This window comes from Chitinophaga solisilvae, from assembly GCF_009928525.1.
Lineage (GTDB): Bacteria > Bacteroidota > Bacteroidia > Chitinophagales > Chitinophagaceae > Chitinophaga > Chitinophaga solisilvae.
Window position 1 is genome coordinate 115,343 of sequence record NZ_JAABOK010000001.1, and the last position, 115,343, is coordinate 230,685.

At 50.4% G+C, this 115,343-nt stretch carries 63 protein-coding genes (2 of these 63 running past the window's edge); 29 read left to right on the forward strand and 34 right to left on the reverse strand.

All coding sequences use genetic code 11. The features are described from left to right. From GWG06_RS00430 to GWG06_RS00450, 5 genes are all read left to right on the forward strand, one after another. On the forward strand, positions 1-22,801 hold the 3' portion of the coding sequence (locus GWG06_RS00430; protein ID WP_160710766.1) for a non-ribosomal peptide synthase/polyketide synthase. The gene continues 10,793 nt to the left of window position 1, outside the view; the window shows 22,801 of its 33,594 coding nt (coding positions 10,794-33,594); its start codon lies off the left edge, out of view; its stop codon occupies positions 22,799-22,801. Positions 22,802-22,832: 31 nt separating this feature from the next. Further along, entirely contained in the window at positions 22,833-40,766 is a 17,934-nt protein-coding gene (locus GWG06_RS00435) for a non-ribosomal peptide synthetase (protein ID WP_160710767.1), read from the forward strand. 60 nt (positions 40,767-40,826) lie between these two features. Further along, positions 40,827-42,596, forward strand: coding sequence for an ABC transporter ATP-binding protein (locus GWG06_RS00440; RefSeq protein ID WP_160710768.1), 1,770 nt, complete (start codon positions 40,827-40,829; stop codon positions 42,594-42,596). A 140-nt stretch (positions 42,597-42,736) separates the two neighbouring features. Continuing rightward, positions 42,737-43,705 carry a pyridoxal-phosphate dependent enzyme gene (locus GWG06_RS00445; RefSeq protein ID WP_127035451.1) on the forward strand — a complete coding sequence of 323 codons (969 nt, stop codon included), beginning with the start codon at positions 42,737-42,739 and terminating at the stop codon, positions 43,703-43,705. Positions 43,706-43,735: 30 nt separating this feature from the next. Then, the gene (locus tag GWG06_RS00450; protein ID WP_127035449.1) at positions 43,736-44,707 is read left to right on the forward strand and encodes a 2,3-diaminopropionate biosynthesis protein SbnB; all 972 of its coding nucleotides are present in this window, start codon (positions 43,736-43,738) and stop codon (positions 44,705-44,707) included. A gap of 61 nt (positions 44,708-44,768) precedes the next feature. Here the strand turns inward: GWG06_RS00450 and GWG06_RS00455 are convergent, their stop codons facing one another. From GWG06_RS00455 to eat, 6 genes are all read right to left on the reverse strand, one after another. Next, on the reverse strand, positions 44,769-45,851 hold the full coding sequence (locus GWG06_RS00455) for a hypothetical protein (protein WP_160710769.1): 1,083 nt from the start codon (positions 45,849-45,851) through the stop codon (positions 44,769-44,771). 121 nt (positions 45,852-45,972) lie between these two features. Continuing rightward, the gene (locus GWG06_RS00460) at positions 45,973-47,337 is read right to left on the reverse strand and encodes an aldehyde dehydrogenase family protein (protein WP_160710770.1); all 1,365 of its coding nucleotides are present in this window, start codon (positions 47,335-47,337) and stop codon (positions 45,973-45,975) included. A gap of 3 nt (positions 47,338-47,340) precedes the next feature. Continuing rightward, positions 47,341-48,039, reverse strand: a complete 699-nt coding sequence (locus GWG06_RS00465; protein ID WP_160710771.1) for a gamma-glutamyl-gamma-aminobutyrate hydrolase family protein — start codon at positions 48,037-48,039, stop codon at positions 47,341-47,343. Positions 48,040-48,050: 11 nt separating this feature from the next. Beyond that, positions 48,051-49,199: an iron-containing alcohol dehydrogenase gene (locus GWG06_RS00470; RefSeq protein WP_160710772.1), complete on the reverse strand. Its 1,149-nt coding sequence runs from the start codon at positions 49,197-49,199 to the stop codon at positions 48,051-48,053. 10 nt (positions 49,200-49,209) lie between these two features. Beyond that, positions 49,210-50,562 (reverse strand): glutamine synthetase family protein, encoded by a 1,353-nt coding sequence (locus tag GWG06_RS00475; RefSeq protein WP_160710773.1) that lies wholly within the window; start codon positions 50,560-50,562, stop codon positions 49,210-49,212. Next, entirely contained in the window at positions 50,531-51,874 is a 1,344-nt protein-coding gene (gene eat / locus GWG06_RS00480; protein ID WP_160710774.1) for an ethanolamine permease, read from the reverse strand. The genes GWG06_RS00475 and eat overlap by 32 nt, the downstream gene beginning before the upstream one ends. Before the next feature lie 282 nt (positions 51,875-52,156). Here eat and GWG06_RS00485 point away from each other — a divergent pair, with 282 nt between their 5' ends. The 3 genes from GWG06_RS00485 to GWG06_RS00495 all read left to right on the forward strand — a co-directional run bounded on the left by GWG06_RS00485 (position 52,157) and on the right by GWG06_RS00495 (position 53,828). Then, positions 52,157-52,948, forward strand: a complete 792-nt coding sequence (locus GWG06_RS00485) for a helix-turn-helix domain-containing protein (protein ID WP_127044633.1) — start codon at positions 52,157-52,159, stop codon at positions 52,946-52,948. A gap of 78 nt (positions 52,949-53,026) precedes the next feature. Beyond that, a complete protein-coding gene (locus GWG06_RS00490) occupies positions 53,027-53,470 on the forward strand; it encodes a TQO small subunit DoxD (RefSeq protein ID WP_127044632.1) in 444 nt (147 codons plus the stop codon). 4 nt (positions 53,471-53,474) lie between these two features. Then, positions 53,475-53,828 (forward strand): cupin domain-containing protein, encoded by a 354-nt coding sequence (locus tag GWG06_RS00495; protein ID WP_160710775.1) that lies wholly within the window; start codon positions 53,475-53,477, stop codon positions 53,826-53,828. Positions 53,829-54,054: 226 nt separating this feature from the next. On the opposite strand, the gene GWG06_RS00500 is transcribed toward GWG06_RS00495, so the two are convergent. After that, positions 54,055-54,963 (reverse strand): retropepsin-like aspartic protease, encoded by a 909-nt coding sequence (locus GWG06_RS00500; RefSeq protein WP_160710776.1) that lies wholly within the window; start codon positions 54,961-54,963, stop codon positions 54,055-54,057. Between the two features lie 162 nt (positions 54,964-55,125). Here GWG06_RS00500 and GWG06_RS00505 point away from each other — a divergent pair, with 162 nt between their 5' ends. The 8 genes from GWG06_RS00505 to GWG06_RS00540 all read left to right on the forward strand — a co-directional run bounded on the left by GWG06_RS00505 (position 55,126) and on the right by GWG06_RS00540 (position 67,745). Further along, positions 55,126-57,195, forward strand: coding sequence for a carboxy terminal-processing peptidase (locus GWG06_RS00505; RefSeq protein WP_160710777.1), 2,070 nt, complete (start codon positions 55,126-55,128; stop codon positions 57,193-57,195). Positions 57,196-57,266: 71 nt separating this feature from the next. Next, on the forward strand, positions 57,267-57,809 hold the full coding sequence (locus GWG06_RS00510; protein ID WP_127043539.1) for an RNA polymerase sigma-70 factor: 543 nt from the start codon (positions 57,267-57,269) through the stop codon (positions 57,807-57,809). A gap of 55 nt (positions 57,810-57,864) precedes the next feature. After that, on the forward strand, positions 57,865-58,998 hold the full coding sequence (locus GWG06_RS00515; protein WP_160710778.1) for a FecR family protein: 1,134 nt from the start codon (positions 57,865-57,867) through the stop codon (positions 58,996-58,998). Between the two features lie 62 nt (positions 58,999-59,060). Further along, positions 59,061-62,624, forward strand: a complete 3,564-nt coding sequence (locus tag GWG06_RS00520; protein WP_160710779.1) for a SusC/RagA family TonB-linked outer membrane protein — start codon at positions 59,061-59,063, stop codon at positions 62,622-62,624. A gap of 20 nt (positions 62,625-62,644) precedes the next feature. Then, complete coding sequence (locus GWG06_RS00525) at positions 62,645-64,135, forward strand: RagB/SusD family nutrient uptake outer membrane protein (protein ID WP_160710780.1); 1,491 nt, start codon at positions 62,645-62,647, stop codon at positions 64,133-64,135. 22 nt (positions 64,136-64,157) lie between these two features. Continuing rightward, positions 64,158-65,036: a hypothetical protein gene (locus GWG06_RS00530; protein ID WP_160710781.1), complete on the forward strand. Its 879-nt coding sequence runs from the start codon at positions 64,158-64,160 to the stop codon at positions 65,034-65,036. 66 nt (positions 65,037-65,102) lie between these two features. Next, positions 65,103-66,497, forward strand: coding sequence for a TlpA family protein disulfide reductase (locus GWG06_RS00535; RefSeq protein WP_160710782.1), 1,395 nt, complete (start codon positions 65,103-65,105; stop codon positions 66,495-66,497). An 87-nt stretch (positions 66,498-66,584) separates the two neighbouring features. Next, positions 66,585-67,745: a TlpA disulfide reductase family protein gene (locus tag GWG06_RS00540; RefSeq protein ID WP_160710783.1), complete on the forward strand. Its 1,161-nt coding sequence runs from the start codon at positions 66,585-66,587 to the stop codon at positions 67,743-67,745. A gap of 241 nt (positions 67,746-67,986) precedes the next feature. Here the strand turns inward: GWG06_RS00540 and GWG06_RS00545 are convergent, their stop codons facing one another. Then, positions 67,987-68,412, reverse strand: a complete 426-nt coding sequence (locus GWG06_RS00545; protein ID WP_235938064.1) for a DUF1028 domain-containing protein — start codon at positions 68,410-68,412, stop codon at positions 67,987-67,989. A gap of 306 nt (positions 68,413-68,718) precedes the next feature. Here GWG06_RS00545 and GWG06_RS00550 point away from each other — a divergent pair, with 306 nt between their 5' ends. Next, positions 68,719-68,907 (forward strand): class I lanthipeptide, encoded by a 189-nt coding sequence (locus GWG06_RS00550; protein ID WP_127033744.1) that lies wholly within the window; start codon positions 68,719-68,721, stop codon positions 68,905-68,907. 59 nt (positions 68,908-68,966) lie between these two features. Here the strand turns inward: GWG06_RS00550 and GWG06_RS30500 are convergent, their stop codons facing one another. From GWG06_RS30500 to GWG06_RS00570, 4 genes are read right to left on the reverse strand one after another with little or no spacing between them, the layout of a single operon-like run. Continuing rightward, positions 68,967-69,620 (reverse strand): response regulator, encoded by a 654-nt coding sequence (locus GWG06_RS30500; protein WP_160710785.1) that lies wholly within the window; start codon positions 69,618-69,620, stop codon positions 68,967-68,969. Then, a complete protein-coding gene (locus GWG06_RS00560; protein WP_160710786.1) occupies positions 69,610-70,374 on the reverse strand; it encodes a sensor histidine kinase in 765 nt (254 codons plus the stop codon). The genes GWG06_RS30500 and GWG06_RS00560 overlap by 11 nt, the downstream gene beginning before the upstream one ends. After that, positions 70,364-71,011: a hypothetical protein gene (locus GWG06_RS00565; protein ID WP_160710787.1), complete on the reverse strand. Its 648-nt coding sequence runs from the start codon at positions 71,009-71,011 to the stop codon at positions 70,364-70,366. The genes GWG06_RS00560 and GWG06_RS00565 overlap by 11 nt, the downstream gene beginning before the upstream one ends. Before the next feature lie 20 nt (positions 71,012-71,031). Beyond that, complete coding sequence (locus GWG06_RS00570) at positions 71,032-71,415, reverse strand: hypothetical protein (protein WP_160710788.1); 384 nt, start codon at positions 71,413-71,415, stop codon at positions 71,032-71,034. A gap of 60 nt (positions 71,416-71,475) precedes the next feature. Between GWG06_RS00570 and GWG06_RS00575 the strand changes: the two genes are divergently transcribed. The 8 genes from GWG06_RS00575 (at position 71,476) to GWG06_RS00610 (ending at position 81,329) form a co-directional block, all read left to right on the forward strand. Beyond that, on the forward strand, positions 71,476-71,643 hold the full coding sequence (locus GWG06_RS00575) for a hypothetical protein (RefSeq protein ID WP_160710789.1): 168 nt from the start codon (positions 71,476-71,478) through the stop codon (positions 71,641-71,643). Between the two features lie 80 nt (positions 71,644-71,723). After that, positions 71,724-72,269, forward strand: coding sequence for an RNA polymerase sigma factor (locus GWG06_RS00580; RefSeq protein WP_235938099.1), 546 nt, complete (start codon positions 71,724-71,726; stop codon positions 72,267-72,269). An 81-nt stretch (positions 72,270-72,350) separates the two neighbouring features. Then, the gene (locus GWG06_RS00585; RefSeq protein ID WP_160710790.1) at positions 72,351-73,301 is read left to right on the forward strand and encodes a FecR family protein; all 951 of its coding nucleotides are present in this window, start codon (positions 72,351-72,353) and stop codon (positions 73,299-73,301) included. Between the two features lie 178 nt (positions 73,302-73,479). After that, positions 73,480-76,995: a SusC/RagA family TonB-linked outer membrane protein gene (locus GWG06_RS00590; protein ID WP_160710791.1), complete on the forward strand. Its 3,516-nt coding sequence runs from the start codon at positions 73,480-73,482 to the stop codon at positions 76,993-76,995. 9 nt (positions 76,996-77,004) lie between these two features. Continuing rightward, positions 77,005-78,381, forward strand: coding sequence for a RagB/SusD family nutrient uptake outer membrane protein (locus GWG06_RS00595; RefSeq protein ID WP_160710792.1), 1,377 nt, complete (start codon positions 77,005-77,007; stop codon positions 78,379-78,381). A gap of 27 nt (positions 78,382-78,408) precedes the next feature. Further along, entirely contained in the window at positions 78,409-79,605 is a 1,197-nt protein-coding gene (locus tag GWG06_RS00600) for a TlpA disulfide reductase family protein (protein WP_160710793.1), read from the forward strand. 22 nt (positions 79,606-79,627) lie between these two features. Continuing rightward, positions 79,628-80,797, forward strand: coding sequence for a peroxiredoxin family protein (locus GWG06_RS30505; protein ID WP_235938066.1), 1,170 nt, complete (start codon positions 79,628-79,630; stop codon positions 80,795-80,797). A gap of 25 nt (positions 80,798-80,822) precedes the next feature. Beyond that, the gene (locus GWG06_RS00610) at positions 80,823-81,329 is read left to right on the forward strand and encodes an SRPBCC family protein (RefSeq protein WP_160710794.1); all 507 of its coding nucleotides are present in this window, start codon (positions 80,823-80,825) and stop codon (positions 81,327-81,329) included. Positions 81,330-81,471: 142 nt separating this feature from the next. On the opposite strand, the gene GWG06_RS00615 is transcribed toward GWG06_RS00610, so the two are convergent. The 9 genes from GWG06_RS00615 to GWG06_RS00655 all read right to left on the reverse strand — a co-directional run bounded on the left by GWG06_RS00615 (position 81,472) and on the right by GWG06_RS00655 (position 90,040). After that, the gene (locus tag GWG06_RS00615; protein ID WP_160710795.1) at positions 81,472-82,125 is read right to left on the reverse strand and encodes a VOC family protein; all 654 of its coding nucleotides are present in this window, start codon (positions 82,123-82,125) and stop codon (positions 81,472-81,474) included. 24 nt (positions 82,126-82,149) lie between these two features. After that, on the reverse strand, positions 82,150-82,722 hold the full coding sequence (locus GWG06_RS00620; RefSeq protein WP_160710796.1) for a GNAT family N-acetyltransferase: 573 nt from the start codon (positions 82,720-82,722) through the stop codon (positions 82,150-82,152). 163 nt (positions 82,723-82,885) lie between these two features. Beyond that, positions 82,886-83,494 carry a porin family protein gene (locus GWG06_RS00625; protein WP_160710797.1) on the reverse strand — a complete coding sequence of 203 codons (609 nt, stop codon included), beginning with the start codon at positions 83,492-83,494 and terminating at the stop codon, positions 82,886-82,888. Between the two features lie 254 nt (positions 83,495-83,748). Continuing rightward, on the reverse strand, positions 83,749-85,596 hold the full coding sequence (locus GWG06_RS00630; protein ID WP_160710798.1) for a WG repeat-containing protein: 1,848 nt from the start codon (positions 85,594-85,596) through the stop codon (positions 83,749-83,751). 21 nt (positions 85,597-85,617) lie between these two features. Next, positions 85,618-86,055, reverse strand: coding sequence for a hypothetical protein (locus GWG06_RS00635; RefSeq protein ID WP_160710799.1), 438 nt, complete (start codon positions 86,053-86,055; stop codon positions 85,618-85,620). Positions 86,056-86,288: 233 nt separating this feature from the next. Continuing rightward, positions 86,289-87,017: a hypothetical protein gene (locus GWG06_RS00640; protein ID WP_160710800.1), complete on the reverse strand. Its 729-nt coding sequence runs from the start codon at positions 87,015-87,017 to the stop codon at positions 86,289-86,291. 132 nt (positions 87,018-87,149) lie between these two features. Next, positions 87,150-88,241, reverse strand: coding sequence for a glycoside hydrolase family 2 TIM barrel-domain containing protein (locus GWG06_RS00645; protein ID WP_160710801.1), 1,092 nt, complete (start codon positions 88,239-88,241; stop codon positions 87,150-87,152). Between the two features lie 6 nt (positions 88,242-88,247). Further along, positions 88,248-89,387, reverse strand: a complete 1,140-nt coding sequence (locus GWG06_RS00650) for a FecR family protein (protein WP_160710802.1) — start codon at positions 89,385-89,387, stop codon at positions 88,248-88,250. Between the two features lie 38 nt (positions 89,388-89,425). Beyond that, positions 89,426-90,040 (reverse strand): sigma-70 family RNA polymerase sigma factor, encoded by a 615-nt coding sequence (locus GWG06_RS00655; protein ID WP_160710803.1) that lies wholly within the window; start codon positions 90,038-90,040, stop codon positions 89,426-89,428. A gap of 480 nt (positions 90,041-90,520) precedes the next feature. Between GWG06_RS00655 and GWG06_RS00660 the strand changes: the two genes are divergently transcribed. Genes GWG06_RS00660 through GWG06_RS00670 form a run of 3 tightly spaced genes read left to right on the forward strand, consistent with a single transcriptional unit; the run spans position 90,521 to position 96,574 of the window. Next, positions 90,521-93,817, forward strand: coding sequence for a SusC/RagA family TonB-linked outer membrane protein (locus GWG06_RS00660; protein WP_160710804.1), 3,297 nt, complete (start codon positions 90,521-90,523; stop codon positions 93,815-93,817). Positions 93,818-93,843: 26 nt separating this feature from the next. After that, positions 93,844-95,202 carry a RagB/SusD family nutrient uptake outer membrane protein gene (locus GWG06_RS00665; RefSeq protein WP_160710805.1) on the forward strand — a complete coding sequence of 453 codons (1,359 nt, stop codon included), beginning with the start codon at positions 93,844-93,846 and terminating at the stop codon, positions 95,200-95,202. A 40-nt stretch (positions 95,203-95,242) separates the two neighbouring features. Then, complete coding sequence (locus tag GWG06_RS00670) at positions 95,243-96,574, forward strand: TlpA family protein disulfide reductase (RefSeq protein WP_160710806.1); 1,332 nt, start codon at positions 95,243-95,245, stop codon at positions 96,572-96,574. A 71-nt stretch (positions 96,575-96,645) separates the two neighbouring features. On the opposite strand, the gene GWG06_RS00675 is transcribed toward GWG06_RS00670, so the two are convergent. The 9 genes from GWG06_RS00675 to GWG06_RS00715 all read right to left on the reverse strand — a co-directional run bounded on the left by GWG06_RS00675 (position 96,646) and on the right by GWG06_RS00715 (position 105,276). Next, positions 96,646-96,861 carry a hypothetical protein gene (locus GWG06_RS00675; RefSeq protein WP_127033820.1) on the reverse strand — a complete coding sequence of 72 codons (216 nt, stop codon included), beginning with the start codon at positions 96,859-96,861 and terminating at the stop codon, positions 96,646-96,648. A 33-nt stretch (positions 96,862-96,894) separates the two neighbouring features. Continuing rightward, a complete protein-coding gene (locus tag GWG06_RS00680; RefSeq protein WP_160710807.1) occupies positions 96,895-97,935 on the reverse strand; it encodes a hypothetical protein in 1,041 nt (346 codons plus the stop codon). A gap of 66 nt (positions 97,936-98,001) precedes the next feature. After that, positions 98,002-98,223 (reverse strand): hypothetical protein, encoded by a 222-nt coding sequence (locus GWG06_RS00685; protein WP_160710808.1) that lies wholly within the window; start codon positions 98,221-98,223, stop codon positions 98,002-98,004. An 81-nt stretch (positions 98,224-98,304) separates the two neighbouring features. Further along, a complete protein-coding gene (locus tag GWG06_RS00690) occupies positions 98,305-98,529 on the reverse strand; it encodes a hypothetical protein (protein ID WP_160710809.1) in 225 nt (74 codons plus the stop codon). A 315-nt stretch (positions 98,530-98,844) separates the two neighbouring features. After that, a complete protein-coding gene (locus GWG06_RS00695; RefSeq protein ID WP_160710810.1) occupies positions 98,845-99,069 on the reverse strand; it encodes a hypothetical protein in 225 nt (74 codons plus the stop codon). Positions 99,070-99,203: 134 nt separating this feature from the next. Continuing rightward, positions 99,204-99,635, reverse strand: coding sequence for a MauE/DoxX family redox-associated membrane protein (locus GWG06_RS00700; RefSeq protein ID WP_160710811.1), 432 nt, complete (start codon positions 99,633-99,635; stop codon positions 99,204-99,206). A 24-nt stretch (positions 99,636-99,659) separates the two neighbouring features. After that, positions 99,660-102,335: a class III lanthionine synthetase LanKC N-terminal domain-containing protein gene (locus tag GWG06_RS00705; RefSeq protein ID WP_160710812.1), complete on the reverse strand. Its 2,676-nt coding sequence runs from the start codon at positions 102,333-102,335 to the stop codon at positions 99,660-99,662. Between the two features lie 24 nt (positions 102,336-102,359). Continuing rightward, positions 102,360-103,883: a hypothetical protein gene (locus GWG06_RS00710; protein ID WP_160710813.1), complete on the reverse strand. Its 1,524-nt coding sequence runs from the start codon at positions 103,881-103,883 to the stop codon at positions 102,360-102,362. Between the two features lie 367 nt (positions 103,884-104,250). Continuing rightward, positions 104,251-105,276 (reverse strand): helix-turn-helix transcriptional regulator, encoded by a 1,026-nt coding sequence (locus tag GWG06_RS00715; protein ID WP_127033839.1) that lies wholly within the window; start codon positions 105,274-105,276, stop codon positions 104,251-104,253. A gap of 297 nt (positions 105,277-105,573) precedes the next feature. Here GWG06_RS00715 and GWG06_RS00720 point away from each other — a divergent pair, with 297 nt between their 5' ends. Next, positions 105,574-105,873, forward strand: a complete 300-nt coding sequence (locus GWG06_RS00720; RefSeq protein WP_160710814.1) for a hypothetical protein — start codon at positions 105,574-105,576, stop codon at positions 105,871-105,873. 425 nt (positions 105,874-106,298) lie between these two features. On the opposite strand, the gene GWG06_RS00725 is transcribed toward GWG06_RS00720, so the two are convergent. The 4 genes in view from GWG06_RS00725 to GWG06_RS00740 are tightly spaced (at most 18 nt apart) and all read right to left on the reverse strand, a layout consistent with a single transcriptional unit that may run on beyond the window. Next, the gene (locus GWG06_RS00725) at positions 106,299-108,068 is read right to left on the reverse strand and encodes a RagB/SusD family nutrient uptake outer membrane protein (protein ID WP_160710815.1); all 1,770 of its coding nucleotides are present in this window, start codon (positions 108,066-108,068) and stop codon (positions 106,299-106,301) included. A gap of 11 nt (positions 108,069-108,079) precedes the next feature. After that, positions 108,080-111,148, reverse strand: coding sequence for a SusC/RagA family TonB-linked outer membrane protein (locus GWG06_RS00730; protein WP_160710816.1), 3,069 nt, complete (start codon positions 111,146-111,148; stop codon positions 108,080-108,082). Between the two features lie 18 nt (positions 111,149-111,166). Next, on the reverse strand, positions 111,167-112,870 hold the full coding sequence (locus GWG06_RS00735) for a RagB/SusD family nutrient uptake outer membrane protein (RefSeq protein WP_160710817.1): 1,704 nt from the start codon (positions 112,868-112,870) through the stop codon (positions 111,167-111,169). Positions 112,871-112,881: 11 nt separating this feature from the next. Further along, a protein-coding gene (locus tag GWG06_RS00740) for a SusC/RagA family TonB-linked outer membrane protein (RefSeq protein ID WP_160710818.1) crosses the window boundary here: on the reverse strand, positions 112,882-115,343 show its 3' portion. Its footprint extends 589 nt past the window's final position; 2,462 of the gene's 3,051 nt are visible here — the last part of the coding sequence; the start codon falls outside the window, past its right edge; the stop codon is at positions 112,882-112,884.

The following is a 115,343-nucleotide window of genomic DNA, read 5'->3' on the forward strand; positions in this document are numbered from 1 at the left end:
CACCATCATACTCAGCAGCGCTCAGAGCGCGCCGCTGTTACCAGCCACTGATATAACGGTTATACAGGCAGATGATACCGCACTGTATGCGGCTTATCCCGATACGGCGCCATCAGTGCCCCGGCATCCGTCATCGCTGGCCTATGTGATCTATACCTCCGGTTCCACGGGTCTGCCGAAAGGTGTGCTGGTAGAACACGGCAGCGTGGTGAACCTGGTAGCCTGCCAGGGAGCTAAGTTTGGCATAGATCATACCGAGAAGATCCTCCAGTTTTCCAACTATAATTTCGATGCTTCCGTAGAACAGATTTTCCTGGCCTTGTTCAACGGCGCTACGCTGGTGCTGCTGGATGAAGCTACCCGCCTGGATCCTGCGGCACTGGAAACATTGTTGCAACACGAAGGCATCACGCACCTGCATGCTACCCCCGGCTTCCTGGAAACGCTGACAGCAGGTAAATATCAGCTGAAGCGGGTTATCTCCGGAGGCGAATACTGCCCGTCCTCGCTGGCAGAGAAATGGAGCCGCTACGTTCCCTTCTATAACGAGTATGGCCCTACGGAAACTACGGTCACCTCGCTGGAATATCTGTATGTACCCGGTGCATCGCAGGAAGAAGGCGTGCCTGTTGGCCACGCGCTGGGCAATACTCCCATATATCTGCTGGACAACGAACTGCGGCCGGTGCCTGCCGGCATAGCCGGCGAGCTGTACATCGGCGGTGTACAGGTAGCGAGAGGTTACCTGAACCGTCCGGAACAAACGGCTGCCAGCTTCCTGTCTGATCCGTTTGTGGCGGAAGGGCGGATGTATAAAACCGGTGATATCTGCCGGCTGCTGCCTGATGGCAACATCGTATACGTAGGCCGTAATGATGACCAGGTGAAGGTGCGCGGCTACCGTATAGAGCTGGGTGAGATAGAACACGCCATCGGACAGAGTGGCCTTGCAGTCCGTAATGTGGTGCTGGCGCGTGCTGACGATAAAGGCAATAAACGTCTTATCGGGTACATTGTACCTGCAGACAACTACGACCGCGATGCCCTGACCGCCTTCCTGAAAACACGCCTGCCGGAGTACATGGTTCCCGGCTGGTGGGTGGTGCTGGACAAGCTGCCGCTGACAGGTAACGGTAAGATAGACAAACAGGCATTGCCGGAACCGGATGCCGCCGCGTTATCAGCGAATGCATACGTAGCGCCGCGCAATGAAACAGAAACTGCGCTGGCAGCTATCTGGCAGGATCTGCTCAGTGTAGGGCGTGTAGGCGTTCACGATAATTTCTTTGAGCTGGGGGGGGATTCCATCATTTCTATCCAGGTGGTAAGCCGCGCAAGAAGAGCCGGATATAAGCTCAATCCGCGCGATCTGTTCACCGGCCAGACCATTGAACGGCTGGCTGCTTTACTGAGCGTGCAGCAGCACGACGCCGTGACAGCAGAACAAGGTGTGCTGTCAGGTGAAAGCGGACTGCTGCCGGTACAGCAATGGTTCCTGGAAACTGCCGGTCATACCGCCTCTCACTATAATCAGCATATGGCGCTGGCCATCAGTAAACAGGTGAGCCCGGAAAAACTGGCTGCTGCTATTGACGGGCTGGCCCGTCAGCACGATGCTTTGCTGTTCACTTATCAGGCAACTGCCACCGGATGGAGGCAGGAGTATACCCGGCGGGCTGCAGACCTCGAAGTGGTGGACCTGCAACATACAGGCACTGACTGGCTGTCCGCTGCAGATAACCATCTGGCAGACCTGCAGTCACGTATACAGCCTACAGAAGGAAAACTGCTGCAGGCAACCTTACTGCTGACACCTGCCACAGAACAGGCCAACCGCCTGTTACTCGTCATTCATCACCTGGTGGTGGATGGCGTATCGTGGAGGATTCTTACAGACGACCTGGAATTATTGCTCCGGGAAGAAGTTGTACCGGGCGGTAAAACCAGCTCCGTGCGCCAGTGGTACAACGCGCTGGCTGCCTATGGAACACGCCGGCAGGTATTGTCACAGGAAGCCTGGTGGAAGAAGACGATGCAACAACCGGCTCTCTTGCACACTGATTATACTTCAGATGAGCAACTAACGATATCGGATATACGTAATTATACGGTAAAGCTAAGCCGTCAGGCTACCCTGCAACTGCTGAAAGAAGCGCCGAAGGCTTATCATACAGAAATCAATGATATTTTGCTGTCTGCCCTGGCAGCTACGCTTGCCGCACATAATAACAGCGATGCGGTACTGATCGGGCTGGAGGGCCATGGCCGCGAGGCAATAGCTGCTGATACAGATACCAGTCATACCGTAGGATGGTTTACAACCATGTATCCTGTGCTGCTGGAAGTGAATAAGGCATCTTCCACAGCAGATCATCTCAAAAATATAAAAGAGCAGCTGCGCCGTATACCGGATAAAGGTCTTGGCTATGGCGTACTGAAGTACATCAGCAGAATGACATCCCTGCAGAGTAAAGATCCCTGGGAAGTGGTGTTCAATTATCTCGGACAACCAGGTGGAACTGCGCAGCAGGAACTGCTGGCAACACCGCTGTGGGAACACTTCGGGTCTTCCGCAGCTGCAGACTTCCCCGTGGATGGCAAACTTGCGGTGAACAGTATCGTTACCGGCGATGAGCTGGTATTATACTGGAGCTACAGTGAAAAACATTTCCATGCAGATAGTATTACCCGACTGGCTGCAGATTATATTCATCATCTGGAAGATATTATACAGCATTGCGTTTCGAGGGAGACGGCCGTATATACACCAGCCGATTACGGGCTGGGTGATGTTATCAGCTACACCGAGCTGGATCATTTCCTGGAATCGGATTACCAGGGCCTTCCCCGCGGCGCACAGGTGGAAAGCATTGCCAGGTTAAGCGGCCTGCAGGAAGGTATGCTCTTCCACAGCCTATACGACGCTGCCGCAGGCGCTTACGTGGAGCAGTTTTCCGCTGAACTGAAAACACTGGATATAGCGGCGTTTATAGCCAGCTGGCAACATCTGGTAAAACAACATACCATCCTGCGCACGGCCTTTTACTATGATGTATTCCAGGTACCGGTGCAATGTGTATACCATGATGCCCGCATCCCGCTGGAGACAGTGGATTGCCGTATGCTGAATACCGCGGAACAGCAGGAGGCCCTGAAGGTATACCAGGACGCTGACCGCAGAAAAGGGTTTGATTTCACCACAGCGCCGTTAATGCGTATCTGCCTGATGCAGCTCGATGACCAGCGTTATACTTTCTGCTTTACTCATCACCACATGTTGCTGGATGGATGGTCTATGCCGGTATTACTGGAAGGGTTGCTGAACAATTATGAATTGCTGGTAACAGGTAACGCGTTGCCTGAAGTACAGCCGGACCGTTACGAAAATTACATCCGTTATATAGCGCAGAAAGACAGGGAGCAGGCCATTAACCACTGGCAGAAATATATGGCTGGCCTGGAAGCCGCCAGCCTGCTGCCTTTCATTGGTACTGCCGCCAACCGCAACAAAGGTGTCGGTAGTTATGCAGAAGAAAAACTGCTGCTGGATGAAACTGCAACCACCCGTATCACTGCCTGGACGCAACGTCATCGTATTACCCTGAATACCCTGATGCAGGGCGTGTGGTCGTACCTGTTATACCGCTATACCGGCCAGCAGGATGTAGCGTTTGGTATCGTTGTATCCGGCCGTCCGGATAACCTGCCCGGTGTGGAGAGCGCCGTAGGCATGTATATCAATACCTTGCCGTTCCATGGCAGAATAGCGTTGCAGCAGCATATAAGCGAAGCGCTGCAGACGGTTCAGTCGGAGCAGCTGCAGAACAGGGAATACCAGTACACAGGCCTGAACGAAATTCAGCGGCTCACAGGTATCACCGGCGATCTGTTCGACAGCCTCATGGTATTTGAAAACTATCCCGTGAGCGCCGCGCTGGAAGCAAAACCCTGGCTTTTGCAGATGACAGATGCCATCGTAACGGAGCATACCAATTATCCGTTAAGCATTATCATCATCGCCGGAAGAGAAATTGATATACGATTCAGTTATAACGATCTGCTGAATCCGGTATATGTGAACGCGGTAGCCGGACATTTCCGTACTGTGCTGGAACAGATGATTAGCGCGGATACACTGACATTCGGAGAGATAGATATTTTTTCTGCAGATGAACGCCATCAGCTGTTACATACTTTCAATGCGCACGATATTTCCGCCTTGCCGTCACAAACGGTACTGGACTATTTTGCGGCACAGGTAAGCGCGCAGCCGACAGCGTCAGCGGTAGTAGCAGGAGATACGGTCCTGACTTATCATCAGCTGGATGAGCAGTCTTCCCGCTTTGCGCATTACCTGCGCAGCAGGGGCGTAGCTGCGGGTACGCTGGTACCGGTATGCCAGGACCGCTCCGCAGGTATTATCGTGAGCATGCTGGCCGTGCTGAAGGCCGGCGGAGCTTATGTTCCCATAGATCCTGGCTACCCGGCGGAACGTATCGCCTATATGCTGTCTGATACCGCCGCCCGTTTGCTGATCAGCAACCGGCGCGTGCTGGAGGCATTGCCGGATTTACCAGGCGTGGAGCTGATTGATGCAGACAACCGGGAAGCCTTGTCCGGCGCATATCCTGGCACAGTGCCATCCGGTAGCGTTACACTGGATCAGTTATGCTATGTGATCTATACCTCCGGTTCAACCGGGCTGCCCAAAGGCGTACAGATTCCTCACCGCGGTTTATCCAACCTGGCGGGCTGGCACCTGGAGCGTTATGCGCTGACAGCCGGCAGCCGGACAACGGCCGCTGCAGGCATCGGTTTCGATGCATTTGGCTGGGAAGTATGGCCATCGCTGAGCGCCGGAGCAACGCTCTACATCCTGAGCGATGAACAGCGTCTGTCGCCATCGGGCCTGGCTGATTATTACAGCGAAGCGGGCATCACCCACAGCTTCCTGTCAACCATCCTCATTCCTGAGTTTGTAGCAGCTACACGGAACCGCCGTTTAGCGCTGCAATACCTGCTGGCAGGCGGAGACAAGCTGCCTGCACTGAGCCTGGAAGGGATAGACTATACCATCGTCAATAACTACGGACCTACAGAAAACAGTGTGGTTACTACCAGCTACGTATTAACGGAAAGCAGCGAAGCTGCGCCGCCGATAGGTATACCGGTAAGCCATACACGAATTTATATATTGAATGCTGCGGGGCAGCTCAGCCCCGTAGGCGTAGCCGGAGAACTTTGCATCAGCGGGGAAAGCCTGGCAGCAGGTTATCTGCACCGGCCGGAACTGACAGGAGAGAAGTTTGTGCAGTATCGTATTGCGGGAGAAATAAATACACGGATCTATCGCAGCGGCGATCTGGCGCGGTGGCTGCCCGATGGCAACATCGAATACCTGGGCCGTATAGACGACCAGGTGAAGATAAGAGGATACCGTATTGAACTGGGTGAGATAGAAAGCGTACTGCAGCAAAGCGGCTTGGTGAAACAATCCGTGGTCGTCGTCAAATCCGATGACCGCGGCAACAAACAGCTGGTTGGTTATGTAGTGCCGGAAGGTACATTTGATAAGGAGCCGCTGATTGCTTACCTGAAGAGCCGCCTGCCGGAATACATGTCACCCGCATTGTGGGTGCCGCTGGATAAGCTGCCCATGACCAGCAATGGTAAGGTAGATAAGAAGCAGTTACCGGAAGCGGATATCAGCCTGCTGCAGACTACCGGTTATGTAGCGCCGCGTACCGCAGCCGAACAGGCATTGGCGGGAATCTGGGAAGAGCTGCTGCGGGTACAACGGGTAGGCATATACGATAATTTCTTCGAGCTGGGAGGCGATTCCATCATCACCATACAGGTGGTGAGCAGGGCGAAGAGAGCCGGAATAGCATTACGTCCGGGCGATATCTTTACACACCAGCATATTGCCGGCCTGGCGGCTTTCCTGCAAACAGCCAGCGTCAGCAGCATCTCCGCCGAACAGGGTCTGCTGACCGGTACCAGCGGTCTTCTGCCCATTCAGGAGTGGTTCTTTGAAAACAACATAGCCACTTCTCATTTCAATCAGCAGGTGCTGCTGAATATTGATAAAAACATTGACAGTGATGCGCTATCGACGGCAATTGCCCGGCTGATGCAACACCACGATGCCTTGCGCTTCGCGTACCATCAGGATGCAAACGGCTGGCAGCAGACATACGGCAGCTATACCGGAAAGGTGGAAACGGCGGATCTCTCCGGGGTAACCTCCGCGGAGTTATCTGCTGCCATTACAGCCACCTGCCGTCAGGTACAGGGTAGTCTTGATATCTCACAGGGCGAGCTGTTACGCGCTGCACTCATGAAAACGCCGGCTGTTGAAAAATATAACCGCCTGCTGATCGTCATCCATCACCTGGCTGTAGACGGTGTCTCCTGGCGTATTCTGCTGGAAGACCTGCAGCAGCTGCTGGATGCGCCGTCAACTTTCAGCGGGGAAAAAGGTTACTCCTACCGGCAATGGCAGGAGGCCCTGAAAACATATGCCGGCAGCCGCCGTCTGCAGGAACAGGTAGCCTACTGGCAAACAGCCGCGGAACAATATGTTCCGCTCAGAACAGAGAAAGAAGACAGCGGCGTGATTACCGCCCGCGATACGGCCAACCACGTGGTAAGACTGGATGCTGCGTTGACACAACGTCTGCTGCAGGATTCCGGTAAAGCCTATCATACAGAAATCAATGACCTGCTGTTAAGCGCGCTGGCGCTGACATTAGCTGAATGGAACGGCCACAGCCAGGTGTCCGTCGGACTGGAAGGCCATGGCCGCGAACATATCAGCACTGAAACAGATGCCAGCCGTACCGTAGGTTGGTTTACTACGCTGTACCCCGTATTACTCCACACCGGAGAACAACGTACCCCCGCTGACGTTATCTGCCATATTAAAGAACAACTGCGTCGCATACCGGCAAAAGGTATCGGCTACGGTGTACTGAGATATATCAGTAAAGCAGCGCCGCTGCAGGGTAGGGACCCATGGGATGTGGTGTTCAACTACCTCGGACAATGGGACAATACCACCGGCGGCAGCGGACATCTGTCGGCAGCTGCGGAAGATGCAGGCCCTGCTGTGGGAGAAGATTTTATCTTCCATGATAAACTCGCGGTAAACAGCCTGGTGCGTAACGGAGAACTGGTGCTTGATTTCGGTTACAGCCTGAAACACTTTACGGCAGCAGGTATGGAAGCACTGGCTGCTAACTTCCTGCGTCACCTGGAAGTACTGATCCGTCATTGTGTGGCGCAGACCGCAACCATATTTACACCGGCAGATTACGGGCTGGCGCATGAAATCAGTTACACCGAACTGAATCGCTTCCTGGATGCACCGTACCTGCATACCCCGCGCAGGGCGCAACTGGAACGTATGTACCGCCTCAGCGGACTGCAGTCGGGCATGCTGTTCCATGGCCTGTTCGATAAAGCATCAGGTAGTTATGTGGAACAGTTTACCGCTACGCTGAATGTGGTAGATGAAGCGCTGTTCATGCAAAGCTGGGAATGGGTGATGCAACGCCATACTATTCTGCGTAGTGCCTTCTATTACGATGCTTTCAACATACCCGTGCAATGCGTGTACAGGCAAGCCGCCTTACCGCTGACAACTTTCGATTACCGCCACCTGTCCGCTGAAGAGCAGCAGGCTGCGATTAAACAATATGAAACAGCCGACCGCTACAACGGCTTCGACTTCACCGCCGCCCCGCTGATGCGGGTGTGCCTCGCTCGGCTGGATGATACGCATACCTATCTGCTGTGGAGTTTCCATCACATCCTGCTGGATGGCTGGTCTGTACCCGTAGTGATACAGGAACTGCTGGAGGCTTACGAACAGCTGTCTGCCGGTACGGCGCTGCCGGCCATCACCGAAGACCGGTACGAAGATTATATCCGTTACATACAACAGGATGAAAACGGCCTGGCAGAAGAACACTGGCGCCGTTACCTGCAACCTGTTACCGAAGGCAGCCTGCTGCCATTCGTGCAGGCAAATGCCAGCCGTACCAAAGGAGAAGGGATATATAGCCTTCATCAGCTGATGGTAGACCGGGATATAACAGCATCACTGTCTGCCTACGCCCAACGACATCATATCACCCTGAATACCCTGATGCAGGGCGTGTGGGCATACCTGTTATATCAGTACACTGGTCGCCGGGAGGTAACTTACGGTGTAACGGTTTCCGGAAGGCCGGAAGATTTACCTGGTATTGAACAGGCAGTAGGCATGTATATCAACACGCTGCCGCTGCATACAACAGTAGCTGCTGATAAGCCCTTTACCGCATGGTTACAGGCATTACAGGCAGATCAGCTGCGCAACCGCGAATACCAATATGCTTCGCTTAATGAGCTGCAACGTTGGGCGGCAGTGGAAGGAGAGTTGTTTGACACGCTGCTCGTATTTGAAAACTATCCGGTAAGCGACGTGCTCGAAGCAAAAGCCTGGCAGCTGAAAATGGAAGATGCTTCCATCACTTCCCAGACTAACTACCCTTTATGGCTGGTGATCATGGCAGGCGAAGAAATCAATGTCAGGTTCGAATTCAATACCAGCCTGATCGATGCCGCACAGGTAAAAGTGATCTCCGGTCATTTTGAACAACTGCTCACGCAGTTATCTTCCACAGAAGTCAACATGCCTGATGAGCTGGTACTGCTGACAGACAACGAACGCCGGCAGCTGGAAGGCTTCAGTAAAGTGACGGTGCCTTACAACGAACAGCTGACATTTACAGATATGTTCTCGGCGCAGGTACGCAGGACGCCTGACAGTACCGCGCTGGTGTATGAAAATGATACGCTTACCTACAGGGAGCTGGATGAACGCAGCAGCCAGCTGGCGCATTACCTGCGCAGCAAAGGCGTGCAGACAGGCACACTGGTGCCATTGTGCGTAGAACGGTCCCTGCAGATGATAGTAGGGTTGATAGGTATCCTGAAGTCAGGTGCAGCCTATGTTCCCATTGATCCGGATTTCCCGCAGGACAGAATCAGCTATATGCTGGAAGATACCGCTGCGCAGGTCATTGTAAGCAGCGCCGCCTGCCGTTCACTGTTGCCGGCAGGGAAAGATACGATTGCGTTGGATGCCGATGCGGCACTTATCGCCACGTATCCCGTAACGCCGGTAGAGATACCGGTGAAGCCGGCAGACCTGGTATACGTGATCTATACTTCCGGCAGTACGGGCAGATCCAAAGGTGTGTTGCTCACACACCACAACCTGGCTGATTACCTCGCGGGCCTGCGCGCCTTCCTGCCAGTAGAGGAATGCCGTTCCTTCGGCCTGATGTCCAGCATAGCTACCGACCTGGGTAATACCGTGCTGTTTACGGCGTTCCTGAATGGCGGTAGCCTGCATGTATTCTCCAAAGCGGCAGTAAACGATCCTTATCAGCTCAGGAGCTACCTGACGCAGCATCCGATAGATTGCATCAAGATTGTGCCTTCACACTGGAGAGCCCTTTCTATGCCGGATTACCTGCTGCTGCCGCAAAAACTGCTGATCTTCGGCGGGGAGGCTTTGCCCGCTGAGCTGGTGAACAGCATCCGCGCTGCCGGCGGAACCTGCACTATTGTTAACCACTACGGACCAACGGAAACGACTATAGGAAAACTGCTGCATGTGGTGAAAAACGATCACCCTTACCAGGAAAATATTCCTACAGGGAAACCTTTCTCCAATACGCAGGTATATGTAGTCAATATAAATGGTCAGCTATGCCCCGCAGGCGTGCCGGGCGAGCTGCTGATCGGCGGGGAAGGGGTAGCCGCAGGTTACCTCAACAATCCTGCGCTGACGGCAGAGAAATTTATCAGCGATCCTTTCAATCCTGGCAGCGGACTGCGGTTTTATCGTACAGGCGATACCGTTAAGTACCTGCCGGACGGTAATATCCTGTTCATCGGCCGCCGTGATGATCAGGTGAAAATCAGGGGATACCGTATTGAGCCAGGAGAGATAGAAAGTACGCTGGCACAGTATCCGCACATACGTCAGGCGGTTGTACTGGCAAGAGCTGACGATGCCGGTAATAAACGCCTGGTAGCATACGTGGTGCCGGACAATACCTTCAGCCGGGAAGCCGTAATCGCCTGGCTGAAAGAAAGGCTGCCGGAATATATGGTACCGCTGCTTTTCGTGGAGCTGGAGAAACTGCCGCTGACAGCCAATGGTAAGGTAGACAGACGTTCCCTGCCCGATCCGGATCTCAGCGCCCTGGCTGCAGAAGATTATGTGGCGCCGCGCAATGAAACAGAACAGACGCTGGTGAACATCTGGCAGGAAGTATTGCGATTGAACAGGATAGGCGTGCACGATAATTTCTTTGAGCTGGGCGGCGATTCCATCATCACCATCCAGGTGGCCAGCCGCGCCAGAAGAAGCGGCTATGAAGTATCTCCGAAGGATCTTTTTACCTGCCAGACAGTTGCCCGCCTGGCTGCTCAGTTGGCCGTACAGCACAACAGCAGGATACAGGCAGAACAGGAAACCCTTTCCGGTTTGAGCGGCCTGCTGCCCATACAACAGAAATTCCTGACAGGCGATCATCCTGCATTATCTCATTATAACCAACATATTACTTTCTCACTTGATAAAAGCGTACCTGCGTCCACGTTAGTACAGGCGGTGACAGCCCTGGTCCTGTATCACGATGCGCTGCGCTTCCGCTACCAGCAAGGCGATGCCGGCTGGCAGCAATCTTACGGTGATGCCGCAGGCGGAGTAGACATCATAGATCTGCAGACAACGGACGAGACAACATTCCAGGCGGAAACAGACAAACATACAACGCATTTCCAGGAAAGCCTGGATATCGGAAACGGTCGTTTGTTCCGTGCGGTATTATTCCTGACGCCGGCATCACAGCCTGTCAACCGGCTGCTGTTCATTATACACCACCTTGCTGTAGACGGCGTCTCCTGGCGTATTCTGTCGGAAGACCTGGAACTGCTCCTGCAACATCCCGGACAACCCGCGGCAGCAGTACTTGGCGCTAAAACCAGCTCTTACCGCCAATGGTGGCAGACGCTGGCCGATTATCAGCATAGCGGCAGGCTGCAGCGGCAGCGGGGCTACTGGGAAAATATTTTCAAAAGCTATACACCACTGCAAACAAACAAGCTGTATGACGGACAGGTACGTATCGCTGATATGGATACGCAGCAGGTGCAGCTGACCCCCGCCTTTACCAGGACGCTTCTGCAAGGGGTATCAGATGCCTATCATACAGAAATCAATGATATACTGCTGAGCGCTCTCGCACTCACGCTGGGAGCATGGAATAATACCTCCGCAGTGTCTGTCGGACTCGAGGGCCACGGCCGTGAACACATCGCAGATAATACTGATACCAGCCGTACCGTGGGATGGTTCACCGCTGTATATCCGGTGTTGCTGCCGGTAGCGGCAGATCCCGGCCTGCTTATCAGGCAGGTGAAGGAAACGCTGCGGCAGGTGCCGGATAAAGGAATCGGCTACGGCGTATTAAAACATATCAGCAATCAGCCATCATTACAGGGTAAAGATCCCTGGGATATTCAGTTCAACTATTTAGGTCAATCCGCCGCCGGCAGTGATGCCGGCATATTTACCCGCCCGCTCTGGGATACATTCGGGTCATCACTCAATGATCAGACGCCGGCCTCTCAGCCATTGTCTGTTAACGCCATTATTCAGGACGACACCCTTGTATTGTACTGGAGCTACAGTACAAGGCATTTTGAAGCAGAGAAAATAACGCAGCTGGCAGCAGATTATGTAACGCGTCTGGAATCGCTGATCAGCCATTGCGCTGCACAGCCGGCAGGCACCTGTTCTCCTGCAGACTTCGGACTGGAAGGTGCTGTCAGCATCGCCGAACTGGATGGCTTCCTGCAGGAACCATTTGCCGGCGGCCTGCGCAAGACACAGCTGCAACGTATGTACCGGCTGAGCGGACTACAGGAAGGCATGTTGTTCCACAGTATGTTTGATAACGGCGCCGGATCATATACGGAGCAATTCTCCGGGGAATTGCTGCACCTGGATACAGCTGCCTTTATTCAGAGCTGGAATTATTTACTACAGCAACACAGCATCCTCAGAAGCGGATTCTATACAGATGCGTTCAGCGTGGCCGTACAGGCCGTGTACAGGGATGTGCAGATACCTTACCAGCTGCTTGACTGCAGGGACTACAGCGAAGAAGCGCAGCAGCAGGCTATCAGAGATTATGAGCGTGCAGACCAGGAAAAAGGGTTTGATCACACGAATCCGCCGCTGATGCGCATTTTCCTCGCGCGTCTGACCGATACCAGGTATCATTTCTGCTGGACATATCATCATATCCTCGTGGATGGCTGGTCTATGCCGGTACTGATGGATGGCCTGCTGAAAGCCTATGAACAGCTGACTGCCGGTAAACCGTTACCCGCAGCTGCCGAAGACCGCTACGAAGATTATATACGTTACATTGACCGGCAGGATAAAGACCGGGAAGCAACTTACTGGAAGCAATATCTTTCCGGAGTGAGTGAAGGCAGCCTGCTGCCGTTTATCAGCCCTGCTGCCGACCGCAACAAAGGCGTGGGAGCATACACTACCCATCAGCTGCAGGTCAATGCGGAGGATACTGCGCGGTTGTCCCGCTATGCGCAACGTCACCGCATTACCCTGAATACCCTCATGCAGGGCGTGTGGGCGTACCTGTTATACCGCTATACCGGCCGCCAGGATATTACCTATGGCGTTACTGTTTCCGGCAGACCGGATAACCTGCCTGGCGTGGAACGCGCTGTGGGCATGTATATCAATACCCTGCCGCTGTACGCGCATATCGACGGTCAGCAACCGGTAGCCGCCTGGCTGCAGACAATACAGCAGGATCAGCTGAACAGCCGCGAACATCAGTATGTGCCGTTGACGGAAGTACAACGCTGGACAGGCGTACAGGGAGATCTGTTCGACAGTCTGCTGGTATACGAAAACTATCCCGTAAGCGAAGCGCTGTCTTCCACTACTTTACAATTGCAGGTAGAAAACGGCAGAAAGGAAGAACATACCAACTATCCGCTGGGTATAGCCGTTACCGTTACAGATGAAGTAAATGTATATTTCAGCTATAACAGCTCGCTGCTGGCAACGGCGTACATGGAAGCAGTGGCAGGCCACTTCAGGCAGGCATTGTCAGCCATGACGGCAGCAGATAATGTTTTACTGAAAGATGTGGAGATACTTTCTCCCGCAGAAGAACAACAGTTAATATTTACGTTTAATGATACCGCACAACCCATACCGGCCGCCAATACTATCATAGACCGGTTTTATGCGCAGGCGGTACGCAGGCCGGATGCGCCGGCGCTCATTACCAATGATGGCGTAATGTCGTACCGCGAGCTGGATGAACGCTCCGGCCGGCTGGCCAACTACCTCCTGAGCATCGGGGTGCAGAAAGAGATGCTGATACCGCTGTGCCTGGAAAGATCGCCGGAAATGATTGTCAGCATCCTGGGAATACTGAAGGCCGGCGCAGCCTATGTGCCGGTAGATCCGGACTATCCGCAGGAAAGAATCCGTTTCATGCTGGAAGATATTAAAGCCTCCGTACTGGTTACCAGCAGCAGCTGTGTGGGCACGCTGCCCGCGGAAGGGCTGAAAGTAGTGCTGCCGGATGCAGAGTGGGAGCTGATCCGCCATTACGACCGTACGGTATATATTTCCCTGGAGGAAGATCAGCTGGCATATGTTATCTATACTTCCGGTTCCACCGGTAAGCCCAAAGGCGTATTGATGGAGCATAAAGGAGCCGTGAATATGGCGTCCGGCCAGCAGCGCGCGCTTCACCTGGAAGATGGTACCCGTTTCCTGCAGTTTGCCTCCTTTGGTTTTGATGCCTCCTGCTATGAGGTGTTTAATACCCTGCTGAGTGGTGGTACGCTGGTTCTGCCGGATAAGGAAGATCTGCTTGCCGCAGATAAATTCGGTGCAATGGTCAGCCGGCACCAGGTAGAAGTAGTGGTATTACCTTCTTCTTACCTGCATCTCGTGAAGGATGAGCTGGGACCCGTGACAACAGTAGTGTCTGCAGGTGAACCGCTGAACCGCGATGATGCCCGCTATATCACAGACAGGGGCGCCCGTATATATAACGCCTACGGACCTACGGAGAATGCTGTCTGCACCACCATTACAGATCAGCCGCTGCTGGAAGATAATGTGGTGGTAATCGGTAAGCCGGTGGATAATATACAGGTATACATCCGTAATGAGTACGGGCAACTCTGCCCGGTAGGAGTGGCTGGTGAAATCTGCGCCGGCGGACAGGGTATCGCGCGAGGTTATCTGAACAGACCGGAGCTGTCAGCAGAAAAATTCATTGCTGATCCGTACAGTAACAGGCCTGGCGCGCGTTTGTACCGCACCGGGGACCTGGGCCGCTGGCTGCCTGACGGTAACATAGAATACCTGGGCCGTATCGATGACCAGGTAAAAATCAGGGGCTTCCGCATCGAGCTGGGTGAGATAGAATCCGTATTGCAGCAATGCGTACTGGTAAATGCTGCGGTAGTAGCAGTGAAAACTGATCCGGCAGGCAATAAGCGCCTGATCGGTTATGTGATTCCGGAAGATACTTTCGATAGGGAAGGCATCACCGCTTACCTGAAAGCTACGCTGCCGGAGCACCTGGTGCCATCTGTACTGTTATCCATAGAAAGAATACCCCTGACGCCTAACGGCAAAATAGACAGGAAGGCATTGCCGGACCCTGATACCAGTCACCTGACAGATAGTAATTACGTAGCGCCCCGGAATGCCACAGAAGCTTTGCTGGTAAATATCTGGCAGGAACTGCTGCAGATACCGCGTATAGGCGTTCACGATAGTTTCTTTGAACTCGGCGGACATTCATTGCTGGCCATGCGTCTCATCGCAGCCCTCCGTAAAATGTTGCAGGCAGAGGTGACCGTCAGAACACTGTTCAGTCATCCTACCATAGCGGAACTGGCCACCTGCCTGGCACAACAGGCGCCCGTTGCTGCCGGCAGAGAAATAACAAGAAGAGAAAGACCGGCCATGCTGCCGCTATCATTCAACCAGGAACGGTTGTGGTTTATCGATCAGCTGGAAGGCAGCATCCATTATCATATTTCTGCAGCGCTGCGCCTGCAGGGGCATCTCAGCACAGACGCACTGGAGCGTGCGCTCCGCAGTGTTGTTGACAGGCATGAAGTATTACGCACCGTGATACTGGAAGCAGACGGAAAGGCCCGCCAGCATATAGAAGAAGAAGGCTTGTGGCAGCTGCAGGTAATCAGCCGCACGGCTGCACCGGAGTCTTCCTCTTTGCAGGAGCTTATTGCCCGCCTGCTGCTGACACCTTTCGATCTGGCTGCAGACCCGATGTTACGTGCCCACCTGATATTACTGGATGATACTACCTTCATCCTGGTACTTACCATGCACCACATTGCAGCTGACGGATGGTCTTTAAGCATTCTGGTAAAGGAACTGGCCGCATTGTATGAGGCTTACGCCGCCGGCCGGGAACTGCAGCTGCCGGAGTTGCCGGTACAATATGCGGACTTCGCCCTCTGGCAAAGAGAGCAGCTGTCGCCCGCCATCCTGGAAAAACAGCTGGGCTACTGGAAACAGCAGCTGGCAGGAACAGAAGTGCTGCAATTGCCGCTGGACTTCCAGCGTCCGGCCCTGCAAAGCAAAAACGGCGCAACACATGCGTTTACCATCGGCCACGAACTGCTGGCGAAATTATATGCTCTTTCCCGCAAACAGGACACTACTTTGTTTATGACGCTGCTGGCAGCTTTCAAGGTGTTGCTGTCCAGATACAGCGGTCAGGACGACATCTGCGTAGGCAGTTCTGTAGCCGGCAGGGGACAACAGGATACGGAAGCGCTGATCGGTTTCTTTGTGAACACCCTCGCACTCCGCAGCCATCCTGATCGTAGTATGCCGTTTACCGCATTCCTGGAACAGGTACGGCAGACAACCCTGGACGCCTATGACCACCAGGATCTGCCATTTGAAAAAGTAGTGGAAGCAGTAGTGAAAACAAGGGACCTGAGTCATACGCCGCTCTTCCAGGTGATGTTTGAACTGCATAATACACCTGAACTGCCGGCATTGAAGCTGGGAGACATAACGGCTACTCCTGAACTGACCGGCGCTGTTACCTCGCAGTTTGATTTCACTGTGAACCTGCTGGAAACAGACGGTGTATTAAACGGCTACATTACTTACTGCACAGACCTTTATCATATTACCACCATCGAACGGCTGAGCGGCCACTTTACACAGTTGCTGGATGCCATCACCGCAGCGCCGGAGGCTAGCCTCGGCGAGCTGCCTATGCTGATGGAAGGAGAACAGGTGCAATTGCTGGAAGTGTTTAATAATACGGCTACGGTATATCCGCATGAAGAAACAGCGGTAAGCCTGTTCGCTAAACAGGCGCAGCTCAGGGCTGCTATCCCTGCAATTATCTTTGAAGATAAAGTATATACTTACCAGGAACTGGATGAACGTACCAACCAGCTGGCCCGCTACCTGCGCAGCAAAGGCGTTACCGCCGATATGCCGGTACCGGTTTGTCTGGACCGCTCCGCAGAAATGGCCGTGGCCATCCTGGGTATCATGAAAGCCGGCGGCGCATATGTGCCCATTGATCCGGCATATCCGGAAGACCGTATCAGCTTTATGCTGGAAGATACCCGCGCTGCTATCGTAGTTACTACCAGCGATATCAAAGACCGCATCGCTGCTTTTGCAGGGATAGATACGGTATTGCTGGACACCGACTGGAAGCAGATTAAGAAGCGTACAGTAACCGCACCTGCAGCAGTAGCCGGCTCTGATAACCTGTCGTACATCATCTATACTTCCGGCTCCACAGGTAAGCCTAAAGGAGTGATGGTAGAACATGCCGGCATGCTCAATCACCTCTACGCCAAAATCAATGACCTGCAGGTCACGGCCGATAGTGTGATTGCGTTCACGGCTTCCTATACCTTCGATATTTCGGTGTGGCAGCTGCTGGCCGCCCTGCTTTGCGGCGGCACCACTGTAATATATTCTTCCGACCGCATCCTGCAGCCATCTCAGCTGATGGAGGCTGTAGAAGCGGACGGTGTAACCATCCTGGAGCTGGTGCCTTCCTACCTGGCGGCAGTGCTGCAGGAAAACATACCGGCACAGCTGCAGCAGCTGCGCTACCTGCTGGTAACAGGCGAAGCGGTAAGTCAGCCTGTACTGGCGAAATGGTTTGCCCATCCGGCCTACGGCCGTATTCCGGTGGTTAACGCTTACGGACCTACGGAGGCCTCGGATGATATCTGTCATTATGTGATGCGGGAAACGCCATCCCGGATTAATGTGCCGGTAGGTGCGCCAGTGCAGAATATGCGCATCTATGTATTGTCTGCCGGCGATCAGCTGTGCCCTGTGGGTGTGCCAGGAGAAATCTGCGTAGCAGGTATCGGCGTATCGCGTGGTTACCTGAACCGTGCGGAGCTGACTGCCAGCCGTTTTGTGCAGGACCCTTACGGTGCTGCGGGCAGCCGTATGTACCGCACCGGCGATCTTGGGCGCTGGCTGCCCGATGGCAACATCGAATACCTGGGGCGTATAGACGACCAGGTGAAGATCCGTGGTTTCCGTATAGAACTGGGTGAGATTGAAAATGTATTGCAGCAGCATCCGGAGATAGATCAGGCGGCCGTTGTGGTGAAGACCGACGGCGATGGCAACAAACGCCTGGTGGCCTATGTGGTGGCAGTAAACGTATTTGACCGCGAACCCGTTGTGGGATGGCTGAAGAGCCGCCTGCCGGAATACATGGTGCCGGCGGTATTTGTGGCGATGGAACAACTGCCGCTGACGGGTAATGGTAAGATAGACCGCAAGGCGCTGCCGGACCCGGATACCTCTTCGCTGCAGACCAGCAACTACGTGGCCCCGCGCAATGACCGGGAAACGTTGCTGGCGGGCATCTGGCAGGATCTGCTGAATATATCACGTATAGGCATATACGATAATTTCTTTGAACTGGGAGGCGACTCCATCATTACGATACAGGTGGTGAGCCGGGTGCGGCGTGCGGGCTACAGCCTGCATCCCCGTGACCTGTTCACGCACCAGACGATAGAGGCGCTGGCCGCCCGGCTGTCGGCCGACGGGCATACGGCAGCCTCCGGGGAACAGGGCATACTGGAAGGTAGCAGCGGCCTGCTGCCGATTCAGCAGCATTACTTTGAAAGTAATAGTCCGTCGTTATCCCACTACAACCAGAGCGTGCTGCTGTCGGTAGATAAAAGCGTAGCTGCGTCCACGTTAGCGGCAGTTGTTGGCAGGCTGACGGCCACACATGATGCGCTCCGCTTTGCATACCGTTCTGCAGAAGGGGGCTGGGAGCAGTACTACAGCGACCGGCAGGCAACGCTGGACATAACAGATCTGCGTGCCGTAGCGGAAGCAGATTTTGAAAACGCTATTATCTCTCATAATAACCAATACCAGGCCAGCCTGGATATCAGCGCTGGTCTGTTGTTCCGTGCGGTGCTGATAGAAACACCGTCGTATGCATCACATAACCGGTTACTGCTGATTATTCATCACCTGGCCGTAGATGGTGTCTCCTGGCGTATTCTGCTGGAAGACCTGGAGCAGTTGCTGAAATCGCAGTCGTTACCATCTTACAAAACAGCTTCCTACCGGGAATGGCACCGCGCCTTGTCTGATTACGGTCAGCGTGATAAGATACAGCAGCAGCGCAGCTACTGGGAACGCGCAGTAGAGTTCCGTCATCCGTTACGTACGGACCATCAGTGGGATGGTATCCTAACCAGCAAAGACATGCAGCAGCATACGGCATCGCTGGAAAGCTCGCTGACACGTCAGCTGTTGCAGGAGGCGCCGCGTGCCTATCATACAGACATCAACGACCTGTTGCTGTCGTCGCTGGCGCTGACGCTGAGCCAATGGAATGAACACGCCCAGGTGGTGATAGGCCTGGAAGGTCACGGGCGTGAAGACATCGTAAAGGGCACAGACATCAGCCGTACGGTAGGCTGGTTCACAAGCCTGTACCCGGTAGCATTGTCAGTGCCGGAAGGTAAGGACATCGGATCACAGCTGAAATCCCTGAAAGAGCAGCTGCGTCAGATACCGGACAAGGGCCTTGGCTACGGGGTGCTGAAATATTTAAATAGGATAGCTTCCCTGCAGGGCACAGATCCGTGGGAAGTAGAATTTAACTACCTGGGTCAGCTGGATAACCTCGTCAGGACAGCAGAAGACGGCCTGTTATCAGGCGCAGCAGAATCTTCGGGTATATCCGTTGGCGTTAGTCATCCGGTGAGAGAGTTGTTGTCGGTGAACAGCCTGATAGAGGGCGGAGTCCTGCAACTGACCTGGAGCTACAGCAGCCGCCACTTTACGGCGGATACGATCGCAACCTTGTCAGCCCAGTACCTGCAGCAGCTGGAACGCCTGATTACGCATTGCGTGGCGGTGACCACGCCGGTGTTCACGCCTTCAGATTATAACCTGGGAGCAGAGATCAGCTATGAGGAGCTGGATGCGTTCCTGGATGCGGACTACAACGGCGAACCGCGCCGTGCGCAGGTGGAGAGCATATCCCGCCTGAGCGGTTTGCAGGAAGGTATGTTGTTCCATAGCTTGTATGACAATGAGGCCGGCGCTTACATAGAACAGTTCAGTGCGGTGATGTCCGGACTGGAACCCAAAACATTTATCCGCAGCTGGGAGTACCTGTTACAGCAGCATAGTATTCTGCGGAGCGGATTTTATCATAACGTATTTAATATTCCGGTACAGGCGGTGTACCGTGGTGTGCAGCTACCTGTGGCTATAATGGACTATAGTCATATGCTGCCCGGAGAACAGCAGGCAGCCATTGCTGCCTATATGCAGGCAGAGCGGCTGAAGCCTTTCCTCCTGGCAGCTGCGCCATTGCTGCGCATCTCGCTGATACGTACAGACAGCAACCGTTATACTTTCTGCTGGACATATCACCATGTATTGCTGGATGGCTGGTCCCTGGCCGCTTTGCTCGGAGAACTGCTGCATGTGTATGAACAGCTGATAACGGAACAGCCGTTGCCAGTAGTGCCGGAAGACCGCTACGAAGATTATATCCGGTATATAGAAAGAAAAGATAGGGAAGAAGCTGCTGCTTACTGGCGCAGGTATATCGGTGGATTTGAAGGTGCAGTTATGCTGCCGTTTATTGCTGCTACCGAAGAGCGTAACAAGGGTATCGGTGTGTTCAGGACGGAAGATCTGCGTATGGATGTTGCCACTACAGCAGTACTGGCACGCTTCGCACAGCGGAATCATATCACCCTGAATACATTGATGCAGGGCGTGTGGGCGTACCTGTTATACCGGTACACCGGCCGTAAGGATGTTGCGTATGGGGTTATCGTTTCCGGCCGCCCGGATGATATTACCGGTGTGGAACAACGCGTGGGGCTGTATATCAATACACTGCCACTGCGCGCCAATCTGGATACAGACCTGCCGGTAGCCGCATGGCTGCAGGGTATACAGGCAGACCAGGTCAGCAGCCGCGAATATCAGTATACCACCCTGAACGACATCAGCAGATGGAATCATCTTACCGGTGAACTGTTTGACAGTGTGCTGATCTTCGAAAATTACCCGGTAGATAAAGTGCTGCACGGACAGAAATGGAAACTGCAGGCAGAAAGTGTGCACATGCACGAACAGGGTAACTACCCGCTGAGTCTTGTGGTAGGCGCAGGAAAAGATATACATATCAGTTTCAGCTATAACAGTGATCTCCTGCATACAGCTGCTATTACGGCCATAGCCGGGCATTTCAGAACCGCCTTGCTGCAAATGGCAGAGAAAGAAAATGATACGCTGAACAGTATAGAGATACTGACAACAGCAGAACAGACTTATCTGCTGAGAACAATCAATGAAAATGCTTTCCCTTATCCGGCAGATAAAACCCTGACGGATCTGTTTGAAGCACAGGCGCAGCAGTCAGCCTCATCTGCCGCCGTCATTCACAACAACCGCCGGATGACCTATGCGGAGCTGGATACCCGATCCAACCGGCTGGCGCATTACCTGCGCAGCAAAGGCGCAGGTGCAGACACACTGGTGCCGCTGTTCATAGAACGCTCTCCGGAAATGATTGTGAGCATGCTGGCAGTGCTGAAGGCTGGCGCAGCCTATGTGCCGGTGCATCCGGATTATCCGGCAGAACGTATTGCTTACCTGCTGTCTGATACTTCGGCCACCATCATACTCAGCAGCGCTCAGAGCGCGCCGCTGTTACCGGCCACTGATATAACGGTTATACAGGCAGATGATACCGCATTGTATGCGGCTTATCCCGATACGGCGCCATCAGTGCCCCGGCATCCGTCATCGCTGGCCTATGTGATCTATACCTCCGGTTCCACGGGTCTGCCGAAAGGTGTGCTGGTAGAACACGGCAGCGTGGTGAACCTGGTAGCCTGCCAGGGAGCTAAGTTTGGCATAGATCATACCGAGAAGATCCTCCAGTTTTCCAACTATAATTTCGATGCTTCCGTAGAACAGATTTTCCTGGCCTTGTTCAACGGCGCTACGCTGGTGCTGCTGGATGAAGCCACCCGCCTGGATCCTGCGGCACTGGAAACATTGCTGCAACACGAAGGCATCACGCACCTGCATGCTACCCCCGGCTTCCTGGAAACGCTGACAGCAGGTAAATATCAGCTGAAGCGGGTTATCTCCGGAGGCGAATACTGCCCGTCCTCGCTGGCAGAGAAATGGAGCCGCTACGTTCCCTTCTATAACGAGTATGGCCCTACGGAAACTACGGTCACCTCGCTGGAATATCTGTATGTACCCGGTGCATCGCAGGAAGAAGGCGTGCCTGTTGGCCGCGCGCTGGGCAATACTCCCATATATCTGCTGGACAACGAACTGCGGCCGGTGCCTGCAGGCATAGCCGGCGAGCTGTACATCGGCGGTGTACAGGTAGCGAGAGGTTACCTGAACCGTCCGGAACAAACGGCTGCCAGCTTCCTGCCTGATCCGTTTGTGGCGGAAGGGCGGATGTATAAAACCGGTGATATCTGCCGGCTGCTGCCGGATGGCAACATCGTATACGTAGGCCGTAATGATGACCAGGTGAAGGTGCGCGGCTACCGTATAGAGCTGGGTGAGATAGAACACGCCATTGAACAGAGTGGCCTGGCAGCCCGTAATGTGGTGCTGGCGCGTGCCGACGATAAAGGCAATAAACGTCTTATCGGGTATATCGTACCCGCAGACAACTACGACCGCGATGCCCTGACCGCCTTCCTGAAAACACGCCTGCCGGAGTACATGGTTCCCGGCTGGTGGGTGGTGCTGGACAAGCTGCCGCTGACAGGTAACGGTAAGATAGACAAACAGGCATTGCCGGAACCGGATGCCGCCGCGTTATCAGCGAATGCATACGTAGCGCCGCGCAATGAAACAGAAACTGCGCTGGCAGCTATCTGGCAGGATCTGCTCAGTGTAGGGCGTGTAGGCGTTCACGATAGTTTCTTTGAAATGGGCGGTCATTCCCTGCAGGTCATGCGGATGATTGCTGCCCTGCGCAAAACGCTGCAGGTAGAAGTGCCGGTGAGGACCCTGTTTGAGCTGACTACCATCGATGCGCTGGCCAAATATATCAGGCTTCATCATGATGACCTCGATGATGATGACTCCAGTACCATAGAATTATAAAATAAGTGCCTCAATAAATAAACTGAAAAGTATGTCTGATTTTAATCTGATCGATATAGTAGAACTCCTGAGCAAAGCAAACGATGTGGGCATCAGAATAACCCTGGATGATGACCGCCTGAAGATCAAAATGAAGAAAGACCAGGTAGTAGACAGCAGCCTGATGGACGAGCTGAAGCTGAAGAAGGAACATATCATCGCCTACTTTAAAAAGCACAGCGCCGCCGCCGTGGCAGCAGATGCTATCAGAATAACGGCTGTTCCCAGGAACGGCGATGACCGCCTGCCACTTTCCTCCAGCCAGGAGCGCCTATGGTTTATAGATCAGCTGGAAGGCAGTACGCAGTATCATCTGCCCACTGTATTAAGGCTTCGCGGGCAGTTAAGCGTGCCGGCGCTGGAAACGGCGCTGGGGGCTATTGTTGACCGGCATGAAGTATTACGTACAGTCATCACCGGAGAAGACGGAAGGGCATATCAGCAGATAAAACCCCGCGGGCACTGGAAGCTGACAGTCGCAGATGATCACATCTACCGGAAAGATGCCGCCGCTTTACATGCCGGCATCAGAGAGCTGGTAGATGCACCGTTCGATTTATCCGCCGACTACATGTTGCGGGCCAGTCTGATTGTGCTGGGGGAAGAAGAATTTGTGCTGACGGTAGTGATGCACCACATCGCCTCCGACGGATGGTCCGGCGGTATTATCGTAAAGGAGCTGATTGAATTTTACAACGCAGCCATAGAAGGCCGGGAGTCTACATTACCGGCCCTGGACATTCAATACGCAGATTATGCTGTCTGGCAACGCGGGCAGTTTGCTTCGCCGGCTATGCAGCAGCAGCTGGATTACTGGAAGCAAAAACTGGGTGGCGTGGCTACCCTGTACCTGCCGGCAGATTATCAACGGCCGGCGATTACCGGTTCCGGCGGCGCGGTAAGCAGCTTCACAGTAAACAGTACACTGTCGGGTGCATTGCAGGCATTGTCGCGCCGCTACGACGCAACTTTATTTATGACGTTGCTGACAGCCTTTAAGGTACTGTTGTACCGTTATACAGGGCAGGACGATATCTGCGTAGGTACGCCTACCGCCGGCAGAACCCTGCAGGAAGTAGAAGGACTGGTAGGCTTCTTTGTGAACACGTTGGCATTGCGCAGTGACCTGTCAGACAATCCTTCCTTTGAAACATTATTGCAACAGGTAAAAGATACTACGCTCAGCGCTTATCAGCACCAGGATGTGCCGCTGGAAAAAATTGTGGATGCTGTTGTGAAAGAACGTGACCTGAGCCGTAACCCGCTGTTCCAGGTATCTTTCGCGCTGCTCAATGTGCCGGAAGCGCCGGCGCTGTCATTTAAAAACGTAGCGCTGTTACCGGAACCGCTGGAACATACGAAAGTGCAGTTTGACTTTACGCTCACCATGCGCGAGGGGGAAGACGGGTGTATCACCGGCGCTATAGAATACAGTACCGATCTGTACGGAGAGGCCACTATCTCCCGTATGACCACACATTTTGTGCAGCTGCTGCAGCAGATAGCGGAGGCGCCTTCCGGCAGAATAGGAGAGCTGAAGATGCTGACAGCTCCGGAAGAAGAACTGCTGCTGCAAACATTTAATATTACTGCTGCTGATTATCCGCATACGGAAGGCACTACAATGGTGGATTTGTTTACCGCGCAGGTAGCACGTACACCGGATGCCATTGCCATTGTATTTGAAGAGCAGTCGCTGACCTATAAAGCCCTGGATGAACGCGCCAATCAACTGGCGCATTACCTCTCCGTAAAAGGAGTCGTCACAGAAACACTGGTACCCATTTGTCTGGGCAGATCACTGGAGATGATGGTCGGCATACTCGGTATTCTGAAGGCCGGCGGGGCTTATGTGCCTATCGATCCGGAATACCCTGCAGAGCGTATCAGTTATATCCTGACAGACACCGCTGCCAACCTGATTGTTACCGACAGTATCAGCAAAGCCAAACTGCCGCCGCTGGCAGATCACCAGCAGGTGATAGTGCTGGATAAAGACTGGCAGGAGATCGGCGCACATGCGAAAGGAGCTGTGAGCACCAGCCTGACTGCCACAAACCTCGCTTACGTCATTTATACCTCCGGCTCCACCGGTATTCCCAAAGGTGTTATGAATCAGCACAGCGGTATCGTTAACCGCCTGGAATGGGGGCAGGATTATCTGCAGCTGAACAGCAGCGATGTATTGCTGCAGAAAACCACTTTCTGTTTTGATGTTTCCATCTGGGAACTTTTCGGTGCACTTATTGCCGGAGCAAGACTGGTATTCGCGCAGGCCGAAGGGCAGAAGGACGCAGGTTATATTAAAAACGTAATAGCCCGGTACGGCATCACCACCATACATTTTGTGCCGCTGATGCTGGACGCCTTCCTGGAAACAGCCGCAGGATGGAAGAGCGACACGTTGCGCCGCATAGTATGCAGTGGCGAAGCGCTGGGGCCTCATCAGGTGATTGCTTTCAGAACAGCATTCCCGGATGTAGCCATGTATAACTTCTACGGGCCTACGGAAGCGGCCATCGAAGTGAGCTACTGGCAGGCGCCGGAAGATACTGCCGGACTGGAAATAGTGCCTATCGGAAAACCGGTTGCCAATACCCGTCTTTATATACTGGATGCCAACCGGAATGTAGTGCCGCAGGGTGTTATCGGTGAGCTGCATATCGGCGGCATACAGGTCGCCCGTGGTTACCTGAATCGTCCGGATCTTACTGCCGAAAGATTTATTACCGATCCTTTCAGCCAGACACCGGGCGCACGGCTGTATAAAACCGGCGACCTCGCCCGCTGGCTGCCGGATGGCAGCGTAGAGTACCTCGGCCGCATGGACGACCAGGTGAAGATAAGAGGCTACCGTATTGAACTGGGAGAAATTGAAAATGTGCTGGAACAATGCGATCTCGTGAATCAGGCGGTGGTGCTGGCAAAGCCGGATCCTTCCGGGAACAGGCGTCTGGTAGGATATATTGTTCCTGCCGGAGCATTTGACAGGGAAGGTATTATCCTATTCCTCAAGAGCCGTTTGCCGGAGTATATGGTGCCGGCGCTGTGGGTGCCGCTGGAGGAAATTCCGCTCACGCCCAATGGTAAGACAGATAAAAAAGCATTGCCGGAACCCGGCGCTGCCATTGTATTCAACACCGTATACCAGGCGCCCCGTAACCCTGTAGAACAGGCGCTGGCAGGTATATGGCAGGAATTGCTGGGGGTATCACGGGTAGGGATACACGATAATTTCTTTGAGCTGGGGGGAGATTCTATTGTCACCATTCAGGTGGTGAGCCGCGCAAAACGTGCCGGATATGAACTGCAGCCTAAAGATTTATTTATTTATCAGACAGTAGATAAGCTCGCTGCGCTGTTGCAGGCCAGGAAGAGCAGCGCCGTGTCTGCCGAACAGGGCCGGCTGGGAGGCGCTGCCGCGTTGTTGCCGATTCAGCAGTGGTTCTTTGCATCAACCGGACCGCAACCTTCGCATTTCAATCAGCAGGTACTGCTCAATATCGGAAAGGATATATCACGGGAACTGCTGGCAGCCGCTGTAACGCAGCTGGTGCAGTATCATGACGCGCTCCGCTTTACCTATACCCCTGGCGCTCAGGGCTGGGAACAGGTATATGGAACTGCCGCCGGGGAACTGGAGGTGATTGATCTGCAGCAGCATGATCCGCTGCTGGTATCAGCAGTTATAGCCACCGCCAGCGATCAGGTGCAGCGCAGCCTGGATATCTTACAGGGCAGGGTTTTCCGGGCAGTACTTTTCCTGACACCCGCTACCGTGCAGCAGCACAGGTTGTTGCTTGTCTGCCACCACCTGGCGGTAGACGGCGTATCATGGCGTATCCTGCTGGAAGACCTGGGACTTTTGCTGCAACATGCCCATCAGCCTGTTGAAGCCCTGCTGGGTAACAAAAGCAGTTCTTACCGGCAGTGGAGCGCCGCATTGGACAGCTACAGCCAGCGCCGCCGCCTGCTGGATCAGCAGGGGTACTGGGAAAAAATTGTTGCAGCATATACACCGCTGAAAACAGAACTGACAAATGATGATGTTATAACGGTAGCGGATACACGTAACCATACGGTGAGTCTGGACCGCGCTGCTACCCGTCGCCTGCTGCAGGAAGTACCGCGCGCCTATCATACGGAAATCAATGATCTGCTGTTATGTGCCCTCGCGCTTACCCTATCTTCCTGGAACGGCAGCCGCAAAGTCTCTATCGGCCTGGAAGGCCACGGACGTGAGGATATTCAGCAGGGAATGGATGTCAGCCGTACGGTAGGATGGTTTACCAGCCTGTATCCTGTACTGCTGGAGGTTGCTCAGACAACAGATACCGGGTATCTGCTGAAAAATATTAAAGAACAACTGCGTCAGACACCTGATAAAGGTATCGGTTACGGCGTACTGAAATATATCAGCAAAGCGCCTTCCCTGCAGTCGCGCGATCCCTGGGATATTATCTTCAACTACCTGGGACAGGCAGATAATGCAGCAGAAAATGCTACCGGAGAAGATGATAGCAGAGAACACACCGGCGCGGCCATCCATGAGGAATATCCGGTAAGGGAGCTGCTCTCCGTGAACAGCATCGTGCAGGGCGGCGTGCTGACGCTCACCTGGACGTACAGCAACCGGCACTTCACACAGGAAGGCGTAACGCAGCTGGCTGCTGCCTATCTCTCGCACCTGGAGTCGCTCATCAGCCATTGTGCTGCACGCGCCTATGCAACTTATACGCCTTCAGATTTTAATCTCGGTAAATCCTTGTCAGTAGCGGAACTGGACAGATTCCTGGAAGAAGACTTCCACGGCGCGCCACGCCGCACTACACTCGAAAGCATGTACCGTTTAAGCGGCCTGCAGGAAGGGATGTTGTTCCATAGCATCTACGACGGAAAGGCCAGCGCTTACGTAGAGCAGTTTGCCGGCGAGCTGACAGACCTGAATGTAACCGCCTTTCTGCAAAGCTGGGAATACCTGGTAGCGCAGCATGGTATTCTGAGAAGCGGATTTTACTACGATGTATTTTCCGTGCCGGTGCAATGTGTGTACCGTAAGGCAGATCTGCCCGTTACGATACTGGACTACCGGGAGCTGGACGCCACTGCGCAACAGCAGGCTATTGCCTTGTATGAAGCGGATACCAGGCAGAAAGGATTTGACTTTACACAGGCCCCGCTGATGCGCATCACGCTGATGCAGCTGGCAGAGAACCGCTATAAACTGATCTGGAGCTTCCATCATATTTTGCTCGACGGATGGTCAACACCGGTATTGCTCGAAAAGCTGCTGCTGGTATATGAAGCACTGGTAGCAGGGCATCCGCTGCCGGAGATTGCAAAAGACAGCTATGAGACATACATCCGCTATACAGAGCGGAGGGATAAGGAAGAAGAGGAATTATACTGGCGCGGCTACCTGAAAGGACTCAGCGAAGGTTGCCTGCTCCCTTTTATCAGCACAACGGCAGACCGCACCAAGGGCCTGGGAGAGTACCGCCAGTGGCCGTTGCGCGTAAATGCTACCACCACCGGACAACTTTCCCGTTTTGCCCAGCGGCATCGCCTCACGGTGAACACACTCATGCAGGGCGTGTGGGCATACCTGTTATACCGTTACACCGGGCGTGCAGAGGTGGTTTATGGCGTAACCGTTTCCGGCCGGCCGGAAGATCTGCCAGGCGTAGAACGCGCCATAGGACTCTATATTAATACACTGCCCCTGTATACTGCTGTAGATAGCTCCGCAGGCATTGTACAATGGCTGCAGGCATTGCAGATGAGCCAGTTGCAGAGCAGGGAATATCAGCATACACCGCTGAATATTATCCAGCGCTGGGCTACCGTAGACGGAGATCTGTTCGACAGCCTGCTGGTATTTGAAAACTACCCGGTAAGTAAAGTACTGTCCGGATCTGCTGAGCATCTGCAACTGGAAAATGCCGTTATGCGCGAGCAGACCAACTACCCGCTCAGCCTTATTGTTTCTGCAGGAGAAGAGATCGGCGTGCTTTTCAGCTATAACAGCAGTCTCCTGGAAGATGATTATGTAGCGGCCATTGCCGCTCACCTTGAACAGGTGCTGCAACAGCTGCTGATACATGAAACCGGTGTACTGGCAGATATTGACCTGCTCACCGGTAAAGAAAGAGAACAGTTACTGGAGACATTTAATAATACGGCTACGGTATATCCGCATGAGGAAACAGCGGTAAGCCTGTTCGCTAAACAGGCGCAGCTTACTCCTGCCGCTCCTGCGATTGTTTTTGAAGATAAGGTATATACCTATCAGGAACTGGATGAATATACCAGCCAGCTGGCCCGCTACCTGCGCAGCAAAGGCGTTACCGCCGATATGCCGGTACCGGTATGCCTTGACCGCTCCGCAGAAATGGCCGTGGCCATCCTGGGTATCATGAAAGCCGGCGGCGCATATGTGCCCATTGATCCGGCATATCCGGAAGACCGTATCAGCTTTATGCTGGAAGATACCCGCGCTGCTATCGTAGTTACTACCCGCGATATCAAAGACCGCATCGCTGCTTTTGCAGGGACAGATACAGTTTTACTGGATACTGACCGGGACGTGATCCGGCGGCGTGCTGCGGAATTGCCGGCTATTGTAGCCGGCCCTGATAACCTGTCGTACATCATCTATACTTCCGGCTCCACAGGTAAGCCTAAGGGAGTGATGGTAGAACATGCCGGCATGCTCAATCACCTCTACGCCAAAATCAATGACCTGCAGGTTACGGCCGATAGTGTGATTGCCTTCACGGCTTCCTATACCTTCGATATTTCGGTGTGGCAGCTGCTGGCCGCCCTGCTTTGCGGCGGCACCACTGTAATATATTCTTCCGACCGCATCCTGCAGCCATCTCAGCTGATGGAGGCTGTAGAAGCTGACGGTGTAACCATCCTGGAGCTGGTGCCTTCCTACCTGGCGGCAGTGCTGCAGGAAAACATACCGGCACAGCTGCAGCAGCTGCGCTACCTGCTGGTAACAGGCGAAGCGGTAAGTCAGCCTGTACTGGCGAAATGGTTTGCCCATCCGGCCTACGGCCGTATTCCGGTGGTTAACGCTTACGGACCTACGGAGGCCTCGGATGATATCTGTCATTATGTGATGCGGGAAACGCCATCCCGGATTAATGTGCCGGTAGGTGCGCCAGTGCAGAATATGCGCATCTATGTATTGTCTGCCGGCGATCAGCTGTGCCCTGTGGGCGTGCCGGGAGAAATCTGCGTAGCAGGTATCGGCGTATCGCGTGGTTACCTGAACCGTGCGGAGCTGACTGCCAGCCGTTTTGTGCAGGACCCTTACGGTGCTGCGGGCAGCCGTATGTACCGCACCGGCGATCTTGGGCGCTGGCTGCCCGATGGCAACATCGAATACCTGGGGCGTATAGACGACCAGGTGAAGATCCGTGGTTTCCGTATAGAACTGGGTGAGATTGAAAATGTATTACAGCAGCATCCGGAGATAGATCAGGCGGTCGTTGTGGTGAAGACCGACGGCGATGGCAACAAACGACTGGTGGCCTATGTGGTGGCAGTAAACGTATTTGACCGCGAACCCGTTGTGGGATGGCTGAAGAGCCGCCTGCCGGAATACATGGTGCCGGCGGTATTTGTGGCGATGGAGCAACTGCCGCTGACGGGTAATGGTAAGATAGACCGCAAGGCGCTGCCGGACCCGGATACCTCTTCGCTGCAGACCAGCAACTACGTGGCCCCGCGCAATGACCGGGAAACGTTGCTGGCGGGCATCTGGCAGGATCTGCTGAATATATCACGTATAGGCATATACGATAATTTCTTTGAACTGGGAGGCGACTCCATCATTACGATACAGGTGGTGAGCCGGGTGCGGCGTGCGGGCTACAGCCTGCATCCCCGCGACCTCTTCACGCACCAGACGATAGAAGCGCTGGCCGCCCGGCTGTCGGCGGACGGGCATACGGCAGCCTCCGGGGAACAGGGCATACTGGAAGGTAGCAGCGGCCTGCTGCCGATTCAGCAGCATTACTTTGAAAGTAACAGTCCGTCGTTATCCCACTACAACCAGAGCGTGCTGCTGTCGGTAGATAAAAGCGTAGCTGCGTCCACGTTAGCGGCCGTTGTTGGCAGGCTGACGGCCACCCATGATGCGCTCCGCTTTGCATACCGTTCTGCAGAAGGAGGCTGGGAGCAGTACTACAGCGACCGGCAGGCTACGCTGGACATAACAGATCTGCGCGCCGTAGCGGAAGCAGATTTTGAAAACGCTGTTATCTCTCATAATAACCAATACCAGGCCAGCCTGGATATCAGCGCTGGTCTGTTGTTCCGTGCGGTGCTGATAGAAACACCGTCGTATGCATCACATAACCGGTTACTGCTGATTATTCATCACCTGGCCGTAGATGGTGTCTCCTGGCGTATTCTGCTGGAAGACCTGGAGCAGTTGCTGAAATCGCAGTCGTTACCATCTTACAAAACAGCTTCCTACCGGGAATGGCACCGCGCCTTGTCTGATTACGGTCAGCGTGATAAGATACAGCAGCAGCGCAGCTACTGGGAACGCGCAGTAGAGTTCCGTCATCCGTTACGTACGGACCATCAGTGGGCTGGTATCCTAACCAGCAAAGACATGCAGCAGCATACGGCGTCGCTGGAAAGCGCACTGACACGTCAGCTGTTGCAGGAAGCGCCGCGTGCCTATCATACAGACATCAACGACCTGTTGCTGTCGTCGCTGGCACTGACGCTGAGCCAATGGAATGAACACGCACAGGTGGTGATAGGTCTGGAAGGTCACGGGCGTGAAGACATCGTAAAGGGCACAGACATCAGCCGTACGGTAGGCTGGTTCACAAGCCTGTACCCGGTAGCGTTGTCAGTGCCGGAAGGTAAGGACATCGGGTCACAGCTGAAATCCCTGAAAGAGCAGCTGCGTCAGATACCGGACAAGGGCCTTGGCTACGGGGTGCTGAAATATTTAAATAGGATAGCTTCCCTGCAGGGCACAGATCCGTGGGAAGTAGAATTTAACTACCTGGGCCAGCTGGATAACCTCGTCAGGACAGCAGAAGAGGGTCTTTTATCGGGCGCTGCAGAATCTTCGGGTATATCCGTTGGCGTTAGTCATCCGGTGAGAGAATTGTTGTCGGTGAACAGCCTGATAGAGGGCGGAGTCCTGCAACTGACCTGGAGCTACAGCAGCCGCCACTTTACGGCAGATACGATCGCAGCCTTGTCAGCCCAGTACCTGCAGCAGCTGGAACGCCTGATTACGCATTGCGTGGCGGTGACCACGCCGGTGTTCACGCCTTCAGATTACAACCTGGGAGCAGAGATCAGCTATGAGGAGCTGGATGCGTTCCTGGATGCGGACTACAACGGCGAACCGCGCCGTGCGCAGGTGGAGAGTATATCCCGTCTGAGCGGTTTGCAGGAAGGCATGTTGTTTCATAGTCTGTATGAGAAAGATGCCCAAACCTATAACAAGCAATTTACCTGTGAGCTGATAGCCCCTGATATCAAGGCTTTCCTTCAAAGCTGGGATTACCTGGTAGAGCGTCACAGTATTCTTCGCAGTGGTTTTTATCATGATGTATTTGGCGTGCCGGTGCAATGTGTGTACCAGCAGGTGGAAATACCTGTCGCCAGGCTGGACTACCGGAAATTTGCCAGTGATGAGCAGCAGCAGATGATCAGTGATTATCTGAAGATAGACAGTGCCGCAGGTTTTGATTTTGCGCAGGCGCCGCTGATGAAGATAGCGCTGATACAACTGGAAGACGATCGTTATTACTTCCTGTGGAGTCATCATCATATATTGATAGACGGATGGTCTATGCCGGTATTGCTGGAAGAACTGCTGACAGCCTATGAATTGCTGATTGCAGGAAAACCCTTGCCCGTTGTGGCGGCAGACCGCTATGAAGATTATATCCGTTACATAGAACAACAGGATAAGGAAGAAGCCACGGGTTACTGGCGTAAGTACCTGGATGGCCTGGAAGAGGCCAGCCTGCTGCCTTTCATCGGATCGGCAGCTGGCCGTACAAAGATGCAGTCCGCTTATGGTGATGAAACCCTGCGCTTTGATACGGAGTTTACCGCAAAATTAAACCGCTATGCACAACAGCAGCGGGTTACCGTTAATACCCTGATGCAGGGCGTGTGGTCGTACCTGTTATATCGCTATACCGGCCGTCACAACAATGTTTTCGGTGCAGTGGTATCTGGTCGTCCGGAAAACCTGCCGGGTGTGGAAAATGCAGTGGGTATGTACATCAATACCCTGCCGATGCACGCACGCATAGATCTGTCGCAGAACGTAAGCGCTGCCTTACAGCAAATACAGGGCGAGCAGCTGCAAAGCCGCGAGTACCAGTATACGAGTCTGACTGAAATACAGCGGCTGACCGGCATTACCGGAGATCTGTTCGACAGTATCCTCGTATTTGAAAACTATCCGGTAAGTGAAGCGCTGGATGCGCAGCCCTGGAAGCTACAGGTAGAAAGCGTTTCGGCGGAAGAGCATAGTAACTATCCGCTTACCATCATTATTGTTGCCGGCGCGCAGATTGCCATTAACTTCAATTACGGCAGTTCGCTGGGGCCTGTGTATGCCAGCATGATTGCCGGACATTTCCGTACCGTGCTGGAACAGATGATCAGCGCGGATACACTGACTTTCGGAGAGATAGATATTTTTTCTGCAGATGAACGCCATCAGCTGTTAGATACTTTCAATGCGCACGATATTTCCGCCTTGCCGTCACAAACGGTGCTGGACTATTTTGCGGCACGGGTAAGCGCGCGCGCGACAGCGCCAGCGGTAGTAGCAGGAGATACGGTCCTGACTTATCATCAGCTGGATGAGCAGTCTTCCCGCTTTGCGCATTACCTGCGCAGCAGGGGCGTGGCTGCGGGTACGCTGGTACCGGTATGCCAGGACCGCTCCGCAGGTATTATCGTGAGCATGCTGGCCGTGCTGAAGGCCGGCGGAGCTTATGTTCCCATAGATCCTGGCTATCCGGCGGAACGTATCGCCTATATGCTGTCTGATACCGCCGCCCGTTTGCTGATCAGCAACCGGCGCGTGCTGGAGGCATTGCCGGATTTACCAGGCGTGGAGCTGATTGATGCAGACAACCGGGAAGCCTTGTCCGGCGCATATCCTGGCACAGTGCCATCCGGTAGCGTTACACTGGATCAGTTATGCTATGTGATCTATACCTCCGGTTCAACCGGGCTGCCCAAAGGCGTACAGATTCCTCACCGTGGTTTATCCAACCTGGCGGGCTGGCACCTGGAGCGTTATGCGCTGACAGCCGGCAGCCGGACAACGGCCGCTGCAGGCATCGGTTTCGATGCATTTGGCTGGGAAGTATGGCCATCGCTGAGCGCCGGAGCAACGCTCTACATCCTGAGCGATGAACAGCGGCTGTCGCCATCGGGTCTGGCTGATTATTACAGCGAAGCGGGCATCACCCACAGCTTCCTGTCAACTATCTTAATTCCTGAATTTGTAGCAGCTACACGGAACCGCCGTTTAGCGCTGCAATACCTGCTGGCAGGCGGAGACAAGCTGCCTGCGCTGAGCCTGGAAGGGATAGACTATACCATCGTCAATAACTACGGACCTACAGAAAACAGTGTGGTTACCACCAGCTACGTATTAACGGAAAGCAGCGAAGCTGCACCGCCGATAGGTATACCGGTAAGCCATACACGAATTTATATATTGAATGCTGCGGGGCAGCTCAGCCCCGTGGGCGTAGCCGGAGAGCTTTGCATCAGCGGGGAAAGCCTGGCAGCAGGTTATCTGCACCGGCCGGAACTGACAGCAGAGAAGTTTGTGCAGTATCGTATTGCGGGAGAAATAAATACACGGATCTATCGCAGCGGCGATCTGGCGCGGTGGCTGCCCGATGGCAACATCGAATACCTGGGCCGTATAGACGACCAGGTGAAGATAAGAGGATACCGTATTGAACTGGGTGAGATAGAAAGCGTACTGCAGCAAAGCGGGCTGGTGAAACAATCCGTGGTCGTCGTCAAATCCGATGACCGCGGTAACAAACAGCTGGTTGGTTACGTAGTGCCGGAAGGTACATTTGATAAGGAGCCGCTGATTGCTTACCTGAAGAGCCGTTTACCGGAATACATGTCGCCCGCATTGTGGGTGCCGCTGGATAAGCTGCCCATGACCAGCAATGGTAAGGTAGATAAGAAGCAGTTACCGGAAGCGGATATCAGCCTGCTGCAGACTACCGGTTATGTAGCGCCGCGTACCGCAGCCGAACAGGCATTGGCGGGAATCTGGGAAGAGCTGCTGCGGGTACAACGGGTAGGCATATACGATAATTTCTTCGAGCTGGGAGGCGATTCCATCATCACCATACAGGTAGTGAGAAGAGCCAAGCGCGAAGGCTACGAATTGCAGCCTAAAGACCTGTTTGTGCATCAGACCATCGCCCGGCTGGCGGCGTTGCTGGGAGAAAGAAAACATACGGCGCTTGTAGCTGAAGAAGGTTACCTCTCCGGTAACAGCGGCCTGATACCGATACAGCAGTGGTATTTTGACATGAATAATCCGTCGGTATCTCACTTTAATCAGCACCTGCTTTTAACGGTTGCAAAAGATACCGCTGAAGCAGCCGTATCAGCTGCTATCCGTCAGCTGACAGGGTATCATGACGCCCTGCGTTTTACCTACAGCAAAACAGCCAATGGATGGGAGCAGTACTATGGCGTGCAGGAAGGCATTCCGGAAATAATAGATCTCCGGGGGCTGGGAGCGGGAGAGCTGTCAGCTGCCATAAAGCAATACGGAGAGCAGACGCAGCGTAGTCTGGATATACAACAGGGAATTATATTCCGTGCAGTATTATTCCTGACGCCGCAGGAAGAGTCACACAACCGGCTGCTGCTGGTGGTGCATCATTTGGCTGTGGATGGAATCTCCTGGCGTATACTGGTGGAAGACCTGGGATTACTGCTGGCACAACCTGATCTTCCGGCTTCTGCGGTACTGGGCAGCAAAGCAGCTTCATACCGCCAGTGGTATACTGCGCTGGAGGCTTATGGTCAGCGCAGATCAGCCGCCGCACAACACGCCTACTGGAGTAATGTAACGGAGCATTATGCACCGCTGACGGTGGATTATCAGTATGAAGAGCCGCTTACGCTGCGGGACTCCGGCACATTGGTGGCGAAGCTCAGTCATCATGATACACAGCGGTTATTACAGGAAGTACCGCGGGCTTATCATACCGAAATCAACGATGTACTGCTGTGTGCATTGACTATGGCCCTCTGTGAATGGGGGAAGATACCGCATGTGGTAATAGGACTGGAAGGACATGGGCGTGAAGATATACAACCAGGGCTGGATACCAGCCGCACGGTTGGCTGGTTCACCAATCTGTATCCGGTGTTGCTGAAAACTGCTTCCGCAGAGGATCCTGGCTATCAGCTCAAATCTGTAAAAGAGCAGCTCAGGAGCATTCCGGATAAAGGTATCGGCTATGGCGTGCTGAAGTACATCAGTAAAGCAGCAACCCTGCAGCAGCAGGATCCGTGGAATATTGTCTTCAACTACCTCGGACAGCTCGATAATATGGTCGGCAGGGAAGGAGTGCTGGGAATGGCTGCAGAAGCGGCTGGCGCAAGTCTGGGAGATGATTACCCTGTGTCAGATAAAATTACTGTCAATACCATGATTCAGGGTGGAGAGCTGTATCTCGACTGGAGTTACAGCAGCAAACACTACGATGTCTCCTCTGTAGAACGTTTATCAGCCCTGTATATCCACTATCTGCAAGGGCTGATTACACATTGCGCAGGCAGGGAAACTGCCGCCTTCACACCGGCAGATTATGGTCTGAATGGCATCGTAACGGTATCCGAGCTGGATCGTTTCCTGGATGAAACCTACCAGGGTGCGCCCAGAAGAACGCAGATGGAAAGCGTATACCGGCTGGGCAGCCTGCAGGAAGGCATGTTATTCCATGACCTGTATGCCGCACAGGGAGCCTTTACAGAGCAGCTGACCTGCGACCTGCTATCGCTGCAGCCGGAAGCCTTTATCGAAAGCTGGCAGCTGCTCATCCGGCAGCACAGCATCCTGAGAACTGCTTTCCATCATGATGAATTTGCTGCTCCGGTACAATGCGTATATAAAGAAGTGCTGCCGGCAGCCACCCTGCTGGACTATCGCCATATGCCGCCGGCCGCACAGGAAGAGGCTATCAGCGCCTATGAGTATGCAGACCGCCGTCGTGGATTTGATCTCAAAACAGCACCGCTGACACGTATCTGCCTCATCAGGGTTGCAGATGACCGCTACCGGATGTTGTGGAGCTTCCATCATATTATCATAGACGGATGGTCGCTGCCCGTTATGCTGAGCGAACTGCTCGCCAATTACGAACTGCTGATTGCGGGTAAAAGCGTAGCACCGTTGCCGGTAGACCGCTATGAAGATTTTATCCGTTATATAGAACGGAGAGACAAGGAACAGATAGCCGGGTACTGGCGTCAGTACCTGGCGGGGGCCGAAGAAGGTTGCCTGCTGCCATTCATCGGAGCTACCGCAGAGCGCAACAAGGGCATCGGCATGAAGGAAGCGGTATTGCAGCTCGATGCAGTAACTACAGCCGCCATTACCAGCTATGCACAGCGGCAGCGCCTGACCGTCAACTCCGTGATGCAGGGCGTATGGGCGTACCTGTTATACCGCTACACCGGCCGCCGGAACGTCATCTACGGGGTTACCGTATCCGGCCGTCCGGAAGACCTGCCCGGTGTTGAAACAAAAGTAGGGCTGTATGTGAATACACTTCCGCTGCATATCAGCATAGATGAAAATAAAGATATCGTGGAATGGCTGGGAGGCATGCAGGCCGCACAACTGGAAAGCAGGGAATATCAGTATACCACACTGAATGATATTCAGCGGTGGACGAATATCAAAGGCGACTTCTTTGACACTTCCATCGTTTTCCAGAACTACCCGGTAAGCGAAGCGGATATGCAGCGGGAAGTAGCGCTGGAAGTAAGCGACCTGGTGCTGCATCCGCAAACCAATTACCCGCTTACCATCAATGTAATTACCGGCAGAGAAACCAGCCTGCTGTTCATTTATAACGATGACCTGCTGGATACAGCCTGTGTAGAGATGATGATGGGACATTTCAGGCAGGTACTGCAGCAGCTGACTACCGGTAAGATAAAGCACTGGAAAGAAGCTGATCTGCTGACGGCCGCCGAGGTCACGCAGCTGCTGGTAACCTTCAACAATAAGACAGTTGCTTACCCGCATGAGAAAACGCTTACAGACCTTTTTGCCGAACAGGCCGCCCGTACGCCGGATGCCACAGCAGTGATCGCCGGAAACGAAAAATTATCCTACCGCGAGCTGGAAAAGCAATCAGCACAGCTGGCTGCCTATCTGCGCAGCAAGGGCGCCGGAAAAGATACGCTGATACCGCTTTGCCTGGAGAAGTCAGCCGGCATGATAGTAGCCATCCTGGGTGTTATGAGGGCCGGCGCTGCCTACGTACCGGTAGATACCAGCTACCCGGCAGAGCGTATCGCCTATCTCCTGAAAGATACTGCGGCTACGCTGGTGATCACCACCAGCGCATTAAGCGCCAGTATAAAGAGTGACCCCGGCGTACATATTATTTTACTGGATGAAGATGCCGCTGTCATCGATGCCTGCCAGAATACATTACCGGCGCAAGTGGCGCAACCGGAAGATCTGGCGTATGTAATCTATACTTCCGGTTCCACCGGACAGCCGAAAGGCGTAATGGTAGAACATGCCGGTATGCTCAATCATCTCTATGCAAAAATCAATGACCTGCATCTCAACAGTAAAAGTATAGTTGCCTTTACCGCTTCCTATACATTTGATATATCCGTCTGGCAGATGTTCTCTGCCCTGATGGGCGGAGGTACAACCGTCGTATATTCCTCACAGTTAGTACTGCAGCCGGCCGCACTGCTGGAGCAGGTGGAGCGCGACGGCGTAACCATTCTGGAGCTGGTGCCTTCCTATCTGGCAGCCCTCCTGCGGGAAAATATCACCTCCACGCTGCAGCAGCTGCAATACCTGCTGGTAACCGGAGAAGCGGTCAGCCAGCCGCTGCTGGTGCAGTGGTTTGCACATCCCGCATTCGGACGTATTCCTGTAGTAAATGCATATGGCCCTACCGAAGCCTCCGACGATATCTGCCACTACATTATGACCGCTGCGCCGGCACAGATCAATGTGCCGCTGGGCAGTCCTGTGCAGAACCTGCGCATATACGTATTCAGTCATGATATGAAACTGTGCCCCGCAGGAGTTACCGGCGAAATCTGTGTAGCAGGCATAGGTGTAGCCAGAGGCTACCTGAACCGTCCTGAACTTACTGCGCAGAAATTCATAGAAAACCCTTTCCATCCCGGAGAACGCATGTACCGCACCGGTGATCTCGGACGCTGGCTGCCTGACGGCAATATTGAATTCCTGGGACGTATAGACGACCAGGTGAAGGTAAGAGGCTTCCGCATAGAGCTGGGAGAGATTGAAAATGTACTCCCGCAATACGATGCCATAGAACAGGCCGCAGTAGTGGTAAAAGCAGATGCCGGTGGTAACAGGCGACTGGTGGCCTATCTGGTAGTCAGACCGGAATTTGACCGGGAAGCGATGAGCACCTGGCTCAAAGGCATATTGCCGGAATACATGATTCCGTCTTTCTTCATCACGCTGGATGAAATGCCGCTCACGCCTAACGGCAAAATAGACAGGAAAGCATTGCCGGACCCCGATGCTACCGCTTTGCTCGCTACAGCCTATATAGCGCCGCGCAATGAGCTGGAAGCCAGGATGGCCGTCATCTGGCAGGATATGCTGGGCATATCACGGGTAGGTATAAACGATAATTTCTTTGAGCTGGGCGGGCTTTCCCTGCTGGTGATCGGACTCATCTCCATCATGAAGAAAGAGCTGGGATTGAAAGCACAGGTGAAGGACATTTTCAGTTATCCTACCATTGCCACGCTGGCAGCCGCTTTGCAGGAACGTGATGAAGAAGCTGCCGTCAAAGCGCCGGAACATATCGTAGCACTGAATGAAGGCCCTGCCGCCTTCCCTGTATTCATGCTGCCCGGAGCTGCCGGTGTCAGCGAGGTGTACAGCGTGCTGGGACAGGCATTGAACAATACCTGCGCATTGTATGGCATCCAGATGCCAGGCGTGCTGGAAGGAGAGGCGCCGCTGACAGACCTGAAGGAAATCGCTGCGCTGAATATCTCCCGGATGAAACAGATACAGCCTGCGGGACCTTACCGCTTTATAGGTCACTCGCTCGGCGGTATTGTACTGTATGAAATGACCAGGCAGCTCGAAGCGGCCGGAGAAACTGTGCAGACGGGCATTATACTCGACAAGGACATTACTACGGACAGCTCTTTCCACAGAAACGAAAACAACGGCGAAGTGCTGTTTAAACTTGCGATGCTTGTGTTTGAGCTGGGAGGCATTATCACACAGCCTTATCCGGTATGGGTAAATGAACTGAAAGATGCGCTGTTGCTGGCAGACAGGGAAAGTATGATGCCGGCCATCAACACCATAATAATGAACAACATCGGTAGTAAGAAAAACTACGCGCCGTTCATCCTGCGGGTGCTCGATCTGGTTGTCAGCAATGCCCACCTGGAATACACCGTAGCAGGCAGCATACAGTCGACCCTGCTGGTAGTGAAAGCCGCAGCAACACCGTGGGAAGAAAACAGTGGCAGCCTGGGATGGGATGCCTATGCCGCTGCACAGCACATCACTGTTCCCGGCGATCATGACTCGCTCGTAAGTGGCGACCATGCGCTGGCCCTCGCTGCGCAGGTAGCTTCCTGGCTGCACAAATTCAAGGTATAACACAGCTGCCGCCGGTGATACAGCTGGCGGCAGCATCTCAAATAATTAAAGCATTATCAGATGCAGGAATCTAAATCCATTACAGTAAAAGGTATGCAAAGCACATCGTTGCAACCGTTGTTCCGTTTATTCAGCTATGCACGGCCCTATTGGCCGGAGTTTGCCGCAGGGCTGCTTTTCCTGATGATATCCAGTCTGTCGGGGCTCGCGCTGCCGCGGTTACTCGGTCAGCTGATTGACGGAGGAAAAGGGGGCAGTGTTTCTCCGGAAGTGGCGCGTATCGGCTGGATATTGCTGGGCATTCTTCTCCTGCAGGCAGTATTCTCTTTTTTTAGGGTAGTGTTGTTTGTAAATGTTACGGAGAAAACGCTGGCAACGCTGCGGCAGAAAGTATACAGCCACCTGATAAAAATGCCGATGAGCATTTTCCTGCACAGGCGGGTAGGAGAACTGAGCAGCCGCATTTCCGCAGATATTACCCTCCTGCAGGAAATATTCAATACCACGCTTGCGGAGTTGATCCGGCAGCTGATTGTAGTAGTGGGCGGGCTGGTACTGCTGATGGTGACTTCCTTTCAGCTGACCATCTTCATGCTGCTGCTGTTACCGGTGATGATGGTGCTGGCAGAAGTATTTGGCCGGTTTATCAACCGGTATGCGAAGCAGGTGCAGGATAAGGTAGCGTTATCCAATACAATAGTAGAAGAAACCCTGCAAGGTATCTTTAGCGTTAAAGCCTTTGTGAGTGAGTTTTTCGAGATCCGGCGCTACCGGGAACGCACCGACGAAATGGCGAAGCTGGCCATGCAGGGAGGCAAGTACAGAGGTTTTTTCAACTCCTTTGTGATACTCGGCATCTTCGGCACGCTGGTGGCTGTGATCTGGCGGGGCGCCACCACCGGCGTAGGCACCGGCGAACTGTTTTCCTTCCTGCTGTATTCCGTATTTATCGCCAATTCCATTACGGGGCTGGCAGAAGTATATACTTCCCTGCAGAAAAGCATTGGTGCTACCAGTCATCTCTTTGACCTGCTGGAAGAGCCGGTGGAAGCGCTGTCAGAAGAAACGGCCATAACGCCTGAGCATATGCTCGAAGGAAAAATATCTTTCCGCCAGGTACAGTTCAGCTACCCGCTCCGGGAAGAAACCAATGTGCTGCATGGCATCTCCTTCCAGGTGGCAGCCAATCAGAAAATCGCCATCGTTGGGCCTAGCGGCGCCGGGAAAAGTACTATCGTGTCATTACTGTTACGGCTATACGATCCGGTAAAGGGAAGCATCTTTTTTGATGGCAGAAACAGTACTGCTATGCCTTTGTCCGCATTGCGCATGCAGATAGGCGTAGTGCCGCAGGACGTTTTTCTCTTCGGCGGTACCATTGGAGAGAACATCGGTTACGGGAAAAAAGATGCTACTACGGAAGAAATTATAGAAGCTGCGAAAAAAGCCAACGCATGGGAATTCATCAGCCGTTTCCCGCAGGGGCTGGATACCGTAGTGGGAGAGCGCGGCATTCAGCTGTCAGGCGGACAAAGACAACGTATCGCCATCGCGCGCACGGTGCTGAAAGCACCGCGTATACTGGTGCTGGACGAAGCCACTTCCGCACTGGATGCCGAATCGGAAAGGCAGGTGCAGGATGCCCTGGACAAACTGATGGAAGGCCGTACCTCAATCGTTATTGCACACCGGCTGGCCACCGTCAGAAAAGCAGATAAGATCCTGGTGCTGGATAAAGGCCGCATAGTAGAAGAAGGCACCCACCAGGAACTGATACAGGTAAACGGAGGCCTGTATAAAAACCTCAGTGAAATGCAGTTCACCCACTGATGAAATAATTACCCGTGGCCGGCCTCAGCCCTGTTGTTGTTTGCCCGTGCCGGCCCGGCCTGACATATTTTAGTTAAAAACCCTGGTTTATTGTTACCCGTTTATGGTTCCCATTTTTTTACTTATTAAACTGTTATTTTATGTTGAAAACACTTGAAAAGCTATCCAGGTTTATTGGCAACACCCCCCTTATAAACCTATCCAACGACCACTCCGACATGTATGCCAAACTGGAGTACAACAACTTCTCAGGAAGCTCGAAAGACAGAGCAGGTTACAGCATTATCTACAATGGCATTAAAGCCGGCCTTATCAATGAAGAGACTACTATCATTGCCTCCAGCTCCGGCAACCTTGCCATTGCAGTAGCATCTATCTGCAAGCTGCTGCATCTCAAATTCATTCCTGTGATAGACCCTAACATCAACAAGGCCTATGAAACATTACTCAATATTATGGCGTACCGCGTGGCGAAAGTGACTGAGCGCGACAAAACAGGCGGTTACCTGCTAACCAGAATAGATACGGTGAACAGGTTACATGCCTCTATTCCCAACTCCTTTATCGCTGACCAGTACGGAGATCCCAACAACTATAAAGGATATTTCGGCCTGACAGATGAACTGGTATCTTCCTTCGATAAGATCGACTACGTGTTCCTGGCCGTAAGCTCCAGTGGCGCTATTACAGGCATCTCCAACAGCCTGAAAGAGAAAATGCCCGAAACAAAAATCATCGGTGTAGACGTAGAAGGCTCCGTAATATTCAATGCCCGCCCGGTAAAAAGATATATCTCCGGATTGGGCGCCAGCCAGGTGCCGCCGATTATTAAAAATGCCATCATCGACGATGTGATTATTGTTTCACAGACAGATATTATCAAAGGCTGCTTTGAGCTGCTCAACGAACAGGTCATCTTCGCCGGCGCCTCTTCCGGCGCGGTGTATTTTGCTGCGAAAAACTATTTCAAGGAAAATACACATATCGGCAAACCTACATCTGTACTGATGTTCCCTGATAAAGGATTTACCTATCTCGATACTATTTATGATAAGGAATGGGGGGAACAGCTGGCCGAAAAACTGCAGGAAAGCACCCTGGTCAAATAATTCAAACTAAAAATTCTTTAAACAAAACATATGTTATATCTGAACGCTGATAATATCAAAGAAATCGGAACGGCATGGGATGTATTGACAGGAGTTATTGAAAACTCAGTACATGCGCTGAACCAGAATGATTTTTCACAACCTATCAAGCCGTACCTGAGATATGGTGACGCCAAAAACAGGATCATTGCCATGCCAGCCTATGTCGGCGGAAATGCTCCGCTGGCGGGCATCAAATGGATAGCCAGTTTCCCGGATAATATCTACAAGAACAAGCTGAGGGCTAACTCTGTGACCATTCTGAATGAGCATGACTCCGGCGTTCCGATCTGTGTCATCAACACCTCCCTGATCAGCGCTGTACGTACCGCTGCTGTTTCAGGAGTGCTGATAAAAGAATACATCAAGGTCAGCGATAAAAACAGGGACCTGCATGTAAGCATCAACGGCTTTGGCCCTATCGGCCGCACGCACCTGCAGATGGTGACTTCCCTGCTGGGCGACCGTATAGAAAAGATTTACCTGTACGACATCAATGGAATAGACATCGATACCATTGACAGCGCCTACAAACATAAAGTAGTGGTGGCTTCGTCCTGGGAAGAAGGTTATGCTGTATCCAATATCTATATCACCTGCACGGTGTCAGACAGCCCGTACGTAGATAAACCGCCGGTGAAAGGGTCTTTACAGCTGAACGTTTCTTTGAGAGACTATAAAACCAGCATCCGCCAGTATATCGATGTGATGGTAGTAGATGACTGGGATGAAGTATGCAGACAAAACACCGATATCGAAAATATGCATAAACAGGTAGGATTACAGAAATCGGATACTGTATCTATTGCAGATGTGGTATGCCGCGAAGCGCTGAAAGGACAGGATGAATCTGCCGTATTCATGTTCAACCCGATGGGCATGGCTATTTTTGATATAGCTATCGGCGGGTATTATTACCAGGAAGCGATGAGCAAAGGTGTGGGATCTATTATGCCGAATTGATGTTTGATGATGATATCATGTTCATGACCTCCGGGGTGTCTACCCTGGAGGTTTTTTTATTTTACCTCAGCACCATCAGCAGACTGTCTATCTTTTCCTGACTCCACGTCTGCGCCAGATCCGGCCCGTCCACCGTATAAAACGGATACTTCAGCTCCGGAACCTGCGTCTGGCTCCGGAAGCGTTGAAACAGCCGGTTATTAACGGTATGGGTCAATGTCAGCCGGATGAATTCTTTACCTGGAATTTCCATATAGCTCAGGTCCGTCGATTTTTTAATACGGAAGGGAATAATACAGGAGTCACTTTTTTGCAGGCAGACGGTATCGCTGGATTTGAGATAATATTTTCTGTCAGATGCATTGAGGATCATCAGGTCCATTTCCAGCAGGGTAGAGTCCTGCTGCGGATGGCATGACAACGTGATGTACCTGGTGTAATAGGGAGAAGTATCATCGTAGTTTTTGGCGGAAATTTTTATGGGAATTCTGGTATCATGGATAATGACAAAAACAAAAAAAGCTGCCGCGCAAAAGATGAATGCCAGGAAAGTGAGCAGTATTGTCTTGCTATATAGATTGCTGAGGAGTACACGATTATAATGTGTCCGGATAATTTTGTTGAGTTTAATGGAAGAAATGAATGGGGGAGTAAACATTAATATTGCTAATAAGAACGGATACCAGGGGACTACATGATGAATACCCACAACTAATCCTATTGATAAACCAAGCTGGATCGTAAAAATATAATATCCTGTGATGTATTGACAGAATCTGGGTAATAGCTGATTATTATCATGATTTATCCTGAAGAACCGGGTGAATGCATAAAGGGCAATGTTGGTAAGTATAAATGGTATAAACGTCAGTTGAATTACTTCCCAGAAGTTTACTGCTGCATAATTGGCAATAAAGCGTCCTACGCCCTCATTCTTCATGAGGGCATAAAAATATCCCAGCAAAGGACAAAGCATAAAACAGATAAACATGAATGACAGCGGCCGGGTATATTCTTCGCCACCCCTCAGCACATTCCTGATAAAGGTACTGTGCCTGAATATAGCATGGTAAAAGGTGAGCATCAGTCTGTTGGTAAAATCCCGGATAGAGATCAACAGATTTTCAAACGTGATAAGATCCATATCACCCTGGTTTTAACGTGTTAAACAGTCATAGCGCTTGCCTGAAACCTTTCAGGAATAAGTCGGTCGGGGTATACACCTGATGTACAGGGATATATTCATATATACGTTGGGGGTATCATCATCCCCGCAGATGCCAGGCTTTAGGGTGCGTAAACGCCCGGATGCCCTGGTGCGACAGCGTAGCGCCGATACCGGAATGTTTTCTGCCGCTCCACGGGAGGGGCGCACTCACCCGGTCGCAGCAATTCCAGTAACCGGTGCCTGTATTTACCTGCGACAGCAATGCGGAGGCTCTTTCCATATCTGTGGAATACACGGCGGCGGTAAGTCCGTACGGTGTATCCTGCATCAGCTGGAGTGCTTCTTCATCACTGCTTACTTTCATAATGCCGATGATGGGGCCAAAGCTCTCTTCCTGCATGAGGAGCATATCATGTGTCACATCGGTGAAAACAGTTGGTTCAAAGTAGTAGCCTTCACCGGGAATAGCTTTGCCGCCGGCCTGCAATACAGCCCCTTTGGCCAGCGCATCAGCCACCTGTTTTTCCAGGGTGGTCACCTGCGCCTTCCTGGTTAGCGGCCCGATGTAAATGCCGGGAGTAGCAGGATCGCCGGTTTTCCAGGAAGTTACTTCCTGCACGAATTCACGGACATAGTCATCATAGATTTTTTCATGCACGTAGATGCGTTCCACAGCGCAGCAGCTCTGGCCGTTGTTATAAAAGGCGCCGTCTGCCGTGCCGGCGGCTACTGCCTTAATATCGCTGATGTCGTCCATGATATATACCGGGTCCTTGCCACCCAACTCCAGCTGGCAGGGCACCATTTTAGGAGCTACACGCTGATAGATGTGCAGTCCTGTCTGATATGATCCGGTGAAGAAGTACCCATCGAAATGCATATCCAGCAGCAGTTCTCCGGTTTCTTTGCCACCGGTGGCTATCTGGAAAACGGCATCCGGCACACCGGCTTTTTTCAGCAACCTTTCTATATGTAAACCGGTGAGGGTGGCATATTCGGATGGTTTATACATGACGGCGTTGCCGGCGATGAGCGCGGGAATAAAAACATTTACTCCCACCAGATAAGGATAATTCCATGCGGAAATATTACAGATGATGCCCAGCGGCTCATAGGAAATTTTTTCCCGTAGTCCGGGTGTATCCGTCATGTATTCATCGGCGAGGTAAGCGGCTGCATTATCTGCCAGCCACTGTATGCGTGTCCGTGCGCCATTGATTTCGTTGACAGATTGCTGCAGCGGTTTGCCGGCTTCTGCTGTCAGCGTGGCCGCCAGGTCATTCCGTTCTGCTTCCAGCAGAGCGTGGAAGCGGAGTATGACGGCGATACGCGTGGTAATATCTGTGGCGGCCCAGGCACGCCTGGAGTCTTTCAGCTGCTGATACTTAGCTGCCAGGCTTTCGCGGCTGTCTGCCGGTATGTTATCAATAACTGCGCCTGTAGCGGGATTGATGATCTGCATATGTTAAAGCTTTTGTGCTGCGCTGATAAAAGCGGCAGCAATATTTTTTACAAACGGGCTTTGCTGATTTTTCATGCGCTCCGGATGCCATTGCACCAGGGCCAGAAAGGCGGCGTTGCCGGGATGACTGCGCTCTATGGCTTCTGTTACGCCGTCGGGCGACAGCACGCTCACCATCAGTCCCTTCCCGATTCTATCGGCGCTCTGGTGATGATTACTGTTCACGATGCCGGAAGTGGTACGCAGGATACCATACATCCAGGAAGAAGGATCAACTATCGCTTCATGGCAACGGTCAGTGTTATCCGCTAGTTTGGCGTGGTTGAACTTCCCCCAGGAGGGAATGTCCGGCACAAGCGTGCCGCCAAAGTAAACATTGGCGATCTGTAATCCTCTGCAGATGCCGAGTACAGGAATCTGCTGCCGTTCTGTATATGCCAGTATCTCCAGCTCAAATTCATCTCTTGCTTCGCTGATATCATCCGGATAACAATAGGGAAGATATTCAGGCAGATGATAAAAGCGCGGATGTACATCTTCTCCTCCTGTCAGCACAATGCCGTGGCAGGACTTAATATTTTCCAGGCCATTGGCGTGGCTTAGTTTTTCAATCCGGATATCCGGCGCGGCCTGTTGTATCCAGTCGTGGTACATCTGATATTTGCTGCAGTCGGTTACGCCCAGTGTCAATTGTGGTGTCAACGGATATATTTTTAAAGCGCCTGTGAATATAGTTGTCTGAAATCTTCCCGGGTAACGGGTTTGGGGTTGTTGGGATGAGCAAAGTCTGCGATAGCCAGGTCGGCCAGCGTATCTATATGTTCTTCCCGCACGCCGATGTCCCGCAGCCGCTGGGGAATGCCTATTTTTTCGTTTAGCCCTGAGAGGTATCTTACAACGGCATCGCCGCTTTCTTCCTGCAGTTCCAGCGTTCTGGCCATGCGTCTGAATTTGTCTTCGAAGCCTGCTATATTGAATGCCATCCCATACGGCAGGTTCACGGCATTAGCCAGGCCGTGGTGGGTATCCAGCAGGGACGACAACGGATGCGCCAGCGAGTGTACAACGCCCAGCCCTTTCTGAAAGGCGATGGCGCCCATCATAGAGGCCATCAGCATTTTGCTGCGGGAAATTTCGTCTGGCTGCAGGGTAGCCTGTTCAATAGACTGGCTGATCAGCGCAATACCTTCCAGTGCAATCCCTTCGCAGATAGGATGCGGGTTTTTGGCCAGAAAGGCTTCCATGTTATGCGTCAGCGCATCCATGCCGGTGGCGGCTGTAATATGCGGGGGCAGGTCCATGGTCAGCAGGGGATCAGCAAATACGATTTTCGCCATCAGTTTGGGTGAGAACAGTATTTTCTTCTGATGGGTTTCATCATCCGCAATAATAGCGCTGCGGCCTACTTCACTGCCGGTGCCGGCGGTGGTAGGAATGGTGATGAAATGTGGTACATCATTGGTGACATATATATCACCACCAATCAGGTCATCATATTTGAAGAGATCTTCCCGGTGATTAATCCTCAGGAGCACAGCCCTTGCCACGTCAATAGCCGCACCGCCGCCGATGCCTATCACGCTGTCTCTCCCGGTATTATCCCACACATCCACGCCTCTGTATACATCCGACTTAACCGGGTTTTTATGGATGTCGGAAAATACTTCTGTGCTGATATACTGCTGGGACAAGGTTTTCAGCATTTCCTTGAAGAAAGGCAGGCTTGCTACGGTCGCATCTGTAACAATCAGCGGTCTGGACAGCTGATGTTGTTTAAGGTAGCCGGGGAGTTCCTGTATAACGTCTGTTCCAAAGCGGATGGTAGTCGGAAAATTGTATTGGTATATTTTGCCTGGCAGCATAGATAATGATTTATATGATTTCGAAATATCTTTTCAGTTCCCAGTCTGTCACCGCTTTGGCGTATTGTTTCCATTCCCATTCGCGGGTGAGTGCGAAGTGCGCAATAAAGTCCGCTCCCAGTATCTCCTGAGCAATGGCCGAATCTTTCATGCGCCTGGTGGCTTCATCCAGGTTGCGCGGGAGGGTACCGTAGGAATAGTCGCGGTAACCGTTGCCGGTAGTTGCCGGCTGTTCCAGCTTCAGCTGATGTCTGATGCCATACAATCCGGAGGCGAGGCATGCTGCGAGTGCAAGGTAAGGGTTGGTATCAGCCCCGATGACGCGGGTTTCCAGGCGGGTAGATTTTTTTCCCCCGGTAAGTGCGCGCAGCGCTACGGTTCTGTTATCTACCGACCAGGTGAGGGTGGTGGGCGCCCAGGCGCCTTCTACCAGTCGTTTGTAACTATTGATGGTAGGGGCATACAGCGGCAGTATATGCGGCAGGCAATATAACTGTCCGGCTATATATTGTTTCATCAGCTCACTCATATGCTGCGGGTCCTGCGCATCATAAAAAACATTTTCCTGTTCGTTCCATAGGCTCTGATGCACATGCCCGCCGCATCCGGGAAGGTTTTCATGCCACTTGGCCATAAAGGTAGCCATGACGCCGTGTTTATAGGCAATCTCCTTTACAGCGGTTTTGAACAGGGTGGCGCGGTCAGCAGCAGTGAGTATATCCGTATGTGCAATGGCAGCCTCGTATACCCCCGGACCGGTTTCTGTATGCAGTCCTTCCAGTGGTACATCAAAGTTTTTCAGCCATTCAAAAAGATGGCTGATATAATCATTCTTTAAGGTAGTGCGTAGAACAGAATAGCCGAACATGCCGGGTGTGAGCGGAACCGGATTGCAGTATCCTTTCGCCTGAAGGCTGTCAGGGGTTTCCGCAAAGTTGAACCATTCAAACTCCTGTGCAAAAACGGGATGATATCCCAGGGCTTCCGCCTGCGCTGTGACTTTGCGAAGGAGTTGCCGCGGACAAATGCTCAGTGGTCCGCCCTGCGGATCTATAAAGGAGCCCAGGAAGAAGGGAAGATCATTTTCCCAGGGTATTTTGCGGAAGGTGTCTGTATCCAGTTTCACGCCTGCATCAGGGTAGCCGGTATGCCAGCCGGTATAGGCTGCATTGTCATAGGCTGCATCATTCATATCCCAGCCAAACACCACATCACAGAAACCCATGGAGCTATCTGCAATGCTGAGAAATTTTTCTGCCGAGATATATTTCCCCCTCAGTACGCCATCTATATCGGCTACGGCCAGTTTCACCTTCCCCGAAGGGTGCTGTTTAATGTACGTCAGTATTTCCTGATTTGTCATACAATACTTTAGTGTTAAAGATCCTGAATGCGATATATGAAAAGAGCAGGATGCCCAGGTAGATAAGACTTAATTTTATGTTGAAGATAAACATCGCGAGTAGCGATATGACTGCGATGATCAGCACGGTGGCCGGAAATAGCGGATAGGCCGGTACGCGGAAGGGGCGATGCAGCCCTGGTTGCCGCCGCCGTAATACGATCAGGGAAATCATAGCGATGATGTAAAGGGTGAGTGCGCCCAACACGGAGATGGTGATGATCTCTGCGGTTCTGCCGGAGAAGAGGGCCAGCAGTCCGATGACCATATTTCCCAGCAGCGCGTTGACAGGCGTGCGGAACTTCGGGGAGATGCTGCCGAAGAAAGCGGGCATGTTACGGGTGCGCCCCATCTCGTAGGTGGCGCGGCCGGCAGCAAGGATCAGCCCGTGGAAAGAAGCTATCAGCCCGAATAATCCCACTGTAATCAGCAGATGATACATCAGCGTATTACTGCCGGTAATTTTTGCCAGCGCCAGCGGGAGCGGGGAGTCGGAAGTTTCGCCGCTGATCCCGTTTTTATATACGATAGCTTCCCATCCGGCTACACCGGTAGAGAAAACAAATACCAGGATACAGAGTACGACCAGGGTGAGAATGGCAGACCCAAACCCTCTGATGATGGCACGTTGCGGATTTTTAGTTTCTTCCGCTACATTGGCCAGTCCTTCTATGCCCAGGAAAAACCAGATGGCAAAGGGGATAGCTTCCAGTACGCCGGGCCATCCGTTGGGAAAGGCGTTTTGTGTTAAGTGTACCACCTGAAAATGCGGGGCGGTAATACCTGTGAACAACAGCAGTTCACCTACAGCCAGCACGGTAACAATAATTTCAAAGGACGCTGCCAGCGTAAGCCCCAGTATATTGATGGTAGTAAATATAAAGTAAACCGTCACCGCACTGACGAGTGCTGATGTCTGCGGAAAAAATGCATTCAGGTAAGCCCCGATAGCGAAGGCAATAGCCGGCGGCGCAAAAACAAATTCTACCGTTTGCGCAATCCCTGCTATAAAAGCAACATTTTTACCCAGCGCCCTGGCGGCATAATCAAAAACGCCACCAGCCTTCGGAATGGCACAGGCAAGCTCGGCATAGCTGAAAGAAAACGTGACATACATCACCATGATCACCGCGGTAGCAATGGCCATTCCCAGCGTACCTCCCTTTTCCAGCCCCAGGTTCCAGCCAAAGTACATACCCGAAATTACATAACCCACTCCCAATGCCCACAGCGCAAATGGCGTCAGCGCTTTTTTAAGACTGTTGTTACTCATAATATGGAAATGCCTGTTAATTTTAGGGTACGAGAATCGGGTAACTTTTCAGATTTCAGTCGAATAGTAATATAAGGAAAATTAATTAACCCAGGTATTAAATGGGGTTTAATTACGAATTACGAATTGCGAATTACGAATGCAGAAGCGAAGATTAAAGGTGATACTAAATACTTATCTCCTTTAATCTTCGTTTTAATCTTCGCTCTCATTCGTAATTCGCAATTCGTAATTTGTAATTAAATCCTTTCATACTTGTCTTTTTCCCGCTAAATTAGTATCATGATCGAATTAGGGACTTTCGCGGATAACGGGGAGCTGCATCTGCCGGCCAGGCATATGCATTATATCCTTATCTGGTGTACCAGGGGCAGCGTTACGGTGGTGGTGGATGAAAAGGTGCTGACGGTAAAGGAGCAGGAAGCGTTAACCATCACATCGGGACAGGTACATTACTTCAGGGACTTTGCCGGTGCGGAAGGTATGATCCTGCGATTCTCCCTGAGCTTCTTCTGTAAAGATGACAATGATATAGAACTGGTTTTCCAGAACGGACTGTTTTGTCATTTTGATATGAATGAAGTTATCCCCGTTCCACAGGCTGATCTTATCAATGCGCAGCTGCAAAGCATCCGGGAGGAGTTGCAGGAAAAACCTTATCAGTACCTGATTACGGTACACGCCCGTATAGAGCTTATCCTCATCGCCATCAACCGGGCCAAAATCGGCCGCGGCGATGAAATATGGAAGCCGGATGCCCTCTTCCTGAAATTCCTGGAGCAGGCCAGGGGAAATTTTGATAAGAACTATAATGTACGGGAACATGCCCGGTTGCTCGGTACTACCGAGGCAAAGCTCAATGAGCAGTCCCGTCTGCATACCGGTAAAACCGCACAGAATGTGCTGTACGGACTGATTATCTCGGAGGCTAAACGACTGCTTACCTATCAGCGTTATACCGTAAAGGAAGTCGCATATATGCTCGGATTCAACGATCCCTTTTATTTCTCCAACTTCTTCAAGAAATCTGTACAGCTGTCGCCCAAAGTATACCAGGAGCAACATCAGCTGTAAATATTACATGCTTTTCCAGGAATTGTCTATTCCCCGGCATAGGGCTTCCTGTTACCTTTGCTGAACAAGCAATTGAAAATGAAAAGCATATTTAACCTGCATCTTTCCGGATTTATTTTGAGAATAGCCATCGCGGTGCCCTACATCTGGTTTGTAGCCGACCGCGCCGGATTACTGGGTCCCCATGGCGGTCCGCACACCAGCTGGGGTGACTGGCCTCACTTTCAGCAATATGCCGCTACAGTATTGAGCTTTGTACCTGCCGCCTGGGTATATCCGTTGGCGTTACTGGCGAGCATCACAGAGGGAATATTGGGCATACTGTTACTGCTGGGGGCATTTACCCGCCTGGCTGCAGCTGGCAGCGCCCTGCTGAGTCTTTCCTTCGCCTTATCCATGGCGGTTTCCTTCGGTATTGAGTCGCCGCTGGCCTATTCCGTCTTTACCGTGGCCGCCGCCAGTATGGTGCTGGCAGGCCTTCCCGCCGGCAAATGGAGTATTGATCAACTTATAAATAAATAATCCCATGAATACAGACATCCTGCATTACACTACCCGCAGCAGCGAACTGCCCTGGAAACCACTGGAAGAAAAGGGCATAGATACCAAAGGCATCTTCGTTAAAGTACTGCGCTACGACCCAAACACCGGCCGCGCACCCGTTATCCTGCTGAAATTTGAACCGGGCGCTGCCTACCCCTACCACAACCACCCCGGCGGAGAAGAACTGTTTGTGCTGTCCGGCGAAGTAATCCTCGAAGGCCACACCTTCGCTGCCGGCGACTACCTGTATACCCCACCAGGATTTAAACACAGCGTAACTTCTGAAACCGGATGCGTAGTGCTGTTCTCCATCCCGGAAGAAGTAGAAATACTGTGAATTTCAAATTACGAATTACGAATTACGAATGAGGAGCGAAGACCAGTTCATTTTATTATTTTATTATTTGAGATTTATATAAAAGCGAAGACCAACTGCGGATACTTAAAGTATAATTGCGTTGGTCTTCGCTTTTATATAAATCTCAAATAATAAAATAATAAAATGAACTGGTCTTCGCTCCTCATTCGTAATTCGTAATTTGAAATTTGAAATTCCTGTATAATTATTTCACCAGGAAATCATAAAACGGCGTGTATACATAATTATTCGGGGTGAGGTACAAATGGTTTTTCCCGAGAACATACGTGATGTTAAAGCGCTTCAGGAAGGCGTTGCCGAATACGCCTTCAAAGTCGGGGGAGGCGTAGAGGCCTTCCGTGGTGGTGGCCAGGGAGCCGGGGATATTATAGAATTGGTAGCCGCCTATCCGGAGTTGCGGGAAGTTGACGACCAGCAGGTCGCTCCGGGTGCCGTTGGCGCCGATGGTGGCGGCTTTGGCAAAGCTGGGCAGCCGGTGGATGAACTGTTGCGCGAAAGGGGTATGCAGGTCACAGATACGGTCGGAGCCTGAATCCAGTTCATAATAACCGCTGTATCTGGCGTCGTCAATAAATATATCTGCCTGGATGATGGGAACGTTATGGCTGAATTTCACCGGTATCTTAGCGCCTTTACCCGGATATACATATGTATCGGGGTTGTAGAATGACATCTTCCGGTGACTGTAATCTATTTCAATGGCGTATTTTTTCATGATGTCCAGCCCCAGTACGCCGTCCAGCTCCTCCGTGAAAGGCAGCGATATGAGCATGACGCCGGGAACAGACAAAGGACCGATCGAGAGGGTATTGCCGGAACTGGTTTGGATGGTGCTGACACCATTAACGCTTTCATTCTCTGCTTTGCCGTCGAACACAAGTTTCAGCACATCGTTACCCACCTGCTCCTTGATGGCCGTGTTGCTGTTACCGGTGTCGAACATGAAACGCAGGCTGTCTGTTTTATTCACCTTACAAATGATATAGATTCTGTCTCCTTTTAATTCAAACGGTACAACTGCAAGCGGGGTGGCAGCTGCCAGGAGATGTGCCGGTAAAACCAGCAGTAATACGTACAAAAAAAACTGTTTCATGGTTTCGTGTTTACCTTAAAGAAAGAATACCTGACAATCATTGCAGAGAAGTAATTGAAATTACCTGTTTTTCACGATAATATTCTCTTCTCCTTCACCCTTTTTACCGGTTTGGTTGCCTTATCTGTTGCACACCTATTGTGAAATGTAATTATTTACGACATGACTATAGCCAAACACTGGCTCCTGCTGCCTTTGCTGACCGTCAGCCTGGCATCGCAGGCCGGCAGTAACACCGACGATCAGGTGATCGTGAACAGAAAGAGTACCATACGTCTGGTAATGAACCGTATTACAAAGGAGCACTATGCGCCTAAACCGGTAGATGATAATTTCTCCAGGGCTGTCTGGCAGAAATACCTGCTGGCGCTGGATGGCAACAAAAAGGTTTTTCTGGAGGCGGATATACAACGCCTGCGTCATTATGAAACACTGATCGATGACCAGCTGAACAACCCGTCGCTGGAATATTTTGATGCTATCTATGACTTGTCCATGCAGCGGCTGAATGAAGTGATGCATACCTACAGGGCACTGCTGGCCCGGCCCATGGATTTCAGGAAAACGGAAACTGTTCAGCCGGAACGCACAGCAGCGGACTTCCCCGCAGATGAAGCCGCCCGGACAGAAGTCTGGCGTAAAGCGCTGAAGTATGCCGTGCTGAAGAAAATGCTGGAAATACAGAAGGCTAACCCGAAGAAAAGTGATGCCACCGCTGAACAGGAAGCGCGGCAATCCGTGCTGCAGTCCACCGACGGCCAGTTCAAAACCCTGATGAGCAGCACTGCGAAAGACGACCGCTTCAACGCCTATATGAATACCGTTGCGATGGAGATGGATCCGCATACCATGTACTATGGCCCTGCCGATGCCAATGCCCGCGACGCCATGATGGCGCACCGCTACTATGGCCTCGGTCTGGAGCTGACCTCCCGCGAAGGAGATATTGTGATCAAACGCATACTGCCCGGCGGTACTGCGGCTGCCAGCGGCCTGTTACAGGCAGATGACCACATCCTGCAGCTCAGCGATGCCCAGGGGCAGATGATAGACATAGGAGGGATGAACATCGTAGAGATCTCCAAAATGATAAGAGGAGAGAAGGGCACCTCCATTAAACTGCTGGTGCGTACAACTACCGGCTCAGAGAAAGAAGTGACCGTACCCCGCGGCGAAATACGTGAGGAAGAAAATGCTGCCAGGAGCGCCGTTATAGAAAAAGGGAATAAAAAGATAGGTTACCTCTTCCTGCAGGAATTTTACCGCGACTTCAAAAAGCCGGATGGCGCGCAGTGTGCGGTTGACATGGCCCGCGAAGTAGAGAAGCTGAATGCGGAGAAGGTTGACGGTATTGTGGTAGACCTGCGCGGCAACCCCGGCGGTTCACTGGATGAAGTGGTACGTATTGCCGGCATCTTTATTAAAACAGGGCCTGTTGTATTGGGTAAAGGCAAGGATAAAACAGATACTTACCCGATTAACAACGGCGACCAGACTATGTACGATGGCCCGCTTGCCGTGATGATAGATGAAAGCAGCGCTTCTGCCTCTGAAATATTTGCCGCCGCCGTACAGGATTACAGAAGGGGTATTATTGTAGGTAGTCCTTCTTCCTTCGGTAAAGGTACCATGCAGGCCACCCTCCCCATGGGTAAGCTGGGCGATCCTGCCAAAGGTATTCCCAATATCAGCTACGGCAGCCTGACGCTCACCATCAGCAAGTTTTACCGGATCAACGGTACCACCACCCAGCTGAATGGCGTTACACCGGATGTGATTTTACCCAACCGGAAATCTACAATGAAAATCCGGGAAAAGGATTTTAATAACGCCCTCCGGGCAGATACCATCAACAGCGCTTACTATATAACATCGCCGCTGGCCGCCAGGTTGCCACAGATCATACAAAGCGCCGGCACACGGATAAACGCCGACAGCGCATTCCGGCTCATCAGCAAGGAAATCGGGTGGCTGAAAGAAAATGAAGCGCCGGTATTCAGTCTGCAGAAAGAAAAATTCAGGCAGCAACAGGCAGCTATACAGGCGCATGAAGTAAACCTGGATAAAGCGCTGCATCTGCCGGCAGCAAGAACACTACAGATGCGCGCCACCGGTGGAAATGCAATGGAAGCTGCCAAAGCTGCCCGTTTCCAGGAGTGGATCAGCACCCGCCGCACAGATATTTACCTCGATGCTACCACAGATATTGTGCTCGACATGATCGGTAAATAACCGGAACACTTAGATAATTCCGGATTTTGCGCTACTTTGTGTTGATAAACAAGAGAGGGTGTCAACAGGCTATGTATCAACCAAATATGATGGAACCGGCCACTTTTGAGGCTTTGTTCAGGCTCCACTATCCCTTCTTATGCACTACAGCCTTTCAGGTGGTAGCGGATGAAGATGTGGCGAAGGATATTGTACAGGATTTTTTTCTGTGGTGCTGGGATAAGCGGGCGACTATGCGCGTCATGCAGGATTTCAAAAGTTATGCTGTCCGCGCAGTCAGAAATGCCTGTTTGAATTATCTGAAGAAAAACGGAAAAACAGTTGCCGGCGATCCGGCCTCCCTGGCTGCAGACGCTGCGCAACCGGAAGATGATCACGAACTGGAAGAAATAAGGAATGCCGCCCTGTGGGCGGCTATTTCCCGTTTACCCGACCAGCGGCAGCGTATCTTTCTGCTCAGCAACCGCGACGGACTCCGTTACCAGGATGTGGCCACGCAACTCAACATTTCCGTTAATACTGTTAAAACACAGATCAAACTGGCATATCAATACCTGCGTAAAGAATGTGAATGGATGATTATCTATATAGCGTTTTTATTTTTTTTAAAATAAATGATAACAGCGCTTCACCCTTTTTTCAGGTCAGGTTGCCTTTAATACAGACATCATGAACACATCAGATAAAAATATAGACTGGGACAAGATCTTATCCGTACTGGAAGAAGGCGCGGAGGCGCCGCTCAATGAAGAAGAAGCGGCGGTACTGCGTAACTTCGCGGAGATGAAGGAGAGGGTTCAGTCAGCAGGAAGATTCCCGGCAGAAGATGGCTGGCAGCGCTTTACCGCTGCCCGTGATGCCAGAACTCCTAAAGTGCGCTATATAAAACGTATAGCCGTTGCTGCTGGTATTGCCGCCCTGATAACCGGTGCGGGCATCTGGTTCAGCCGGCAGCAGGTACATACGGTTACACCTGCGGCGTCACAGGCCCTGGCAGTATTGCCACCGGCCGCCGGCATACAGCTGCGCCTGGCCAACGGTTCGGTGATGGCGCTTGACAGCACATCTCCCGTAACACAAAACAATAATGGTACACAGGTAAAAATGAATAATGACGGCCTGGTGTATGAAGCCGGCAATAATACAAAGGCGGTAACACAACCGGATACGCTGGTGGTGCCGTTGGGAAACAGTATTCGTGTATCCCTGCCCGATGGTACCGGCATGTGGGTCAACGCAGACTCCAGGGTAATATTTCCTGCTGCTTTCAACGGCCCTTCCCGGGAAGTGTGGGTGGAGGGCGAAGCCTACCTTGAAGTGGCAGCCCGGCCGCAGCAACCGTTCATTGTGCATGCCGCCGGTATGGACGTAAAAGTACTGGGTACCGCCTTTAATATCAATACCCGTCATATAACGGTACAGGCTACACTGAGCAGCGGTAAAGTCAGCGCAGTGGCCGGCGCCGGCAATATGCTGCTGTCACCCGGCGAACAGGCGGAGTGGAATAGGTCTACCGGCTCCCTGCAACGCCGCAAGGTAGAAGTACGGCGGTACACGGCGTGGAAAGATAATGAGCTGTATTTCGAAGAAGCGCCGTTGTCAGAGATCCTGACCAGCCTGGGCCGCAGCTACGATTATACCTTTACCTACGGGGACAATACCCTGCAGCAGCTGGATTTTACGCTGGATATGAGCCGGCCGGAGAACCTGCAGCAGGTGCTGGATCAGATCAGCAGAACTAACCGGGAATTACATTTTAAAATATATGGAAGAGTCATCGTTGTAAGTCGCCAACCAAAATAGAACAATGAATGTAAAAACACTGCGGGTGCTGCAGGCTGTTAAATTTTAAATACCAGACCAAAATGAAAAAAATGTCAGGCTTCCCTTTATGGAGGGGAAAGCGGCGCTGTGTCATGTCCTGTATGCTGCTATCCCTTTTCCTGTGTTTTACTGTAGCTGCGTATGCTCAGCAGGATGACCTGGTGCTGGCGCAGAAAATCACCTATCGTGCCGCCAACGAGTCGCTTGCGAAGATATTGAAAGATATCAGGGCGCTCTCCGGCGTAAGGTTTACGTACAACAACGATTTAATCCGTAAACATGGGGGTATCACGATAGATGTGAAAAGCGCCACTTTGAGATCGGTACTGTCTAAAGTACTCGAAAACACAGGTATCGCATTTACCGAAGTCAACGGCGGGGTACTTATCTACCCGGAAGAGAACAAAGGTAAATCAGCAGACAAGCTGCACGTGCTGGCCACCGGTCAGGTGAAAGCCGCCAACGGAGAGCCTTTGCCGGGAGTGACCATACAGGCGGTCAACAGCAGGGCAGGTACTGTTACTGGCCCTGACGGCATTTTCTCCCTGCTGGCAGAAGAAAGCGAGCAATTGCGGATTTCCCTGATAGGTATGGAAACGATCTACCGTAAAGCCGGAGACGCGCGCTCCTTTATAGAAGTGGTAATGGATACCGCCTCCAGAGGGATACGCGAAGTGGTCATTAACGGCTACCAGAAAATTGATTCCCGCATGTCTACCGCTGCTGTGTTCAAACTGAATGCAGCTGAAATCATGCAGCCGGGGCAGCCTTCCATCGATCAGATGCTGCAGGGTAAAGTACCCGGGCTGCTGGTGATGAATAACTCAGGCAGCGTAAATGCACGTCCTACTATCCGTATGCGCGGCACGTCCACTTTTGTGGGCAATGCCGCGCCGCTGTGGGTGATCGATGGTGTGGTACGCCCCGACCCTGTAGACATTTCCGCCACACAGCTGAACAATGTGATATCTGATGCGCAGACCGGCAACTTCTCTATGATAGGAGGAGCGGTGAGCGGACTGAATCCCTATGATGTAGAAAGTATCACTTTCCTGAAAGATGCTGCCGCTACGGCCATCTATGGCGTACGTGCCGCCAACGGCGTTATAGTGGTCACCACCAAAAGAGGAAAGGAGGGGCCGGCTCAGTTCTCCTATACCAACAGTATTACCATACGGCAGCGCCCTTCCTATCATAATCTGCATCTCATGAATTCGAAGGACAGGGTAAGGTTTTCCAGGGAGCTGCTGGCAGACAGTGTTATTTACGGCAATATCGGTGGCAGTTTACGGGAAAGCATTTCATATGAAGGCATACTGGAGGACCTGTACGCCGGCATCATTACTGAAGCGGAATTTAAAAGACGCGTACAAAAACTGGAAACCAACAATACCGACTGGTTTAAAGTATTGTTCCGCAATGCGCTCAGTATGACGCACTCACTCAGTATGAGTGGCGGCGGCGGAAAAACTACCTACTATGCGTCGCTGAATTACAGTGATAACCGTGGCGCTGCCAGGCTCGACGGATCCAAAATGTACGGCGCATCGGTAAGCATTAATACACAGGCATCAAAACGTCTGAATATTGATCTCAGGATCCATGGCAATTATAACCGGCAGGCAGGATATTACGAAGGTACAAACCCTGCACAATATGCATTGCAAACAACCCGCGCGATCACTCCCGAAGATTTTTACCCGCTGGGAGTATACATCGGCAGCGAGAAGCCGGTACCTCCTCCGATAACCTTCAATATGCTCAATGAATTAGCCAGCACAGAAAATAACAGCAGTACACGTTCGCTGGAAGCGACGCTGACACTGGAATACAAACTCGCAAGGGGACTGCTGTTCAGAAGCACGTCCAACGCTACTTCCGACGCCTCCGAAATGATGAGCGCAGCCTACGACCGGAGTTTTTATATCTCAGACCGGAGAGGATGGGGAATCGATTACACTCCTTCAGATAAACAGAAAACAGAATCCCAGATACCATTCGGCGGAATAGCTACTACCGCTAACAGAAATACCCTTGTTGTCACTACACGCAACATGCTGGATTATACCACCGGATTCTTTAAAGACCGTGACCTGCTCAATGTTTCAGCAGGCAATGAAATTACCTCCGCTACCGTAAAGGGAGTAGACATCAGGGAAACAGGCTATTTCCCGGACAGGGGAATGACGTTTTCTCCAACGGAAAAGGGAAGAAAAATTTTTGGATATCATACCATTACCAATGCAGTAGATAATACCATGTCGTTTTTTGGTACAGCCACCTATAGCATGAACAGAAGGTATGTGCTGAGTGCAACAGTCCGTTCCGATGGTTCCAATAGTTTCGGACAATATTCCAATGCCAGATTCCTGCCCAACTACGGACTGGCTGCCAGGTGGAATGCCGGCAGCGAAGCATGGCTGACAAACAGCCGGATTATCAGCGGCCTGAATTTCAGGGTCACCTATGGTACACAGGGAAATACCGTAAAAGCCGTAGGGCCTTCTCTTATTGCATCCTATCCTGATGGAGCCGCCCCTCCTGATCTCATCACTGGTGTGCCGCAGCTGAAAATCAAAAGCCTGCCTTACCCGGAACTACGCTGGGAGAAAACCTATCAGTGGAATTTCGGTGTGGACTTGTCCCTCTTTAACGGCCGGGCTGCCTTAACTGCAGACTATTACATGAAGAAAGGAAAGGACCTGCTGGTACAGAAAGAAATTGCACTCGAATATGGCGTTAATGAAATGTATAAGAACGGCGGAGAAATGACCAACAGAGGGCTGGAACTGACGCTGAATCTGGAAATATTGCGGAAGAAAAATATGGGAGCATCTGTCCGTTTTATTAACAGCCGTAACCTGAACCGTGTTGTTTCCAGTGATCTTGCAAACGATATCAGTGCATATCTCAATGGAAGGGCTTTCAAAATAGGTAAACCGGTAAGCGGATTTTATTCTTTCCCGTTTACTGGCCTTAATCCTGTAAACGGAGTACCACTGTTCCGGGAACGCCCGAAAACCGGTATAACCGATACGCTTAGCCTGCTCAGTTATTCCGGACAGTTACAACCTAAGTTCAACGGCAGCTTTTCCACCACCTTCCGTTATAAAAACTTTACGCTGAATGCTGATTTCTATTATGCACTGGGACATCAAAAACGCCTGGACCCGCTGTTCAACAGCAGAACCGGTTACACCGGCGTACCTACATCGTTCTATAATGTGTCAGATGAATTCAATTATCGCTGGCGCAAACCCGGAGATGAACTGATAACAGACATTCCGGCTGTTTATTCCGGTTTACCGCAAGAAGCCATCGAAGGGCTGAAGATTACCTCTTATGTGGCCTATAACCAATCCGATATACGCGTGGTGAACAACAATTTTCTCAGGTGCCGTTCCCTGCAGCTGAATTACCTGGTACCTGCCTATATCTTCAAAGGATCTGGAATAAGGGGCTTGTCAGCCGGACTGAATGTATCCAATGTATTCACTATCGCCAACAGCCGGCTGAGAGGACAGGACCCCGAAATTGACGGAGTAGGCACCTCTGCCTTACCCATCACCCGGAGTTACACCTTCACCATGAATGTCAATTTCTAACAGCCCTTAAAGCAGCAAGTATGAAGAAGACTGTAATTATTGCATTATTAGCGCTGGTGCTGACTTCCTGCAAGAAGTTTCTTGCAGAACGTTCGCAGACAGCTGTAGTGCCAACAACAACGAAAGAATTCGGAGAGATCTTATATTCCAATGGCTACGCCGGTACCTCTATGATTTTACAGCCTTACCTGGTGCTGATGGATGATGACATACAATGCTTTAACGGCGAAGCGCTCAAAGAAAACCAGAAAACGATTCTCAGCAACGGTGGAATGTTCCAGTGGCAGCCGGATTTTATTGATCTGGCCATCAATGCCGGAAACCCTGAAATAAATACACTGAATTCATGGGGTACCTATTATAAGCTTATCATGGGAACCAATGTAGCTTTACATTATCTGGATAATTCCATCGGCACTGACAATGATAAGAAGAAATATAAAGGTGAAGCCTATACGTTACGCGCATTGTATCACTTTCAGCTGGTAAATCTTTACGCGAGACCTTATAACGATTCTTCCACCACGCCTGACAAAAGCCCGGGTATCCCGCTGATGCTGTCTCCTGATTTGTCAGAATCCCTGCCGGTACGGGCAACAGTGAAAGAAGTCTATGATCAGATACAGAAAGATCTTGAAGCAGGTATCACCTTGCTGGAGCAGTTCAAAGGCGTACAGCCCCTGTATCGTATGTCGCATGTGGCAGCTCACATGCTGGCCAGCAGGGTTTATCTGTATATGGAGGAATGGGAGAAAGCCAGGATCCATGCAGACTATGTGCTTAAATATGCACCGCCGCTGGCCAACCTGAAAGAATGGGGGGATCCGTTCACGACCTCGATGCAGCTGACAGGGCTGAAAGGAGTGGAAACAATCTGGTGTTACGGCTCTCAGCAGAGCTTTACCTCCCTGGGTACCGGTCAGGGATATGACTTGTCTCCAGAGCTGATAAAAAGCTTTGAGCCGGGAGATCTGCGCAACGGTACCTACTTCTATCAGATACCTGACTTTATGAAACCCTACGTTACGTCTGACTACAGCAGCCTGAAATATCCGGCTGAGCTGAGCGGCATAGATCTGAGCTTCACCATGCGTACTGCAGAGGCCTATCTGAACCGTGCAGAAGCCTGTATCCAGCTGTACAGAACAAAAGGAGATGCAGGCGCCGCACAGCTCGCGCTCAATGACCTGAATAAGCTACGGATTACCCGTATTGACAACGGCCATTTCGCCGAATGGACGCTGATGCCGGGAGATGCACTGCTGGCAAAATACCGGGAAGAACGCAGAAGAGAGCTTTTTCATGAGGCCGGTCATCGTTGGTTCGACCTCCGTCGCTATGGCATGCCGGCCATCCGGCATATTTACATGCCTGACCTGTATACGCAGCAGATCTACGAACTGAAGAAAGGTGATCCGCAATACACGCTGCCAATACCCAGGGAAGCGTTAATAAGGAATCCGAAACTGCAGCAAAATCAGCAGCTGGGAGGCCTGCGGTTGCCCAAATAAATAATCCTGTAAAATATGTTTTATGTGTTGTAATATATCACGCTTACTGTGGGCTGCCTGTATGGCTCTTCTATGCCTGATCTTCGCGGCCTGTAATAAGGAAGCGGTCATCAGTCCGGACGAAGTACCTGACTTTTATTCACTGCCACAGGGCAATCAGCCTTATGATGACTCTATCGTCAGCTTTCATAAAAAATACAGCAGCTATATACTGTATCGTTTTACACAGCGGGATTTTAGTTATGACTTCCGTGGAAGTATCAGTGGAACAGCAGCAGTTGCCAATCCTGCGTATATAAAAAGTACGCTGGAATATTTCAGAAAGGAATGTATGGAGTATTATCCGGATGAATTCCTGATAAAGACAATGCCATTTAAAATATTGCTCTGCGCCTATATAGATACTATCGGGATAGATCGCCAGACCAAATTGCCGGCGCCTCCAAAACGCGCCCAGACAGGTTTCTGTGCTACCAATAGTATGCTGGCCATCGGGTGGGCAGACAGCACTTTGTTGCTGCAATCACCTGCCGCCCGCAAAAGAATGCGCGGATGGATGCATCGCTCCTATATGCAACAGGCGGTTGCCAGCGGTGCTATGATCATCCCCACCGAATTTGTGAACCTGACGCCGCTTAACTATGAGGCAATAAAGGGAAGTGAAAAATTATATGGTATCCTGGAAGATCACTACAGTTTTGAAGTCCGGGAAAATGCCCTGTGGGATTTCTGTTCATACGTCTGTGCTATTACCAGCCGTACGAAGGAAGAGATGAATGCTGCATTCCTCAACCCGGCCTATGATACCCGCGGATGGGCACGGAAAAAATATGACATTGTCATCAGTTTCTTCCAGGATAAATATAATGTTGATCTGCAGGCTATCGGCAATCATCCGTAATTATCTCTTTTTACATTCACCCTTTTTTTCCCTCAGGTTGCCTTTAGTTAAATGAATTCGTCTGCTATGAAAAAAATATCATTACTGGCGCTGACCCTCTCTGCAGGTATCGGCGTAAATGCCGGCCCGGGGCCGGTTACCGGCATCGAGGTGAAAGTAACACCCGGCGGCAACGGAGTTGCCTTTTTTAACCGCCAGGATACCAGGCCCGGCGACTTCCGGAATGAAGTAATTCTCCTGAATACATCAAAACCGCTGACAACCATTACCCGCACGTTACCGGCTACACGTCAGATTTGTTACTTTAACAATGTTGCCACACTGGTAAATTCCGGAGATCAGGTAAAGATGTCACTCTCCCTGAAATCTCCCGGTATTTACAACGTTATCTGGAACGGCCCTTCTGCAGGCAGAAACAAGTTACCGTATCTGATAGACAGTATCTATCATCAGTCCGGAAATCCGGAGAGTATTGATGCCGCTGATGAATTTATCAGTCACAGCCAGCAGCAGGTGCAGCAGATAATTGCAAAGGCGAAAATAACAGATGCAGAAAACCTGGCGATACTGAAAGCATTTGAACAGACCAGGCAATTGCTGGTGAAGCATGCGCTGCTGACAAAATATCCTTCCCTGCTGCCTCCAAAGGAATATGGCAGCTGGTGCAACCGCAGCATAGATATTATGTCGGCAGGATTTTCCGGCCTGGGGGATAATAATGTAATCAGACAGGCCGCTATGTTATGGTGGACCGGCCGGAAGCTGGAAGACAGCACCCTCACCACCATGAGTAAGCTGTATGAAATCCTCCATGGCTCACAGAGTACTTATATGAAAGAAGTCATCGGAGAGGAAGCTTTTGTCATGGAAGCAAGAGGCAGTTATTTTTCAGGAGATCTCCGGCACATGTACCCGTTGCTGCAGGCAAGGCTTACTCCCGGTACTCCCTGCATGAAGAAGATAGATTCTCTCTACAATGCCTACAGTCAGCTGGCTCCCGGAAAACCAGCCTATGATTTTGCACTGTTGAACAGCGAGGGAAAAATAGTACGGCTGTCTGATTTCAGAGGCAAGGTGGTGATTATAGATTTCTGGGCTACCTGGTGTTCGGGATGCATTGCTGCATTACCTGTTTACCATAAGGCACGTGACATGTATAAAGATAAAAATGATATTGTTTTCCTGACTGTCGCCTGGGAAGGAGAAGGATCAGAGCCATTCTGGAAAGAAACTTCTGTTAAGCATGGTATCGATGGCGTCAATAATCTGTTTGTGCCATCTGATAGTAAAAATCCCCTGATCGTACCGATACGCGACCGGTATTGTCTGACTTCCGTTCCCCGCTGGGTGGCCATCGGTACAGACGGGAATTTTCTGAACGGTTGGCTGGGATACCCAACGGACGCAGACTTCCTGCAGCATGTTGACAACTGCTATAAAATGAACAGTATGAAGAACTGATGCTTCTTCCGCCATATTTCATCCGTTTGCCGGTTATAATTCCACGTTGTAAAAAATGTTCATCTCACATCCGTTAAATCATATAATATGAATAAACTATTACTGGGACTTGGCCTGCTGGCATCTTTTCCTGCCATTGCACAACAGAAGAGCAAGCCTGCTAAAATCAATAGTGCCGAAGCTGCATCCCAGCGGCTGGAAATGAATGTACGCATCAAAGGACTGCCGGAAGGAGATACTGTACTGCTCTGGGGGCCATTGCCCAACACTGTGGATACTGCCTATGTTAAAAACGGCAGCTATCATTTTAATATCGATATGAGCCAGGGCGGCACCACCTACGTCATGCAGGTGGGGCTGGACGGAAACGAGCAGCACGGCACCTTCCTGTACCTGGAAGCAGGTAAGATGGATATTACCGGCGACGGTCCGTACTTCAAAAATGTAAAGATGACCGGCAGCCCGTTTGTTGCCGACTGGATGGACCTGTATCATAACCTGCTGGAAAATGATACGCTGGGCAAACAGAAAAATGACCTGGAAAACAGAATGTCTGACGCGCAGGCAGTTGGAGATAATGATGCATTCAATACTGCTGCTGCTACTTTGCAGGGAATAAACAGGAAAATTGTGGAGGGCGCCAGGAAATGGGTTGTGGAGCATCCCAATTCGGGCGTATCGTCTTTTGTGCTGAACGCGTTGCTGTCTAGCGCTATGTCTTCCACCGAACTGAAAGATATCATCAGTAAGCTGGGACCCAATGCCCGCAATACTTTCACCATAAAAAAAATGATGACGAACCTGACAGGCGGCGCCGATAAAATGATGAACCTCCTTCACAAGCCGGCCCCTCCGGTAGCAGTGCAGGACGTTGACGGCAAACCGGTATCCCTGAACGACTTCAAAGGGAAATACGTACTGCTGGATTTCTGGGCCAGCTGGTGCAAACCCTGCCGGGTAATGACGCCTGAGCTGGCAGCCACCTACGAAAAGTTCAAAGACAAAGGCTTCACCATTCTGTCCGTTTCTCTGGATGAGAAAAAGGATAAATGGATGCAGGCCATGAAAGAAGACAAAATGACCTGGCCGCAAGCCTCCGATCTGAAAGGCTCCCAAAGCCCTGCCGCCGCCGCCTACGGCATCGTTGGCATCCCAGCCTCCTTCCTGATAAGCCCTGATGGCAACATCATCGAAATAGGCTGCCACGGCGAAACACTGGACAAGAAACTGACGGAAGCACTTAAATAATTTTATTATTTTATTATTTTATTATTTGAGATTTCTATCTGTGGTTTATGCCCACTGAAGGAGATTTTCGGATTTTCGGATTTTTTGATTTTGGAATTTTTAAAAATGCAGCAAAGATCTTCGCGTATATCTCCGCTATATTAAAATTCCAAAATCAAAAAATCCGAAAATCCGAAAATCTCCTTCAGTGGGCATAAACCACAAATAGAAATCTCAAATAAAAAAATAATAAAATATTCCATTATTTCAGGGACCTTAGCAATGAGTATTGCAGGGCCTGCCTGGTAAACGCATAGGCGTTACCGTTAGCATCCACACCGCCTGCCTGGCGGTAATGTGCCTCCGGATCCTTTTCACGCGTAAAATGAATCGCTTCCGCCATACTGTATCCCTGACGCAGCTGCTGCAAACCGTTCAGGGCATAGGCCGGCTCCGTTTCCGCAATAACGGCGATAGCACCCGTACCAGGTGCTATATAGATGGTGGAATTACCAACGCAGATGTTATTGGTAGCTACTGCAATACCCCATTCCTGCCGAAGACTGTCATATCCCACAATAGAAAATGTAGCATTGATATTACGATCCAATAACAGGCTGGGCATATTCTGGCCAGAGCTGCGGCCTAAGACTAGGCCACAGCTGATTAAAAGCATCAGTTTTAACATAACAATGATCATTGTTATATTAAAGACACCCAACCAGACACAAGGTTGCATGGGTATCTATAAATGAGGACCCGTAAAGGATTTTGGAATTTTGAGATTTCGAAATTTTGGAATTTATAATGCAGCAAGACCTTCGCGTATATCTCCGCTGCATGTTAAATTCCAAAGTTTCGAAATCTCAAAATTCCAAAATGCATTTATAGGGTTCAGGCTGCTGTTTATACGCAGTTAGTAGTTGTCTGTGGGTGTGTGCTGCTATCGTGGTAATCTTTTCGTAATTTATGGAGAAATAAAAATCATATCAAGATGAAAAAGCACTTTCCGAAAAAATTACAACTGAAAAAGATCAGTCTGGTTGCGCTGCAGGCAGCGGATCAGTATCAGGTACGTGGCGGAGCGCCGACCACTACCAAAACGAGTATCTCTTGTCCGGGGAATGAAGAATGCTTCAGCGGCATCATTCCCTGTCAGACGAAAGCACCGGTATGTCAATGATCCTCTCTATAGATTCAGAATTAACAATAGGAGCCGGAATTCTTTCCGGCTTTTTTATTTTACAGTTCTTTCAGGGTAACGATTCCATGTTTGAGGGCGAAAATTACCAGGCCGGCGGTGTTTCTGCTGCCGGTTTTACATAGCATGTTGTTGCGGTGTCCTTCCACGGTGCGGTTGCTGAGGAACAGTTTTTCCGCTATTTCCTGGTTGGTATATTCCTGGCAGATGAGCTGCAGTATTTCCTTTTCACGGCGACTGAGCAGGAGGGCCATATCAGGGGCAGATTTATGGGATACGCTGGTACGTATAGCCGTCAGCGTATGGTCATCCATATAGTAGCCCGTCTGATGCACACTTTGTATAGCAGCGCGTAATTCGCTGATGCTGGTATTTTTCGACAGATATCCGTGTACGCCCTTTTCAAACATGGCACTGATGGTGATGTCATCGTAGTACTGCGACAGGATAATCATCCTGGTGTCTGCCTGTTCCTGTATCAGTGCGTTGCATAGTTCGCTGCCGTTCATATGTGGCATTTCCAGGTCGATGAGGCATATATCCGGTTTGATGGCAGCGCTGTGGTAAGCGTCCAGAAAGGCTTTTCCATCAGGGCTGTCATACAGCATACATACTTCGGGTATGGCTTCCAGCAGGGAAAGCAATCCTGCCCGGAACAAATGCTGGTCTTCTGCGAGTGCTATGTTAATGGTCATGGTCAGTGTGTATAAGCGGGACGTGCGCCTGAAAACGGAAGCCGCCACCGGGCTGGCTGCTGATATGACAAGCGCCTTTTGTCAGTAATATCCTGGTATAAATATTATTCAGTCCTGAACCCGGCGAAATCTTATCCATATCCGCCCCGCCGCCGTCGTCTTCATATTGCAGCTCAAGCAGTGCTTCGCTGCAGGTAACAGAGATGTGTACATTGGCTGCTGCGGCATATTTCAGCGTATTGGTCAGCAGTTCCTGCAGGATCCGGTAAACGGACAACGACACCTCCTTGCTAAGTGCTGCATCACCGGTTTCATACTGGAGCGTGATAGCGGGGTGTATGGCGGATACTCTGCTAATCAGCATCCGGAGGGCATGTCGCAGTCCGAATAGCTGCAGGCTGCCAGGGAAGGCGTCAAAAGCAATTCTGCGGATTGTCTGCTGTGCTTCTTCCAGCACAGGTAATACTACCTGCTGGTCAGGCAGATTATTTTTCAGCCGGGAAATGGAGACAGACAGCAGGCTGCCCATCTCGTCGTGCAGATCGCGCGCTATTCTTTCTCTTTCCTTTTCCGCCGCCTGCAGCGTACTGCGTAACAGCTCCTCCCGGTAGGCGGTGGCGGTGGCAGCCGCCCGGATACCTGCCTGAAGGTTGCGCTGCTTTTGATTCATCACCAGCAGTACAATAAACAGTGATAAGAGAAAGAAGGTAACGGTACCTGTAAAAAATAACAGGTATATGCCATTATCCTCCATGGTTCGTTGGTTTCCTGATGTAGTAGTCCGGTATAATAGTCAGGCATAACACAATCAGTAAGATGTTATTGACTGACCAGGCTATCATAAAGTTCCGCTTATCCGGCAGCTGCAGCAGATAATTGCTAAGCATGAAAAGCAACATATTGCTGGCATTGTAAACCAGCAGCGCAGCCACTATCCAGAATCCGCCTGTATCTTCCGTGTCAGGGTATTTCAGAAAATACAGCAGGCAGAAAAATATTTCTATCAGCGCAGCCACCGTTCTGGCGTTGGAGTTAAAGGCCGAGGGAGGTTGTATGAAGATCATATTGATGATCGCGAATACCACACCTGTAATCATGCCGGTAATTACCAGCCGCTGTTGCCTGCTATGATCTCTGAACAGGGTAAGGAAGAAGAAGCCCCACAACGGCAATTCTGTGATGGTCCAGCAGTGGGTCAGGAAAAGATTATTGATTCGCCGGTGGCTTAGCCACGCAGAAAGACTGCCGGTTAACAGCAAATCAGCCAGAATCATCATCAGTAAAGGGTAATAGGCCCTGTGCCGCCAGCGATATTGTGCTACCAGGAATATAAGTGAGGGAATAGCGGCATAGCTGGCAATATCCGCTAATCCCAATGCAAAAGTATTCATGTATGCATAAACTTCATCAGTTACAACAGGGCAGTCGTCAAAAGGCTGGTGCCGCACATCGGCGGGCAGGGACGGCATACGTCAAAACAACCAACCCGGGCATCCGTAACATTGGTGAAAATCTTGTTCCTGCCGCCTTTCGTTTTAAGGGTGGCTTCCAGGGAAGCATCTACCAGTATATCATTATTGTTGTGATCTGTTCCTACTACTACCAGCTTCATTTCATTACTTTCTGTCAGCCCGAAATATACCCGGATAGTTTTGAAATGTTCTTCCTCAAATGCGCTGCCCAGATCGGAGATGGGAATGGTGAAGGCGTTTACACAGAAAGCGGGTTTCATTTCCTGCCACCTTCTGATCCAGCCAACAGCAACGTCGGCCAGAACGAATTTGTTTGTTTCCATAAAAGGATAGTTAATGGGTTAGTAAGTTTCAGAGACCGAATTTAAATAAAAAAGACCGGTATGCAACCGACCTTTTTAAAAATTTTTCTTTATGCAGAAGAAGGGGCTTCTCGTGGTACTGCTGCAGAAACCCGCAGGGATAGCGGTTTGGGACAGACATATTTAATACACCTGCTTTTTTGTTTTCATGATAAGGTGAAAAAATGCATAATGAAATTTGAGATATAAAAACAGGCAGCTATTTACCGGAGACATTTGCATATGTGAAATGCTTTTATTTATATTTACGTTTAAACCTTTGGTGTTTGATGCAGGTGCCGGATACAGCGTTGCTGGAGCGTATGCGGGCATATGATGATAAAGCCGCCTTTGATGAATTGTATCGCAGATACTGGGAACAGCTTTACATAGCCGCATATGCCAGATTACAAAATGATGCAGATGCAAAAGATTGTCTGCAGGAGGTATTCGTTTCACTATGGCGTAAACGACGCGAGCTGCAGATCCGTGAACAGCTTCCTGCTTACCTGCACGTTGCGCTCAAATACCGTATCCTCAATCATTTCCGGAGCCACCAGCATTACCAGAAGCACCTGGACATTTTCGCCGCGCTGCCGCCGGCGGTGCTGACCCGTACAGACGACCGGCTGGTGATGGCAGAAATACAGCAGCTGATAGCCGCCGCCGTTGCGGATATGCCGGAGAAAATGCAGCAGGTGTATCTCCTCAGCCGCCAGGATAATCTCTCTGTCCGTGAAATGGCAGCGCAGCTGGGCATCTCGGAGCAGACGGTCAAGAACCAGCTTAGCAACGCCCTGAAACGCCTGCGCGACAGGCTGGCTGCCTATAAATAAATCTTTCTCAAAAAAAAATTACTGCCCGCATAGTACCACCTCTCTTCACCGGTGTCATATATTACAGAAAACGGTTAAAGCGTGCACGATCAGGAAAAAATAGCACAGATCTTATCGCGGCTCGAAACCGGCGCCTGTACTCCACAAGAACTGCAATGGCTGCATGACTGGTATGAATCCCGGGATATGCAGACGGAGCAGGCGTTCCGTGACGACGCCCATCAACAGCAGCTGCAGTCGGATATGCTCCGGCAGATCCATCTGCAGCTGGAGGAAACGCCTGCCCGCGTAGTACCATTCTATAGAAAGTGGTGGGCCGCCGCAGCGGTACTGACGGGCGTACTGATCACCGGTCTGCTGTTCCTGCAACGCTACCAGGATCATCATACTATGCTGACCGTCGTCGCAGGCCCCGGACAACAACAGCAGGTAGTGCTGCCTGACAGCTCACGGGTATGGCTAAACGCAGGCGCAAAACTGCACTACCCGCGCCGTTTCGCAGATGTACGTACCGTAGAACTGGAAGGAGAGGGGTTCTTTGATATACAACCGGATGCCCGCAGGCCATTTGAAGTACATACCGCCGAAATAAACGTGCAGGTACTCGGTACTTCCTTTGATGTAAAAGCTTATCCCATGCTGGATGAAACACAGGTCACCGTGAAAACAGGTATGGTAAAAGTACTGCATCACCAGACGGGCCTGGATGTGCTAAGTGCCAACGATCAGCTGACGTACAGCCGTTCCGCACAGCAGTATATGAAATCAACCGTAGACAACGATCAGATCAATGAATGGACAAATGGGATGATTAACCTGCAACAGGCGGGCTTTGCAGAAGTGGCGCTGACACTGGAAAACCAGTACGGCGTTCGTATCCGCTACAATCCTGCAGAAATGAAACAGGACGAATACACCCTGCGTTGCAGGAATAGCCTGTCCGTCACGCAGGTACTGGACCTGATCAGCAGCATACATCCGTTACAGTATGATATACATGAGCATGAAATAACGATTCACCGTAAAAATTAATTCCGCATAGGGGAGGATGCCAGGACCATTAAAAACCGGGATGGGAAAACATAACAACCACCATCCCCGGAGATGTTATGTCCTTTTGTAAAGGAAAAACCGCACCTGTTGGCGCAGGTACGGTTGGATCATACAATGTCTTGTATGCATTTAGCTAACACTAAAATCAACCAAATATATGCAAAAATCGCTTACGCTGGCGTTTATACGTAGCCTGACGAGATGGAGCGTATTGTTTACAGTGTTCTCACTGGGAAGTATCAGTCTCCTGTCTGCCACCCAAGCTTACAGTCAACGTTTACAGCAGGTAAAAGTAACTGCTGCCTTTGAAAATGAATCTCTCGCATCCTGTATTAAAAAGCTGGAAACCGGCTACCGTCTTTCTTTTGGTTACGATCACCAGGAATTGTCAAGGTACCGGATAGAAAAAGTAACATTTGTAAAAGAGCCGCTGGAGAAAGTGCTGACAACACTGCTTCATAAAACGCCGCTCACCTTTGAAGAAAAAAATGGCGTTGTGCTGATTGTAAAACAGGTAGTCCCTGCCAGCCCTTTACAGCAGCCGGCCTCCGGAAAGATAAGGGGGCATATCACAGAAGCCGCTACCACCACCGCCATTCCCGGCGTGACCATACGCGTTACCGGTACCAGGTACTATGCGGTTACCAACCCGGAAGGCATCTACGAAATAACGCTTCCACAGGGAAGTTATACCCTGCGCTACTCTTCCGTAGGATACGCTGAAGAAGTACGTACAGGCGTTAAAGTTAGCAGCGCAGTTACCACCTTACCGGTGATGATGAGTATAGCCGCATCGCGGCTGAGCGAAGCTGTCGTCATCGGTTATGGCGTACAGGAACGCCGCAACCTGCTGGGATCCGTCGGCACTTTCAGGGCATCAGAACTACCCGGACAGATGCCGCTATCCGTAGATGAGGCCATGATAGGCAAGTTGCCGGGCGTATTCATTGCGCCCTCCAGCGGAGTACCCGGCGCCGCCAGCAATATCACCATCCGCGGCATCAGCACGCTGAACCCTAACGGCAACACACCGCTGATAGTGGTAGACGGCGTGCCTGTATATGGTATAGATCAGAATGTAAATACAGTCAATTTCAATAAAGGCGCTTTCTCCGGTTTTAGCTTTGGCGGTAACAGCGTGCAGAACGAATACCGGCAGCCCTCTACTTTCGAGAAAAATCCGCTGGCTTCCCTGAACCCGGATGATATTGAATCCATAGAAGTGCTCAAGGATGCCTATTCCACGGCTATCTACGGTTCCCGTGGTTCCGGCGGTGTCATTCTCATCACCACAAAAAAAGGTAAAAAAGGCAACGCCCGCATTGATGTGCAGCTGGGGACTTCCATCAGTACGCCGCGTAAACTGCCACAGGTCATGACCGGCGATCAGTATGCGGATTTCTATACCCGCCTCTTTGCAGTTAAAGATTCCATCGGTAAAGCCGGCAATCCTTTTTACCGCCCGCTGAATTACAGGTTTCCAAAAGGAGTGAACACTGACTGGCTGCACGAAGTATTGCGCGATGCCACCGGTATGGATGCCAATATCTCTCTCAGCGGCGGCACCGACAAAAGCAATTACTATGTAAGCCTGGGCTATGATAAGCAGCAGGCATACATCATCAACAACGATTTTACCCGCTACCAGGGCCGCGTAAATTTCGACAACCAGATGACCAGATCCCTGAAGGTAGGCGTGAGCATGTCCATGAATCAGGCGAACAATAATTCGCTGAACGCGCAAACCGTTTACCGCAACGCTATTCAGAAGGCGCCGAATATCGGTATCCGGGACAGCAGCGGTAAATTCAACTGGCTGTTCGGCAATAATCCCACCGGCCCTGATGAAGTGAACAACCCGGTAGCAATGGCTACCACCGGTAAAAACTACAGTATAGATAACCGGGTGCTGGGAAATGTTTTTGTAGATCTAAAACTGCTGCCCTGGCTGAGTGCCCATACAGATGCAGGTGTTGACTGGATTAATTCCCGCGCCTACAGCCGTACGTCTGACAGACCTAAGATCATTGGCGGCAACGCCACAGAAACACAGCAGCAACTGCGCAAATGGGTGATCAACAACCGGCTGGACGTGAATAAAATGATTGGGAATGGTCATGCGCTGAGCGCTATGCTCGGACAGAGTTACGAGAAATCTACCGAAGATGTGACTGCCGTAGTGGGAGACGGATTTGTAAATGATGATATGCTCAGCATCTCCACCGCAAAAAACAAAAAGGTGATAAGTTCGCTGGAGCAGCAGTGGGCGCAGGTTTCCTTTCTCGGCCGCCTGAACTACACCTATCGTAATCAGTACCTTGCAGGTATTACCTACCGCATGGATGGTTCTTCCCGCTTTTCGGCCAACCGCCGCTATGTAGGCTTTCCTTCCTTTGCACTCGGATGGGTGCCCAGCGAAGCCGCTTTCCTGAAAGACAACCACTGGATAGAGCAGCTGAAATTCCGTGGCAGCATAGGCTTTACCGGCACCGATGGAGGTAATGGCTACTACGGTAACCAGGGACAATATGTGATCGATGTTTACGGCGCTACCTATGGTAATCAGAATACCATCGGCGTAAAGCAGCCGGCAAATCCCAACCTGGAGTGGGAGCGTACCACCACCCTCAACATAGGTATGGATATCAGCCTGCTGAAAGGCCGGGTCAGCGCTACGGTAGACTATTACCACCGTCAGACCAGCAATGCGATCGTCAATTCCGTACTGCCTTATTTTATGGGTTTTGCCCTGCAGAAGCAGAACCTGGCAGACCTCAGCAACAGAGGCATAGAGCTGAGCATTACCAGCCAGAATATTATCCGGAAAGATTTCAGCTGGACCACCAACTTCAACATCTCCGGTAACCGTAATAAGGTAGCGCGTTTGCACAAGATCAATGAAGAAGAGCTGGCCATCCAGAATGAGCAGGATGGCGGCCGCTTCTGGCGGGTAGGGCATTCCGCCACTGCCTATTACCTGTACAACTGGGCCGGCGTGAATCCCGCTAACGGACAGCCGCTGTGGCAGGACAAAAACGGGAAAACTTCCGAAGTGCCCATACAGAAGCAATACCCTGATGCGCCCTATGCACACCGTGAGTATATGGGAGATGCGATGCCCGTTGTATTCGGAGGGCTTTCCAATACCTTCTCCTATAAATCATTTGAGCTGAACTGCTTCTTTTCCTTCTCGGCGGGCAATAAAATTATCAATGGTTCCAAAGCCGCGCTGTACAGCTATCTGGGCAGTTCCTCCGTAGCAAACAATACCTATAATCTCTCTCCGGACCTGCTGCAGTACTGGCAGTATGCCGGTCAGCAGACGGATATTCCGGCACTGATAAATGCTTCCAATGCGTCGCCGGCAGGCTTTGGCAGCTCGTATGACTATACGCTGAACCGCCAGACTTCCCGCTTCCTGGAAGATGCATCATTTGTGAAATTGCGCAGCCTTTCCCTGGCGTATAACTGTACGCCGCTGATGAAACGCCTGCGAACCGTGAAGTCCCTGCGCCTGTATGTGGAAGGGAATAACCTGCTGGTGCTGACCGGTTACTCCGGTATTGATCCGGAAGTGAGCGCCAACGGCTCTTCAGCACTGGGAATGGGTTTCGATGAATTAACCATGCCTGCTCCGCGTACGTGGAGGGCCGGTATTAAAGCATCTTTCTAAAACAATTATATGAGAAGATTTACCTGCTATATAACCGGTTTGCTGCTGATATGCGCAGCCTGCAACAAACAACTGGACCTGAAGCCGGAAGGAACGCTCATAGAAGCAGACCTGCTGAAGAACCGGCAGACCGCCGAGAGCTTTCTGGCGGATACCTACCTGCGCATGATGAGCGCCTGTGGCTCCAATGCCTACCTGCTGGGAGATATTACCGGCGATGTAGCCAGTACCGCAGATCAGGCGCTGATAAAAGGAGATATAGACCCGCGCGATAAAAACTATGACAGATTATGGAGCGAGCCTTATACAACCATCAACCAGGCCAACGTAGTAATTACCAAACTGGCGCTGTATGCAGACTTTGATCAGAGCATACAGCAGCAGCTGATAGGCGAGGCAAAATTCATCCGCGCCTTCTGTCACCTTACCCTGCTGCAGATGTACGGCGATGGCGCCCTGCAGGGGAATATGCAGCAGCAGGGCATCCCTCTGATGCTCGCTTCTTTCGACGGGTACGACGGCTCCCAGAATAAGGCCCGCAGTACTAACGGAGAAGTATACACGCAGATTTTACAGGACCTGGAAGAAGCCATCGCCGTACTTCCGGAAAAACGCGCCAATCCTGTAGATCAGGGCGGCAGGGCCACCAAAGGCGCAGCTGCCGCACTCGCCGCCAGGGTATGCCTGTATGCCCGCAATTACCCCCAGGCGGCTGCTTATGCCAGCAGGGTGCTTAACAGTAACGTATACACGCTGTCGCCTTCCTTCATTGCCCTCTGGCCGGATCATACCGCAGGCGGCACTAAATACCCTATAGGTGCAGAATTCATATTTGCCTTCCCGGAGAGCTACAACGCTACCTCCAACTACGGGCATAATCATGGTATCGTCTACGCGCTGGGGTATTACAAGCCACTGCCCGGCTTTCTCACTACCTACGAAGCAAAGGATGAACGCCTGTTGTATACAAAAAATGGTACCGTCGTGCCTAAGTTTACCGATCCCAACATCCGCGATAATGTGAGCATGCTCCGCCTCGCGGAAGTCATGCTGACCCTGGCAGAAGCACAGGCGCAGACTGCCGGCGTAAACCCCGTTTCAGTGGAACTGCTGAATAAAGTATACAGCCGCGCCTGGACGGAGAATCCGGTACCCCATGTATATACCGTTGCTGATTTTACAGACAAACAGCAGCTGATAGACCGGATACTGCTGGAGCGTAAGCGGGAACTGGCGTTTGAAGGCTTTGCGCGATTTGATGCTATCCGCTATGGCAGACAACCCAACCCACAGCTGCCGCCAGCACGGTTTGCACTGCCGGTACCGCAGCATGAAATTGATATCACCGCCGGACTGATAAAACAGAACCCGGGTTATATAAAATAACGTTCACGTATAAACGATCAATTGCAGATGAGAAAAACAATCAGCCTGTTGTCAGGTCTGTTACTCAGTACGGGAGGCTTCGCCCAGACCATCACGATACAGGGTAATATCACCGGCGACCTGAAAGGGCATAACAAAATGTATATCTATTCCCGTACGTACAATGATTCAACGGTAATAGCAAACGGGCATTACACCTTTAAGATTCCTTTTAAGGAACCCGTGTTCCTGATGCTGTTACCGCAGTATGTAATGGCAGAAAAACAGATGTACGTCCCTTTCGGTATTCTCATGGATAAACCGGTTACCTATACGGTGACATCCGATATTGCAAAGGGCATGACAGCCTCTGTAGTAAAGGGTTCTGAAGCTATGGAAACACTGCAGGCCTACGACGGGGAAAAGAAAGCCGCCTGGCAGAAAATATCAGCGGCCCTGCAGCAGGAATTTGGTAAATCCTGGCTCCAGGAAAATGATCCGCAGTATGCCGCTTTTGAAAAGAAACAGGAAGCGCTGCAAAGGCAATACCTGTTGCCGCTGCTGGAAAAGCTCGTAAAGCAGCATCCGGATTCCTATGCCTCCGTATTCAGCCTGAAAGATGCGCGGCAGATAGCTACTGCAGAACAACAGGAACGGCTGTATGAAAATCTCTCCAAAAACATGCAGGCCACCAAGGAAGCGCGGGAGTTCAGGCAGTTCTCCGATGGTTTGCGCAACTCCGCTATCGGCCGGCAGGTAAAGGATTTTACGCTGCCAGACCCCGCAGGCAAGCCGGTTAAATTCAGCGATCTGAAAGGCAAATATGTGCTGATAGATTTCTGGGCCAGCTGGTGCGCACCCTGCCGTAAGTCTTTTCCGCATATGCGGGAAGTGTATCAGCAGTATAAGGATAAGAATTTTGTCATCTACAGTATCTCTATCGACAAAAGTAAGGCAGACTGGCTGAAGGCGGTAGGAGAAGAGCAGAATCCCTGGCTGCAGTCGCTGGACAATATCAACATTGCCGGCAGTGGTTTTGCCATCACCGGTGTACCAACCACTTACCTGATCTCCCCCGAAGGGGAAATCCTTATGAAGGAAATCGGTTTTGATGATAGTGGCAACGGTAATATTGAGAAGAAACTGGCAGCGCTTTTCGGTGGTCAGGTAAAGACGCCGGCAGCACAGACAGAGAAAACAAAAGCAGCAACAACAAAGGCCATCCCGATGGCCACCTTACAATAAGTAAAAATCAAAAACCATGAACATGAAGCCACACAGGAGCAGCATCCTGTTAGCATTACTGGCGGCAGGCCTGGCATTTCCGGCTGCCGCCCAGCAGGCAAAACGTTACATCACCATCAGTGGCAGGATCAAATTTCCGCCTTCAGCAGAGCAGCAGGCGAAATTCCCTTTCCGGGTACAAAAGCAGGTGGGCGATGAGCGGGTAACCATAGACACCATTCACCTGAATGCCGATGGTACCTACAGCCACAAGCTGGATGCCACCCGCCCGCAGTTCTATATCCTGAATGAGTTTGAAGAAGACCGTCTTACCGTATGGGCCAATAAGGAAAACCTGAAAATAGATTTCAGGGGCATTGATACCGCTGCTATCAGAATTAAAAATCCACCTTATGTTTTCATTGAGGGAAGTGAAGAAAATAACCTGATCAACCAGGTTAATTTCCTGAATTACCGCAACTACCAGGCAATGATACAGAACGGGCAGCTGCAATACAAGGCGTCCCTGGCGAAGGATACAGCCCTGGAACGCGCGCTCACCGGGCAGTACGACTGGCTCTTCAATGATATGGGTGAACGCGTGAAGCTGCTGATAAAAATGTATCCCAACACCCCCGTGTTGCTGTACGCCCTGGATTACCTGCACCCGCGCAGGGATAAGGAACTGATTGCCGCCGAGCTGGGCAAGCTGATTAAAAAGTATCCTTACCTGGAAGAGGCAAAAAGAAAACAACAGGATATTGCCCATGCTGAAGCAGTAGCCCGTAAAACAGGCATCGGCGCCACCGCCATGAACTTTACACAGCAGAACGTAAAAGGCGATCCTGTGAAGCTGACAGACTACCGTGGTAAGTATGTATTGCTCGACTTCTGGGCCAGCTGGTGCGGACCCTGCCGCGCTGAGAACCCCAACGTGCTGGAGAACTACGAAAAGTATCACAGCAAGGGGCTGGAGATTCTCGGTGTATCGCTCGATGATAAAAAAGATGCCTGGGTAAAAGCGATCAAGGATGATGGTCTTACCTGGGAGCATGTCAGCGATTTGAAAGGCTGGAGAAACGTAGTGGCAAAGGAATATAACATCCGTGCAGTACCCAGTAATTTCTTACTGGACAAGGACGGTAAAATTATTGCCAAAGACCTGCGTGGAGAAGAACTGAGCAGGAAGCTGGAAGAGATTTTCGGCAAATAACTGTATAAATCTGTAAACGATGTTTATGAAGAAGTTGTTCACGCTGTTGCTTATCAGCTTCAGCACCGTTGCCATGGCGCAAATGCAGGCAGCGAAGAAAATCATCCCTGACTACACGCACGATACGCAGCTCAAGGCTCCGCCGGTAAAAATATGGCGTATCATCCGGGATCTGCCGCAGGTAAAGGAATATTCAAACGGCGCTATCCGGGAAGCCACCATCCGTACAGTGGGTGAAACGCGTTACCGGGATCTTACCTTCAGCGATGGCCGCAGGCGTACCGATGAAATAGAACAGGTGCATGAATCCTACAAATTCTTTGTATTCCGGATTAAGGATCCGCTGCCTGCCGGCATCACCGCTGCTACCGTTACAGCGCTGGTAGAATCGCTGCCCGATCGCGATGACGTATCCGTTGTACGCTGGGGCGTCATTCTGGAAGGCGAAAAGAATGCCCGCAAACCATTGGTGGAAAGCCTGACAGCAGAAATTGCGAATTATGAAGCAGGGTTGAAGAAACTGCTGGAATAATTGGATGCCGGGATTTAAGCCGGATTTACGGATTTTGGAATTTTTTGATGTTGGAATTTATAAATGCAGCGGAGATATTCGCGAAAATCTTTGCTGCATTTATAAATTCCAACATCAAAAAATTCCAAAATCCGTAAATCTTCTAACTATCGGCCTGCTCTGTAAACCGATAACTGGCGTGAACATCGTAGTCGATACCATGTTTCTTTTTCAGCTCCTGTATGTAGTTGAGGGTAGCGATGGTGTGAGGGCTGGCTACGTTGTCGCCTATACGTTCGAAGGTGTGCAGCAGGGTTTCTTCGAGGCAGGAAGAAACGGTCATATGTTTGTGGGCAGCCAGGTCTTCCAGCAGGGCGGCAAGGCGTTTTTCCAGTCTTACGGGAACGTCTGTACGTTCAATCGGCAGCGGGGGACCTTGCGTGTAGATGTAATGTCCGAAGCCGAGGAAGTTACCGAACGGGTCCCGGATCTTATAATCCCGGATGCCGTAGGGGGCATCGGCTGGTGGGGTAACAATTTCCACGCCGCTGGCCAGGTGGAAGGCGTACAGATCATCCGCATTGTCAATAATAAAATTTACTTCCGAAGTACCGCTGATAAATGGCGAGTCTTTAGCCAGGTGCAGCGTGGTGTCTCCCAGATTGACCCCGGCATAGTGCAGCGGGTCGCCCCAGGTAAAACGCAGGGTAAATCCCAGCTGCCGGGTATAAAAGTCGACGGCTGTATTGATATCGCTGACGCGCAGCGTGGGAAACACCTGACTATATGCCGTTTTCGGGGGAGAGAATGAAGTCATGGAAACAGATTTATAATTAAGATATTAACTTCTTTTCATACAGTGCCATACCCGGTTGCCGAGGCGGAGTTCGTGATAGGTATGAAATCCGCATTGCCGGTACCATTCCACATTTTCAGGTATCCTGGCTTCCAGGTACATGGTGCGGTTGGTGGTCCGGCAGTCTGCAATAAGATCCTGCATCAGCCGGGTACCGGATCCTTTGCCTTGTGCAGCAGAGATCGTGCCGATGAACCAGATATAGTAGACGCCGTTGTGCGGCAGTAATTTCCGGATGGCTTTTTCGCGGGACAGTGCCCGCATGGCTTTCTTCCAGCCGGCTATCCAGCACAGCATTTTCAGGTCGCGCAGCAGGCTGTTCAGGCTGATGGTGCGGGTTTCGGGGAAGAGAATCAGGGCGGCAGACAATCCGTTACCGGAGATATAAATTTTCCCGGTATCGAAGGTGTGTTCGCAGGCGTAATCCAGGAGCATGCGGAGCCGTTTGCCTGTTCCGCTGCCGCTTCTGATGGTTTCCAGCAGGGTGTCATTGGCTGCATAAGCGCTGTAAAGAATATCGATGACCAGGTTTTTATCGGCCCGTGTTGCTGTTCTCATAACATATAACAATCACAGGAAGGTAGTATTTTAAAGGCAATTGACAATAACAGAGGCCAGCTGTCAGCAGCCGGCCTCTTTTTCCGATTTCAATGATACAGGAATGATTTCCCGTTCCGTTTGTTAAGATGTTACCTGTAGCCTGTTAAAGTATTTGAAGACGTTATTTGCGGGGGAGCAGGAACCCAACGCTGACGCCTATATAATTATTTTTAGAGGTACCATAATCATACACATCTGTTAATCCAAGACTGTAGGTAGCACTGAAAAGCAGACCGTTTTTCAGTTCATAGCCGGCCAGGAATCCGGCGCCGGCCTCAAATCTTCTGGCGCCGCCCTTACCGAACTTAATTTTGTTGTCTCCGTCCTTGCCGCCGATAGCGAATGCTGCATAAGGACCTGCACCAACAAACAGGTGACCGGAACCCAGCTGATGTTTATAGAGGAAGTTCACGGGTAGTTCCAGGTAGCTGAGTTTTACAGTAGCTCCGGGAATGACAAAGTCGCCATTAATACCGTGAACGGTAATCTCTTTGATACGGTATCCTTTTGCGCTGTACAACAGTTGCGGCTGCAGGAAAAAGTTGCCGGCAATACTGATATCTGCCATCAGTCCGGCATGCCAGCCGGCTTTGCGCTGGGTGTAATCAGTATGATCTGTTTTCATGTGGGTATTACTGTATCCGGCTTTTACGCCGAGCCTTACCTGGGCAATGGCAGATACAGCAGTAGTGAGGAGCAATACAAACAAGGCAATTGCATTTCTTTTCATAAAAAATATGGTGTGTTTAAAAGTTTATGCAAAGCTAAGGCAGGAATATGCATATCCGGATGCGTATAACTACGCAATCAACTGAGTGGAATGAAAATTACGTAGTACTACTTAGATGGCTGTAAGTATTGAGAAAATCGAATTAGCAAGATGATTTCATGTGTTTAAACATGTAAATGTTTGTTGTAACGTTGAAGTATATACGAATAGCAGATAACAACAAAAAAGCAGGTGATCATCACCTGCTTTTTTTGTTATTCATAATACGGGTCCATAATATTTTCAGGGGAGTATCCTTCTTTTCTCCATAGCTGCCCCGGATTAATACTACCTTCAAACTCATTGCTGTAAACTGTCGCTTCTTTTTCTTCGGCCGTATCAGTACCCGGAACGCTGATATAGGTGACGGCTATACGTAACCTGGTTTTAACAGCACCCTGATAAACAGGGGCCGTGAATTGCCAGTAACGGCCTGCATCCAGGGGAACCTGGTGGTAACTGTTGCCACAGAAACTGCGCGGCTGGTATTCTATATCTTCCCAGCCTTTCGAGGTAAGGGCCTGTGTTTTTATATACAGTTTGCTGTCGCTTGCATTAAAGACAAAGGAGCGGGGAGTGGTATTGACCACATACACCGCTCTGCCGGTATACGTTTCGTTAAAAGTATCCTTTCCCGGCGGCGCTGCAATTACCTGTAATACCTGTGCCCCTGGGAATCCCTGTGCGGGTGTGATCTTCCTGGAATAATTCTCCGAACGTCCTTCTCCGTTAACAGAAGAAGCAGATGGATAACCCCATCCGCTGAAATAGTTGCGTTGCATATAATCAACATTCAGCGGTTGCAGAGAGGTATCTTTTTGCTGCCATACTACCTGCCCCTGTGTATTCAGGTAAGTCTGCCGGTTATTGATCATACAGTACAGCAATCCATTTACAAAACCACTGCGGTTAAAGGTGCTCATGACAGCCGGCAGCAGTTCTTTACCCTGGCTGCTGAGCAGTCCGAAGTGCTGGACAGCGCCACTTTTAAAGAAAATATACACGCCGGAATCTCCGGAATGTAACAATTTTTCATACCTGGCTGGTATCACCAACCTGCCGGAAGTGTCGGCTACTCCCCAGCCGTCCGCCGTTTCTGCCGGTATTTTTCCATTGATAAAACCACCGTGGTCAAAGTCCTGGAAGTGTGCAGGTGTAAGCTGTCTGCCTGTCATATCAAGCAGTACATAATAGTTGTTCTCCTGCAGAAAAATCCGGTTGCCATATCGCTCAACAGTACCTGAGGTATTACTGAGGAAAATTTCCCGGCCATTGCGCATCAGGATACATAGGCTGTCTTCATTTTCCGTATACTTCGTCATCAGCGCACGGCCCTGCTGAAACGGGAAATCAATTCTTATTCCCCGGTTGCCGAATGACTTCAGTACCTGTCCGGCGGTATCTGTCAGCATAAAAATGCTGTTCTCTGTACCCGGAACAGGCTGGCTGACGTAATAACAATGTTCTCCGGCATAGGTGATGGCGTCATACCTGTTAAACGGAATGACCCGGCGGCCGGTCCTGTCAATCAGCGCGGTGCTGTCTCCCTGCTGTATAACAGCATACCCGTCTTCGAATATCCCGATGGCGGACATGACGGTATCTACTACCAGTTTCCCCTGTTTATCAATCAGGCCGGTCAGCTCATTGAAACCTTTTACCTGCGCCAGGCCGTCAGTAAAAGGGCTCAGCGCTGAAAAGAGAGCCGCGAAAGGAATTTTCCCGGAGGCATTGATGTATAAAGGCTGGTTACCCTTATATACAACGGCTATACCTTCGTAGAAAGCCCCGGCATAATCATATTGCGGCGCAATGACGGTATCGCCCCGGGTATTGATGTAACCGTAATACCCGTTGTGCATGCGCACGGCCGCCAGTCCTTCTGAAAAATAGCCACCGGCATCGTATTGTGCAGGAATGATGATTTGTCCGCTGATATTGATATAGCCGGTTTTATTCTTTTCCAGGAAGGGAAATAATATCGTTTCAGGTGCGGGTGTGTGCTGACAGCCCTGCATACAGTGTATCAGCAGCAGTATGATCGCCGGGAAGTAATATCTCATAGATAATATCTGCGTTGTAGTTTAAGCCGTCGCCTTAATTTTCCGGGCGGTAAATACCCAGGCAATAACGATAGCCAGCGTAAGCATGGTTTGTGCCTGCAGGATACTGTTCCATACCGCCTCCGGCAGATGTAAGATGGATATGATAACCAGCAGGTATACCCAGGCCACGCCGCCGGTAATAAGCGCATATTTAATGCCGGTGGCAACCGGATGCTTACCTTTCAGTAAAATATCCTTGCCGGCCTGTCTGCCCAGAAAAAATGTAACCGTAAACAATAGCAGCAGCAACAGCACCACATAGCCGTTGGATTGTGCCCGCAGGAGGAAAATAAGATTATTGGCAAGATCCTGCCCGCTGATGCTGATGACTGTGAATAATTCCAGTACGGTCAGGGCCAGCAGCAGGGAAACAATACTTTGTCTGGCGCCGGTTCTGGCAGCTGTTGTGGTATCCATGATAACTCTTTGTGTTAGCGTCAGCGCCAAAGGTATAGAAAACAACGGGAAAGTTGGTCTTCTTATCCAGCGAAGAAGGGCGCGGGGAAACGAATGATGGAGATTTACGGATTTTGGAATTTAGAAATTTAGGAATTTGTTAAATGCAGCGGATACATACACGAAGATCTTTGCTGCATTTAATAAATTCCTAAATTTCTAAATTCCAAAATCCGTAAATCTCCAAATCAGATTTATTGCCGCAGGAAAAGTGTATAGACACCCGTATTGCCGGTACTTGCCTGCAATGCATTAAAATTGACAGACAATGCTTGATCTATATCCGGGACGTACCCGGTGAAGGTGGAATTGTTACGGTCGGTATCAAACTGCAGAATGATATATTTGGTGCTGTCGCCATAATCTACATTGATATATACTGCAAAATCATTCGGTAACCAGTAGGAGTCAGGTCCCACTGTTATCTGGCAGCCGCACATCATCTTCACGTATATTGAGACCATACCTGTTTCCAGGTTAAATTCCGGTCCTCCCACCAACAGTCCGGGAACTATGATCGTAGCATAGTAGATAAGCTCGGCAGGAGACAGTACTATAGGCCATTGTATTTGCTGGTATCCTGCAGGTCCCGGAATATTTACCGTCACCCGGGCATTTTCCTGTCTGGCCGGCAGGGTGAAGAGACTGACGCCATAAATGGTACTGGTATCAGGTGCCAGAAAATTAAGGCCGTAGCCCTCCATAATCGGTGTAATAACAGGGAAGACAGAACTGCTGTTATTGACAAAGGCAGGGGAGAGGATGCCATCGTTTGTAGCATCTGTTACCTGATATGGCAGGTTAACCGTTCCGCCGGAATATTCCAGGATGACGCCTATGTTGTCAGGATAGTAGGCGTTCTGGCCGAGAAATTTGCCACCCAGTGCCTGCAGGTAAACTGTCAGGCTTGCCTGTGTACTCATAGTAGTGTGGTTTATGATGAGAGAAAAGCATATTTACAAAATCATTTACAGATAAAGCCTTTTTTTGTTCAGATACAGGAGTAATTACCGGAGAAAATGGAGGTTGTATTTGGGTTGCTTTTCTATCTGTTCTTATCGTGATTTGTCAACTGCTGTGGCCTGTAATGTTTCATTGATCTGTGTCAGCTGCCGGATGATTTTTACTTCTTCCGGCTGATGTGGCGTACCGTCCTGCTGAAATATATCATGATACCAAATAACGGGGGCCGCTTCGCCGCCTTTATTCCCCTGTGGGTACCAGGTTTGTGTTTTACCGGCCACCAGCCCCCAGTTGATAGCGCCGATATTTTTGTTTCTGAATATAGGTAGATGGGTTTTAAAGAGACTGTTGGCGGGCCGTTTCATATATTCCGTGCAGATGACAGGTTTGCCGTAGGTGGCCAGGGTATCAACGGCCTGCAGCAGGGAGGTGGTATCACGGTAGTTATGGAAAGTGATGATATCGGAGTTGCGTAGCTGAAACTCGTTGAAGTCAGGGAACTTAGCGCTCCATACGCCGATGGTGACCGGCTGTGAGAGGGCGATGCTTCTGGCCCAGGCCACTACATTCCGGAGCAGGGGCCAGCTTTTATCGCCGTGGCCGAAGTGGGCAGGTTCATTGTACAGGTCCCATATGCAGATGCGGGGATCGTTTTTATAGGTGTTCAGTATATCCTTCACATAGCGTTGCAGGGTATCCATGAGCAGCGGCAGCGTATCGATACGGTCGCCGGGATCCTTGAGCCAGCCGCTGTTATGCACGGATGGTTTCGGCGCCGGCTGGGGGCCGGGAGCATAGTCATTATTCCAGCAGTCATCAAAGAAGACAAACATGGTGCGGATATGGTATCTGTCTGCAATAGCAAGATACTGACCGATACGGTGCTTAAACCCGCTGCTGTCTTCCTGCCAGGCCACATGATGCAGGTATACGCGCATGCAGTTCATACCTATACCGGCGGCCCAGCCCAGTTCCCGGCTGATGGTAGCGGTATCGAAGGTGGCGGCCTGCCACATCTCCAGCTGATTAACGGCGGTAGACGGCGTGAAGTTAGCGCCGGTCATCCAGGGTTGCTGCCGGTACCAGGCGTTGGCCTGTTCTGCTGTCCAGGTCTTTGACTGGGCAGATGAAGGCATATAATGCAATATGCAGAGGAGGATAGCGGTGAGGGTGTTCAGGCGCATGACTGGTTATTTAAAATGCAGGATACCTTCCTTGTCGAAGTAGTAATCAATTTTCATGGTAAACCGGATGTTGTCGAGGAACGAGGTGATCGGAGCATTCCTGTTCATAATTCCGGTGAATTTTGCGTGGGTAAGGGCGGGATTGTCCATGACCACGGTTATGCCGAACCAGCGTGGCAGTACGGCGGTAATATCCTGCAGGGTAGCATCGTTGAAGGTGTAATGGCCTTTCCGCCAGGAGAGGAGGAGGTCTTCATCAAAGGGTTGTACATCAGCTTTTCTATCTGTTCTATATACCACTTCCCTGCCGGGGCGGAGGGTGATGGCCTGGCCATCATTTCCGCTGAACTGTACAGCGCCTTTTACCAGGGCTACCCTGGTGGTGGCGCTGTCATAGGAATTGACGTTAAACTCCGTACCCAGTACGCGTACCTCTCCCTGTGGGGTATGTACAATAAAAGGCGCGTCGGCGCTGCCATTTATTTTCATATAGGCTTCTCCGTTAATAGTGATTTCGCGGCGGCCCTGCCGGAAGCTGAAAGGGAATTGCAGGGTGGTAGCTGAATTGAGCCATATTTCTGATTTGTCTGCCAGCACAATATGATAATCTGCGCCCACGGGAACCGTGAGGGTGTTCATGGTCCGGGTATCTGCTTCATCAGCGGTGACATCGAACCGGAGTGATTTATTATTCCGGGAGAAGTGAGCGCCGCTGACAGAAAAGGTATCCTGTTGCAGGGCGGAGAGGTCGATGGTTTCTCCGCCGGCTGTTTGCAGCAATATGGCCTTTTTGTTTCCGGCGACGGCTGCCGGGGTGGCGGCTGGTTGTTTAACCAGGAAATAGATGGCGGCGCATGCGAGCAATACGGTGGCGGCCACGGCAGAGATCCTGGCGAAAGCGCTGGTTTTCCGGCGGAACGGAACGGCGGTAATGTCGGAGGCGTCTGTCCATTCGCGGTCGTATTGTGCGAAGCGGGCGGCTACTGTTTCGGTGGAGTGTGCCTGCTGCATTTTCTCCCACAGGATTTTTACATCCGGGTTATCCTGGATGAGCCGGTCCAGATGCCGGCTTTCTTCTTCACTGATGATGCCGGTCTGCCGGGCAATCATCAGTTCATATATGGAGGTGATGTCTATCTTCTTCACGTGTAAAAATTTCTGTCCTGCTTTAATGGTCAATGCTTTTAATACACATTATTGGCAGGAGATGTACCACAGGTTTGCCGGGAATTTTTCAGGGCGGTACGGAGGCGTTTGACGGCTCTTGCCAGGAGGTTTGCTACTGTCTGCGAGCTGATACGCAGTTCTGCGGCTATTTCCTTGCGGCTTTTGCTTTGTCCGTATGCCAGTGCAAATATCCTGGCGGCCTGCGGCGGTACCTGGGCCATGGCGCGGAGCAGTTGAAGTTCCAGCTCTTTATTTTCCAGCTGTCTTTCCGGAATATACGAATTTTCCGGGGTAGTTTCTTCAAGGAGCGTTTGTTGCAGCGATACTGCGTGGCGCTTATTGCGTGACAGGTGATTGAGACATTTGTTTTTGATGCAGCGCAGCAGGTAGTTTCTGATGAGGGTGCCATCGCCTTTGCTAAGGGCAGGATCTATGTGTGTGAACAGTTTCTTTTCCCAGAAGGCGATAAAAAATTCCTGTACAATGTCCTGGGCATCGGTTTCATCATTCAGCAGGCTTTCCGCAAGATAACGGAGCGGGTTCCGGTATCGGTTATATACCGTTGCAAAAGCGGCAGGGTCGCCGGTATGCAACTGTTCCAATAGAATTATATCCTGATCGTAGGTTGTCATATAAACAATCACAAGTTGAAAAATACCGTCGCATGAGAATAAGAAATGAAGCTATAAAGCCGGAGCAAAACTTTACAGGGCGCAATCTTAGTAAAAATAGCCACGCGACAGATATATTCTGATGTTATGATTCTATTAATTCCGCTTTGATGTCAGCGTAATGTACTGTTTAAAGATAAAGGAGATCAGGGTTGTTTCCGTGAACAGACTGTTAACGGAAATGTGAATCAGTTGTTAACCATCAATCGCTTACTTCATGTTGCAATTCTTGCCGGATAAGGGTTTCCGCTTATATCAACACCTATATTACGAAATTGTTAAAGCATAGTACTTTTTCTTTCCGTTAATACTTCATTAAGCAGTGGTACATTTTTTTAGGTTCTGTGTATGTATTGCAGTTGTCATGAGAATAAGTTCATCTGCATTGTTAAAGTTACGGAGCGCCCAAATACTCAAACTACCTGTTAAAATTGAAGTTTTATGCAAACAATTTTATTGAGAAGAGGTGGAGTTTGTTTTTCGATGATGTTGTTCTCTTTATTCCTTATCTGTATCTGCAAGGCAGATGAAGTGCTGGCCCTGTACCGTATCGATCCCGGCAGCCGGAAAGTCACCGTTTCCGGCGCCAATCTCCCGCTCCGGTCTGTTTTCAAGGCTATCAAAAGCCAGACAGGTTTTACCATGATGTATAATTCCGATGCTTCCGGTATCAATGGCAGCGAACGTATCAACATCGATTTTCACGAAGAGAAGCTGGATAATGTGCTGGCCTATATCTTCCGGGGAAAGAACCTGGAATGGATGTATAATGATGTAGCCATTGTAGTGAGAAGAAGAGAAAACGTAGCCGCGAAAAAAAACGATAGCAGCGGCACGAAGATACCCCTGCTGGAAGGTAAGGTGGTGGCCGCAGACGGCTCGCCGGTGATAGGCGCTACCGTGAAGGTGAAGGGAACGGGGAATGGCGCTACAACGGATGAGGAGGGGCAGTTTAAAATACTGGCAGTGCCGGAGAATGCGTGGCTGATAGTCAGCTTCATTGGTTATAAAACCAACGAAACAGCTGTCAAACATAAGAAAATGATCGTGGTGCTTACACAGGATGTCAGTACCCTGGACGAGGCTATTGTAGTCGGTTACGGCCTCACCACCCAGCGTTTCAATACCGGCAGTGTCAGCAGGATTACCAGCAAGGACATACAGGATCAGCCGGTGGGTAACCCCCTGCAGGCTTTGCAGGGCAGAATGACCGGAGTAATGGTGACGAATAGCAGTGGGCTGCCGGGATCCGATGTGAGCATTCAGATCAGGGGGATTAATTCCATCGCAGCCGGCCAGGATCCGTTGTATATAGTGGATGGCGTGCCTTTCGGGTCAACACCACTGAATCAGTGGAACGGGAGTCTGCAAACCGCCAGTGGCTCGCTTAGCCCCTTCAACAGCATTAACCCGGCAGATATTGAAAGTATAGAGGTACTGAAAGATGCAGACGCCACTGCCATTTACGGCTCGCGTGCTGCTAACGGCGTAATACTGATCACCACCAAAAAAGGGAAGGCCGGCAGAACAAAGCTGGATATGAATGTATACAGCGGCCAGAGTAAGGCCACGCACCTGGTGCCTACCCTCGATACCAGGCAGTACCTGGAACTCAGAAAGGAAGCATTTACCAGTGACGGTGTTAATCCAACTGCCGGGAATGCGCCTGACCTTAAAATATTTTCACCGGATGCCTATACAGATTTTCAGAAAATGCTGATAGGCAATACGGCAAAGGTGACAGATGCACAGGTCAGCATTTCAGGTGGTAATCAGCATACGCGTTTCTGGATGGGAGGTAACTACAGGAATGAAAGCACCATCTTTGCGGGAGATGCACGGTATATACGCGGAGGTGGTAAGTTAGCGCTGGATCATAATTCCATCAATAACAGATTTGCCGCCAATGTATCTGTCAGCTATACGGCAGATAACAACCGGGGATTGCCTTCCGGATTTAATTTTGCGCTTTATCCGAATTATCCTTTGTATGATTCAACAGGCCGGCTCAACTGGATAGGAGGCTCCAATCCACTGGCCAATACCATGAATACCGCTGTCTCCAAAACAAATCTTATTACCGGTAATGCTCAGTTTAAATATAAAGTTATTCCTTCCCTGAGCTTGCAGCTGAACCTGGGATATAACAGCCAGCATCTGAATTCATTGCTGATGTTTCCTAAGTCAGCTAAAGACCCCACAGCATGGGACAATTACAATGAAGCCAAATTTGGCGATAACACTACCACTACCTATATCATAGAACCACAGGCTAATTATATCAGGGATATAGGACGCGGGCAGCTGCATGTTTTAGCAGGGGGAACCTGGCAATACTCCAATACAAATAGTTTGTTTATAGCAGCAGAAAATTTTAGTAGTGATGCGCTGTTACAGAATTTAAGTTCTGCCGGTAATATCTCACAGCTGTATCCCCCTGCGTCGCTATTTACAGAATATAAGTATTTATCTTTTTTCGGACGCGCTACCTATAATTTCAATGAAAAATATATTGTTAATGCCAGCTTCCGGAGAGACGGCTCTTCCAGGTTCGGACCCGGAAAACAATTCGGCAACTTCGGAGCTGTCGGTGCGGCATGGATATTTTCGAAAGAGCGTTTCATAGAGGATAATTTCCCCATCATCAGTTTTGGTAAGCTCAGGGCCAGCTATGGGCTGGTAGGTAATGATCAGATACCGGACTATCAGTACCTGTCTACTTACCGCTCCGGATCAACCTATCAGGGTAACTCCGGACTATCTCCAGCCAGAGTAACTAACCCCGATTATAGCTGGGAAAGAAACAGAAAACTTGAAGTGGGGCTGGAATTGGGTGCGCTGAAAGACAGGATATTGCTGACAGCTTCCTGGTTCAGCAACCGGAGCGATAATCAGCTGGTAGGTTACATGCTGCCATCCCAGACAGGCTTCTTAAGCTACCAGGCCAACTTCCCGGCACTGGTACAGAATAAAGGCTGGGAGTTTACTTTAAACACCATCAATCATAAATCCGGTGCCTGGATCTGGAAATCATCTTTCAATATATCTTTTACTGACAACAAACTGATCTCCTTTCCCGGCCTCGCCGGCTCATCCTATGCAGATACCTATGTAGAAGGGCGATCGCTGAGTATTGTCAGGGGGTATCATTATCTCAGAATTGATCCGGGAACAGGCGTGCCGGTATTTGCATCTGCCTCCGGAAAAGATACCAGCCTGCCTGCATATGGCACAGACCGGGATATCATGGGAAAAACTATGCCTGACTTTTTTGGCGGACTCAGTAACAGTGTTTCCTACAAAGGCTTTCAGCTCGATTTCCTGTTTCAGTTTGTAAAACAGGAAGGTTATTCACCTTTCTACTGGCCCGGTGTAACCAAGGTATTACCCGATGAAGCGATGAACAGATGGCGCAAACCCGGCGATAACACAGATGTTCCGGTAGCAACTACCCTCAGGGCAAACAACGCAGCAGGAAATGCATATCTGCCTTACATTCTGTCAGACAGGTTCTGGGGAGATGCTTCCTATATCAGACTGAAAAATGTGTCGTTGTCTTACAGCCTGCCGGTAGCCTGGTTACGGCATGCCCGTATGAGCCAGGGACGTATTTACCTGCAGGGCCAGAATCTATTGACCTTCACAGGATATAAAGGTTCAGACCCGGAATCGCCCAGACAACAATACAGCACCCCGATGATAAAAACAATTACCATAGGCACTCAAATCGTATTCTGATGTTCAGGGATTTCAAAGCAATAATTATGAAGAGAAAATATACTAAATGCTTCCTCCTGCTGGCAACCGGTTCCTTGTTTTTATCTGCTTGCACAAAATTAATTGAGGTACAGTCCCCGGTAAATCAGCTGGCAAGCGGTAAAGTGTTTGCAGATGATAATACTGCTATATCCGCTATTACGGATATATATGGCCGTTTCAAGGGGGATGCCTTCTTAACTGCGAATGTTATGTTATGCCCGGCCTTATCGGCCGATGAACTGTCTGATTACAACGGATCTCTGAGAGGATACAACGTTAATAATGTACCAGCAAATGATAATTTCACCAAAGGAATGTGGACTAATTTTTATAAACTTATCTATGAGTCAAATGCATTGCTGGAGGGCCTTTCCGCCAGTAAAAATGTTTCTGTATCACTCAGGAAGCAGCTTTACGGAGAAGGACTTACCATCAGGGCATTCTGCTATTTTGAACTGGTGAATTTTTTCGGAGAGGTTCCCCTGTTACTCACCACCGATGTGAAAGCGAATGCCGTTGCACCCAGGAATGCCGCCGCCGCTATTTATAAACAACTAATCGCCGACCTCACCGCTGCCAGGGATAGTTTAGGGGATGCTTATGTCAGCGCAGACAGGGCAAGGATCAATAAATCTACTGCTACCGCATTGCTCGCCAGGGTTTATCTCTACACCAGCAACTGGAAGGCAGCAGAGGAACAGGCTTCAGCTGTTATCAATAATGGGATGTATACATTGAATACTGATCTGTCAAAGGTATTTCTCAAAAACAGTACAGAAACCATTCTTCAGCTTTGGAATTCCCTCGGATACACACAGCTTGGCGCACAGCTGATTCCCGTTTCGGGTAACCTGAGTTACGCCCTCACGCCGGATTTTATGAATGCCCTTAGTGATAAAGATCTGCGTAAATCTACATGGACAGGCAACGTAGTGTATGGCGGATCTGTTAGCTACTATCCGGCGAAGTATAAATTACGGCAGACAGCTACCGGTCCGGACGCAGAATACTTCATCCTTTTCAGGCTGGCAGAACAATACCTGATCAGGGCAGAAGCGCGTGCCAGGCAGGAGAAAATATCCACCGCACTTGATGATGTAAATACGCTCCGCCATAGGGCGGGAATTGACAGCCTGCAGGTAAACACGCTTTCTGAAATGCTGAATGCCATTGAACAGGAAAGAAGAATGGAACTGTTCGCCGAATGGGGAGACAGGTGGTTTGACCTTAAAAGAACAGGTCGTATTGATGCGGTGATGAACAGAGCCAAACCTGGCAACTGGACACAACATGCGGCGCTCTATCCCATTCCGCAGGTAGAACTGGGAGCCAACCCGGCGCTGACACAGAATAAAGGATACTAGCGCTGACAATAACACTAACTATAACTCAAAATGAAACACTATGCGAATTGGTAGCATGATTGTATTGATGTGGATTTTTTTTATCCCGTCTTCCTTAAAAGCAGCTGGAACTGTATATAGTCCTTTGAAGGTAGGAGATAAGATCCCGGATATTTCGCTGGGCAAAATGATTAACTACAAGCATAACACAGCAAAATTTTCAGATTTTAAAGGGAAAATAGTTATTCTCGATTTCTGGGCTACCTGGTGCGGGGGATGTGTGAAAGCCTTGCCGGACCTGGGGCGTATGCAGGAAAAGTTTGGTGATAAAATAGTTATTATACCGGTTTCTGAGAAAAGAAGTAAGGATGATGAAAAGGGAGTCCTGGATTTCTTAAAGAAACACCAACTGCCCATGTTACCTAATGTGGTAGAAGATGAAGTGTTGCAGCAGCTGTTCCCACATTTTCTGCTGCCGCATGATGTATGGATTGATGAAGAAGGAACAGTGGTAGCCATGACATCTGCAAAAGAAGTAAACGAAGAGAATATATCAGCCCTGCTGGCCAAAAGGCCGCTGACAATGAAAGTGAAAAAGGATAATCTTGACTTCAGTATTGTGGAACCATTGCTGCTTGACGGAAACGGAGGAAATACAACCAGAGCGCTTTACAGTGCGGTATTAACGGAAAGGATTGATGGTATAGGAGGAGGGAATTCCTACCTGCCCGGTGACGCGAAAAAGGGAAATTTTTTCATGTTTCAGAATGCTGACATGTATCAGATGTTTTTTGTACCATACATCATGAGAAAGAACTTTTGCCCGTTTAACGGGAAAAGAACCATGATTGATACCGGAGGCGTGCGGAAGCTGATTAATGAAGAAGAGTTTTATCAGGAAGACAGACCCCGGTATTGTTTCAGTTTAAGTCTGCCGGATGCGGTATCGGATAGCTTGTTTTTCAGGAAGTATCTCCTGGAAGAAGTAAACAGGTTCTTCCCGTATGTGGCCGGTTTTGATACAGCGGTTGTCCCGGCGCTGGTAGTAAGCAAAACCAGGCATCATAAACCGGAAAGTATACTGGCACACGGTGACGGACCACGCAAAATAATCCGTAAGGACGGGGCGGTAGTAAGAATAGAGAACGGAACATTCCGGGATATTATTGATCTGTTGGGGGTTTACCGTGATACACCACCATTGATTAATGATACAGGATATGAGGATCAGAAGATCACAATGGATCTCTTTATTCCCGAGCAGTATAATCATGCTTTCAGCAAGCCGATGGATCTGTCGGTAATACGTGGTATGCTGGGAAAATACGGTTTTGCGGTCACAGAAGTGAATGACCGGCCAGTGGAGGTACTGGTAATAAGTAAACGCAAATAGTGCCTTTATTGCTGATTATACCTGGGCATGGAGACTCCTTCCGGAGTTTTCATGCCTTTTTTCTGGCAGGTTCAGGATTTGAATACCAGTCCCAGTATTCTTCCACCTGCGGAATGCAACCTGCCGCACAATATTTCTGAGGAAGTACAGATAGTACCTACTTCATATACCCTGCCGGTAGTCAGTGTGGTGATGTAGGTGCCAATTGCCTTAACGGTGCTGGCATAGCTGCTTGTAAGGCCCGCCAGGAGGGCAGCAGCTGTAATGCCGATTTTAATCTTTTTCATAAGTGTTGCTTAAAAGTTAAACGGATGTGGAAATTATATTTTAATGTCAGCAATCACCAGTGAACGATGACCAATGCTCACTATTTTGTTGCCGATAGCGGCCAGCTTTACAGGAAGATCCCTGTCTTTTACAGGCAGATAGAAACTGCCGATATACTGTCCTTTTTTCAGATGATAAATATCGATTACGCTGTTGTTTAGGAAATCCGACTTTTTTTCATTGTCTGCCATCAGCCTGGAATCATTTAAGACCACATTGCCATAAATAATACTGTTTCTGTTCACCATTTTTTTAGGTACCACATTGGTGCTGAGGACACCGTTTATCTCTCCGGTTTTAATATTGGGAGCAGTGATGGTATCTATTGTTTTGAATGTATTAACCAGCTGTAAACTGGTGTCAAACAGATAGAAACTGTTTTTGTAGAAGGAGGAATATAACAACAGATTTTCCGGCTTGCTGTACAGCAGAAATCCATCTGTAGAAATACCTTCGTCTTTTAGTATAGGGAAAAAGGAGACTTCTTTTGTAAGTTGGTTATTACTGATTTTCCAGGAAGAAAAGTTCTGGTCTTTTTCGCCGGTAATAAACTGACGGAAGATGAAGCTGCTGTCAGTAACTGCAACGCTGCGGGTATAAAAAGTACCTGGTTTGCGGATAACAGAGGTTTTGCCACTGGACAGATGATAAATAATAACAGCTGGAATATTATACGGGTAAAGGTAAATGAAAGGGGAGTCAACTTCTGCAGTATAGGCATATCCAATCTGCTTCTTCAGCTCTTCAGAAAGACCAAGATTAATGGTGGTTTTATTTTCAAAATGCCAGTCTGTGGCTATGATGGAGCCTATCATCCGGGGCTTGAAATATATTTTTGACTCATTCGCTCCGCAAAGGTCAGTATATGTTTGCGGGTCAATTGTATAGGATCTGGAATCTGTCACAATGCCGGAAAGAAATTTTCTGCTGAAACCGTTCTTATATTCATTCTTTTTATCCGTATTCAGCCATAGGATAAAGAGTACGAGGAAAGCAAGTATCAGTAATCCCAGGCACCTGACTAGTATTTTCATATCAATGGTTTGTTGTATGTTATAAAGTTTGTCCGCCGCGTTCTGAATTTCATCCAGGAGTTAATGTTAATGTTCAGATTTCACCGGCCCCAGTGTTTTGCCTCCAGCTGTATGTAAATGTCCACATAGGATATGATAACCTGTACAAACAGTTCCGGGGGTAAATACGCGGTGTCCGTGAATGGTGGTAATATAGCTGCCAAGAGCTTTGCCGGCGCGGGAGGTAAATGCAGTGATTATACCTGTTAATAGTGCAACTGCGGTAATCCCTGTTTTAATTTTTCTCATTACAGGTAATTTTCAGGAGAATAGTATACCCTTTTACTGAAAAGAAAGGCTCTTCAGCATGCTGAAGAGCCTTTGAAATGATTATTTTACGTTGGTAAATACCGGACCCAGGGTTTTGCCACCAACAGTGTGCAGGTGACCACAAAGAACCTGATTGCCTGTACAAACTGTTCCAGGAGCAAAAACTCTGTGATTTCTGATAGTAGTGATATAGCTACCAGCAGCGCGGCTAGCTTTTGAAGTGAAAGAGCTGATCAGACCAACAAGCAGCGCAACAGCGGTAATACCTATTTTTAAGTGTTTCATAATATGGGATGCTTTTTTAATCAAAAAGCAATAAAAACTTTGAATTGATGAAATGCTTACTTTTTTCTGCAGGTTTTCAGCGGCATTCCTGTTATTACGTAATAAGTTTTAAGAAGAGTATGTTGAATGATTTATCATCCGACAGCCGGGGCTGGCATTTTCTTTTCTTTCCTGTATGATGACACCGGACAGCGCCAGGCAGGTAAAGAAAATGTTAAACCATAAGTGTTGCTGCCAGTTCATGACAGCTGATTTTAATGTAACCTTTTATGAGAAAAGAAGACTCTTAGATACGCTGAAGAGCCTATGAAATGATTATTTTTTGTTGGTAAATACCGGACGAATGATTTTTCCACCAAAAGTGTGCAGGTTACCACAAAAAACCGTAGTGCCAGTACAAACTGTTCCAGGAGGAAAAATTCTATGAGAGACGACAGTAGTGATATAGCTACCAACAGCGCGGCTGGCTTTTGAAGTGAAGGAGCTGATCAGACCAATAAGCAGCGCAACAGCGGTAATACCTATTTTTAAGTGTTTCATAATATGGGATGCTTTTAAATCAAAAGACAATAAAAAATCTGAATTGATAAAATGCTTACTTTTTTCTTCAGGTTTTCAGCGGCATTCCTGTTATTTACGTTATTGGTTATAAGCAGTGTATGTTGACTGATTTATCATCCGACAGCCGGGCTGGCATTTTCTTTTCTTTCCTGTATAATGACGCCGGAGAGCGCCAGGCAGGTAAAGAAAATGTTAAACCATAAGTGTTGCTGCCAGTTCATGACAGCCAATACCCCTCCGCAAGAACAGGGTAGTTGTTCACTGAAGCGCAGCATGGCAAAAATGTAACCCGTAAATAATGCCATGAGGAAAAAGGAGGCGTATAATCCGATGGACCTGTAGCGCTTGAAAAGCAACAGCAGTACTATCAGTAATTCTATTGCCGGAATAGCCCAGGCAATGGTGGCTGCATATTTTGAAATAAAAGGAGACTGTCCCAACTGATTGATGAATGTCTGGTAAGCTATCAGTTTGCTGAGTCCTGCATAGGTAAACAGGCATATCAATGGCGAGGCAATAATTTCCAGTACTTTGTTCTTTTGCATAGCAGTATAATTTTAGCGTTGCAGTTATTTCACCGGAGAGTAGAAGGGCCGGGTATTAAAAGGATCCAGACAACGGATAAGAAATCTTATTATGCCGGCATTACCAATCATCAGATCTGCATGAGGCAGTTCGGGATTGTCTGTAAGCCAGTAATTACCCGCTGCAGTAACCTGTGCCGTGTGCAGCAGGATGCCTGCAAGCCTTTCGGCGCGTTGTTTCCATTTTTCATTTCCGAAAACACGGTATGCTTCCAGGTACACTTCTCCCAGGCCGCTCATGCCATAGCTTTGCGTAGTATTCCTGGTTAACAGGTTTTCCGGGTATCCGGAGAGTGCATTTTCTGCAATCTCCCGGTAAAGGGGATCTCTGCTCAGCTCATATGCCCTGATATAAGCCAGTGTAATACCGCAGGTACCTTTGCCGAGATAGTAATCTCCTTCACTGTCCATTGTGTTATCTTTCCAGAAATGTATGCCGTTTTCTTCCTTCCGTTGGGCAGTGAGCCACTTCAAGGCTTTGAAAGCACTGTCTGCAATAGTTTTGTTTTCCAGGAACTCACTGCATTCGAGCAGGAAAAGAATAATACCCGCTACACCAAAGGAAAATCCCAATATGGTACCGGATTTCCGGTCCTTGCTGAATGTCCAGCTGCCATTACTTTGCTGTGCTTTCAGGATATAATCTGTAAGGTCCTGCAATCGCCTCACGGTAAAGTCTGTATCCAGTGCGTCACTACACTGCAGGACAGCCAGGCCGATACCTGCTGCGCCATTTGCTAGGTCCAGTCCGCCGAGAGGAATGTCCAGCGACCGTTGCAGGTATGTTTTATTAGTGGCATCATCCGGAAATATGCCGGCGCGTATACCCGCATTTAATGCCAGGGCTATTCCTGCTGATCCGGCATATAGCCCCGGAGCCAGCTCCGGCAACAATGCGAGATAATGACTTAACACTATATTCCAGTTCGCGGTAATCTGTTCCGCAGCTGTGGATATATCAAATCCTCTTCCGGAGGCGTACGCCAGCAGATAAATGACACCGCTTACTCCTTCATGTAACCCGGCATAAAATGTTTTATCAAGATGCCCCTGGTTTTTTATGCCTTCCTCGTTTATGGTAGGGGATAACCAGTAATTGAGAGACAACATTTTCGGATGTGTTAATCCTTTGATTGCCTGGATAACGTGCGCCTGTATGCGGTCCTTTTCCGGAGCCTTGAATCCAATGATGTCAGCATCATTTAGCCTGTCCCTGTAAGCCTGCAGCACGGCAGCAATTTCTTCTATCTGTGGTCTGGCTGCCGGATCATGATGAAGACATTGTATGATAAGGTTGGCTACTGTGTTATCATGAATGAAGTAGTGAATATTTTCTTCCATGATTTCAGTATCCTGGCCGGTGAAAAGTAATGGCTGAAAAGAGCTGAAAGTAGCGAGCAGCATAGCACCGATACTGTAAATATCCTGAGCCGGATCCGGGTGTTCCGTATTCTCCTGTTCCGGGGACATATACCCCGGAGTACCCAGTTTGAACGGAGGATCCGGCCTGTTTATTTTTATGTTGTAAGCCAACTCCAGGTCAATCATCACTATTTTTTTCCGGGTGCTTATCATAAAATTGGCAGTAGTGATATCCCTGTGGATATATCCATTTTTATGCAGTATGTCAATATGATCTATTATCTCCAGCAGATAGTTAAGGATCGTTATTTTCGATGAGGTAAGAATTGCGTTCCAGGTATTACTGTTGAATATGAGCCTGTAGTAATCATCCAGACATACTCCTTCCACGAATTCCATTACCAGGTACACATCTCCGTCATCTTCAAAGTAATCGATGATTTTAGGAATCGGTACCTTGTCTGAAAGCTCTTCATGCAGGAACCGCTGCCATTGTAGCCTTTCTGTAATATTACGGCCGTGATCATCTGCAAACATGTTTCTCTTCCCTTCCTTAATCAGGCACCAGTTGAACCTGGTAATGTTTATTCCCTTTATGACTCTACCTTTGGGATCTGGCTTTATAATGATATAAGGCAGATATTTATTCCTGAATATTTTTTTTAACCTGGGTATTTTGAATGCTGTGATTTCCCTGAATGGCCATTTTATACCAGCCGGCATTTTGAATGGCACAGGATAATTGTCTTTCGTCAGCCTTCCTTTGTGATCGTAAATATATTTTCCCGGCAACCCCTGTTCATCCAGTAACACCTGCGGCGTATGCCCTCCATATCTGGTGTACACCAGGTGGCCCAGGTGAATGTCTGTAGGAATAGCAGGGCCAGTGAATCCGGCGGTGGCGGCAATCAGCTCCTTCGCAATCTGTACTGCTGCGGCATCATTTTCCGGGTAAACAGTAATTACCTTCCCCTGATCAGAAATACCGAGATGCCCTTCAATGATATGATCTTTTATGTCTGCAGTTGCAGGAATCCGGAAAGGTAATTGCCTATCCCGAAGAACAGGAAGGATGGCCTGCAGTACAGCAGGGAACTGTTTTTTTATAGTGGATATATGCAGTATCCAACCTTGTACGGCAACCGGCTGCCCGGCTTTCAGGTAAAAGTTTTCCAGTTCATGCGCTATTCCCAGGGCGAGCAGCAAGGCTGCATAGTCTTCGGTTTCCCATGGGATATCCATAGTTGCTGTAATCACCTTTTCTTCCTGAAGTATATTGGTAGCGTTTTGCATATCCATTTGAGCTGATGAGTTAATAATGAATCAGTGAGCCGTAGCGGTTACCACCATGTTTTTTTGTGGTGTACTGTCCGCTGCCGGCGCCGTTAATTTTTCCCGCAGCAGGAAATAATACCATAAAGCAGTAATCATGGTGAATATCTCATACCTGAAAACAATCGGAGAGGCCAGTATACCAAATCCTGCATTGCCGAGGAATAGTATTGCGGATAGTATCAGGCTCCCGTAAAGCTCCGGATGTTGTTTCAGTTGCTTTCTGTATCGTATGGCCTGTATGAAGTAAAGTATGTACAGCACATGAATGATCAGTAACAATGCAGGAAACGGCCAGAGCAGGATTGTCTGCAGTTCCGGGGTTACAGCGCTTATGTGGGTACTCTTATAATCAAACCACTCCTGGGCGCTTTCACTCACTTCACTGGCTCCGGTATTATATATTTCCAGTTTCTCCAGCGGAGGAAGTATGAAATTATAGCTGTTGGGAAGTAAAAAATACCGGAAGAAGGCAATGGGATGATCTTTGATAAGCGCATTGCCATATACTCCGAAGATGGCTGCACTTCGTCCCCACAGCTCTACGATACCCATATCCGGATGTGCGTCTCTTGCAGCAAACAGGTGCTGCTTCAGAGGGGCACCGGGATATTTGATGTAGTATGCGCCTTCCGTGGGAGATACTCCTGCACTTGCTGCGGATACAGTATCGAAGTATGTTTTCACCTGCTGATGAAAGGCCGTACTGATTACTGGAATCTTAATATCATCCACCTTTATGTACGGATACATATACAGCGCATTATTCGCCAGCTGCCATCCGCTGAACAACGAAAACTGTTTGGTACCCGTCAGCTTCTCTGCTTCATTCCTGGAAAAATTCACAAACCCCGCTATCAGCGCTACCGGCAGTACTATTCCTGCAATTTTGTACATGACTGGCCGCCGCGACAACACAAACGCTGCAGCCGTTACCAGCGGATAATACATCGCATTGTACCGGATGGTAAACAGTATGGTCAGCAGTATTCCATGCGTAATTACCTGATGCCATACGGGCCGGTGAATGATCCGCAGCAGCTGTGTAAACCAGAGTATGCTTAACGCCAGAAACAACGGGTCGCTGGAAACGTAATTGCTCAGATACAGGAACAGCGGGTTGAAAAACAGGAACGCAAAGATGATCTGCGAGGTGCTTTTCCCGGGCTGATAAAAGTAGCGCAGGGTGAAGAAGCAATACAGGAAAGATAATTCCAGGAATATATACTGGAAGCTTACCAGCGCTGTATCGGAATGTGTTATCAGGTGAAAGGCACGCAGGAACTTGGAGTATCCTACAGGCCATATGCTGATGTTGGCATTGGTTTGCGCCGCCATAATGTAGCTGTAGGAATCGGAAAAGAAGTCGGCAAAAGGATACAGCAGCTTGAAAATAATCAGTTGCAGCACCATAGCTCCCAGTGCGATGAGGAGGTATTGGCGGTTGGCTTTTTCCCGGAAGATAAAATCTGAAAAGGACTGATTATTTTGAGTCGTTACGTGTTCTTTTTCCATCATTTCTTTTTTTGAACTGGTTATGGCATGCCAATGGCTGTATGCCCTGACGGCATATGGTTTTTTTACAGGCGCAGATATTGAATCCGGTTCCGGCATAGTGCCGCAAACAGTCAACATCACACGTTACAGGCTATAACATGAATAAGAGATATGAGTATACAGGCGTGCCTGCTACGTGATGGTTTTTACAAATGGACGCATAAGCTTAACACTATAAGGGTTTACGCTTTAATGTTATAATGAGGATGAGGTTTTGTTGTTGGCTTAGGTATTCTGATGATTCCAATGTTACGCAATTATTTCCGGCGTGTTATAAAATTGATAATTTTTTTTTAATGAAGACTACAATTTTTAGTAATTCTTTCTATATTTTTTCGGCAATATGACCATTGCGGCGGTAGTCCAGGGGCGTGATGCCGAATCGTTTTTTAAAAGAGGTGGTGAAGTAGTTAGGATTGCTGAATCCTACGTTGTTGCTGATTTCCTTTACGGGTATAGTCGTGCCTGCAAGCAGCTGGGCGCCTTCCTGCAGTCTGCATTCCACGATATAGTTCAGCGGTGATTCCCCGAATACCCGCTTGAAAGCGCGTTCAAAGGTGGATACGCTCATGCCGGCATCGCGGCTGAGCTGTGGTACTGTCAGCGGAGAGGAAAAATGCTGCCGGATGTATTCGGCGATATTGATGATCCTGTTTTCGGTGGACCACTCCCCGGATGTATAAGCCTGGTTCTTACTCAGCGCAGAGATGTATAACACTACCATATCCACGATACGGGCATGGAGGAAAAACTTTTTCTTGACGCCCTGCTGCGGCGATTTCTGCATGCTGTCCAGTACATCCAGTTCTGTTTTGCCCAGGAAGCAGGCCGGTAAAACGGCTGCTTTGCCAGACTGCTGCAGCAGCTTGTAGTTGATATCCCGGAACCAGGGATGCAGATCAGAGAAAACACCTACATAATCAGGAGAGAAGGATACAAACATGAGCTGGTGCGTCCCTTTCTTCAGCAGGATTTCATGCGGCATGTCGGCCGGTACATAATAAAACTGGCTGGTGTGCTGCTGCAGGTTTACGTGCTGATGTTCCCCGTGCAGCTGCCAGCTATGACTGCCCTGCAGTACGCTGCAGAGCGTTACCATCGGCTGCGATACCGTAGTTTCGAGGGTAACGGGGTGGTTGATGAACGAATGTATCCAGTTGATGACCCAGTCGGTGGTACGTATCTCCTGGGAGATAAAACTACCGAAAGGCCCTTCCGTATAGCGCAGCGCGGCTTCACTGATCCGGTGGGGGCTATGTACAGGCGGTAAATCTGATGATGTTTTTACCGCCATTTCCATCTCTACAGGGACCTGAAAATGGATGCTCCCCTGGAATTCTATTGTCAGCATTGCATTACGATTATGTTGAGTAAAGATTATGCAGCAACGGATGTCTGCCTGTTGTATCGGATAGATTATGATAATAGGGCCCGTGGCGCCCCGGTATCAGGGTTTCTTATTCATGGGTTTCTCCTGTTATGCCAGCCCGTTGTATCTGGCTGCTTTGCCTCTTCTGCAATTTATCCGGCAATGCTGCGGTAAACCGGCGGTTATGTTAAGTTTTTATTAAGGATTTGTATATTTATCGCGGCTCTTCTAAAACATGCGCCGTTTATTATATACTGTATAAAAAATCCGCTATATCCTATGTTAAAATTTATCGCCACCGAACAGGCCCTCCCGGAGAACCCGTCCCTCGGGGATTACATCGACCGGCTCGACACTAAGATCAGCAGCCCCGTACTGCGTAATATGGTAGATACCCTTAACAGGCATTACAGCCGTATCCGCTGCAGCGAACATACTTCTGCTACCGCCACCATCGGCATATCATATATGGGACTGGGAAAAGGACAGCTCAACTTTACCCTGCATGACTGCTGCTGCAGCACCTTTAAAGCGAAACTGGAAGAAATGATCGCAGATATCAGGGAAAGAAATCAATAGCTGTAAGCCAGCCTGCAGATCCTAAGTAACCTGTGAACATATGTGTATTAGGAAGTGGTTAACATTTAAACCGGGGGCATTAAGAAGTAGTTAACATTTGCAGCGAAAGGAATCCGTAATATGCACCTGTATTATTCCGGAATAATTTTATCATGTGTTTCTTATCATTCAATGCTTTTAAAACCGAGTAACTATGTTTATGTTTTTTTACTATGAGCAATACCTGAACTATATCCTTGAATTATCCGGATATTTTTAAGGAGACAGGGTATTGACCTGACTAAAGGCTCCATTTCAACTTCCATACGCATAAAAAAAGCCTTCGGCTTTTGTGTTGTACAGTTTAAGATGATATCCTGCCGGCCTGGTGTACCGGCAACCATCATTTATCCTGACAGCACAAAAGCCGAAGGTATATTAAGACATCAGTAGCCCGGATTTTGCAGCATCGCCGTATTACGGCCCGTCTCCACCATCGGCAGCGGGAAGTAATGCATCGGCAGCCGGAAATTATGCCGCGCATTATACGTGATCGGCACTACCTCATATTTATAGGTGCTGCTGCCGGTAGGCGTCATCTTCAACGCCGTCAGCGTCACATTCTGCGTCTCCATCGCTATCATCCATCTCCGCACATCAAAGAAACGCGCATCCTCATAAGCCAGCTCCACCCGGCGTTCCAGCTGGATGGCCTTACGCATCTCTGCCTTGGTCATGCCCGCCTTCAATCCGTACAGTACCGGGTTACCCGGCCTGATGCCCGCCCGCTCACGGATCTCCATCAGCCGCGTATAAGCCAGCTGCGGCGCCGGTGAATTTTCTCCGGCAGCCTGCGATTCGTTCACCGCTTCTGCATGCATCAGCAGTATATCAGCATACCGGATCAGGGGCAACACCCGCTCCGGATTGGTGCCGCCTGTACCATCGGCACTCTCATGGCACATCTTCCGGAAGAAATAACCGGTATGAAATAAAGCAGTATTATATCCGTCAGACGGTGCATTGTAATACGTCCACACCGGCGCATCCTTTTTGTTGGTCACACGGTTCAGCCAGGGCGCGCCATTGTAGATAAAGGTGTAACCAAACCGCGGATCGCGGTTTACAAAAGGATTCTCCGGATTGTAACCGGAGGTGGGGTCATCGATGGATTTACCTTCATTGGTACCGAAATCCTTTACCAGGTTATGCACCGGCAGCGAATTGGAGTTGCCGTTACGGGAAGGCGGCATCACCTGCCGTTCCATGCTGCGGTTCTTATCCGTCATCGCAGCAATGATATATTCTGAATTCTTACGCGTGATGAACAGCTTGTAAAAACCCAGCCCCGGTTTGGAATTATCTACCACCAGCGAATACCAGCCGGTGTTAATAAGGGCTGATAACGCCGTTTCTGCTGCCTGCCATCTTTCGGGCCGGTACACCGGGGCGCTGACATACTTTGCCGCCGGATCTCCCTTGGGCGGATACTGCGCATTGCCACCGTTCATCAGCGGACTGGCTGCATATAACAGGATCTTGGCTTTAAGCGCCATGCAGAAACCCTGATTGGCGCGGCCGTAATCTTCTGATCTCTCTGATACAGGATCAGGCAGGTCAGGACGCGCTGCATCCAGTTCCGATACAATGTATTGTACCATCTGTTCTATCGTGGCCCGCTCATGAATAATACGCTGCGTGGGTGCATAAATGGTGTCGCCTACAATCGGCATACCCCCGAAATGCATCAGCAGCTGCGCATAAAACCAGGCCCGCAGAAAGCGCGCTTCCGCTTTTACCCGCACCTTCAGCTCTCCGGATAACGGAGTGTTGGGCAGATTCTTCAGAAAAATATTTACCCGGCGGATATTATCATAGGATGAATTATAGGCTACTTCATACGGACCGGTGGCATCAGGATTCAGCGTACCCAGAATCACCATCACAGAATTCTGCGTGCCGCCGAACAGCTTAAAGCTGGACTCATCGGCACATTCGGCCAGCCCGTTGGAAGAATAACGCCTGAAATAATTGTTGATGCCCAGGTCTGTGTAAATACCGCCGATCAGGTAATCCATGGTACGCGCACTGTCGGCAAATACGCTGGCTTCATTGAGATTGGTATTGATAACAGGGTCCAGCAGGTTCTTCTTCAGGCAGGAAGAAAAAATACCCATGCCCAGCACCGTCAGCAAAATGATTTGTATCTTTTTCATATCCTATGGTATTAGAACGTTACGTTAATGCCTACATTATAGCTTTTCTGATTCGGGTATACACCGCCTTCTGTATCGGAGCTGATCTCCGGATCCACATCGTAGATATTCCGCCGGAACATCCACGTATGCATGTTGTAGCCGTTGGCATATATTCTTACCGTATTCAGCTTAATCCTGCTGATCCATTGCTTCGGCAGGGAATAGCTGATCTCCGCATTCTTCAGACGGATAAAATCCCCGCGCGTCATCCAGTAGTCGGACGGATTCGTACGTGCGTTACTGATATTATCGACGGTCGACAGCCTGGGGAAGGATGGATTATCCATATTATCCGGCCGCCATGCATTGCGGTGTACATCGCGGAGATTGCCGAAGAAAGGCGTAATCGCTTCTGCAAAAGACATAAACCCGAAATTGGCCTGCCCCTGGAAGGTAACGCTGACGGATATATTACCATAATCCGCGCCGAGCGTTAAGCCATAGGTGGTGGTAGGACTGTTGGCCACATCGAAGTAACGCTGGTCATACTGATCTATCACGTTATCGCCGTTGAGGTCCTTGTAGCGGATATCTCCGGGCAGCGGCCGCACTCGGGGAGCGGGCCCCTTGTTGATCTCGTCGTCATTATTGTAGAAGCCGTCGAACACAAAACCTTTGGAGCGGCCGTACATACCACCTGTCTGCTGCAGCCAGGGATAAGGCGCATTGGCTTCATCCATGAAAATGATGTTGTTTCTGGCAACGTTATAGTTTCCTTTGGCGTTGTAGTTGAATTTGCCGATCCTGTTATGATAGCCCAGCTCCAGCTCAAATCCCCTGGTGCTCATGATGCCTACATTGCTGGGTGGCAGCGGAATGCCTATCATATTGCTGACGCTGTTCCTGGCGGCGAGAATATCTGTGCGGTAGCGGTCAAAGAAATCGGCGGAGAAAGTCAGGCTGCTTTTGAACATATTAAGATCCAGACCCAGGTTGCTGGCACGTTCTACTTCCCATGTCACGTTTTCATTACCCAGGGTGCCTTCGCGTATACCGCTGATGCCTTTATGGTTTTCCCCGATGGAATAGCTGCCGTTGCGGGCATAGTAATATTCATAGAGATACTGGTTCCCTTTGATGTCGTCGCTGCCTACCAGTCCTATGGAGCCGCGCAGCTTCAGCAGGTCCACACTCCGGATCCTGTCCTGGAACCAGGATTCTTCTGCTACGTTCCAGCCTGCGGATACTGCCGGGAAGAAGCCAAAGCGTTTCGATGATTTAAACCTGTCGGTACCATTGTAGGCGCCGTTTACTTCCAGCATATACTTCTTCTTATAGTCGTATCCTACGCGGAAGGTATATCCGCGGAAGTTCTCCGGAAGATCTGCACCGCTGGAGCTGGTAAACTGGTTCAGTAACGCCAGCGCATATACGTGGTGGCGGTTGCGGAATGTGGTGTCGTAGTTCAGTGACAGCTGCAGATTCAGGCGTTTTACTACATCGCCGGGATCATATTCCAGGTTGTATTTGTCGATCCGGAACTGACTGGGATTAAAAGGATCGTAGGTATTATTTTTTGAGTCATAGATGAATGCCGGGAAATTTGTTCTGGTCAGGCTTCTCCTGAAATCCTGGTTGCTGGTGTAACCGAGCGCGCCTTTCAGACTTAATCCAGGCAGGATGAAATGCAGTCGCTGTGCGGCTTTCAGGTTAATCTGTATGTCGTTGGTATAGGTTCTGCGGTAGCCACCCAGGCGCAGCCTGCCCACTACGTTGTTGGTAGGCCCTGTTACACGGCTGGTAGGCGCCGCGCCGTATGAGCCATCCGGATTATAGATAGGATAGGCATGGGGCGGCAGCCCGCGGTAGTCAAATATTTCAAAGAATACGCGGTTGCGGTTGGCGCGGCCGCGGGTGTTAGGCTCATTCCTTTCTCCGAATACGCCGCTGAGGTCCAGGCTGAGATCCAGCGTTTTTGTCACTTTCATATCCAGGTTGGAGCGGTAGGTATATCTTTTAAAATAGTAGTTGGTATTTACTTCAGATGTTTTATCTGTAAAATCGCGTACCATACCATCCTGCCAGATATAGCCGAGGGAAACGAAATACCTCATTTTATCGGCGCCGCCGCGGATGTTCAGTTTGTTGTTAGACTGTTTGGAGTAAGGCTTCATGAGGGTGCTCCACCAGTCGATGTCCGGATGACCATAAGGATCGTCGCCGTTTTTCCAGTGGTCCAGGTCTTCCTGTGTGAACTCCGGCGTCAGGCCATCGCTGAGCAGCGCTTCATTGCGCAGTTTGGCGCTTTCATAGGCATTGAGAAAACGCGGCCGGAAGGTGCTGCCCTGGAAGGCAAGGTCAGAGCGGACTTCAAAGCTCGGCTTGCCCACGGCGCCGCGGCGGGTAGTCACCATGATAACACCGTTAGCACCTTTGATACCGAATACCGCGGTGGAGGCGGCATCTTTCAGGATGGAAATGGTTTCCACCTGATCGGGATCTATGTCGGAGAAATTGCCGGTGTATTCCATGTCGTCCACAATGATCAGCGGGCTAACTGATCTGTCGCTGCCGGCGAAGGTATTCACGCCGCGGATGGTGAACTGGGCGGCATCAGATCCCGGCTGCCCGGTACGTTGCTGCGTAATGAGGCCGGGGAGTTTTCCGCTCAGCGCATTCTGCAGGCTGGCCACGGGCGCCTTGCGGATCTCGTCGCCACTCACCGCGCTGATGGCATTGGTATTGGATAGTTTGGAACCCTGGCCGTAACCCACAATTACTACTTCTTCCAGCCCTTTGGTATCCGGTTGTATGGTAAAGTCCATATCTGTCTGGCCGGGAGGCACTTTGAACTCAGCGGTGAGATAGCCCACCAGGCGTACTACCAGCACTTTCTGTGCGCCGCGTAGTTTAAGGGCGTAGGTGCCGTCCGGATTGGAAACGGTACCGTTGACAGGTACGTCCTTTTCAAAGATGACAGCGCCGGGAATAACGCCCTTGCTGTCTCTCACAGTTCCCTTCAGCGCCTGCACCTGTGCGTTTACCAGCAGCGGCAGCAGGGAACCAATCAGGAAGAGGGTGATGATTATTTTTTTCATAGTATTTTCCTTTTATGATTATTCCCAACCGCGGTTTTGAATCAGGTTGGCGTTGCGTTGCAGCTCTGAGAACGGAACGGGATAGAGGTACATGCGCGGCGCATCAAAGCGGATAGTACCCACGGGTACTTTGCTGTAGCTGAAGGTGCTGTCGGCATTCATCACTATCTTCTGTCCGTACAGTTGTTTATTCAGTTCCTGTTCTGCTGTTTTCCAGCGGCGCAGGTCATAGTAGCGGTGTTCTTCAAATACCAGCTCCACGCGGCGCTCCTGGCGTATCAGTTTGCGGCAGGTTTCCTGTGTAAGACCTATGGGTAACGCCTGCTTGAAACCTCTGTCACGTACCGCCTTCAGGGCGTCAGTCACTTCTTTGACCGGGCCGTTTACTTCGTTTTCTGCTTCAGCGAGGTTGAGCAGTATTTCAGCATACCGGATGATGGGGAAGTTATAGTCCTGGTCAGAATACCCGGATTGGTCTGCGCCGTTGAAAATGAACTTGAGCATGTAATAGCTGGTTTTTGTCTGCACGGTGGCGCCACCCGGTTTATCCAGTCCGCCTTCATAGGTTTGCAGGGGGCGTTTAAACCAGCGCATGCCATTATACATGAATATGGTGGCAAAGCGGGCATCCCTGTTTTTCGCCGGCTGGTCGGGATTATAACCGGAGGAAGGATCGGTAATGGGTTTGCCGTTGGTCATGAGAAAGGCTTCTGCCAGGTCCTGGGTAGGACTTGTCAGGCCTCTGCCGGCGGCCGATTGCGTGAATCCTACCGGGCCGTTGTTTTCGCCGATGTCCCTGGTTTTACCACGCAGGTAGGGGAGGATAATATCCAGGTTGGTGTTGCCTCTTTTCAGAAATACGTCGCGGTAGTTGGTACCGAGCTTGTAATAGTTCAGGGCTACTACTTCGCGGGCCGCCAGGGCGGCGCGTTTCCAGCGCTCTATGCTGTAGTCGGGATAGCCGCTCACCCGTCTTTGCTGATCGCCGTTACCGATGTTGCCACCATTGAACAGGGGGCTGGCAGCGTATAGGAGCACCCGTGATTTCAGCGCCATGATGATGCCCTGCGTGGCGCGGCCGTAGTCGCCTTCGTCCAGTGTTTTCTCATCACGGGCAATGGGTTTGATGGCATCCAGCTCTCCCACAATGTATTCAATACAGTCGGAGAATGAATTACGGGGAGGATTGATTTTATCCGTATAGGCGTATACGTTATCACCTACGATGGGAACGCCGCCATATCTTTTAACAAGTTCAAAATAGAAGAGCGCACGGAGGAAGCGGGCTTCCGTTTTCCAGTAGGCGCGTGTATCCGCCGCTTTGGGTACGCGGTCTACTTTTGCCAGGAATACATTCACCTTGCGGATGGCGGTATAGTTTTTACCCCAGGCATCATCCGGGTTGAAAACAGCGTCCAGCCTGCCGTAGATGAGGTTGTCAATGTTACCGCCATTCTGGGAAGGTACGGCATCGTCGGTAGCCGCATCCAGGATAGCGCTGCCGGCGCCGGTGAATCCGCCGCCGATGCGGTTGAAGCCCTGCGGCATCTGGGCATATATATCTGACAGAAACTGTTCTGAATAGTTACCGTTTTTATCTACCGGGTCGAAGATGTAATCTTCATCCAGCATCTCCAGCGGTCCTTCTTCCTGTACCGGCTTCTTACATGCGGTAAAGGCCAGTACAGCTGTTACGGGTATCAGCAGTAGTATTTTTTTCATAGTGTAACAGATTAGAATTTGATAGTAAGACCTGCACTCATGACCTTCTGAATAGGATAGCCCCAGACGATATTTTCAGGATCGGCATCTTTGAAAGGAGAGAAGGTGAGGAGATTGGTGCCGTTCAGGAAAACCCGTGCTGTAGCCAGTTTTACACGACGTAACAGGGGTGCCGGCAGGTTGTAGCCCAGTTCCACATTCTTCAGCCGCATATAGCTGGTGTTGCGGATCCAGTAATCGGAGCTGCGGTGATTGTTGATGTTGGTACCTATGCTCAGCCTGGGGTAGGTAGCGGTGGCGGCATTTTCCGGCGTCCATCTGCCCAGGTGGTGTTCATATGCCTGCCCCAGGCCATTCAGCTGAAACTCCCAGCGGGTAACTACTCCTACGGTCTCGTAGCGGTTCGCCACTCCCTGCAGCAGGACGCTGACATCAAAATTCTTCCAGGAACAGCCGAAGGTGGCGCCATAGAATACCTGCGGCTTACCGGGCATTATCGGCGCCATGTCATACTGGTCAATCTTGCCGTCATTGTTCAGGTCCTTGTATTTAATATCGCCGGGAACAGGCTGATAGCCAAATGGTTTTGCGCTGTTGCTGATTTCCTCCGTTGTCTGAAACAGGCCATCAGAGAGGTATCCGAAGGCAGTGTTGACTGGCTGGCCGGTGCGGTTCATCCAGGCGTACCGGTTAGGCACTTCGTCGTTGAATACAACGGTTTTCTTCAGCATACTGAGATTACCGGAGATGTAATAATGAAAGCTACCTGCCTGCGACTGCCACGCGGCGGTGATGTCAATACCCCTGACGCGGTTGATGCCGAGGTTTTCCAGCGGATAGGTAAGTCCGGAAACCAGGGTGGCGTCGCCGCGGGTCTGCAGCAGGTCATACATTTTAGTGTGGTATCTTTCTATGGTGACTGACAGCTTACGGTCAAAGAAAGCCATATCCAGCGCGAGGTTCATCATATTGCTCCTGGCCCAGCTGAGCTGCGGATTGGCCTGGATGCCTTCCCGCACGCCGCTGAAGCCGGTGGCGCTGTTACCGAAATTGTAACCGCTGCCGCCCTGGTAATACTGGAGGTAGGCGTAGTATCCGGCATCGCTGGCATCGCCTGTGGTGCCATAGGTAGCGCGCAGCTTAAACTGGTTAAGCCAGTCTGCCCGCAGGAAGTTTTCCTTTGCGAGATCCCATCCGGCGCCGATGGCAGGGAACCAGCCATAACGCTTGTTCTTCGGATAGCGGTTGGTACCACTATAGCTCATCGCCAGCTCCAGCATATATTTTTCGCGGTAGTTGTATTGTATGCGTCCGGCGCTGCCCAGAAAATACTGCGGCACCTGGTTGCCGGTGATGCGGTTATCCTTGCTGGCATTGAGTAATATATTGAGCCCGTGTGCCCCGTACTGCCGGGTGTATCCCAGTTGTGCTTCCGTATACAGGAAACGGTTGGTGGAAGTACTGCCGGTGCTGTTAGCCATATCCCCGTCGTTACCAAATTTGAGGTAGGAGGGAGTTGCGTCGCCTTTGCCGGGTATGAGCTGGTATACGGCAAATGATTTACTGCGGTTGATCTGTTCGGTGAAGGTGGTAAAGAAAGAAGCGGTGGCTTTGGCCCACAGCCCTGGTGTAACATCCTGCAGGTTGATGCGCACGTTTACGTCCGCATTGAGGTCGCGGGTAAACTGAGTGCGGTAGCCTGAGTGTACCGTTTGCCCGTAGAGGTTATTGGTCCACAGGTTGGTGCCACCCAGCGAGCCATCCTGGTTGATAACGGGATAGGCGTTGTTGGGCGTAAACAGGAGGTTGGACAAGGTCGTTATTGTCTGCGCGCCAGGCTGATTCTCTGTCTGTATACGGCCGAACAGGTTAACAGATGCACTGATGCTGCGGTTGAGTTCAAAGTCAACATTAGAGCGCACGATATACCGGTTGTAGTCTGCGTTGGTTTTATATTTATTGATGTCTGCGGATTTGAACATCCCGCCTTGCTGCAGGTAGTCCAGGTTGACAAAATATCTGGCAACTTTGCGTCCGCCGCTGAGGGTCAGGTCAAACCGGTGAAAGGCCGTGCGTTCCCTGATGATCTGGTTCCACCAGTCTACATCAGGATGTCCGTAGGGATCTGTTTTATTTTTCCAGGCGTCGAGGTCTGACTGCGTATAGGCGGCAGGTTTACCATCGTTTGCGAGGGCTTCGTTATACAGGCGGGCATAATCGTAGGCGCCCAGTGGCTTAAAGCGGTTGACAGGTGTTTGTATGCCTGACTGTGCGGAGAAGGAGATGCGTTGCGGGCCTTCGTGTCCGCGTCTGGTGGTAATCAGCACTGCGCCGTTGGCGCCGCGGATGCCCAGCATGGCGGTAGCCAGTGCATCTTTGAGAACGGTGACAGATTCAATTTCCTCCGGGTTCACAATCATCATAGGACGATCGGGATTGCCGTCTACAATAAGGATAGGATCCATCCCGCGGA

Coding starts and splice junctions, on each gene's coding strand:
- GWG06_RS00435 (WP_160710767.1), top strand. CDS start 22,833: ATGTCTGATTTTAATCTGATCGATATAGTAGAACTCCTGAGCAAAGCA.
- GWG06_RS00440 (WP_160710768.1), top strand. CDS start 40,827: ATGCAGGAATCTAAATCCATTACAGTAAAAGGTATGCAAAGCACATCG.
- GWG06_RS00445 (WP_127035451.1), top strand. CDS start 42,737: ATGTTGAAAACACTTGAAAAGCTATCCAGGTTTATTGGCAACACCCCC.
- GWG06_RS00450 (WP_127035449.1), top strand. CDS start 43,736: ATGTTATATCTGAACGCTGATAATATCAAAGAAATCGGAACGGCATGG.
- GWG06_RS00455 (WP_160710769.1), bottom strand. CDS start 45,851: ATGGATCTTATCACGTTTGAAAATCTGTTGATCTCTATCCGGGATTTT.
- GWG06_RS00460 (WP_160710770.1), bottom strand. CDS start 47,337: ATGCAGATCATCAATCCCGCTACAGGCGCAGTTATTGATAACATACCG.
- GWG06_RS00470 (WP_160710772.1), bottom strand. CDS start 49,199: ATGCTGCCAGGCAAAATATACCAATACAATTTTCCGACTACCATCCGC.
- GWG06_RS00475 (WP_160710773.1), bottom strand. CDS start 50,562: ATGACAAATCAGGAAATACTGACGTACATTAAACAGCACCCTTCGGGG.
- eat (WP_160710774.1), bottom strand. CDS start 51,874: ATGAGTAACAACAGTCTTAAAAAAGCGCTGACGCCATTTGCGCTGTGG.
- GWG06_RS00485 (WP_127044633.1), top strand. CDS start 52,157: ATGATCGAATTAGGGACTTTCGCGGATAACGGGGAGCTGCATCTGCCG.
- GWG06_RS00490 (WP_127044632.1), top strand. CDS start 53,027: ATGAAAAGCATATTTAACCTGCATCTTTCCGGATTTATTTTGAGAATA.
- GWG06_RS00495 (WP_160710775.1), top strand. CDS start 53,475: ATGAATACAGACATCCTGCATTACACTACCCGCAGCAGCGAACTGCCC.
- GWG06_RS00500 (WP_160710776.1), bottom strand. CDS start 54,963: ATGAAACAGTTTTTTTTGTACGTATTACTGCTGGTTTTACCGGCACAT.
- GWG06_RS00505 (WP_160710777.1), top strand. CDS start 55,126: ATGACTATAGCCAAACACTGGCTCCTGCTGCCTTTGCTGACCGTCAGC.
- GWG06_RS00510 (WP_127043539.1), top strand. CDS start 57,267: ATGTATCAACCAAATATGATGGAACCGGCCACTTTTGAGGCTTTGTTC.
- GWG06_RS00515 (WP_160710778.1), top strand. CDS start 57,865: ATGAACACATCAGATAAAAATATAGACTGGGACAAGATCTTATCCGTA.
- GWG06_RS00520 (WP_160710779.1), top strand. CDS start 59,061: ATGAAAAAAATGTCAGGCTTCCCTTTATGGAGGGGAAAGCGGCGCTGT.
- GWG06_RS00525 (WP_160710780.1), top strand. CDS start 62,645: ATGAAGAAGACTGTAATTATTGCATTATTAGCGCTGGTGCTGACTTCC.
- GWG06_RS00530 (WP_160710781.1), top strand. CDS start 64,158: ATGTGTTGTAATATATCACGCTTACTGTGGGCTGCCTGTATGGCTCTT.
- GWG06_RS00535 (WP_160710782.1), top strand. CDS start 65,103: ATGAAAAAAATATCATTACTGGCGCTGACCCTCTCTGCAGGTATCGGC.
- GWG06_RS00540 (WP_160710783.1), top strand. CDS start 66,585: ATGAATAAACTATTACTGGGACTTGGCCTGCTGGCATCTTTTCCTGCC.
- GWG06_RS00545 (WP_235938064.1), bottom strand. CDS start 68,412: ATGTTAAAACTGATGCTTTTAATCAGCTGTGGCCTAGTCTTAGGCCGC.
- GWG06_RS00550 (WP_127033744.1), top strand. CDS start 68,719: ATGAAAAAGCACTTTCCGAAAAAATTACAACTGAAAAAGATCAGTCTG.
- GWG06_RS30500 (WP_160710785.1), bottom strand. CDS start 69,620: ATGACCATTAACATAGCACTCGCAGAAGACCAGCATTTGTTCCGGGCA.
- GWG06_RS00560 (WP_160710786.1), bottom strand. CDS start 70,374: ATGGAGGATAATGGCATATACCTGTTATTTTTTACAGGTACCGTTACC.
- GWG06_RS00565 (WP_160710787.1), bottom strand. CDS start 71,011: ATGAATACTTTTGCATTGGGATTAGCGGATATTGCCAGCTATGCCGCT.
- GWG06_RS00570 (WP_160710788.1), bottom strand. CDS start 71,415: ATGGAAACAAACAAATTCGTTCTGGCCGACGTTGCTGTTGGCTGGATC.
- GWG06_RS00575 (WP_160710789.1), top strand. CDS start 71,476: ATGCAACCGACCTTTTTAAAAATTTTTCTTTATGCAGAAGAAGGGGCT.
- GWG06_RS00580 (WP_235938099.1), top strand. CDS start 71,724: ATGCAGGTGCCGGATACAGCGTTGCTGGAGCGTATGCGGGCATATGAT.
- GWG06_RS00590 (WP_160710791.1), top strand. CDS start 73,480: ATGCAAAAATCGCTTACGCTGGCGTTTATACGTAGCCTGACGAGATGG.
- GWG06_RS00595 (WP_160710792.1), top strand. CDS start 77,005: ATGAGAAGATTTACCTGCTATATAACCGGTTTGCTGCTGATATGCGCA.
- GWG06_RS00600 (WP_160710793.1), top strand. CDS start 78,409: ATGAGAAAAACAATCAGCCTGTTGTCAGGTCTGTTACTCAGTACGGGA.
- GWG06_RS30505 (WP_235938066.1), top strand. CDS start 79,628: ATGAAGCCACACAGGAGCAGCATCCTGTTAGCATTACTGGCGGCAGGC.
- GWG06_RS00610 (WP_160710794.1), top strand. CDS start 80,823: ATGAAGAAGTTGTTCACGCTGTTGCTTATCAGCTTCAGCACCGTTGCC.
- GWG06_RS00615 (WP_160710795.1), bottom strand. CDS start 82,125: ATGACTTCATTCTCTCCCCCGAAAACGGCATATAGTCAGGTGTTTCCC.
- GWG06_RS00620 (WP_160710796.1), bottom strand. CDS start 82,722: ATGAGAACAGCAACACGGGCCGATAAAAACCTGGTCATCGATATTCTT.
- GWG06_RS00625 (WP_160710797.1), bottom strand. CDS start 83,494: ATGAAAAGAAATGCAATTGCCTTGTTTGTATTGCTCCTCACTACTGCT.
- GWG06_RS00630 (WP_160710798.1), bottom strand. CDS start 85,596: ATGAGATATTACTTCCCGGCGATCATACTGCTGCTGATACACTGTATG.
- GWG06_RS00635 (WP_160710799.1), bottom strand. CDS start 86,055: ATGGATACCACAACAGCTGCCAGAACCGGCGCCAGACAAAGTATTGTT.
- GWG06_RS00640 (WP_160710800.1), bottom strand. CDS start 87,017: ATGAGTACACAGGCAAGCCTGACAGTTTACCTGCAGGCACTGGGTGGC.
- GWG06_RS00645 (WP_160710801.1), bottom strand. CDS start 88,241: ATGCGCCTGAACACCCTCACCGCTATCCTCCTCTGCATATTGCATTAT.
- GWG06_RS00655 (WP_160710803.1), bottom strand. CDS start 90,040: ATGACAACCTACGATCAGGATATAATTCTATTGGAACAGTTGCATACC.
- GWG06_RS00660 (WP_160710804.1), top strand. CDS start 90,521: ATGCAAACAATTTTATTGAGAAGAGGTGGAGTTTGTTTTTCGATGATG.
- GWG06_RS00665 (WP_160710805.1), top strand. CDS start 93,844: ATGAAGAGAAAATATACTAAATGCTTCCTCCTGCTGGCAACCGGTTCC.
- GWG06_RS00670 (WP_160710806.1), top strand. CDS start 95,243: ATGCGAATTGGTAGCATGATTGTATTGATGTGGATTTTTTTTATCCCG.
- GWG06_RS00675 (WP_127033820.1), bottom strand. CDS start 96,861: ATGAAAAAGATTAAAATCGGCATTACAGCTGCTGCCCTCCTGGCGGGC.
- GWG06_RS00680 (WP_160710807.1), bottom strand. CDS start 97,935: ATGAAAATACTAGTCAGGTGCCTGGGATTACTGATACTTGCTTTCCTC.
- GWG06_RS00685 (WP_160710808.1), bottom strand. CDS start 98,223: ATGAGAAAAATTAAAACAGGGATTACCGCAGTTGCACTATTAACAGGT.
- GWG06_RS00690 (WP_160710809.1), bottom strand. CDS start 98,529: ATGAAACACTTAAAAATAGGTATTACCGCTGTTGCGCTGCTTGTTGGT.
- GWG06_RS00695 (WP_160710810.1), bottom strand. CDS start 99,069: ATGAAACACTTAAAAATAGGTATTACCGCTGTTGCGCTGCTTATTGGT.
- GWG06_RS00700 (WP_160710811.1), bottom strand. CDS start 99,635: ATGCAAAAGAACAAAGTACTGGAAATTATTGCCTCGCCATTGATATGC.
- GWG06_RS00705 (WP_160710812.1), bottom strand. CDS start 102,335: ATGGATATGCAAAACGCTACCAATATACTTCAGGAAGAAAAGGTGATT.
- GWG06_RS00710 (WP_160710813.1), bottom strand. CDS start 103,883: ATGGAAAAAGAACACGTAACGACTCAAAATAATCAGTCCTTTTCAGAT.
- GWG06_RS00715 (WP_127033839.1), bottom strand. CDS start 105,276: ATGCTGACAATAGAATTCCAGGGGAGCATCCATTTTCAGGTCCCTGTA.
- GWG06_RS00720 (WP_160710814.1), top strand. CDS start 105,574: ATGTTAAAATTTATCGCCACCGAACAGGCCCTCCCGGAGAACCCGTCC.
- GWG06_RS00725 (WP_160710815.1), bottom strand. CDS start 108,068: ATGAAAAAGATACAAATCATTTTGCTGACGGTGCTGGGCATGGGTATT.
- GWG06_RS00730 (WP_160710816.1), bottom strand. CDS start 111,148: ATGAAAAAAATAATCATCACCCTCTTCCTGATTGGTTCCCTGCTGCCG.
- GWG06_RS00735 (WP_160710817.1), bottom strand. CDS start 112,870: ATGAAAAAAATACTACTGCTGATACCCGTAACAGCTGTACTGGCCTTT.